The following is a 114,184-nucleotide window of genomic DNA, read 5'->3' on the forward strand; positions in this document are numbered from 1 at the left end:
GTAAATGTCCGGCCGCTCATATAATCACCTCATTAGTTATGTCAGTTATAACCTCTGAGCGTGTCTAAATCTATTAAGCCACTACACAGACACGCTCCCAGCGTGGCTGTCCCTCTCGCGGAATTATTCGCCCCATCCATGGGGCTCACCCCTTCGGGGCCAACGCTTTGCGTTGTTCAAATTGGCTCCCGGCCAATTTGTCCTGCCCGCTCACCCGGCCCTGCGTCCTCGTCGGCAATAATTTAATGCCCCCACCTCCTCTGCAAATCCTTGGCTATGTAAGGAAAGAGTAGATAAGGACTTTGTTGTTATTGGCTCAGGCTTAAAATCGTTATCACATGAAAATGCAGAGTGGAAAGAGCACACATCACGCTTATAAAATCTCCCACCTACTATTTCCTCACATACTCATTGGTTTGCAGAGGGGGTGGGGGCGTAAAAATCATTGCCGAATGGAGCCGCAGGGCCGGGCGAACGGGCATGGATGCCCGTGAGAGTCGCAGCCACGCTGGGAGCGTGTCTGCGGCGGCCCGATTAGCCCGGAGGCGAAATGAGGGTCACCCGCGAGAGCGGGCAATGATTCAGCCAAACCACCCAAGGCGCGGGGATGCAAGGGGCGGGCGCTTACGCGCCCCTTGCGCGGTGGCGGCAGCGGGGCCGCTGAAAGACAACAGGCGTATGCCAACGCAACCTACCTCGATCCCCTTTAAGCCCAGCTACATAAGCGCATATGAACGACCGAAACAATCCACTTCACGCCCGGCAGCGGGGCCGCTGAAAGACAACAGGCGTATGCCAACGCAACAAACCTCGATCCCGCTTAAACTCGGCTGCATAAGCAGATATCAGCAACCGAAACAAGCCACTTCACGCCCGGTGGCGGCAGCGGAGCCGCAGAAAAAGCCTCCTGAATGCCAGGGCGACTAGCATCAATATCGCCAAAAATTCCGCGAAAACAACACAATAACCGGGAAAATCTCCAGACGCCCAAGCAGCATCGCCAGACACATCAGCCATTTGGCACCATCATTCAACGTGCCGAAGCCGGTGGCGGTGGCGCCGTAACCCAGCCCCATATTGTTGATACAGGCCGCCACGGTGGCAAACGCCGTCAGCATGTCATACCCCATACTGTTCAGAATCCAGGTCAGCACCACTGTGAAGAAAATATAAAGAATAAAGAACCCCCAGATTGACTTCACAATCCGGTCGTCAATCGGGCTGGTGCCCATCTTGATGGTCTTGATCTGGTTGGGCCGCAGGATCTGGTGAATCTCACCTTTACACTGCTGGTACAGCACGTAAATACGGAAAATCTTAATGCCGCCGCAGGTCGAGCCGATGCAGCCGCCAAAGAAGCTGGAGAGCATCAGCAGCATAATCACATGCTGCGGCCAGCTGCCGTAGTCGCTGGGGGCGAGGCCGTTATCGGTCATCACCGAGGAGGCCATAAAGAAGCCATGCACCAGTGACTCGCGCAGCGTGAAATGGTTGACGCGGTACAGCTCAAAACAGGTAATGCCAATCACCACCGCCGCCAGCCCGATAAAGAAACGGAATTCCGGGTTACGCAGAATCACCATCACGCTGCGCTTTTTCAACGCAAAAAAGTACAGGGTGAAACTCACCGCCGACAGCAGCGAAAACACCCCGGCGACCACTTCCACCGCGTCATTATTGTAGTAGCCCAGGCTGTCACCCCGGGTCGAGTAACCGCCCAATGACACCGTGGCAATACCGTGGCACAGCGCGTCAAACCAGCTCAGCCCCGCCACCCGGTAGGCCACGGTACAGAGCACCCCCAGCATCAGGTAGACAAACCAGAGGTTCTTCGCGCCGTCCGCCAGCCGTGGCGTCACGCGCTCCTCTTTCATCGGGCCGGGCATCTCCGACTGGTACATCTTCAGCCCACCAACGCCCAACAGCGGCAGAATAGCGATCGCCAGGATGATCACCCCCAGCCCACCGACAAAGTTCAGTTGCGCCCGGAAATAGTGGATCGAGCGCGGCAGCGCATCAATGTTGCTCAGCACCGAGCCGCCGGTGGTGGTGATGCCCGACACCCCCTCAAACACCGCATCCACCAGCCGGATGTGCATATCCTCATTCAGCAGCAGCGGCAGGGCGCTTATCAGCGAAAAAATCACCCACAACAGCAGGATCAGCAAAAAGCCGTTTTTCCGGTCGAGGTTATGCCGCGGGCTTTTCCGGGTGAGGAACGAGCCGATAAGCCCGGCACCCAGGCAGATAATCAGGGTATATAAAAAGGCAAAAATCTCGGCGCGTTCGCGGAAGTAGAGCGCAAACAGCAGCGGAATGGCCAGCGTCAGCCCGTAAAGGACAATCAGATAACTGCATAAATGAATGATGACCTTCGCCTGTGATGTGTTGACCATTTACTCTCTCATCTGTCTGACTTTTCGCAGGAAAGGATACCTGTCGCGCCGTAAAAAAGGTGTAAAAAAAAGGTTTCTGCACGTTTCCTGCACAGCCCCGCAACAAATTGATTACAGCGTAGCCTGATTTTCCCGGTTGCGGAGATCTGAATGGCGCACCCTACCGGGAATGTCAGCAAACGTAAAGCTGCCCGCCGCACAAGGGCGCGATAACCCCCATCATCTACCCTTAACTGACACCTTAACATGGAGATACCCCGATGCCGCTGCCGCGTGTTTCTGCTCTGTTTCTGAGTTGTTGTTTGTTGAATGTTGCCTCGCTGTCTGCCCTAGCGGCGGCCCCCAGGGTGACGGTATTGCAGGAGGGGTTGGATCACCCCTGGTCACTGGCATTCCTGCCGGACAACCAGGGGGCATTGATCACCGAGCGTGGCGGCCAGTTGCGCCGCTGGCAGGCGGGGAAAGGGCTGTCTGCCCCCATCGGCGGGGTGCCGCAGGTCTGGGCCCAGGGACAGGGCGGCCTGCTGGAGGTGCTGCCCGCGCCCGACTTCGCCACCAGCCGCCGCGTTTACCTGAGTTATGCGGAGCAGGGCAGCGGCGAAGAGGCAGACAAGGCCGGTACGGCGCTGGGGTATGGGCGGCTCTCGGATGACTTCACCCAGCTCACCGGTTTCCGGCGCATTTTCCAACAGCAGCCCAAACTCTCTACCGGTAACCACTTCGGCGGCAAGCTGGCGTTTGACCGGCAAGGCCACCTGTTCATGACGCTGGGAGAAAATAACCAGCGGCCGACCGCCCAGAAGCTTTCGCTGTTACAGGGGAAAATTGTGCGCCTGACGCCGGAAGGGCAGCCGGTGGCGGATAACCCGTTTGTCACCCGGCGCGATGCGCGGCCGGAAATCTGGTCTTATGGCCACCGGAACCCGCAGTCGCTGGCGCTTAACCCCTGGAGCGGCGTGATGTGGGAAACCGAGCACGGCCCGCGCGGCGGTGATGAGGTGAATATTCCGCAGGCGGGTAAAAATTATGGCTGGCCGCTGGCAACGCACGGCATCAACTACTCCGGCCTGCCGATCCCTGAAGCGAAAGGGGAAACCGCCCCCGGCACTGAACCCCCGTTGTACGCCTGGAAAAAATCGCCTGGTGTGAGCGGCATGGCTTTTTACAACGCCGATCGCTTCCCCGCCTGGCAACACTCCCTGTTTGTGGGGGCGCTGGCACAGGAGGAACTGATCCGGCTGACGCTGGACGGCGACAAGGTGGTCAATGAGGAGCGGCTGCTAAGCGACCGCAAAGAGCGCATCCGTGAGGTGCGGGTCGGGCCGGATGGCTACCTGTATCTGTTAACGGATGCAGAGAACGGGAAATTATTGCGGATAGGCGAACAATAAGCTTGAATAAAGGGCATATACAGGCATGCCCTTTATAACTTCATTGTCATGAGCGCTATTATACGAATGGATAATACCCATTAAAAATAAATTTATAGGGTGAAACACCACCCGGTGATTTTATTTTTCCGCATAATTAGCGTGATTCTGAAAGCCCAAATGCCATTCTCTTAATTAATGCATGTTGCGAAAATCATCATGATAAATAGGTAAGGACAGAAAGGCTGATATAAAGATATGTGTGACTGGTATGGCGTCAGGAACGTAATTGCGGATAGACCAGTAACTGCCAGCGCACCGGCACCGAGCCATAGTGTTGCCGGTGGTTAAGCTCCGGCAGGCGTTGCCCGCTGCCGACGGCAATCTCATCCCCGCACGAGGTGCAGCGATAAATACCCGGGTACACCACCGTGGCCCCGGGGTCGTAGATCACATCAAAAGCCGCAACACGGGACTGCTGCAAAAAGTTCTCATATTTGTAGAGCGCCATAACAGTGCCTCACATTAATATGTAGCAGGAGAAAAGGAATGTAAAAAATAGAGGAGGCGTTAAAACAAATAAACGGGTGCGACTACAAATTGTGACCCTCTTAACGTTTTTAATTTTCGAAAATAACGGGGATTATTAAGAAGGCGGGATTAATTATGCAAGAATATTACTGGCTGAAAATAATAACTAACAGGAAGTTGTACACGCGTAAAAAAATAGCACAGATATTTTACGGCGAAATTAATCAATACCGGAAATCGCGAAGGCGAAGAACGGCGCAAGAAAAAGCGGGGCCGGCCGGCGGAAAGGCGCATCCACCTGCGTCAGCCCCACAATAGCGCGTACAATTAATAGCAAACAACAAACAGCGACAGAAACCACCCCGGCAACGCCGCCCCCGGGAAACGGGGCGCATACCGTGCCACTGCCCGTCAGGCAGCGGCACCGCGCGCAGTCTGGGTGACTTTGCTGGCCCACAGGTCAGCGACCCATTTCACGCCTTTAGAGGTAAACAGCGCCTGCGAGAAGGCGTGGCTGTTTTCACCGGTGCCGGAGTGCATCTCAAAACGCCCGGCATCAATATGCTGCTGGTAAGGCGTCAGGGCACCGGCCAGGCGGTACATGATCTGGCGCTCCAGCAGGAACTGGCGGAAATCGGTCTCTTTAACCTTCAGCAGCTTGCACACCTGACGGAAGCCCAGCGTGCCCTCAACGGTGACATACCGGTCAAAAAAGTCTGCCTTCGGGGCGATGAGGGCGATCTGCTTTTCCATCGCCTGACGGCGCTCAAACTCTTCCGCCCAGGCACGTGCGGCCACCGCCGGGTTGGTAAAGTCCGGCAGATCGTGGGTCAGTTCACGCTCTTGCCAGCGGTCCAGCACCACCGAGGTAAAGGCCGGCGACAGGCGGGCCACCACCATCAGCGAATCACGCTTGTTCAACAGGTACTCCTGAAAAGTTTCCCCATCGCGCTCATAATCCGCGGTGCGCAAAGGCTGCGACACACGCTGGGCCGTCTCCAGGCTTTTGATCAGGCGCTTGACCTCGCCATGCGAGGTTCCGGTCAGTTCAGCCAGTTCCCGGCTGCTCATTGAGACCGTTTGATGAAGGGTTTCAAAACCCGCTGCGGATATCATCATCACTTTCACCACTCAATGTCAGAACGCTACGTCTCCCCACAGGAGTTCAATAAATATACAGCATACCTGTGGATATATCCAGTGTTTTCTTTGCGTAACTAACAGTGCGAAAAATAAGCAAATTTCCCGCAGCCCGCGTGGCACAAGGGGTGGCGGCCTGAAAAAAGTCTGGCTTGCGCTTGCCCGCCTCTGGAGCCGCCAGAGTGGCATAAGATGTGTATAAGCTGGGGGCATTGATAGTTACAACATACTTTTATGGCTGCCACCGTGGGAAATTCCGGCCACGGAGCCACCCACCGCCGGGCAGTAAACAGACGGGGAAAAGCGTGAATAATGCGCAGGAAAGAAGGGGAGCTTCTTGTAAACCTGTAAGCGTCCGGATGCAGGGAGACGCCCGGATTCAACGCAGGAGAAAAACTGCCCTTCCCTGGGCAGTGGGATCAGCGCGGCAACCGTTGTGCACGCAGCAACGCACAGGCGCTCAGCAGGCTTACCGCCATCAGGTAGTAGCTCGGGGCCAGCGGGGTACCGGTGGAGGTGATCAACAGCGTACAGATAAAGGGCGCAAAGCCGCCGAACACCGTTACCGCCACGTTATAGCTGATGGCCATGCCGCTGGCGCGGGTAGCGGCCGGGAAGAGATCGGCCATCAGTGACGGCACGGTGGCAAAGTAAACGGACTTCAGCAGCGCCATCCAGCCAATCAGCAGGCAGAGCGACAGCGGCGACAGGTTATGCGTCATCAGCCAGAAACCGGGCCAGACCGTGACCAGCAGCAGCAACAGCGATCCCCACATCAGCGGCAGGCGGCCGATGCGTTCGGCCCACAGCCCGATCAGCGGCGTCACCACCGTCAGGATGATCCCGGCAATCAGCGTGGCGCTGAAGGCCGCCTGACCAGGCAGGTGCAGGGTTTTGGTGGCATAGGTCGGCACATAGTTGAGCAGGTAGTTCACCGCCGTCGAGACCACCATCAGGCCGATGGCGATAAAGAAGCGGCCTTTCTGCTCACGCGCCAGCGTCTTAAGGGGGGAGGCGGTGCGCGGCGCTTCTGCCGGCGTCACCGGTTCATGCAGGTGGCGGCGGATGTAGAGCCCCACCGGGCCAATCAGCAAGCCAAAAGCGAACGGCACCCGCCAGCCCCACGCCTGAATCTGCGGCTCCGTCAGCCAGGCCGCCAGCCCCAGCCCGAACAGCGAGGCCAGCAGGGTGCTGGCCCCCTGCGTCGCAAATTGCCAGCTGGCGATAAACGCCCGCCGCTCCGGGAAGTGCTCAACCAGAAAAGCCGTCGAGCTGCCGAACTCGCCCCCGGCCGAAAAGCCCTGGATCAGCCGGGCCAGCAGCACCAGCAGCGGCGCGGCCAGCCCGATGCTCTGGTAAGACGGCATCACCACGATGATCAGCCCGCCCAGCATCATCAGGCTGATTGACAGCAGCAGGGACGCCTTGCGCCCGGCGCGATCCGCATAGGCACCCAGCACCACCGCACCGAGCGGGCGGATCAGGAAGGAGACGCCAAAACTGCCGAAGGCCAGCAGCAGCGACACAGCCGGATCGGCCGCCGGAAAAAACGCATGGGCGATGTAGGCGGCGAAAAAGCCGTAAACCGCGATGTCAAACCACTCCAGCGCATTGCCGATGCAGGTGGCAAACAGGGTTTTGTAGAGGCTGGGGCGCGCGGCGTGCAGCGTCAGGGTGGCGCTCATGGTGCCACCTCCTGTGTCAGGCTTAGGGGGTTGTCCGCCTCGCCCAGCGCCCACAGCAATTCGACCATGATCTGTAATCCTTCCCGCGCTACCGGTTTCAGCAGGTGTTCGTCAGCGGCGTGCTGGCCGCAGGCCGGGTAAGAGTGGGGGATCCACAGCGTCGGCAGGCCAAGGATCTCCGCGAAGACCTCATTCGGCAGTGAGCCGCCGAGGTTCGGCAGCAATGCCGGTTTTTTACCGCTGGCGTGCTGCATAATGCCGAGCGCCCACTCCACCAGCGGGTGGGCCGGGTCAAGCCGGGTAGCCGGGGTACCGCGAATCACCTCTACGGCCACATCCGGGAAACCGGCGGCGTCCAGGTGGGCGCGCAGGTGATGGGTTAACTGTGTCCAGTCGGTCTCGACCACAAACCGCAGTTGGCAAACCGCGGTGGCCTGCGCCGGGATGGCATTCATCGGCTGGTGCGGGTTGCCGGTCAGGAAACTGAGCACCTCCAGCGTATTCCAGCCAAACAGCCGCTCGGCGGGCGTCAGCCCCGGCTCACCCCAGTCAGCATCGATTGCCGGGTCGCCCGGCTGGCCGCCGGCCTCCAGTTCACGCAGGATCGCCCGCAGCGCCGGGGTCAGGGCGGGTGGCTTCAGCGCATCGACCTGCAACGCACCGCGCGCATCCACCAGCGCGGCGATGGCATTCGCCAGCCGGGTGCCGGGGTTGCTGAGCACGCCGCCCCAGTTGCCTGAGTGGTAGGCACGCTCGCGCGGCGTGACGCTCAGGCGGAAATTCACGCAGCCGCGGGAGCCGAGGAACAGCGTCGGGCGGTCGGCGCTCATGCGCGGCCCGTCGGCCGCGATAAACAGATCGGCGCGCAGCGCTTCCCGGTGGCTGCGGCAGATCGCCGCCAGCCCCGGCGAGCTGATCTCTTCGCCCATTTCAAACAGCAGCTTGCAGTTAAAGCCCAGTTTCCCGCCGCGGGCAGTGTAAACCTGCGCCAGCGCCGCCAGGTTTATGCTGTGCTGGCCTTTGTTGTCAGCCGTGCCGCGCCCATACCAGCGATCCCCTTCCTCCACCAGCGCCCAGGGGGTTAGGCCGTCACGCCAGCCCTCGGCGTCGCCGGTCACCACATCACCGTGGCCGTAGCAGAGCAGGGTCGGCAGCGCCGGGTCTTCGATGCGGGTGGCGATTAAAAACGGCCGGTTTGCCGCCTCCGGGTTGTCGAGCCATTGCAAAGAAAACCCCATCTCCGCCAGCGGCGGGGCGATTTCCTGGCTTAAATAGTCGGCCAGTACCGCGTCGCGGTCATCGCGCTGGCTTTCGGTGGCGTAGGCCACACGCCGGGCCAGGGTGTCGCGGAATGCACCGCTGTCGAACCAGGCCAGTGCCTGGGTTACTGCGTCTTGAGCTGTCATCATTTTCCCTGTCTGCGCGAGTTTTTATGAGGAGGCGTATTTTTTAGAAGATGTGTTATGCCTTTCCATCTAAACCAATCGCGAGGGTTGCCGCAATAATAATAATTGCAAGCGCACGTTGCTTTTATTATAAGGCTGGGGTGCCCACTTTTGAGGCATGCATCATCCTGGGGCAACCGTATGCACAGCACCGAAATCCGTTATTTTCTAGCCGTCGCCAATGGCGGTTCTCTGGCCGCAGCCAGCCAGCAGCTGTTTGTGGCGGTGTCGGCCATCAGCCGCCAGATCCAGCGGCTGGAGGCGAAGGTCGGCGCGCCGCTGTTTGAGCGCCATGCACGGGGGATGGTGTTAAATGATGCGGGGAAAATCCTGGAGAACCATGTGCGCAAAAGTATGCGTGACATGGAGTATGCGGTGGCGGAGATCCAGGGGTTGCGGGCGGTGCGCCGCACGTTGATCCGGGTTGCCTGCACGGACGGCATGGCGTTTGACCTGCTGCCCACTTTACTGACGCGTTTCCGGGCGCAGACACCCTCCGTGACGTTTCACCTGGTGGTCAGCCCGGCGGTGGAGGTGTCGGAAGCGTTGCGCAGCGGTGAGGCGGATGTGGCATTACAGTTTTGCCTGGCGCCGGAGCGCGGGGTGGAGGTGGTGGCCGCGTTCCCGGCCCCGGTGCTGCTGGTGATGCGGCCTGACCATCCGCTGGCGCAGGGGCCGGTGGATCTCGCCAGCCTGCACCCCTATCCGCTGGCATTGCCGGAGCCGGGCACTACCATCCGCCAGCTGTTTGATCTCTCCTGCCGGATGAGCGGCACCTTCCTGGAGCCGACGCTCAGCTGCAATAACTTCTCCGCGCTTTACCAGTTTATGCTTAATACGCCGCAGGCGATTAGCGTGTGCAGCCACTTCTCGGTACTGTTCCGCGCCCGGCAGGATGGCGTGCGGCTGCGGGATTTGCAGGTCGGCCAGCTCAGCCAGCGCACGTTACAGATCCAGACGCAGGCCGGCCTCCGCCAGCCTGCCGCCCTGAAGTTGTTTCTGGCGTTCCTGCAAGACGAAGTGAGCAGGGAGAGCGCGGCCTTCCGGCATGATTTCAGCCTGGCGTAAGGGTCAGCGCTGCCAGGCACGCACCTGCCAGCCGCGCCGGCTGGCCAGCGCATGCAATTCCGGCGTGGGGTTGATCACACTGGCGTGATCCACCCGCTCCAGCAGCGCCCGGTCATGAATTGAATCACTGTAGCCGTGCAGCGCCCGGAACGGCTCGCCGCCCCAGCCCGCCAGCCAGTGTTCGACCCGCTGTGCATGGTCATGGTGGGCGGTGGCCGGGTGGGGGGCGCCGGTAAAGCGATCGTCTTCTACCCCGGCGTCCGGGGCCAGCGCCTGGTGCGCCCCCAGCGTCCGCGCAATCGGGCTGACCAGATGGTTGCCGCTGGCTGACAGGATGATGATGTAGTCCCCACGCTCACGGTGCCAGAGCAGCTGGCGGCGGGCGTCCGGGTAGATGCGCGGCAGGATGTCCCGCTGGATGAAGCGATCCACCCAGCCGGACACAGTGCGGCAGCTCAGCCCGGCCAGTGGCGACAACGTCACCAGCCGGTAATCCTCCCCGGCCAGCGCCCCGCGCCGGGCTTTTTCCAGCAATACCGGTTGCTGGCGCACCAGCTCTGCCGGGGCAAAGCCCTGTGACACCAGCCAGCGCAGCCACAGGGTGGCACTGTCTTCACACAGCAATGTCTCGTCAAGATCGAACAGGGCTAAATCCATGGCGTGTCTCCGGGTCAGCATGGGCTTCTCACAGCGTAGCCGCCAGGCGCCGCTGCGTCAGGGAGTCTCAGGCTAAATCAGAAAAGTGACACCCAGACGACAGCGCCGGTTTATGCCTGCCCGTGCCAGCGGTTCCAGAGCTGGATCAGCAGCCAGGCGGCCACCACCCAACAGCCTACCGCCGCCAGCAGTGCCAGCGGCAGCCGCCATGTACCGACGAAAAACCAGAGCGACACCAGATAAACCAGATAGGGGATCACCGCCCAGATGCCGAAAATAATGGTGGTGCGCAGCGCCTCAATCGACCGTTCACTGCCGACAATGTAGTGGGCGATCAGCGCGAAGGTGGGGAACAGCGGCACCAGCCCGGCGATGTAGTAGTTTTTGGTCTTCGATAACATGCCGATCAGCACCACCACCAGCGCCCCGATGGCAGCCTTCAGAAACAAGCCCATAACGTGTTCAATTCCTAAGCAAAAGAGCCACACCATGCCGCAGCAGGGCGGCCGGGTCAATCCTCCGTGGTGACGGCCCCGCCGCACGGCGTAAAAACAAACGGGTCTAAGCCAGAACACAGGGTTATTAGCGGCAATCGCCGTGGCGGTGCTAGCGTGGAGCCTTGCCTGCCGCCCCGGCAGCCCTGACCGCAGGAGCCTGAGATGACCCGAAGCCCACCCGCCCGCCGCCTGCCGCTGCTTGATTTTGCCCAGTTCACCCAGGGCCGGGCCTCGCGCAGCGCCTTTTTACAGCAGCTGCGCCATGCCGCCCGCGACGTCGGGTTCTTTTACCTCAGCGGCCATGGCGTTGACCCGGCGCTGCTTGCGCGGGTACAGCAGCTGGCGCGGGACTTTTTTGCCCTGCCGGACGCGGAAAAACAGGCGGTGAGCATGCTGCATTCGCCGCACTTCCGGGGCTATAACCGCGCTGCCGCCGAACTCACGCGCGGCGAGGCAGACTGGCGCGAGCAGTTTGACATCGGGGCTGAGCGCCCGGCGCTGCCGCTGACCGCGGAAAGCCCCGCCTGGGCGCGGCTGCAGGGGCCGAACCAGTGGCCTGCGGCGCTGCCGGCGCTGAAACCGGCGCTGCTCGCCTGGCAACAGGCGATGACGCAGATGGCACTGCGCCTGCTGCGTGCCTTTGCCGAGGCGCTGCAACTGCCGCCGGACGCCTTTGATTCCCTGTATGGTGACCTGCCGAATGAGCATATTAAGCTTATCCGCTACCCCGGCCGGGACAACACCGGCAGCAGCCAGGGTGTCGGCGCGCACAAAGATTCCGGGTTCCTGAGCTTCCTGTTACAAGACAGCCAGCGCGGCTTGCAGGTGGAGGCCGCACCGGGCCACTGGATTGACGCAGCCCCGGTTGAGGGCACCTTTGTGGTGAATATCGGTGAGTTGCTGGAACTGGCCACCAACGGTTTCCTGCGTGCCACCGTGCACCGGGTTGAAACACCGCCCGCGCGCCATGACCGCCTCTCGCTGGCGTTTTTCCTGGGGGCGCGGCTCGATTCGGTGGTGCCGGTTTACCCTTTGCCGCCGCACCTTGCCGCGCAGGCGCACGGCCCGGCCAGCGACCCGCTGAACCCGCTGTTGCGTGACGTCGGCTGGAATTACCTGAAAGGGCGGCTGCGCTCGCACCCGGATGTGGCGGCACGCCATTATGAAACCGGGGCCGGCGGGCAGATCAGGGCGCGCCGGGGATAAGATCGCGGAAATTTCCGTTAAGAAACGTGCGGAGGATGAAAACTTTACATAGAGAAGGTTTATCAGCGGGTAAAAAAAATGCTAGGTTTGCACCACAGGTACAACACGATCTGATTGAAAGAGTAAGTCTTTTCAATTGTCTGAATGGAAACGCTGATCCGCTGATGAACAATTCTCTCCTCGTCTCTCTGCGCGCCGTTACCGGCGTCAGTACTGCGGTGCTATGGCTTGCCGCCGCCCCCGCGGGGGCCGCTGATGCCCCGGTCGCCCCGCAAATCAATGCCAAGGCCTATGTGCTGATGGATTACAACAGCGGCAAGATCCTGGCGCAGTCTAACCCTGATACCCGGCTTGACCCGGCCAGCCTGACCAAAATCATGTCCAGTTACGTGATCGGCCAGTCGATCAAAGCGAAAAAAATCACCCCGGATGACATGGTCACCGTGGGCAAAGATGCCTGGGCCACCGGCAACCCGGCGCTGCGCGGGTCGTCGCTGATGTTCCTGAAGCCGGGCGACCGCGTGCCGGTCTCTGAGCTGAACAAAGGGATTGTGATCCAGTCCGGCAACGATGCCAGCATCGCGCTGGCGGACTACGTGGCCGGCAGCCAGGACGCGTTTGTGCGGCTGATGAATACCTATTCGCAGGCGCTGGGGCTACAGAATACCCACTTCCTGACGGTACACGGCCTGGATGCGGAGGGGCAGTACAGCACCGCCCGTGATATGGCGCTGATCACCCAGGCGATGATCCGTGACACGCCGGACGAGTACGCCCTGCACAAAGAGAAAGAGTTCACCTTTAACCGCATCCGCCAGGTGAACCGCAACCGCCTGTTGTGGAGCACCAACCTGAATGTGGATGGGGTGAAAACCGGTTACACCTCCGGCGCCGGGTATAACCTGGTGTCGTCCGCCACCGACAACGGCATGCGGCTGATTTCCGTGGTGCTGGGCGCGCCAAGTGACAGCATCCGCTTTAATGAGAGCCAGACGCTGCTGACCTGGGGCTTCCGCTTCTATGAAACCGCGACGCCAATTAAAGCGGACGCGCCGTTCGTCAGCCAGCGGGTCTGGTTTGGGGATGCCAGCGAGGTGGCGCTGGGCGTGGCGAAGGACGCTGCCATTACCATTCCGCGCGGTGAGATGAAAAACCTCAAGGCCAGCTTTAAACTTAACCAGCCGCAACTGGAAGCGCCGCTGGCGAAAAACCAGGTGGTCGGCACCATCAATTTTGAGCTGAACGGCAAGGTCGTGGAGCAACGGCCGCTGGTGGCACTGACCGAAGTCAAAGAAGGGGGCTTTATCAGCCGCCTGTGGGACCGGGTGATGATGCAACTGAGCAGCTGGTTTGGCGGCTGGTTCGGGGACAAAGACAAGGCCTGATGGCCGGAATAAAAAAAGAGCGCCGCGGCGCTCTTTTTTGTTGCCTGTTTTTTGTCTCAGCGCTTAGCCGAACAGGCTGTAAAGGATGGCGGAGATCGCTACCAGCCCCATCAGCACCACAAACAGGTTGCTGGCGGCACCGCTGTATTTGCGCATCGCCGGCACTTTCTGGATCGCATACATCGGCATCAGGAACAGCAACATGGCGATCACCGGGCCGCCCAGAGTTTCAATCATCCCGAGGATGCTGGGGTTCAGAGTGGCGACAATCCAGGTGGTCACCAGCATAAACAGCGCGGTCACGCGGTTCAGTTGGCTCACCGGCACGGTTTTGCCCCGGCTGCGCAATGATTTGATCATCAGCCCGTTGAAGCCTTCCCGCGCGCCGAGGTAGTGGCCGAGGAACGATTTGGTAATGGCGACAAAAGCGATGAACGGTGCCAGGTACTCAATCATCGGGTTGTGGAAGTGGTTCGCCAGGTAGGAGAGGATCGAGATGTTCTGCGCCTTGGCGGCCATCAGATCGGCAGGCGAGAGGCTCAGCACGCAGCTGAAGACAAAGAACATCACCGTGGCCACCATCATCAGGTGGCTGCGCGCCAGGATGGAAGCGCATTTGCGTTCGGCCCCTTCGCCATATTCGTTGCGTTTGGCGACGGCAAAGGCGGAGATGATCGGCGAGTGGTTAAAAGCAAATACCATCACCGGGATCGCCAGCCACAGGGTCATCAACAGGCCGTTACTGCCCTCGGCCGCCGAGAAGCTGACGTTCTGGAACAGCGCGGTGCTCCAGTTGGGGATCAGGTACAGGGCCAGCAGCATCAGGATCGCGACAAACGGGAACACCAGGATGCTCATCGCCCGCACGATGAACTGTTCGCCAAAGCGCACAATGGTCATCAGCCCCACGATCAGAATCAGCGCCAGCAGCGCGCGCGGCGGGGCGGTCATCTGCAACTGGTGGGTGATGAAGCTCTCTACGGTGTTGGTGATTGCCACACTGTAAACCAGCAAAATCGGGTAGATGGCAAAGAAATAGAGCAGGGTGATGAGCTTACCGGCCCCGGTGCCGAAATGTTCTTCCACCACTTCGGTGATGTCTTCGCCGGGGTTTTTACCGGAGAGCACAAACCGGCACAGGCCGCGGTGGGCGTAGTAGGTCATCGGGAAGGCCAGCAGCGCCATGATAACTAACGGGATCAGGCCGCCGACCCCGGCGTTGATCGGCAGAAACAGCACACCGGCCCCGATGGCGGTGCCGTACAGGCCGAGCATCCACATAGTGTCAGTTTTGCGCCAGCCCGCCCCGCTGTCGGCAGGGGAAATGATCGTACCCGTTTGTGTAGTGTCCATAGTGCCTCCGCGTGAACACGTTAAGAGAAAGCCGGCTCCCCGGCATCAGCCCGCCCGCAGGCGAGGCTGGTTAAAAAATATTCTTTTGTCAACCGGCGGTTTTGCCCATTTTTGTCCGGCATGATGCCGTCATCACCCGACAGAGACAAGAGTCAGTCCCTCAATGCGATATTTTCTCCTGATATTATCTCTCTCAGGGAATCAGAGCGCGCCACAATAGCGATCCCTGGTGAAAACGTCCGTGATCGTTCTCGCAAATGCACCATAAGAGGTTTCTTAGCTTGCTTTGGTGAAATATTGTGCTGCCAGACTGCTTTTTGAACAAAATAAGCGGCTGCCACGGTATCGGGCAGCAGCATAGCGAACAACGCAATCGTTTGCTACCGCGGGCCAGGCTACCTGAGCGTGTTTGCCGCGATTTTAAGCAGCCTGGTAAAAAAGGGGGGCTCAGCTCAGCAGGGTGATCTTTTGCGTGTGGAAATAGCGTAAAAACGCTGCGTCGGGCGGGCGGTTGGTAATGATGGTGTCAAACAGCGTCAGGTCGCCGATGCGGGCGGGTTTGACCTGGCCGAACTTGGTGTGGTCACACACCAGGATGCGCTGGCCGGCCCCGCTCAGGGCGCGGTGTTTCATCTCAATTTCGTCAAAATTAAAGCAGCTGGCCCCGTGCTCCAGGTGGATGCCGGCGGCGGAGATAAACGCCTTGTTGGGGCAGATGTTGTCCAGCAGGTTATGGCCCGCCAGCGGGGTGAAAATGTAGCTGTCCGGCCGGAATTCGCCCCCGCATAACACCACTTTGCACAGCGGTTTATCCTGCAATGCCAGAAAGGTATTGAGCGAATAACAGACCGCGGTAAAGGGCAGGTCTTCATCAATGGCATCGATGATATAGGGAATGGTGGTGCCGCAATCAAAAAACAGCGTGTCATTGGCGCTGACGCGTTGTGCGGCCAGCGCGCCGACGCGGCGCTTCTCCTCCACCTGCCGGGCCTGCTGGTCAGAGACAAAATAGTTGGTGACGTTGTTGGTTTTCGGGTCGATCACCACATAGCCCCCCAACAGCACCACGCTGGCAGGCTGGGCGCTGAGATCGCGCCGGATGGTCATCTCAGAGACGCCGAGCAGCATGGCCGCCTCTTTCAGGTGAATTTTATCGGCCCGCTTCAGGGCCTGAACCAGCCGTTGTATCCGTTCTTCGCGTCGTGTTTCCATTCCTGACCTCAAGTCTGTTGCAAGGCTTCCATACTAGCCTCTGATGAAAAAAAACGTGAGGGGGTACGCAGAAAAAAGACCTGCGAACAGGCCTTTTGTGCGATCCGGAGCGTCAGGCACTCAATGCCGCGTCCAGCCTTTGCGGATCGGCACCGCAAAGCAGAAACGGTAGAGGCGCGCCAACTGGGGGGAGAGGAAAGGGCCGAAGAGATTCCAGACCAGCTGTGCAAACAAACAGCCGACGCCGCCCACCAGGAAACCGCCCACCATGTCCAGCGGCCAGTGAACCCCCAGGTAGACGCGCGACCAGGCAATCCCGGTGGCGATCACCATCAGCACCAGACCGGACCAGACGCGGTGCCAGCAGAGGAACGCCAGGGCAAAGGTGAAAATGGCGGTGCCGTGGTCGCTGGGGAAAGAGTCATCCGGCGCGTGGTGCAGGAAGGTGTAGCCAAACCCTTCAACGAACGGGCGCGCATGGGGAAACAGCATCGAGATGCTGGTGGTGGATGCCATGGCAAAACAGAGCGCAATCAGCGCCTTGCAGGCCAGTTCCCGCTGCTGGTCGATAGTGTCCGGCCGCCCCCAGAGCCACAGGCCGACAATCAGCAGCGGCACAATGGCGATCAGATCGCGGGCCAGAAAGGTGGCAAACGCCAGCAACCAGGCCGGGGAGTCCGGCGTGGCGTTAATCCAGCTGAACAGCTGGTGGTTAAGTTGTTCCATCAGGTTTTCCTTACTCGATATCGGCGGTAACTGTCGCTCCACCCAAACACAGCCAATTGGCCAACCCACACCCACCACCCGGCCCACAGGTTATGGGTGAAAAAATGCGCCCCGCGCATCACTTGTCCGTAGCCCATCACCAGCCCCAGCACGATGCCCGCCAGCCAGCAGGCCCAGGCGAGCTGCCGCCGCTGCGGGTAAAACAGGAAAAACAGTGCCATCACGCAAAACCCGCTGGAGGCGTGGCCGCCGGGGAAACAGCGCCCCGGCCCGGCATTCAGCGGCACCGCACCCAGCAGGGGGTAACCCTGTGCCTGCCCGCCAAAGGCCTGTAAATCCCAGGGGCAGGAGTGGGCGCTGGTGGCTTTGAGCACCCCGACCACCAGCGGCCCCACCGCAAACAGCAACATCACCAGCACCACCCGCGGTTCACGCCGTATTACACCCCACAGCAGGCCGCACACCGCACCGGCAATGATCGCCTGCTTCAGTAACCGGTGGTTTATCAGATTCAGCCAGTAGTTCTCCTGCAACGGAAAATGGCCGCTGAGCGGGTCAAACCACGGCTGGCTGAGGCTCAGGTCAAACTGTTCATGGCGTGACAGCCAGAAAAACAGCAACCCACTGATCAACAGGCCAAAAACCTGTGAACAGTAAAAGCGGCGGCTGAGGGAGTAAAGCGGGAAAATCTTAATCGCAGGGGCTGTTGAGGCACGATTGAGGTCAGCAGCACGGGGCAGGGAAAATTTCACGACAACATCCGGTGACATTAATGTGTCATCAGACGGTAACCAAATTGGCTTAAGAGAACCTTAAGCGGGGCGACAGCAAACGGCAGGCAAGAAAAAACCCGGTAGTCTTGAACCTGTAATCAGGCGGGACTATCGGGCTCTCCAAAGTGGGGACATCAAAGAAAAGCAGTGGCATTAAGTCAGACTGTATGGCCTGAAATAAGTTCTCAGGGTGCCGTTATTTTTTAAAAAAAATATTGCAATTTTAAAAGCTGTTTATTCATCAGGGTATTACATCAGGTGCCGGGCCAGATAATCACAATCAGCGTACCGGCCAGCGTCAGCAGCACGTTGGCGATGGCATAGGTGCCCGCATAGCCCAGCGCCGGGATATTACTGCGCGCGGTGTCGCTGATGATCTCCATGGCCGGGGCGCAGGTGCGCGCACCCATCAGCGCGCCGAACAGCAGCGCACGGTTCATGCGCAGCACATACGCGCCGAACAGAAAGCACAACACCACCGGTACCAGGCTCACCACCAGCCCGGCCAGCAGCATCTGGCCGCCGACCATGCCCAGACCATGGGTAATGCCGCTGCCGGCGCTGAGGCCCACACCGGCCATAAACACCATCAGGCCGAACTCTTTCACCATGTTCAGCGCCCCTTGCGGGATATAGCCGAACGTCGGGTGGTTGGCGCGCAAAAAGCCCAGCAGAATGCCGGCAAACAGCAGCCCGGCCGCATTGCCGATGCCGAAAGAGAAGTTTTTAAACTGGAAGGTGATCATGCCGATCATCAGGCCGATGATAAAGAAAGCGCAGAACGCCAGCAGATCGGTCACCTGGCTGTGAATCGAGATAAAGCCAATCCGTTCCGCCACGCTTTTCACCCGGCGCGCGTCGCCGCTGACCTGCAACACGTCGCCTTTGTTCAGCACCGTGCTGTCATCAATCGGCATCTCAATCTGGCTACGGATCACCCGGTTAAGGAAACAGCCGTGGTCGGTGAGCTGGATCTGGCTCAGCCGCTTGCCCACCGCATTATTGTTCTTCACCACGATCTCTTCCGTCACGATGCGCATGTCGAGCAGGTCACGGTCAAACACCTCTTTGCCGTTACGGAAGCTCGGGTCGAGGCGTGCGTGGGCGTCCGGGTAGCCCACCAGCGCAATCTCGTCGCCCACCTGCAATACGGCGTCACCGTCCGGCGTGGCCAGAATGCCGTTGCGGCGGATGCGTTCAATGTAACAGCCGGTCTGGCGGTAAATGCCCAGCTCACGCAGGTTTTTGCCGTCCGCCCAGGCCACCAGCTCCTGGCCGACGCGGTAAGCGCGGATCACCGGCAGGTAGACCTTACGCTGGCTGTCAGTGTCCAGCCCGCGTTCGCGGGCGATCTGCTGGGCGCTGGTGGGCAGGTCCTGATGCTGGAGTTTCGGCAGGTAGCGTGCGCCGAAGATCAGGCTCACCAGCCCGATCAGGTACGTCAGGGCGTAGCCGAGGCTGAGGTTATTTTGCGCCACGGCCAGCTGCGGGCCGCTGCCGAGCGTGTTGCGCAGGGTATCGCCTGCGCCCACCAGCACCGGGGTTGAGGTCATGGAGCCGGCCAGCATCCCCGCCGTCAGGCCGATGTCCCAGCCAAACAGCCGCCCCAGCCCTAAGGCGATCAGCATCGCGCTGAACACCATCACCAGCGCCAGCATTAAATAATTTTTACCATCGCGGAAAAAGATCGAGAAAAAGTTCGGCCCGGCTTCCACCCCAACACAAAAAATAAACAGCATAAAGCCGAGGCTCAGCGCTTCGGTATTGATGGCGAAATGCTGCTGCCCCAGGATCAGGGAAACCACTAATACGCCGATGGAATTTCCCAGCTGTACCGAACCAAGCCGCAGCTTGCCCAGACATAAACCGAGCGCAAGAACCACAAAGAGTAACAGGACATAATTCCCGTTTAACAAATTAGAGACGTTTATGTTCACGTGGGTTAACTTATTGTTTACCAACAAATTCTTGATATGAGTGGGTTATCGATATAAATTCAGCAGCATTATATTTGAAGCGGGCAGCAAAAGCGTCAGGGGATGTTTTCCTTCCATGAGAACGCGATGATGCGCGACATTTTAGCGTTAAGCCCGCCTTTCAGCCAGATAAAAGCCGGTAAAAACCGGCCCTTCAGCGGTTTTATCTTGTGGCATCGCCACGTCATTCATACAGGGAAAGTTCACTACGCACTTCATGCCGGCAGGAGAGGCCCATCACGGCAGCACGGGCACCACCGGCGGAAGTTCAGGTCATTTATGGAGGATGCAGTATGACGCATGTCCAGGGCAAATATGGCACAGCACTCTGCTGCCTGCTGTTTCTGACCATTTTCATCATGTTGAAAACAGAGCTGATTGTGGTGCGCAATTTCGCGCCCGGCCCGGAGTATGGCTTGCTGTTGTTTATGTTACCGGGCATGGTGACGACGTCGCTGGTGAAGCAGAGCGGCCTGTTTGCCGCCTTTTTTGGTGCCGTGCTGGCGATTCCGCTCTGCTACCTGATCCGGGTGCTCTATTTTGTCAGGGTACGCCCGCTGTGGCAGGAGATGGCCTACGCGGCCAGCGCCATTTTCTGGTGTGTGCTGGGGGCCCTGATTTTTATGCTGATACAGGGTCTGTGGCAGCACTGGCATCGCCGCAGGGCGCGCTGAGGCGGGAAAAAGCCATGAAAAAAGGCGCTCAGTGAGCGCCTTTTTGCTGCATAAAAGCCGGGGAACGATTACTGGAACAGGGCCAGGTTCTCTTTCGCGTAAGCTTCGAAGTCTGTGCAGCCGCCGATGTGTTTCTGATCAAGGAAGATCTGCGGCACGGTTTCAACCGGTTTGCCCACGGTCTTCTCCAGGTCGGCTTTGGTAATGCCTTCCGCGTGGATGTCGATATAGCGGAAGTTGAAATCATCACGTTCTTCGGTGAGTTTTTCAGCCAGCTCTTTAGCACGGACACAATACGGACAGCCCGGACGCCCAAAAATAACTGCAAACATGGAAACTCCTTGGTTAACGTGCCTGTAAAGGACTTGAGAATAAACCATCACTCATGTGCCGGGCTGCGCAGCCTGAAAATGAAACAGGGTGGCGTTGCATAAAAAGTGTTACCCGACGCATGACATTTTGTTGTTGGCGCTACTATGCCGGTCGCGCGCCCGAAACAAAAGCAGGAATTACCTGTTAATCTGATTAATTCTGCCTATCGGACGCGGCAACGGCGGGGCCGGTGCCTACAGGGAGCCTGTTGTGAAAATTGCCATTCTCTCCCGCGATGCCACGCTCTATTCCAGCCGTCGCCTGCACGATGCGGCCGTGAGCCGCGGGCATGAGGCGGAGATTATTGACCCGCTGTCATGCACTCTCAATATCAACCCGGCCGCGCCGGGCCTGCTTTATCAGGGGCGGGCGCTCAGCGGCTACCAGGCGGTTATCCCGCGGGTCGGCCCGGCCATCACCCCCTATGGTCTGACGGTGCTGCGCCAGTTTGAAATGCTGGGCACCTTTGCGCTTAACACCGCCGCGGCGATAGCCCGCGCACGGGACAAACTGCATACTTTGCAGCTGCTGGCCCGGCAGGGCATCGGGCTGCCGGTTACCGGTTTTGCCCATTCACCGGACGATACCGATGACTTGATCGCGTTAGTCGGCGGGGCGCCGCTGGTGGTTAAATTGGTGGAGGGCTCTCAGGGGATCGGCGTGGTGCTGGCCGACACCCGGCAGGCGGCGCAAAGCATGATTGAGGCCTTTCGTGGCCTGAATGTGCCGGTTCTGGTGCAGGAGTATATCCGGGAGGCGCAGGGGTGTGACATCCGCTGCCTGGTGATTGGCCGCAAGGTGGTGGCCGCGATGGCACGGCAGGCGCGGCCCGGTGATTTCCGCTCTAACCTGCACCGCGGCGGTACCGCAAGCCCGGTCACCCTCAGCGCCGCAGAGCGCACGATGGCGGTGAAAGCCGCCGCCACGCTGGGGCTGGAGGTGGCCGGGGTAGACATCCTGCGGGCGGAGCGCGGCCCGCTGGTGATAGAGGTGAACGCCTCGCCGGGGCTGGAAGGCATTGAGGCCACCACCGGCCTCGACATCGCCGGCATGATGATCGCCCGGATTGAGCAGCGCACCCGGCGCGGCCACCGGCTGAAAACCGGCGGTTAAATCTGAAACCCATTGTCCGCGATGTGATTGTGCATAGCGTTGCGGCGGATTATTCCGTAAGCTATGCCCCTTTTCCCATCTCCGTAACCCGTGAGGCAGACTAATTATGGATTCACTCACCATCCCCGATCTGGCGCAACTGCGCCGCTGGCTGGATCAATTGGGGATATCGTTCTTTGAGTGCGATTCCTGTCAGGCTCTCCATCTGCCGCATATGCAGAATTTTGATGGCGTTTTCGATGCCAAGATCGATTTGGTGGATAACGTGATTTTGTTCTCAGCGTTGGCAGAAGTGAAGCCGACCGCACTGATCCCTCTGTTCGCTGACCTGAGCCAGATTAACGCCAGCTCGCTGTCAGCCAAGGCATTTATTGATATTCAGGATGACAACCTGCCGAAGTTGATTGTGTGCCAGTCGCTGAGCGTGATGGTGGGCGTGACGCTGGAGCAGTTCAGCAGCTTTATGCAGCAGAGCGAAGAGCAGATCTCCATGATCATCCTGGAAGCCCGTGCCAATGACCTGCTGTTTTTAGGCGAAGAGGATGACAACGCGCCGCCGGTTGAGATCCTCCACCGCCTGCACTGATCCCGCCCGCCACCCTTTTGCCGCTCCTGCGGCGGCAAATCTTCCCGCCCCCCGCTTTTTTACTGGTTTATTCTGCGTTTTACCCTTTACTGCCAGATATTTCTCGCCGTTTATCGCGTACCCGGCGTATCACATAGACAAAAAATGCATAAAAATTCGATAAAAGGCGTTTTTTACGCTGGGCTATGGTGTGCTGCGGCAACAGCGGTTATGCTTCAGGTTCTGTGTAGGGCCTGCGATACCCCTGAAAAACCAAGCGGTTAATCCCGTGATGGGCATCCCCCTGCCGCATGCATGGCTATGCAAGGGCAGGGGCGGCAACGGCGCTAAGTCAGGAAAGGTGTTGTATCTCCGTGAGATACACGTTTATTTCGTTGATTCACCCTGTTCTGGAAGGAGTTACGGATGGTTATCCCGCGTAAAAACTGGTTATCAGGCCTGGTTGCCGGCCTGCTGATGGCGGCCTCCGTTACCGCTGTGGCGGAAGAGAAGACGCTGCATGTGTACAACTGGTCTGACTATATCGCGCCCGACACCTTAGCCAATTTCCAGAAAGAGACCGGCATTAAGGTGGTGTATGACGTCTTTGACTCCAACGAAGTGCTGGAAGGCAAACTCATGGCCGGCAGCACCGGCTTTGACCTGGTAGTGCCGTCAGCCAGTTTCCTGGAGCGCCAGCTGGGCGCGGGCGTGTTCCAGCCGCTCGACAAGAGCAAGCTGCCGAACTACAAAAACCTCGACCCTGAACTGCTGAAGCTGGTGGCGAAGCACGACCCAGGCAACAAATACGCCATCCCGTACCTGTGGGCCACCACCGGCATCGGCTACAACGTCGATAAGGTCAAAGCCGCGCTGGGCAAAGATGCGCCGGTCAACAGCTGGGATCTGGTGCTGAAGCCGGAAAACCTTGAGAAGCTGAAGGGCTGCGGCGTCTCCTTCCTGGACGCGCCGGAGGAGATTTTCGCCACGGTGCTCAACTACCTCGGCAAAGACCCGAACAGCAGCGCTGCCTCAGATTACAGCGGCCCGGCCACCGATCTGCTGCTGAAACTGCGGCCGAATATCCGCTACTTCCACTCCTCGCAATACATCAACGATCTGGCGAACGGCGACATCTGCGTCGCGGTCGGCTGGGCAGGGGATGTGATGCAGGCGGCCAACCGGGCCAAAGAGGCGAAAAACGGCGTGAATGTGGCGTACAGCATTCCGAAAGAGGGCGCGCTGGCCTTCTTTGACGTCTTCGCCATGCCGACTGACGCCAAAAATAAAGAGGAAGCCTACCAGTTCCTCAACTACCTGATGAAGCCGGACGTGATGGCCAACATCAGTAACACCGTCTACTACGCCAGCGGCAACCTGGCTGCCACCCCGCTGGTCAACGCTGACGTGCGCAACAACCCCGGCATCTACCCGCCGGCGGACGTGCGCGCCAAGATGTTTACCCTGAAGGTGCAGGAACCGAAGATTGACCGCGTACGTACCCGCGCCTGGACCCGGGTCAAGAGCGGTAAATAAACCGCCCCCGCGTGCCCCGTGTGCCGGGGCATTGGCCTCCCGACCCTGATCCGACAGGCGGTTTCACGACCGCCTGTTATTCTTATTATTGACAGCGATAATAAACAGCGCTGCATACACAGCATGCAGCATTGACCCGCTTTTGCCGGAGAGCACACTGAGTGAATGACGCGATTCCCCGCCCTCAGCCCAAATCCCAGAAGGTTGTGACCCCACTGCTGGAGATCCGTAACCTGACCAAATCGTTCGACGGCCAGATCGCCGTGGATGATGTCAGCCTGACGATTTACAAGGGTGAGATTTTTGCCCTGCTTGGCGCATCCGGTTGCGGCAAGTCTACGCTGCTGCGGATGCTGGCCGGTTTTGAGGCGCCGACCCACGGCCAGATCGTGCTGGACGGCCAGGATTTGTCGCATGTGCCGCCCTACCAGCGGCCAATCAACATGATGTTCCAGTCTTACGCGCTGTTCCCGCACATGACGGTGGAGCAGAACATCGCCTTCGGCCTGAAGCAGGACAAGCTGCCCGGTGCCGACATCAAAGCGCGCGTGGCCGAAATGCTGACGCTGGTGCACATGGAAGAGTACGCCAAACGCAAGCCGCACCAGCTCTCCGGCGGCCAGCGCCAGCGTGTCGCGCTGGCCCGCAGCCTGGCGAAACGGCCGAAACTGCTGCTGCTCGACGAGCCGATGGGCGCGCTCGACAAAAAACTGCGTGACCGGATGCAGCTGGAAGTGGTGGACATCCTGGAGCGCGTCGGCGCGACCTGCGTGATGGTCACCCATGACCAGGAAGAGGCGATGACCATGGCCGGGCGGATCGCCATCATGAACCGCGGCAAATTTGTGCAGATTGGCGAGCCGGAGGAGATCTACGAGCACCCCAACACCCGCTTCAGCGCCGAGTTCATCGGCTCGGTCAACGTGTTTGAGGGCGTGTTGCAGGAGCGGCGTGATGATGCGCTGGTGATCGCCAGCCCCGGCCTGATCCACCCGTTGCAGGTGGACCCGGATGCCTCGGTGGTGGACGGCGTGCCGGTGTTTGTGGCGCTGCGCCCGGAGAAAATCGGCCTGTGTGACGAGGTGCCGGCCAACGGCTGCAACTTCGCAGTGGGGGAGGTGGTGAACATCGCCTACCTGGGTGACCTGTCGATTTACCATGTGCGGCTGCACAGCGGCCAGATGATCACCGCCCAGCTGCAAAACGATCACCGCTACCGCAAAGGCATGCCCACCTGGGGCGATGAAGTGCGCCTCTGCTGGGACGCGGACAGCTGTGTTGTGCTGACGGCCTGATCAGGAGAGAGCCATGACCCTGTTAACCGAACGCCCCCCGGCCGCCCCGGCGCGGCCGCTGAAAACCTGGTTTGCCCGCCAGAAGATGCGCCACGGCCGCAAGCTGGTGATCGCGCTGCCGTTTATCTGGCTGCTGCTGCTGTTCCTGTTGCCGTTCCTGATTGTGTTCAAAATCAGCCTGGCTGACATGGCGCGCGCCATCCCGCCCTATACCGATCTGGTGAGCTGGGCGGACGGCACGCTGAACATTGCGCTGAACCTCAATAACTACCTGTCGCTGACGGACGATCCGCTCTACATCGACGCCTACCTCCAGTCGCTGCGCGTGGCGGCGGTCTCGACCCTCTGCTGTCTGGTGATTGGCTACCCGCTCGCCTGGGCGGTGGCACACAGTAAGCCCTCCACCCGCAACATTTTGCTGCTGCTGGTGATCCTGCCGTCATGGACGTCGTTTTTGATCCGCGTCTACGCCTGGATGGGCATCCTGAAAAATAACGGCGTGCTGAACAATGTGCTGATGTGGGCCGGGGTGATCGACCAGCCGCTGGTGATCCTGCACACTAACCTCGCGGTCTATATCGGCGTGGTGTACTCCTACCTGCCGTTTATGGTGTTGCCGATCTACACCGCGCTGTCACGCATCGACTACTCGCTGGTGGAGGCGTCACTGGATCTCGGCGCCCGGCCGCTGAAAACCTTCTTCCGGGTGATTGTGCCGCTGACCAAAGGCGGGATCATCGCCGGCTCAATGCTGGTGTTTATCCCGGCGGTGGGGGAATACGTGATCCCGGAACTGCTCGGCGGGCCGGACAGCATCATGATTGGCCGCGTACTGTGGCAGGAGTTCTTCAATAACCGCGACTGGCCGGTGGCCTCGTCGGTGGCGATTGTGATGTTGCTGCTGCTGATTGTGCCGATCCTCTGGTTCCACAAACATCAGAACAAAAGCCTGGGAGACGGGGAATGAGTAACTTACCGGTAGTGCGTTCACCGTGGCGCATCCTGATCCTGGTGCTGGCCTTCACCTTCCTCTATGCGCCGATGCTGATGCTGGTGGTCTACTCGTTCAATAGCTCGAAGCTGGTGACGGTGTGGGCCGGCTGGTCGGTGCGCTGGTATGGGCAGCTGTTCCACGACACCGCGATGATGAGCGCCGTGGGCCTCAGCCTGACCATCGCCGCCTGCGCGGCCACGGCGGCGGTTGCCCTCGGCACGCTGGCGGCGGTGGTGATGGTGCGCTTCGGCCGTTTCCGCGGCGCGACCGGCTTTGCCTTTATGCTGACTGCGCCGCTGGTAATGCCGGACGTAATCACCGGGCTGTCGCTGCTGCTGCTGTTCGTGGCGCTTGGCCACGCCATCGGCTGGCCACAGGAGCGCGGCATGTTCACCATTTTCCTGGCGCACGTCACCTTCTGTACCGCCTATGTGGCGGTGGTGATCGGCTCCCGGTTGCGGGAGCTGGACCGCTCCATCGAAGAGGCGGCAATGGATCTGGGGGCGACGCCGCTCAAAGTCTTTTTCGTGATCACCGTGCCGATGATCGCCCCGGCGATTATTTCCGGCTGGCTGCTGGCCTTTACCCTGTCGCTGGATGACCTGGTGATCGCCAGCTTTGTTTCCGGGCCGGGGGCGACCACACTGCCGATGCTGGTGTTCTCCAGCGTGCGCCTGGGGGTGAACCCGGAGATCAACGCGCTGGCGTCACTGATCCTGCTGGTGGTGGGGGTGATTGGCCTGATTGCCTGGTGGTTCATGGCCCGCGCAGAAAAGCAGCGGGTACGCGATTTACAACGGGCGGCGCGTGGCTGATTTATCCTAAAGCTGTTACGCTTTTCTTGCCGACGCCGCCGCTTCAGGCGGCGTCTTTTTTTCACAATGATGTGGCAGGCAGGAGAGCATTCAGATCAATGAGTCGTCTGGCATTTATTCCCGTTCCCGTAATGATTGGCGCAAGCGCGATTATCGCCACCCGGCTGCTGGGTTTTCTGCTGCTGTTTGATGAGCTGGGCATGGCAGGCGTGGGGGATTTTATCCGTGCGAGCACGGAAAACTGGCTCAATACGTTGCTGCTGCTTTGCAGCCTGATGATTATTCTGGTGGAGGCGCACTGCGCCTATGCGGTGATGCGCGCCCGCAACTGGGGCCGCTGGCTCTATTTCGGCTGCCAGCTGCTGGTGGTGGGCTATATGCTGCTGGCCTCGTTTGACTGGTTCGGGCCGAAGATCTTCCGCATTGAGAGCGCCGACCCGGCCGAGGCGGTCAATGCGCTGGTGATGCAGAAACTGCCCGATGCGCTGGTGCTGCTGTTACTGTTCCTGCCGCCCTCCAGCCGCCGCTTTTTCTCGCGCCGCCGCTGACCCACTGGCATTGACCGGGCGCATACAGTACACTTTGCGCCCTTGATTTTCGCCCCTCTTGCGCCCGCTGCCGGGCGACACCCGACCAGGTAACTTATGCATTGCGCACAGTATGACGCCGGCACCTGCCGATCCTGCCAGTGGCTGGCCCTGCCTTATGCCCGGCAGCTGGAACAGAAACAGCAGCAGTTACAGCACTTGCTGGCCGCGCGGCCGGTGGGGCAGTGGCTGCCGCCGGTGACTGGGCCGCAGCAGGCGTTTCGCAACAAAGCCAAAATGGTGGTCAGCGGCAGCGTGGAGCGCCCGCTGCTCGGGATGCTGCACCGCGACGGCACCCCGGTGGATCTTACCGCGTGCCCGTTATACCCGGCCTCGTTTGAGCCGGTGTTTGCCGTCCTGAAAACCTTTATTGCCCGCGCGGGGCTGACGCCCTATAACGTGGCGCGCAAGCGCGGCGAGCTGAAGTTCATCCTGCTGACCGAGAGCACGCTGGACGGCGGGCTGATGCTGCGTTTTGTGCTGCGCTCAGAGAGCAAGCTGGCGCAATTGCGCGCTGCGCTACCGTGGCTGCAACAGCAATTGCCGCAGCTGCGGGTGATCTCGGTGAACCTCCAGCCGGTGCATATGGCGATTCTGGAAGGCGACACCGAAATCATGCTGACGGACGATCAGATGCTGGCGGAGCAGTTCAACCAGGTGCCGCTCTACCTGCGCCCGCGCAGCTTTTTCCAGACCAACCCGCAGGTGGCGGCCACGCTGTACGCCACGGCGCGCGACTGGGTGCGGGCGCTGCCGGTCAATGCGATGTGGGATCTGTTCTGCGGCGTGGGTGGGTTTGGCCTGCACTGCGCCACGCCGGAGATGGCGCTGACCGGCATTGAGATCAGCGCCGAGGCGATCGCCTGCGCCCGCCGTTCCGCTGATCAGCTTGGGTTAGAGAAGGTGAACTTTCAGGCACTGGACTCCACCGGTTTCGCCACCAATGAGGCGCAGGTGCCCGATCTGGTGCTGGTGAACCCGCCCCGGCGCGGCATCGGCAACGAATTATGCGACTACCTGAGCCGCATGGCACCGCCCTATATTCTCTACTCCAGCTGCAACGCCGAAAGCATGGCGCGCGATCTGGCCAACCTGCCGGACTACCGCTGCGAAAAAATCCAGCTGTTCGACATGTTCCCGCACACCGCGCACTACGAAGTGCTGACCCTGCTGGCCCGCCACTGATTCTCCCCTGCCACGGCCGCCCGGCCGTGGCGCTGCCACTGTCTCTACTAAACCTCTGAAAAACCCCGCCCCTCACAAAAGGGTGATCGCCCTCCCTGCAACGCCGGTTGGCAACGGCGTATAACACCCATGCTTTTTAGGGTTAACTCAAGGAGAGAAAGATGCCGATCCCGGTGTATCAGATAAGAAAAAGCATAACGCCATCAATTGGTGGCTATTTAGAGGTGGTCAGATGAAATGGCCTGCACTCTTTATTTTCTGCCCGGTGGTGACTTTCTATCCGGGTATGTCATGGGGAGCAGTAACGCCTGAGAATATCACCTATGCCGTCAGTGAATTTGGGGCGGATAAGATGATGGAGGTATTCAGAAAAAGTGATGCACAATGGCGTACCGTAACGGCAGGTATTGCTCACGGCGAGGAAACATGGCTTAACCTGGTGCCGTTAATCGGGGCAGAGGCGGATGAAAAACAGACCGGCGATGTAATGAATGCGTTAAGTTTTGCGTTGGTCGCTGATCCGCTGGCCACCCTGCGGGTAGTCAAAAGTCTCGATACCAGGGCAGAAAAGGGCGCCTACGCGTTAGGCCGTTTTGGTACGGATATCGTGTGTGGGGTACCGATGACGCTGGAATATACGCGCCAGTCTACCCTGAACTATTATTACCAGGTTAGGCAGTCCCTTGAAAAAATAGGTGATAAGGGTGCGGAATGTCTGGCGTTAATAAAGTTATCTATGGAAGAGATAGAGGTAGAAGAACGCCGCGGAAATATGACCTGGGGCACTAAAACCTGGCCATAAGCGTCAGGATTGCGTCAGCGGCCCGGCTTCAGGGCCGCCTTATCAGCCGACCATGCCGCCGAGGATCACCACCAGCCGGTCGAAAATCTCCCCGAACAGGCGTTCGCAGAAGGGGGCCATCAGCGGCATCATCATGCTCAGGGTCAGCATCCCGATAGTCATGGTAATCGGGAAACCGATCACAAACACCGAGAGTTGCGGCGTCATCCTGTTCAGCAGCCCGAGCGCCATGTTCAGCGTCAGCAGCAGGGTGATAATCGGCAGCGCCAGCATCAGCCCGCTGCTGAAAATCAGGCTGCCGGTCTGGGCCAGCGCCATAAACCCGTTGCCCTGTAGCGGGTTGCTGCGCACCGGCAGAGTGTGGAAGCTGTCTGCGAGCATGGAAATCAGCCACAGGTGGCCGTTAAAACTCAAAAACAGCAGCACCGCCAGCAGGTTCATGACGCGCGTCAACACCGACGTGTTGGGGCCGCTGGAAGGATCGAAGAAGGTGGCGAACGACAGGCCCATCTGCAAACCGATAATCTCACCGGCCATCCGCACCGCACCGAATGCCATCTGCATCGTCAGCCCCAGTGCCACGCCAATCATGATTTGCTGGATCGCCAGCCAGGCGGCGGCCCCGGAAAAAATCGGGGTGTCATTGGCCGGCAGGCCGGGGGCGATAAGCACCGTGATCAGCAGCCCCAGCCCCAGTTTCACGCGCGCCGGGATCTGTTTCTCACCAAACAGCGGGGCGCTGCTCAGCAAGGCCAGAATACGCAGCAACGGCCAGAAATAGAGGCTCAGCCAGTGGCCGAGCTGGGTGGTGTCCAGCGTCAGCATATCAGCCGATAATCGTCGGCAGGCTGGTGAACAGCGTGCGCATGTAGTCCAGCAACAGATTCAGCATCCACGGCCCGGCCACCACCATGGTGCCGACCACCGCCAGGATTTTCGGGATAAAGGAGAGGGTCATCTCGTTGATCTGGGTGGCGGCCTGCAACAGGCTCACCACCAGGCCGGTCACCAGGGAGACCAGCAACAGCGGGGCGGCCAGCAGCAGGGCCACTTTCATCGCCTCACTGCCCATTGCCATAATCGATTCAGGGGTCATGGTGCCTCCGGGTCAACTGAAGAAACTTTGTGCCAGCGAGCCAAGCAGCAACTGCCAGCCATCCACCAGCACAAACAGCATCAGCTTGAACGGCAGGGAGATGGTGGCGGGCGGCACCATCATCATCCCCAGCGCCATCAGCACGCTGGCCACCACCAGGTCAATAATCAGGAACGGGATAAACACCGTAAACCCAATCTGGAACGCGGTTTTCAGCTCGCTGGTGACGTAAGCGGGCAGCAGGATGCGCATCGGTACCGCTTCCGGCCCCTGCAACGGCGGCAGGTTCGCCAGCCGGGCATAGAGCGCGAGATCAGTTTCGCGCGTCTGGCGCAGCATAAATTCACGCAACGGCACCGTGCCGCGCTCCATCGCCGTTTCCATGCTGATCTTGTCTTCACTGAACGGCTGGTAGGCGTCGGTGTAGATCTTGTCGAACACCGGGGCCATCACAAAGAAGGTCAGAAACAGCGCCAGCCCCAGCATCACCTGGTTAGGCGGGGCAGAGGGTGTGCCGAGGGCGTTGCGCAGCAGGCCAAGCACAATGATGATGCGGGTAAAACTGGTCATCATCAGCAGCCCGGCGGGCAGCAGCGTCAGCGTGGTGATAAACACCAGCGTCTGTACCGGCAGCGACCAGCTCTGGCCGCCGTTGGCCAGCGGCTGGCTGACAAACCCCGGCACCTGGGCAAAGGCCGCCGGGGCCGCGAGCAACAGCAGGGCCGGCAGCCCCAGGGTCAGGGTGCGGCGCAGGAAAGAGGTAGCAGTCATGCCGATTTATCCGGGCGGTGAAGCACATTGTTCAGTAACTGGCGGAACTGGGCCGCAGCCGGGGTGGCGGTTGCGGCTGCAGGCGGCTCCGCCGGCGGTGCGCTCAGGGTATGCAGCGGGGTGATCTGGGTCGGCGTCACACCCAGCACCAGCCAGGTATTGTCCACCTCGACGATCACCACCCGCTCACGCTGGCCGACCTGGCAACTGGCCGTCACCTTCAGCAGCGCGCTGTTACGGCGCTGCGGGGCGAAGCCCAGACGTTTGACCACCCAGCCGGCCAGCAGGATCAGCAGCAGAATGCCGCCAAGCCCGGAACCGACCTGCGTCACCAGCGACCCGGTGGAGATCGCCGGGGCGGCCGGCACCACCGCCACATGGGCCGGTGCCGCGGCAGTTGCCGCCGCCGGTGGCGTGGCAACCGGCTGTGTAGCGACCGGTGGTGTGGCGACCGGCGGTGTGGCAACCGATTGTGCCGTTGCCGGTTGCGCCGGAACAGCAGCAGGCGTTGCCGGTGCGGCTGCCGCCACCGGCGCATCAGCCGGGGCAGCAGGGTGGTCAGCGTACAGGTTGGTCAGTGTCGTCATTAACGGCTCAGGCGGCGCATGCGTTCAGAGGGGGTAATGATGTCAGTGATGCGGACACCGAACTTGTCGGCAACCACCACCACTTCACCCTGGGCAATCAGGTAACCGTTGATCAGGATGTCCAGCGGCTCACCCGCCAGGCCGTCCAGCGCCACCACGGAACCCTGCGACAGGCGCAGCAGCTCTTTGATGGTCATCTTGGTGCGCCCGAGTTCTACCGTGAGCTTGACCGGGATATCGAGGATCATGTCGATATCCTGCAAATTGCCCAGCCCCTCGTGCGGCTCCAGGGATTTGAACACCCCTTCGGTGGTCGGGATCGGTTTTTCGGCAGCCTGCTGCTGTTCGTTGAACGCATCAGCCCATAAATCGTCCACGGATCCGGTTCCTGCGTCAGTCGGCTGGTTGGCGTCAGTCATTGGGCTGTTCCTCATTCAGCGAATTCAAAATAGGGTTAATCAGGTGTTCCACGCGCAGCGCGTACTGACCGTTCAGCGTACCGTACTGACTGGTCAGTACCGGCACACCATCAACATGGGCAATCAGGCGGTCGGCTTTCTCAATCGGCAGCACGTCACCCGGTTGTAATTTCATAATCTGTGACAACCGCAGCGGGATCTCGGCGAAATTCGCCACCAGCTCCAGCTCAGAGTGCTGCACCTGGTGCACCAGCGTATCGCGCCAGTTGTTGTCCTCCTGGCGGGAGTTCTCGAGCGGCGGGTTGGTCAGCAGCTCGCGCAGCGGTTCAATCATCGCGAACGGGATACAGATGTTGAAATCCCCGCTCAGCGCACCGATCTCGACGTGGAACGGCGTGGTCACCACGATGTCGTTCGGCGAGGTCGTGATGTTGGTGAACTTCACCTGCATCTCGGCACGCACGTACTCGATGTCAATCTTGTAAATCGCGCTCCAGGCGTCACCGTAGGCATCCAGCGCCAGCCGCAGCATCCGCTTGATTACCCGTTGTTCCGTGTGGGTAAACTCACGCCCCTCGACCTTGGTCGGGAAGCGGCCGTCACCGCCGAACAGGTTGTCAACGGCGATGAAGACCAGGCTCGGCTCAAACACGAACAGGGCGGTGCCGCGCAAGGGCTTCAGCTGCACCAGGTTCAGGTTGGTCGGCACCGGCAGGTTGCGGGCAAACTCATGGTAAGGCTGAATCTTGATGCCGCCGACCGTGATGTCCGGGCTGCGTCGCAACAGGTTAAACAGCCCCATCCGGAAGTGCCGGGCAAACCGCTCGTTGATAATCTCCAGCGCCTGCAGGCGTTCACGCACCACGCGGCGCTGGGTCGTCGGGTCATACGGCCGGACATCATTTTCACTGCCGGTGGCGGCAACAGGTTCATCACTGTTGCTGTCACCGTTCAGCAGTGCGTCAATCTCGGCCTGGGAAAGGATGCTATCGCCCATAACCGGTCACCGTAAGATAAAGGCGGTGAACAGGACATCTGTCACCTTTTGTTCCGGCTGGCCAGGCACCATGGACGGGCGGAGCACGTCTTTGATCTGGCCGATAAGTTGTTGCTTGCCCGCTTCACTCGCCAACTGGGCCGGCGTCTGACGCGACAGCAGCAACAGCAGGCGGCTGCGCACTTCCGGCAGGTAGCCGGTCAGGGTGGTGCGGGTCTCTTCATCCGGCAGACGCAGGGTCAGCCCGACATAAAGGACACGGTCCGGGTCGTTGGTTGGCGTCTGGAGATTCACGGTAAAGGTGTCCAGCGGCATAAACACCGGAGGCGCAGGCGGCTGAGGTTTCGCGCTGACTGTACCCTCGGTATGATTATGCATCCTCCACCAACTGTAGCCCGCTGCCGCGCAGGCGGCAATGGCGACCACGATGAGAATGATCATCCAGGGGAAGCGTTTACCTTTGGCTTTGTTGGCTTGTTCAGACATGGATAAGTCAGTTTCCTGTAACGTTAGCGCCCGGCACGCGATGCATGCCGGACTAGATGTTGCGATGATTATCGCGGTTATCGGCCCGGACAATAGGTGGAATAGGCATGGAAAACCGGCTTACCTCATCCGTTTGTGTGGGCAGGGGCTCAAAGCGTCAGGCAAAGGTGTCCACACCGCCGCTGCCGCCAAGGCGTGAGACCAGGCTGGCCGGGGCAGCCAGCGGTTCAGCGGCGGCACGGGCATCCGTGGCCCCCCAGCTGTTTGGCGTGCTGCGGCCGCCCTGTTGCTGGGCCGTCTGCTGCTGTTGCGCCTGCTGCCAGGCGCTGCTGTCACTGCCGACGCTGCTTTGCCCCAGGCTGATGCCGCTCTCCGCCAGCGCCGTGCGCAGGTGCGGCATCGCGGCTTCCACCGCGGCGCGAACCTGCTGATGCGCGGAGACGAAGTGCAGCTGCGCCTGGTCGTTATCAATTTTCAGGCTTATCTGCAATGCTCCGAGATCCTCCGGGTGCAGGCGCAGTTCTGCGCTCTGCTGGCCGTGGCGGGTAAACATCAGCACCTGCTGGCCGAGGGCCTGCTGCCACTCAGGCGTGGCCAGCGGGCTGGTGATCTGCGGGGTGGCCGCCACTGCGGCGGTTGCGGTGGCAGTGGCAGCCGTTGCGGCAACCGGCATCGCCAGCGCCTGCACAGCAGGTTGCGGTGTACTGTCAGTGACCGGGGCCGGCAGCTCTTTTTGCGGCTGGGCCGCTGAGAGCAGCGTTGCTGCGCTCTCCAGGCTCTCCGCCGGGGCCACGGCCGGTGTGGCCGCCGCCGCGGTGTTATCGGTGTCCTGAGCCGTGTGCGCGGCAGCCGGTGAGGCAGTGGACGTCGTCGCGGTGGCCAGCGCCGAGCTCAGGGCCGAGGTGGCGCTGCCGCCGGGTGCCGCGGCCGTATCACGTGCGGTTTTCCCGGACGCCGCCGCCGTGGTGCCGGACGTGGCCGCCTGTGCCGGGGCCATCACCGGGGCCGGCAGGCCGAGCATAGCGAACAGGGACTGGATCGCCTGTTGATCGTCTTCTTTATCCGCACTGCCGGCGGCGTCTGTGTCGCTTTTCTCCACGCGTGCATCACGGCTGGTCAGCGCAGCCGGGGCGGCACCGGGCTGGGTCAGTTTTTCCACGGCAGCAGCCAGCTGGCTCACCAGATCGGCGGCCTGCGTTTTACCCGCCGTGGTTTTGCCGGTGGCCGCCGCTGCTGCCAGCGCCGTTTTGCCGTCAGCCGTCAGCGCGGTGAAACCTTTGCCTTTTGGCTCACCTGCCGCCGTCAGCGCGCTGCCGGGCACACCGGCGGCCAGTTGCCCTAACTGGGCGTCAAGCTGGCCGGCGAAATCCAGGCCGGTCTCCTCCGGCTCCAGCCCGGCAGTCAGGCCATTGGCGGCCGCCGGGGAGATCGCGGTGGTGGCGGTCTCCGCCGTGGGGGCGAGGTTCAACAGAGTGAGGTTCATTGTTCTCGGTTCCTGTAGGTGCTGCGTTGCGCAAATTCATCCATGCGTTTTTGGTCCAGCCGCCCCTCAACCACCCGCTGCTGTAACAGGGCGCGGTCAGCCAGCGTCTGGTAAGCATTCAGCCGTTGCTGTTTGTCCTGCCAGTGGCTCACCGCCTGATCCAGGCGCTGGTTCCACAACGCCAGCTGGCGGCGGTGCTGCTCGATGGCCTTGTCCAGGGTCTGGATAAACTGCTGATAGTTTTGCCAGCTCAGCGCATCGATGCCGCCGTTCAGCGTGCTGTTCAGCTGCTGGCGGTACTCATCCTGGTAACTGAGCAGCATAGTGAGCTGCTGTTCGGCATTAAGATGCGACTGGCGCACCTGCCCAAGCTGGGTGACCGCCTGATCCAGCGCCTTTTGCGCCAGATCGCGCAGGGTGTTCATCGGGGAGAGACTGTTCATCATGGCCTCACGGGAAAAAACGCGTTGCCGGTCAGCCCGGCAACAGGGTGTTCAGGTGGTCGCAGGAGGCGGTAAAGTCGCTCTGCTCATGAATGCCTTGCTGCAACAGCGCTTCCATCTGCGGGTAGAGGCGGATGGCGCGGTCCAGCAGCGGGTCACTGCCGGCGGCATACGCCCCGACGCTGACCAGATCGCGGTTGCGCTGGTAACTCGCCAGCATCTGTTTGAACTGGCGCACCCGGCGGTAGTGGGTGTCATCAATCAGCGAGGTCATTGCCCGGCTGATGGAGGCTTCAATATCGATCGCCGGGTAGTGGCCGGACTCTGCCAGGCGGCGTGACAACACCACATGGCCGTCAAGGATGGCACGCGCGGAGTCGGCGATCGGGTCTTGCTGGTCATCGCCTTCGGTCAGCACGGTATAGAAAGCGGTGATCGAGCCGCCGCCATCCACGCCGTTACCGGCACGTTCCACCAGCGCGGGCAGCTTGGCAAACACGGACGGCGGGTAGCCTTTGGTGGCCGGCGGTTCGCCGATCGCCAGGGCGATTTCACGCTGCGCCATCGCGTAGCGGGTCAGGGAGTCCATGATCAGCAGCACATGCTGGCCACGGTCGCGGAAATCTTCGGCGATGCGGGTGGCATAGGCAGCCCCCTGCATACGCAGCAGCGGCGAGACGTCCGCCGGGGCGGCGATCACCACTGAGCGCGCGCGGCCCTCGGCACCCAGAATATTTTCAATGAAGTCTTTGACTTCGCGGCCACGCTCGCCAATCAGCCCGACCACAATCACATCGGCCTGGGTGTAGCGTGCCATCATGCCGAGCAGCACGCTTTTCCCGACGCCGGAACCGGCGAACAGGCCCATACGCTGGCCGCGCCCCACGGTCAGCAGGGCGTTGATGGCGCGCACGCCGACGTCCAGCACCTGCTCAATCGGGGTACGCAGCAGCGGGTTGACCGGGGCGGTCATCAGCGGGGCGCGGAAGCCGGTCTCCGGCGGCGGCAGGCCGTCCAGCGGCTTGGCCGCGCCGTCCAGCACCCGGCCGAGCAGCTGCGGGCCAAGCGGCAACTGCTTGCCGCTGCTCTGGCCGTCCTGCGTCATGCGGGCATAGACCCGCGCACCGGGCAGGATGCCTTCCACTTCTTCCAGCGGCATCAGGAACAGGCGCTGCCCCTGGAAACCGACCACTTCACTCTCCACTTCCTGCACCTGATGGTTGGCGTCCATCCGCTCAATAATGCAGGTGGCACCGAGCGGCAACTGGAGGCCGGTCGCCTCCAGCACCAGCCCGGTGGCGCGGGTCAGGCGGCCGTAACGGCGCAGGGCCGGGGTGCGGGTGATGCGCTGTTCGGCATCATCCAGGGCGTGCAGTAACCGGCCTAAACGGGCTGTCATACTTCCCCCGGTGCCGCCAGGCGGCAGAGTTCCTGCCAGCGCGTGGAGAGCGAGGCATCAAGGTCACCATCTTCCGCGCTGACTTTGCAGCCGCCACGGTGGATCTGCGGGTCAGAGACCAGCCGCCAGCCGTTGAGGCTCAGTGTCACGCCGAGCTGCTGCTCCACGCGGTCATAATCCTGCGGGCTGACCCGCAATTGCGGCTTGCCGCTGAACATCGGTTCCTGCTGAATAAGCTGCTGGATCTGGCTGAGCAGCGCCGCGCCGTCACACTGCGGCGCCTGGCCGAGGATCTGTTTCGCGGCCGTCAGCGCCAGCTGCATCAGGCGGGAAGCGATCACGCTGTCGAGCGAGTCCAGCGTCTGCTGGAAATCGGTGACCATCGCCTGCCACTGTTCAGTCAGCGGCTGCTGCTGCGCCTGGGCGGCGTCGAGCCCCTGCTGCTGCCCGGCCTGATAACCGGCCTGGAAGCCGGCGTCATACCCCTGCTGTTTACCCTGCTGGAAGCCTAACTGGTGGCCCTCCTGCTGGGCCTGCTGGCGTAACCCGGCCAGTTCATGCTGGCGCGAGTGCTCTTCGTGCTCCACCAGCACATCGTAGGCGGCCTGGAAGGCCGGCTCCATGCGCTTCGGGGCAGGGGAGAGATCGTTAAGTTTCCACGGTTGCCACGGCAGCCGGTTAAGCGCATCAGACATAGGTATCCTCGCCACCACCAATCATCATTTCGCCGGTTTCCGCCAGACGGCGGACAATCAGCAGGATCGCTTTCTGCTCTGCCTCGACCTGCGACATACGCATCGGGCCGCGGTTGGCCAGGTCGTCGCGCAGGATATCGGCCGCACGCTGCGACATATTGTTGAGGAACTTGTCGCGCAGCGGCTGTTCGGCACCCTTCAGGGCGACCAGCAGCGACTCGTTGTCCACTTCCTGCAACAGGCGCTGGATGCTGCGGTCGTCGACCTGCACCAGGTTTTCGAACAGGAACATCTCGTCGACAATCTTCTGCGCCAGCTCGCCGTCGTAGCCGCGCATCGCGTCCATGACCGCTTCTTCCTGCTGGGTTTTCATCAGGTTGATGATCTCGGCGGCGGTACGCACCCCGCCCAGCTTGCTGCGCTTGAGGTTCTGGCCGTCGAGCAGGTTGTTCAGCACTTCGGTCAGTTCCGCCAGCGCTGCCGGCTGCACGCCGCCGAAGGTGGCGATACGCAGCATCACATCGTTGCGCAGGCGTTCGTCGAACTGCGCCAAGATGTCGGCGGCCTGGCCGCGCTTCAGGTGCACCATAATGGTGGCGATGATCTGCGGGTGTTCGTCGCGGATCAGGTCGGCCGCCATCAGTGGTTCCATATAGTTGAGCGTTTCCATGCCGGTGGTGGTTTCACGCGACTCGAGGATGTCCTCGAGCAGGCTGGAGGCGCGTTCCTCGCCCAGGGCCTTGACCAGCACCGAGCGCAGGTAGTCATTGGTGTTGATGCTCAGGGCCGCATACTGCTCGGCATCCACCTCGAATTCGTTGAGCACTTCCGCCATGACTTTGGTGGAGATGTGATGGGTATTCGCCATCGCGCTGCTCAGCTGCTGTACCTCGCGCGAGGAGAGGTGTTTGAACACCTCCGCCGCGCGGTCTTCGCCCAGCGTCATCAGCAGGATGGCGCTCTTATCGGTTCCGGACAAACTCATAGCTCGGTACTCATCCATTGGCGGATCACCAGGGCGACCACGCGAGGTTCTTTATCGGCCAGCTCCTGGATACGCTGGGTCTGGACTTCAATACTGACACGCTGCTGGGAACGCTTGCGCTGGGCCAGTTCATCACTGCTCGGCTTGGCGGCCGGGGCATTTTCTGTGGCGGCAATCGCCTGGGCAGCAGCAGCGGCAGCCACGGCGGCCTCTTGTGCCTGTTGCTGTTTACGCAGTTGCGGGCGAACCAGCTTGCGCCACAGGATCCAGGCCACAATCAGAATCAGCAGGTAACGGCCGGCCTCAATCAGTTGCTCGAAGAACGACTGCTGTTTCCAGAACGGCAACTCAACCGGCAGATCCTGCGCATCGTTAAACGGCGTGTTGACCACGTTCAGGCTGTCGCCGCGCTCGGCGGAGTAGCCCATCGCCTCACGCACCAGATCGTTGATCTGCTTAAGCTGGGCGTCGGTTAAGGCTTTCTGTTTGCCGTCTGCGCCGGTGGCGTAGTTCACTACCACCGCCACAGAGAGGCGCTGCACGCCGCCGGCACTTTCCGTGGTATGGCGGATGGTGCGGTCCAGCTCGTAGTTGGTGGTTTCATCATGGCGGCTGCTGCCGGATGCGGTGCCGCGCGCCGCGGTGGCGGTGCTGCGGGTCGCGGCATCAGCGGTTTTGTTGGCCGCCGCATTCTTGGCGTTTGCCGCATTTTTGGCCGGTGGCGTATCAATCGGTGCGGTGGTGGCCGGTGCCGGCTGATTGGTGAGCGCGCCCGGCACGCCGCCGACCGCTGAACCCACTTGTTCATTGGTGCTCAACTGGCGGGAACGGATAGAAGCTTTGTCCGCGCTGCCGTTCGGCTGGTATTGCTCATCCGTCTGCTCGCGGGCAGCGAAGTCGATCTGTGCGGTAACCTGCGCATGGACGTTACCGGCCCCGACCATCGGCGCCAGGATATTCTCGATGCGGCGCTGGAAGCGGCTCTCCAGCTCATTGGTGAACTTCAGCTGGGTCGCGTTCAGGAAGCGCTCACCGCCTTCGTTCTGGGTCAGCAGGTGGCCGCTCTGGTCAACTACGGTCACGCTCGCCGGCGGCAGGCCGGAAACGCTGCTGGAGACCATATAAACGATGGCGTTGATCTGGCCGTCATCCAGCGCACGGCCGGGTTGCAGCGCCAGCGTTACGGAGGCCGACGGGGATTTCTGCTCACGCACAAACAGCGACGGCTTCGGCATCGCCAGGTGGACGCGCGCACTCAGCACCGGGCCGAGGGTTTCAATGGTGCGTGACAGCTCGCCTTCCAGACCACGCTGGTAGTTGATCTGCTCGCTGAACTGGCTGATGCCGAACTTCTCCTGATCCATCAGTTCGAAGCCCACCGCACCGCCTTTCGGCAGCCCGGCCTGGGCCAGGCGCAGACGTGTCTCATGGACACTCTCCGCCGGCACCAGCAGCGCACCGCCGTTATCCGCAAAGCGGTAAGGGATGTTCATCTGCGTCAGCTGCGTGACGATATCGCCGCCATCCTTATCGTTCAGGTTACTGAACAGGACGCGATAGTCCGGGCTGCGCGCCCAGAGCATCATGGCAACGACAATCGCCACTGCCGCGGCGGCGGCAATCAGCAACGGAATTTTTGGGTTGGCGCGCAAACGGGTAAACAGCGCATTCATGCCGTTTTCACGGTTTTCGCCGGTAGCGGTCGCGGCATTCATGAGGCCACCTCGTTACGCTGCAAACGGATGTGAGTAATGGTATAGAGTTGCAAAACGGACTCCCTGGCGGTTTGCGTTGACGCGTCAAAAGGCACTGGACCTGGTAATAGGAAATGTCCCAATTTTCAGGTGGGCCATTATTTGCTGTTGACAGAAAATTCGATGGGTGAATAAGCCGTGTTTTTTGCAGCTATTTAGACGCTTTAGCCAAAAAACCCTGTGATAGGGTGTCAGCCATCAAAAGCATATCGTCCGCCGGCGCGTCCGGCGCGGGCTGACACCAGAGAGAAAAGTATGTCAATTCAGGGTATTCAAAGCGTCCTCCAGCAGATGCAGGCCACCGCGCTCCAGGCTGCCGGCCCCGCTGCCACCGCCCAGCCGTTGCAGCACGCAGGCTTTGCCAGCGAGCTGAAAGCCGCTGTCGGCAAGATAAGCGACATCCAGAACAGTGCGCGTATTCAGTCTGAGAAGTTTGAGCTGGGCGTGCCCGGCGTCAGCCTGAATGACGTGATGGTGGATCTGCAGAAATCCTCTGTCTCCCTGCAACTCGGTGTGCAGGTGCGTAACAAGCTGGTTTCCGCTTACCAGGAAATCATGAACATGCAGGTGTAGTGAGGGCTGATGCCCGGGCCACAACGTGTTGCCGAGGTATTCGCCGCTTTATCATTTTGTTTTGCCTGAATTTTAATCATTACCAATGAATTTACTACGGTTATTCACACGGCTGCCGATAATGTGTTCAGGCAAAATAAGGCAAGGTGATTCTGATGCAAACCAACATGATCAACACAGAAACGATGATCCGGGATGAGTTCGACGCCTGGTATTCCGAGGGTGGGGCGGAACCTGAGGCGATTGCGCGCACAGGCGACCGTTACCGGCTGTTACAGGCACAACAGGCCTGGGTGGCATTCCGGGCCGGCTGGCAGGCCCGCCGCATCCCGGAGAGTGAGTAATGCATTACTTTCTGGCAGCACTTGGCGCGCTGATTACCGGCACCGCCATGGTGTCTGACAATGGCATCGCATTAATTTGCGGCACAATCTGGCTAAGCACAGCCTGTGTCTGCATGGCAATTCAAAAGTTAGGAGAAAAAAATGGCCGCTGAAATCATCCCGTTTAAAAAACCCTTGCATCAGCTTACCCAGGCCCAGCAACACCTCTGCGAGGCCCTGAAACTGGTACGCGACGGTGGGCACCAGCCGATGGCCGTTGACCTGCTGTTAAGCCGGGCGCATGAGCTGGTATATGATTATGTGGAAATTGCCGGGAAACGCTAAGCAGGCTGATGCCCTCTGCCTTCACCGGCGTGTCACCGCGATTCTTTACGCTGTCTTATGAACTGCTGATAAAAAAAGCTGTCTTTACAAACCCGGCTGCCGGGCGCATATGCAATAATGCAGGGCTTGCAGCGCGGAAGGGCGGGCAATACTGACAGAGTGAGGAGAGTAACCGAGTGGCAAACATGCGCGTTAAACAGGGAGTGAGCTGGTGGTTTTTCCCCTATATCCGGCTGGTATGCTGGGTGTATGCAGTACGGGGACGCGAGCTGAGTGACCAGCAGCTGGAACAGCGGGTCATGCGCCATCTGCACCCCTCGCCGCATAAACGGCGCAGGCATCAGGTTATCCTGAGTAAGCTGCGCCTGAAGGGCTGAAAGGAAGGCAGGCACCGGCAGGCTGAATCTGCCGTTCTCTTCTATACTTAACGGACAACCCGTGAGTCAATGGAGAGCACCATGTCTGAACAGCCCGATCACAACGCGCCTTTCCCCAATAAACATCACGGTCTGCCCGAAGATGCGCCTAATTCACCCAATCCCTATGAAGAGGATGATCTGGTGAATAAAGAGGGGGAGATCCCAAGAAAGCGCGATGACAGCAACGATGATGAAGAAGATCCTTACGAATCAGACTCTAAATAACCCCTGATTACGTATCACCAAGGCCGCCTGCGGGCGGTTTTTTGTTGCCGCTGCCCGGCCGGGCAGACAGATTAGCCTGATTGTACATTAGTTCACCAGGATGTGATGTCCGGCAGATTTCCGCTATACGGCTTGCCTATACTTCTTATGCCCATGTCGGGCCTGGAGGTAGTTATGTCCGAACGTCCTGATGAAATTGACCCGCTGCCGGATGATGATATGGTTCCTGAGACCCCGGAAGAGTTTCCTGAAGAGGATGATCCATTAGGGGATGATCCTTTAGGGGATGATGATGAGGAAGAAGTGCCTCTGACCCCGGATGACGTGTAACCCTTTTCTGCCTTAAAACCGCCTGCGGGCGGTTTTTTCCTGTCTGGCTGCCGGGCGTTTTCACCAGCGGGCCGCGTGCGTCTGCTATCTTTAGGGGTAACACCCGGCTTCAGGGGTAACACAATAAGGAGAAACAGGATGTCATTAGAGATTGAGAAAACGTCCGACGCGTCGGGGCGCTACCGGTATGCGGCGACCTGCCGGGAGGCAGATTACCAGTTTGAGGTCACGGGCCAGGGGGCCACCGCCACCGAGGCGGATGCTGACCTGAGAAAAAATATCACGGAGATGGCGCAGCGGCTGGATGAACTGATGCAGATGAGCAAAGTCTCGGCCTGACAGCAGGCCGGCGTCAGGTATTGCGGGCGGCCACCATGGCCGCCCGCAATCTGTCAGGCAAACGTCTCGTCCGGCGCTTTCAGGATCATCGCTTCCAGGGCATGCCGGTAAACATCCAGCTTCACCACATCATGCTCGGTTTCCAGTTTTTCAATCAGGTTGGCAATGATCGCTTTGTTGGTCACAAACTCATGGGTCTTAAGCAACTCCGCCACAATCTGTGCGACAACCTCTGACTCCGCCGCCGACATCGCGGCCGGATTGTTAAAATACTGGGCAATTTCATGTTCCGCAGAGACGGGTTGTTTATTCATTTTTGTTCCCTTAAATAGCGTATTCCGCATACCGCCTGTTCCACATCTCGCTGGATGGGCAGGCCGCAGGTTATCCAGACAGGTGTATAAATAAAAAAAACCTCTGAAAGTGAAACCAAACACCGTCAGAGGCAACGTGATGCATCCGTTATTGTTATGACAGGCGAGCACTCCCTGCTCCCCGATAAACTTATACAAAGATGAAAATTTTGCGTAACTTTAGCCTGAGCTTTTTGTGTGGTAGGAGGAGTGGGTAAGCAGACTGTCGGGCAGGGGGAAAGAGAGGGGAGCGATCTTGCCGGGGCCGCCCAGGTGGCCGCCCCGGCAAGGGTTAACCGTGCAGTGGAGAGTGACGTTTGCCCGGCCCCCGGGATGTCACGCAGAACCGGGAAATCATGGATCGATACGCGGCTGGTCAATCAGCGCATAGAGGCAGCCGCGCAGCTTGATCAAATCGTCAGGATTGGTCGCCGCATCCTCAGAAGCCAGATCCAGCGCTTTATTGACCTGTTTTGAAATCGTTGCCCTGGTCTGTGCATCCAGCGCATTCATCAGCGCGGTTACCGCAATTTGAAGGGCTTCTACCTGAATCAATGTCTCTTTTGAGGCCACATCATTTTCTGCCAGTTTCACCAGCAGTTCCGCTATTAACGCTTTCATAAGATCTCCACACAATAAGGGGTCGTTAGCGCGCTCATAGTAATGCGGAAATTCATAAGCCTGATAGCAAAATTTTAATAGGTTGTTGTGCTTTTTCTCACAAATTGCAAAAGGCGGAAAGAAAACCTGCGTGTTGCTAAAAATGCGGCGCACTTGCTGTCGGTAGGGTTTGCACTATCCTTGAAATGTTCTTAACAAAAAGGAGTGAGTTATGAAAAAAGTCATTGTGGCTTCTGCGGTTATTCTTTCTGCCCTGTTGTCCGGCTGCGCCAGCAGCAATTACGCCATCCATACCATTGATGGCCGGACGATCGTCAGCGACGGCAAACCAAAAACAGATAACGAGACCGGCATGATCAGCTATAAGGATGCCTGGGGTAACAAACAGCAAATTAACCAGAATACCGTGAAGCAGATGCAGGAAATTAAAAACTGACCTTTATCTCCCGCAAAAACCCCGTCTCTGCGGGGTTTTTTATAATGGAAGAAAGGAAACCCCGCAGAAGCGGGGTTTTTTATTGCCGGCTTTTCAGAGCAGGGCCCGGACATAGGGCACGGTACGTAGATAGCGCACGGCCAGGTAGGTGACGCCGAACATCACCCCGGAGAACAGCAGGGAGGCAAAAGGCCAAATCAGTTTTTCATTGACATTGATAAGCCGGGTAATGGCCAGATACACCACCATATGCGCCAGGAAAATACCAAACGAGCACTCTGCCACCAAGGTAAGCCGTTGCTTTATCAGCGGGCTAAAAGTAAAGCGGGCATTCAGCATAAGGTAGAACAGGGCAGCGGAGGCCACCACAGCCGGCGGATAGAAATAGGTGTAGTACGTTTCCCGCGGGGCATGGGCTGCCAGCGATACCGAACGGGTACCGGTAAACATCACGATGACCGCCAGAATAAACAGGCCCAGCGCCAGCCAGCCGCGCTGCCGGGTAAAGCCTATATCTTTAATAAACAGGGGCAGGAACAGGAAAATCACATAGGCATTAAAGTTATTCAGCGCCATATTGCCGACAAACGCAATATTGATCCTGAAAGCATCGCTGAGAAACGGAAACAGGCAGGAGAACAGAAAGGTCAATATTGCATAAAATAAGCAGAGCGGCCGCCCGCCTTTATAGTAGAGCAGTGAAACCAGCGGCATCAGCAGGTAAAGGCCAATCAGCGCATATAAAAACCATAATTGAGCCATCGCATTATGATTAATCACCACATCCACCAGCCAGTGCCGGCTGAAAATATCTTCACCGGTAAGCAGCCCGTAAATCAAAGACCAGGCCAGCAATGGCAGGGCGATCCTCGCCAGCCGCCGGCGTAAAAAGGTACGGATATCCATATCCTCTTTGATCAGCAGAAAGGCAGAAATCATAAAAAACAGGGGAACACAAAAGCGGGCAAGTGAATAACAAAGGTTAGTGATGTTCCAGGCGGCACTGTCAATAGGGGCCATGTAAAACGTATTCATCGAACCGTGAATCAGCACCACGGCGCCAATGGCGATAACGCGCATCACATCAAGATTAAAGTTTTTTTCCATACTTCCCTGCACGGTACGTGAGTAAAGATAAGTCGTTTATTCTTATAAGAGAGACAAATAATTATCAACAAATTTAGGTTAGGGGAGAGTAAAAACCTGATCGCCATTCCATGCCGGCCAGAATGAAGCGACATCCGGCCCGGGTGAATTCTTTAAAGAGTGAATAAACCTTCAATCCTGGTAACAGGGCGGCAAAAGTCCTTCCCCAGACGATTTGCCGCCTTATTCCGGCAGGTGCCCCGGCGGCCCCATTAATAAAAGCGGCGGGCGCAGCCGCTTGCGCACCCAGAGGCAGACCATCATCAGCAGGGTGGAGAGCGACACCAGCGCCGGGATGATCACAATCAGCGTCTGGTAACTCAGCGTGACGGTGTGTTCACCCGGCGGCAGGCGCACCCCCATAAAACCATCATCCAGCGGCACCGGGGCGACGCTCTGCCCATCAACAATCAGCCTGTAACCAGCGTACATCACATAGGGCAGGGTATAGAGTGCCGGCGCCGGAACAGAGACATGGAACGTCGGATAGCCGTTGATGTAACCGCCCGGCGAGGGCAGAAGATGATTGCGCGCGGTTGGCGGTAACGTCTGGGCGGCCAGCAGCTCGTAGGTATTGCCCTGCATGGTGCGGGTGTTGAGGTAATCGGCGTACAGGCGCGTGGTCTGGAACCTTGGCAGCGGCTGGTCGAGGGCACTTTTTACCGGCAGCCAGGCGGTGGCCAGAAGGGCGGCGAGCATCAGGCCCGCTGTACCGCGCCGGTGGGTCAGCAGCCACTGCAACGGCACCACCGCATAGAGCGCCAGCAGTGCGCAGGCGCACATCAGCAGCCGCCACGAAAACTGCATGATATTAATCACGGGCGTGTGGGCGGGCAGCCAATTCCAGTTCATCAGGTTGGTGGTCAGCAGCACCATCACCAGCCCGGCCACCAGCAGGGTTTTACCCCGGCGGGCCACTGGCATCAGCAGTGCTGCCAGGCTGAGCAGCAGCAACGGCAAACCGGGGGAGGCGTAGGTGCCGTTCTGGGTCAGCCCGTAATGGCTGGGCAGGCCGAGCAGCGTTTGCAGCAGGTCGCTTTTATAACGGTCCATATGGCGGTAGCTGAACAGCATCCCCTTAAAGGCATACACATCGGAATAGACCATATGGTAGAGCAGCGGCCCCCAGTAGAGGCAGGTCAACGCCAGAATCAGCAGCACCGAGCGCGCCAGGAACAGCAGGTTCTGGCGGGTAAACAGCGCCCGGGCGTTCAGGGCGGCAAACAGCAGGAAAAAGAGCAGGCTGACCACCACGCTGGGGATATTGGAGAGCAGGATCAGGGAAGCTGAAAGCGGGATCAGCCGGGCGTCCCGCCGGTCACTGATAAGCGAGCTGCACCCCCGCACAAACAGCGGCATTACGGCCATCGCCAGGCATTCGCCCACCGCAAAACGGATATAGAGATTATTCAGGAAATAGGCGGAGGTAATAAACAGCAGGCCGCACAGGGAGCCGGCCGCCAGGCTGCGGTGTTCACGCTTACCGGCGTAAAAAGCGGAACCGAACCCGACAGCCAGGATAAAGGCGAACACCAGTTTCATCTGCACCACGTCAGACGCCAGGCCAAAGGTCAGCCCCCGCGCCAGCAGGAACAGCAGCGAGCTGAGCGGCGGGTAGAACATCTGCCAGGAATAGCCATACTGGTTGGGGTTCCAGTAGTCAAACAGCGGCGGGAACTGGCCGTGGGCCAGCGCCTGGTTGAGTGAGGTCATGCGCAGCAGGTGCGCTTCCCAGTCATGCCCGTACCAGATGCCTGTGGTCAACAGCGGCAACACCACAATAACGGCCATAGCGGCGAGTGCCGCCCAGCGCAGACCCTTTTCTGTACCCATGATGTTGCCCTTTCTCACGCCTGATGCCGCTGCCTGCGGTGCCTGCCCGCTGATCCATGTCATGCCGGGCGGATAAACGATAAGGGCTTTTGCGGCGTCATGCTATGGGAGGCGATGCACTTATTCTCATTTTGTGCAGTGCATTCCATCCTGAACGGGTGTCAGCCGTTGCGCAAACCGCAATCGGGGCAGGCGATCTGCCGCTGGTGGCCGCGGATGGCGGTAGGCAGAAAGCCAAAACGCTTACGAAAACGTTCGGCAAAGCGGGAGCCGCTCTCATAGCCGACGCTCTGGGCAATCACGGCAATCGCCGCATCGGTGTTCTGTAACAGGTGCAGGGCGTGGGTCATGCGGGTATCCGCGATAATATTGCGCAGCACTTCCGCTTCGGCGGCGAGCCGGCGGCGCAGCATGACTTCGTTCATCTCCAGCCGTTCAGCCACTGTGGCCGCCGGCCAGGCATGGGAGATATCGGTCAGCAGCAGTTCCCGCACCTGCTGGCTGAGCGTCACCGGTGGCGCGGTATGCAGCCTCACACCGTGCTGGGCCAGCCACAACACCTGCTCCTGCATACGGTGGCGGGCGATAGGCGCAGGCAGCGAGGGCATCCCCATCAGCGCGTCGAAAAAGGCGTCAAAGGCCTGGGTAAACTGGTTGGCCGGGTCGGGGATAATGGCCGCAGAAGTGACCGGCGACAGCAGCGGGGTATGCTGCCGGCCAAAGTCTGCCACCAGCGACGGGTCGCAGGCGATGGCTTTGCCGGCGTACAGGCCTTTCTCATCCAGGCCGTTATACACGTCCAGCGTCTGGCCGCCGTTCAGCGCCAGCATTTCACCCTGACGGATCCGCAGTTCCCCCCCGTGGGTACGCAACACGTTATAGCCGTGTGTCACATAAATCAGGCAGGGCCGGCTGACGTAAAGTGACGGCACGCACAGCGCACTGTGTTGGATCAGGTGCCCGGCAATGCCGACACCGGGGTAAGCGCGAATTTTCCGTTCCATAAGTGTTCAGAGTGATAGAGAGTGGCTGCCCGCATCCGGCGGAGGGTGTGGCCGGCAGGAGACACCGGCACGCGAAAAAACACCAGCCTGCCGGGCGCGGCAGGCCGCGTTACTGCGGGTCGCCCTGGAGCATGGTGTACTGCCCATCGAACTTGCCGTAGGCGTGATGCAGATCTTTTTTACGGCCGGTATTGCCGATAAGCTCGGCCAGCTTGCCCATCCGGGCGTTAAGCAACTGCTTAACCTGGCTCTCGTTATCGAGAATACGCGTCAGCATACTGCGGATCGTCTCCTGCACCTGCTCAGGTACGCCGTCATTGACAGGGAGGGCGGCGGTGCTTTCTACCGCCTTGGCATAACTGATCTCGAGCTCAACCAATTCCTGCCACTGTTCCTGGTGTGCCAGGGCGAGCATCTGCTCGCTGAGGGACAGAATCTGTTGGTAAGCGGTAACAAGGTGCGGGTGACGATCCATTATTTCACGTCCTGAGAAGGTTGATAGTGTGGTCCAATCTGGCGCCAGGCATCCGCGATATTATCTAACAGCGCGGAAACCTCTTCGAGAGCCGGTAAGTCATTGTGCAAATTAGCCTGCAACAGGCGACGGCTCATATACTCATAGAGATTATCCAGATTATCGACCAGCTCGCCGTCCTGTTCACGGTCAAGCCCGGCACGCAGGCCGCTGTCGATGATATTGATCGCTTTAGAGATCGCATGGCCTTTGTTGGCAATGTCCCCTTGCTCCATGAAAATCTTTGCCCTTACCAGGGCGCTTTGCGCCCCGTCAAACAGCATGACAATCAACTGGTGCGGGCTGGCACTCATTACCCCGCTTTCCAGGCTGACCTGCTGGTAAGAGTGAGCCCCCGAACGATGGTACATATGTCGTCCTTATGAACTTGACGTGCTGAACTGCTGCGTCAGGTAACTGGCTGTGTTATTGAGTTTGGAAACAAGCGTATCCAACTGGGTAAACTGGGCTTTGTAACGCGCCATGGTGGCATCAATGCTGTCGCTCATGTCGTCATAACGCTGGCTCAGGGTCTTCAGCGTGCTGTTGATGCCGTCGGTGGCATTTTTAATCACGCCCTCTTTGCCGGTCGCGGTGCTCAGCATGTCCGTCAGGGTGTTATTCATCACGGTGGCGAAACCGGTGGTTTTGCCGTCGCCGACAAAGTAGTCCGTGACGCCCTGTGGGTTATTAGCCAGGGCGGCCGAGAGTTTGGTGTCATCCACCAGCAGGTTACCGCTGGAGCCATCAGAACCGATGGCCGGGTCCTGGGTAATGCCGAGCTGCGCCATGATCGCCAGGCTGCCGCTCTGCACCGTGGTCAGCTGGCTGCGCAACTGGGACTGGATGCTGCGCACGTTACTGTCGCCGATCAGCGCACCGTTGGTGCTGGACTGGTCTTCACCGGTTTCCACTTTGGTGTATTTGGTGACGGTGGCAATGGTGCTTTGCAGCGAGTTGTACGCTTTCACCCACGCGTTGATCGCGGCTTTGGTGTCATCGGTGGCGCGCGTCACTTCCAGCTGCTCTGAAGCACCGGAGACGCTGGCGGATTTCAGCTGCAGCGTCACGCCGGACGGCGCATCCGTAATGGTGTTGCTGCTGCGCTCAATCGCCACGCCGTTCACCGTCAGCTTGGCATTCTGAGACTGCACCTGCTGGGTCATGCCGTTGCTGCTGCCGCCTGCGGTGTAGCCGATCACGGCCTGCAGGGCGTCATCACCGCTGACGCTGACGGTCATGTCATAGTCGGTGCCGGTGGATTTGGAACTCAGCATCAGGCGGTAGTCACCGTCATCCGCTTTAATAATGCTGGCCGAGACATCGCCGCCGCTTTTGTTGATGGCGTTCGCGATGCCGGTCAGGCTGGTCTGGTCATCCGTCAGGCTGATGCTCAGCGGGGTGTCGTTACCGGCCTGGGTAATGGTCAGGGTACGGGTCGCGCCGGTGGTGCCGAGCTGCGAGGTATTGCTGCTGACTGAGCCGGAAAGCAGGGTCTGCGCTTTGGCAATCTGCGTCACGGAGACCGAATAGCTGCCGGTGTTGGCGGTGCTGTCGGTGGTCGCGGTAAACGCGGTATTGCTGCTGCTGACGGTGGTGCTGTTAAACGCGGTGCTTTTGGTCAGCGCTTCGGTTGCCGTCTGCAGGCTGGTCAGGGAGCTTTGCAGCTTGCCATAGGCACTCAGCTGGCTGTTATAGCTGCTCTGCTGGGTGGTAATGGTGGTCAGCTTCGATTGCTCAGCGGTTTCGAGGGACGTATATAATGTGCTGAGATCGAGGCCCGATCCTACCCCCAGGTTACTGATAGTCGCCATGGTGCTTCCTTAATGTTGAGTATGTACCTGAAAGCAGGTATCGGCCCGGATGCGTAAAAGTTTACGTAAAGTCAAAAAAAATGATGCGCGGAATAGCGCGGAAGAATAGGGGGTATTGTGGCGATAGTGGCAGCAACCGGAACGGCGCGCCGGTTAACGGCAAAACGTCACCGCAGCCGCTGCCCGGGAATAGCGCTCTGAAAGGGCATCGGTATAAGCGGACGTGTGTATAAGAGAAGAGGGCACGCGCCCGGCATTACTGGTTCACCAGAAAACGCCGCCAGTATAAAGGCGTGCCGCCGTCACTGATATAAAAGAAAGCCACAAGAAAACGCGCTGATTAACCGCATTGCCCCTGCATTTTCCCCTCCCGGAAGAATATTTGAAATTAGTTTTCCTTTATTATCATTGCGTTAATTGATTTTGAAAATTTCTTTTAAAGTTCCCCCATAACGCGCCGATAAATTTTAGGACGGTGAGAGACGCCGTGAGCAACTAGCTCAAACCTAAACCTAATTTGCGATTAAGGAATACCACTATGTCAGTTATCAATACTAACCTGATGTCCCTGACTACTCAGAACAACCTGAACAAATCTCAGGCCGCTCTGGGCACCGCTATCGAGCGTCTGTCATCTGGTCTGCGTATCAACAGTGCAAAAGACGATGCGGCTGGTCAAGCAATCTCCAACCGCTTCACCTCTAACATCAAAGGCCTGACTCAGGCAGCACGTAACGCCAACGACGGTATCTCCATGGCGCAGACCGCTGAAGGCGCGCTGAACGAGATCAACACCAACTTGCAGCGTGTTCGTGAACTGACCGTACAGGCAGCGAACGGCACCAACAGCGACAGCGACCTGGCTTCCCTGCAGGATGAAGTGACCGCTCGTCTGTCTGAAATCAACCGCGTTGCCAGCCAGACCTCTTTCAACGGCACCAACCTGCTGGACGGCACTGCCGGTACCTCTGGTGTAGTTAAAATTCAGGTTGGCGCAGACGACGGCCAGACCATCGACCTGGACCTGACCGGTGCAAAAGCTGACACCACCACCCTGGGTGTGGCTTCCATCGACCTGAAATCCCTGGCAGGTACTGAACTGGCAACTATCGACACCGCCATCAGCACCGTTGACAAAGCACGTAGCGGCCTGGGTGCGGTTCAGAACCGTTTCGAGTCCACTGTTAACAACATCAACAACACCGTAACCAACCTGAGCGCTGCACAGTCCCGTATTCAGGATGCTGACTACGCGACCGAAGTCTCTAACATGAGCCGCGCACAGATTCTGCAACAGGCTGGTACTTCTGTACTGTCCCAGGCGAACCAGGTTCCACAGGGCGTTCTCTCCCTGCTGCGTTAATCCCGCACTCTGGTTTCGTTCCCAACCCCGCTCCGGCGGGGTTTATTTTAACCAGTGGTAATACTTAAGTTAAATTTTTCGTTGCTTCAGGTTGTTAAGCAGTACAACAGCGTGAATGTCGTGTAAAGTATCGGCCGCGATTCGGATTTATCTTAGGGAAAAAAAGAAAAAGCCTGGTCGACATAAAACAAATAGCCACCCTTTTTACGGTTTGTTCTGCCGATTACTTCGCCTGGGTACAGGGATAATACGTCTAACCCCACCCCATGCCAGGTTTTAACAGTGAGCGATTTGTATAACGCCGAAGGCGTCATTGACAAGAATACTCTGTGGCAGCGTTATGTTCCGCTTGTCCGCCATGAAGCCCTGCGCCTCCAGGTGCGGCTGCCCGCCAGCGTTGAGCTGGATGACCTGCTACAGGCAGGGGGCATCGGGCTTTTGAATGCGGTTGAGCGTTACGACGCCCTGCAAGGTACGGCTTTTACCACCTACGCGGTGCAACGCATCCGTGGGGCCATGCTGGACGAACTGCGCAGCCGCGACTGGGCACCCCGCAGCGTGCGCCGTAATGCGCGCGAAGTGTCGGTGGCCATGCAGCAGGCTGAACAGCTGCTCGGGCGCCCACCCACTGAAAGTGAAGTGGCGCAAACGCTTTCCATCCCGTTGGAAGAGTACCGTCAGATCCTGATGGATACCAACAACAGCCAGCTGTTCTCCTACGACGAGTGGCGGGAAGAGCACGGCGACAGTGCGGAGACACTGACGGAAGGCCATGAAGAGAGCAACCCATTGCACCACTTGCTGGAGGGCAGCCTCCGCCAGCGGGTAATGGAAGCTATCGAGGCGTTGCCCGAACGCGAAAAAATGGTGTTAACACTGTATTACCAGGAAGAGCTGAACCTGAAGGAGATCGGGGCGGTGCTGGAGGTGGGGGAATCCCGCGTCAGCCAGCTGCACAGTCAGGCTATCAAGCGCTTGCGAGCCAGACTTAATGCCGATCACTAATTGTGTGCCTGCCCGGCAGGCACTCTCTTCAGAGTTCCGCCCCTTAATAAAAAATCACTTTAGCGGAATTTTTATATGCCAGGCACATCTGTAAAAAAACGGCCGCTGAGCCGCTATCTTAAAGATTACAAACACAGCCAGACTCACTGTTCGCAATGCACCAAGCAGCTTGACCGCATGGCGCTGGTTTTCCGCGGACAGATTATTAATAAAGAAGCCATTGCCGGCATGGATCAGCTGATCGACGATCAGGTCTGGCTGAAGCTGCAAAATGAGCTGATGGCGCTGTGCCGTTTTTGCAGTGAGATCTCCTGCAACAGCAACCCTGAGTATTTTGATATTAAAGCGTTCAAGCAGTATCTGTTTGAGCAGACCGAAATGAGCCACAGCACGGTGCGTGAATACGTTGTGCGCCTGCGCCGCCTGGATGAGATGCTGAGTGCCTGCAACTATCCGCGTGACCGCATCAAGGGCAACAGCATTCACCAGCGGATCATTGAGGATTTGCCGGACGCCGGCCACAACAATTACCGTATTGCCCTGCGTAAGTATGACCAGTACCTGGCCTGGCAAAGCCAGCCGCGCTGAGCCAGCCCGTGTTACCCGATAACCGAATGCGCCCCCGTCATGCCGTGACCGGGGCGCATTTTTGTTTTTATGCGCCTTAATTGCCCCGCCGCCCGCGATCCTTAACTGCAATGGATGATTCGCAAAGAAACATCTGCTAGATCTATAGGTTGAATCTCTGCACCTTCCTGAGGGGAAACCGGTGAGCCAACAACCAAACACACCATCATACCGTTACCTGGCTGAGCAGCTGGCTGCCGTGCCGCGCCTCGACCTGGTCGGGTCTGCCACGCCGCTTGAGCGGCTCGATCGTCTCTCCGATTATCTCGGCCATGAGATCTACATAAAGCGGGATGACCTCACGCCGCTGGCGCTGGGCGGCAACAAGCTGCGCAAGCTGGAGTTTCTGGCCGCTGAAGCGTTGCGGCAGGGGGCTGACACGCTGGTCACCGCCGGGGCGATCCAGTCCAACCATGTGCGCCAGACGGCCGCCGTGGCCGCCCGGCTCGGCCTGCACTGCGTGGCATTGCTGGAAAGCCCGTTCGCCGCCCCGTCAGCTGACCATTACCACCCCGGCGACAACTACCAGCACAACGGCAACCGGCTGCTGCTGGATCTGTTCAATACTGAAGTAGTGATGTGTGACGCGCTGCACGACCCGCAGGCCCAGCTGCGCGAACAGGCGGAACGGCTGGAAGCGCAGGGCTTCCGCCCCTATGTGATCCCGGTGGGCGGCTCCAATGGCCTGGGCGCGCTCGGCTATATCCAGTGCGCGCTGGAGATTGCGCAGCGGGCGCAACAGGTGGCGTTCGGCAGTGTGGTGGTGGCCTCCGGCAGTGCCGGTACCCACGCCGGGCTGGCCGTCGGGTTGCAACAACTGCTGCCGGAGACCACGCTTATCGGCGTGACGGTATCACGCAAGGCAGAAGAGCAGCGGCCCAAAGTGGAGGCGCTGCAACAGGAGGTGTCGGCGATGCTGTCGCTGGAGGAGGCCCCCGTGCCGGTGACCCTGTGGGATGACTATTTCGGCCCGCGTTACGGCGTGCCGAGTGAAGAGGGCATGGCCGCGGTGAAACTGCTGGCGGCCCAGGAGGGCATTCTGCTGGATCCGGTCTACACCGGCAAGGCGATGGCCGGGTTGATTGACGGCCTCGAACGCAAGCGCTTTGCGGCGGAGCCCATTCTGTTCATTCATACCGGCGGTGCCCCGGCGCTGTTTGCCTATCCGCCGCAAGTATGACAGGCTTATCTATAACTTTCCGGTATAACGATAGGATGATCTATTCATGTTAACCGGTAAACTAAATGATAACATGCTGAAATCAAAATAATTAACACGTAAAAGGGGTAGCTATGGGTGTTTCCGTATTTCGTCGTCATTTACTGTTGGGCATGATGGCTGTAACCCTGACCAGCGGCATGGTCAGTAAAACCTTCGCGGCTGATGAGCTTGATCAGGTCAAGCAGCGCGGCACGCTGGTGGTGGGCCTGGAAGGCACCTATCCGCCGTTCAGCTTCCAGGGGGAAGACGGCAAACTTACCGGTTTTGAGGTGGAATTTGCCGAGGCGCTGGCGCAGCACCTTGGCGTGAAGGCCAAACTCTCCCCGACAAAATGGGACGGGATGCTCGCCTCGCTGGATTCCAAGCGCATCGATGTGGTGATCAACCAGGTCACGATTTCCGATGAGCGCAAGAAGAAGTATGACTTCTCCACCCCGTACACCGTTTCCGGCATCCAGACGCTGACCAAGAAAGGCAACGAAGCGGGCATCACCAAGCCGGCCGATCTTGCCGGCAAGAAAGTGGGCGTCGGCCTTGGCAGCAACTATGAGCAGTGGCTGCGTGAGAACGTGAAAGGCGTGGACATCCGTACCTATGACGATGACCCGACCAAATACCAGGATCTGCGCTTCGGCCGCACCGACGCCATTCTGGTAGACCGCCTGGCGGCACTGGATCTGGTGAAGAAAACCGGCAACACGATGGCGGTCGCCGGCCCGGCTTTCTCCCGCCTGGAATCAGGCGTGGCGCTGCGCAAAGGCAACCCACAGATGCTGGCCGCCATCGATAAAGCGATTGCTGACATGCAGCAGGATGGCTCGCTGAAAAAAATCTCTGAAAAATGGTTCGGTGCTGACGTCACCAAATAACCCCCGCGCCGGTGAGCGATCGCCGGCCTATTTTCACCTCCGGCGTAGTACGCCGACAGGGTTCGACAGATGCAAGAAAGTATTCAACTGGTGCTGGATTCAGCACCCTTTTTATTGAAGGGGACGCTGTTTACCCTTCAGCTCAGTATTGGCGGCATGGCCTTTGGCCTGTTCCTTGGTTTTATGCTGGCGCTGATGCGCCTTTCGCGTTTCTGGCCGCTGGCCTGGCTCTCCCGGATTTATGTGTCGATTTTCCGCGGCACACCGCTGATTGCCCAGTTGTTCATGATTTACTACGGCCTGCCGCAATTCGGCATTGAGCTGGATCCTATCCCGGCGGCGATGATTGGGCTGTCGCTGAATACGGCGGCCTACACCTCCGAAACGTTGCGCGCGGCAATTTCGTCGATTGAGAAAGGGCAGTGGGAAGCCGCCGCCAGTATCGGCATGACGCCGTGGCAGACGCTGCGCCGGGTGATTCTGCCGCAGGCGGCCCGTACTGCGCTGCCGCCGCTGGGCAACAGTTTTATCAGTCTGGTGAAAGACACATCGCTGGCGGCGACCATTCAGGTGCCGGAGCTGTTCCGCCAGGCGCAGCTGATCACGTCGCGCACGTTTGAGGTGTTCACCATGTATTTAGCCGCCTCGCTGGTGTACTGGGTGCTGGCGACGCTGCTGTCCGCGCTGCAAAACCGGCTGGAAGCCCGGGTTAACCGACAGGATCAGGAGTAACCATGAGTGCTATTGATGTAAGGAACCTGACCAAAGCCTTTAACGGCAATACGGTGCTGCACGGGATCGACTTGTCGGTGAATGCCGGGGAAGTGGTGGCGATCATCGGCCCCAGTGGTTCCGGCAAGACCACGCTGTTACGCAGTATTAATCTGCTGGAAGTGCCGGACGGCGGCACCATCAGCGTCGGCAAGATAACGATTGACGGCGGGCAGTCACTGAACCGGCAGAAGCAGAAGGTGCGCGCCCTGCGCCAGCAGGTTGGGTTTGTGTTCCAGAACTTTAATCTGTTCCCGCACCGGTCGGTGCTGGAGAATATTATTGAAGGCCCGGTGATTGTGAAGGGCGAGAAGCGCGCCGAGGCGGAGCAGCGCGCCCGCGAGTTGCTGGCGAAAGTGGGGCTGAGCGGGAAGGAGAGTGCTTACCCGCGCCGTCTTTCCGGCGGGCAGCAGCAGCGCGTGGCGATAGCCCGCGCGCTGGCGATGCGCCCGGAGGTGATTTTGTTTGACGAACCGACCTCCGCCCTCGACCCGGAGCTGGTAGGCGAAGTGCTGAGCACCATTCGCGCGCTGGCCCAGGAGCGCCGCACCATGGTGATCGTCACCCACGAGATGAGTTTTGCCCGCGACGTCGCCGACCGCGCCATCTTCATGGACAACGGCCGCATCGTCGAACAAGGCCCGGCCAAAGCGCTGTTCGCCAACCCGCAACACGCCCGCACCCGCCAGTTCCTGGACAAATTCCTGAACCAGTCATAATCAAAAAGGTGCGGGAACCCCCGCACCTTTATTTCTTCTTTCTATTTTCCCAAATACCCCGTATATCCACCCCGGCGAAAAATATCTACCGCTACAAAAACATCCCCCAACTTTTTCCTTACATAGCCAGGAATTTGCAGTCTGGTAGGGGCGTAAAAATCATTGCCGAGTGGAGCCGCAGGGCCGGGCGAGCGGGCAGGACGCGTAAAAATCTCCACCTACCATTTCCTTACATAGCCAGGAATTTGCAGTCTGGTGGGGGCGTAAAAATCATTGCCGAATGGAGCCGCAGGGCCGGGCGAGCACACACGGATGTGTGCGAGAGTCGCAGCCACGCCGGGAGCGTGTCTGCGGCGGCCCGATTAGCCCGTAGGCGAAATGAGGGGAGACGCGGTAGCGTCCAATGATTCAGCCGGGGCACCCAAAGCGCGGGGATGCAAGGGGCGGGCGCTTACGCGCCCCTTGCGCGGTGGCGGCAGCGGGGCCACAGAAAGACGTCGGAAGTATGCCAACGCAACACACCTCGATCCCAAAAACAAAAAAGGCGCGGTTCCCCGCGCCTCACTCCCATCACCCAATGGTCATCAAACTCGCATTGCCCCCCGCCGCCGCGGTATTAATACTCAGTGAACGCTCCAGCAGCAGACGCTCCAGCAACAGATGCGTCTCACCACGGGCGAAGCCCTGCACCGACACAATCGCCCCGGCGCGCTGGGCCACATGCTCACACAGCGCACGCAGCTGATCGGAATCGCCGTGGTGGATCACTGCGTCATACTCGGCATTGCCTGCCTGCCAGTCCGGCGTGAAGTCAATGCGCGCCTGCACCTCCTGCGGCAGTCGTTTGAACAGCGCCCGTTGCATCTCGCCTTCCGGCCATAGCACCCGGCTGCCCACCGACAACACACCGGCCAGTTGCGTCCAGGCATCGTTCTCATCGTCTGCCAGGCAGAGCACCTGCTCACGCGGCATCAATGCGTAGGTGTTGCGCTCGCCTGTCGGCCCCGGCAGGGTACGCACGGTGCCGCCCTGCGCCCAGTCGGCGTAGTGCTGGCACAGCACCGACAGCGGCGTCAGCTGCTGCGCGTCTGCCCAGTTTTTCAGAGCCTGTAACGGGGCCTGCAACGGCTGGCGCGCGCTGGAATCCAGCGCCAGTTGCTGATCCTGGCGGGTCAGGGTGCGGTGCACCGCATCATCCGGACGGCTGGAGAGCAGGCGGTAGAGGTAGAGCGGGCCACCGGCTTTCGGGCCGGTACCGGACAAGCCTTCGCCGCCGAACGGCTGAACGCCCACCACGGCGCCCACCATATTACGGTTAACGTAGAGGTTGCCGACGCGCGCCTTGCTGGTCACGCGGGCAATGGTCTCGTCGATGCGCGTATGCACGCCCAGCGTCAGGCCATAGCCTGCGGCGTTGATCTGGTCGATCAGGCCGTCGAGGTTCTGGCGGGAATAACGCACCACGTGCAGCACCGGGCCGAAGATCTCGCGTTTCAGCTCGTCAAAGCTCTCCAGCTCAATCAGCGTCGGTTTAATAAAGGTGCCGAGCGGCCACTCTTTCTCATCCTGCGCATTGGCTTTCGCTGCCTGATAGACCTTGCGGCCTTTGGCACGCATGGCGTTGATGTGTTTTTCGATATTGGCTTTGGCTTCGGCATCAATCACCGGGCCAACGTCGGTGGAGAGGCGCTCCGGGTTGCCCATGCGGCATTCGGCCATGGCGCCGCGCAGCATCTGCAGGGTGTGTTCCGCCACCTCATCCTGTACGCAGAGCACGCGCAGGGCCGAGCAGCGCTGACCGGCGCTGTCGAAGGCAGAGGCGACCACGTCCGTGACGACCTGTTCGGTCAGCGCGGAGGAGTCAACGATCATGGCATTCAGCCCGCCGGTTTCGGCAATCAGCGGCGTCGGGCGGCCCTGCGGGTCAAGGCGGCCGGCGATGTTGCGTTGCAGCAGCGACGCGACTTCCGTGGAGCCGGTAAACATCACGCCGCGTACGCGGGCATCATTCACCAGTTTCGCCCCTACGGTGGCACCGTCACCCGGCAGCAGTTGCAGCACCCCGGCCGGTACACCCGCTTCATGCAGCAGTTTCACCGCCAGCGAAGCGATAAGCGGCGTCTGTTCTGCCGGTTTGGCCAGCACGCTGTTGCCTGCCGCCAGCGCGGCGGCAATCTGGCCGGTAAAGATCGCCAGCGGGAAGTTCCACGGGCTGATGCACACCACCGGCCCCAGCGGGCGGTGGCTGTCATTGGCGAAGTCCTGGCGGATAAGCCCGGCGTAATAGTGCAGAAAGTCTACCGCCTCGCGCACTTCGGCAATTGCGTTGCTGAAGGTTTTGCCCGCCTCGCGCACCAGCACGCCCAGCAGGTTTTGCAGCTGCGCTTCCATCAGTTCCGCCGCACGTGACAGGATGGCAGCACGCTCTTCCGGCGGGGTTGCGAACCAGATCGGCCCGGCCGCCGCAGAGGCGTCCAGCGCCCGGCTGATCTCCGCCTCGGTGGTATCACGCACATAGCCCACCACATCACGTGGTTCCGCCGGGTTAATTACCGGCTGCGCCTCGCCGGCCTCTTTCTCGGCATCGATCAGCGGTTCCGCATTCAGCGGGTGCGCGGCAGTGCTGAGCAGGGCACTGGAGAGGGAAGCCAGGCGCTGTTCATTGGAAAGATCCAGGCCGGAGGAGTTAACGCGCTCGTCACCATACAGCTCACGCGGCGACGGAATGCGTGGGTGCGGCAGGCCAATCTGCCCCTCCTGGGCAGCCAGCGCCTCCACCGCACTGACCGGATCGGCCACCAGCTCTTCCAGTGGCAGGGTGGCATCGGCGATGCGGTTAACAAAGGAGGTGTTCGCCCCATTCTCCAGCAGGCGGCGCACCAGATAGGCCAGCAGCGTCTCGTGGGTGCCCACCGGCGCATAGATGCGGCACGGGCGGTTCAGCTTGCCGTCGGCAATGTTGCCCACCACCTGCTCATACAGCGGTTCGCCCATGCCGTGCAGGCACTGGAACTCATACTGGCCCGGGTAGTAGTTATTGCCGGCCAGGTGGTAGATCGCCGCCAGTGTGTGGGCGTTGTGGGTGGCGAACTGCGGGTAAATCAGGTTCGGCACCGCCAGCAGTTTGCGGGCGCAGGCCAGGTAGGAGACGTCGGTATAGACCTTGCGGGTGTAGACCGGGTAGCCCTCGAGGCCGTCCATCTGGGCGCGTTTGATTTCGCTGTCCCAATAGGCGCCTTTCACCAGACGGATCATCAGGCGGCGGCGGCTGCGGCCGGCCAGGTCGATCAGGCTGTCAATCACGAACGGGCAGCGTTTCTGGTAGGCCTGGATCACAAAGCCGATGCCGTTCCAGCCGGCCAGCTGCGGTTCAAAGCAGAGTTTTTCCAGCAGATCGAGCGAGATCTCCAGCCGGTCAGCCTCTTCGGCGTCGATGTTGATGCCGATGTCATACTTGCGTGCCTGCAAGGTCAGCGCCAGCAGGCGCGGGTAGAGTTCGTCCATCACGCGCTCATACTGGGCGCGGCTGTAACGCGGGTGCAGCGCCGACAGCTTGATCGAGATGCCCGGCCCTTCATAGATGCCGCGGCCATTGGAGGCTTTGCCGATGGCATGGATCGCCTGCTGGTAGGACGTCAGGTAGGCCTGCGCATCCGCTTCCGTCAGCGCCGCCTCACCCAGCATGTCATAGGAGTAGCGGAACCCTTTCTCTTCCAGTTTACGGGCATTGGCCAGCGCCTCGGCAATGGTCTCCCCGGTCACAAACTGTTCACCCATCAGGCGCATCGCCATATCCACACCTTTGCGGATCAGCGGCTCGCCGCTCTTGCCGATAATGCGGTTCAGCGAGCGGGAGAGGTTGGCCTCATTGTGGGTAGAGACCAGGCGGCCGGTAAACAGCAGCCCCCAGGTCGCCGCGTTGACAAACAGAGAGGAACTGCGGCCGAGGTGGGAGTGCCAGTTACCGTTGCTGATCTTATCCCGGATCAGTGCATCGCGCGTCGCCTTGTCAGGAATACGCAGTAATGCCTCGGCCAGGCACATCAGCGCCACGCCCTCTTGTGAGGAGAGGGAGAACTCCTGGAGCAGCCCTTGCACCATTCCGGCGCGTCCGGTTGCCCCTTTTTGGTGCCGCAGCTTCTCTGCGATGCGGTAAGCGAGCTGATGGGTAGACTCCGCCAGCGGGGCAGGCAGGCGCGCCTGCTCCAGCAACATCGGCACCGCTTCCGTCTCCGGGCGGCGGTAGGCAGCGGTGATAGCCGCACGGTTCACCGACTGCGGCAGGATCTGCTCAGCGAATTCCAGGAAAGGCTGGGGGGCATCGCTGGTGGGCAGGGCAGCCACTTCATCGCCCTCTGCCGCCGTAGCGCCTGCCGCCGCAAATTCCGGTAACGCCTCGCCACTCTCCAGCCGTTCCAGATAAGTAAAAATGGCCTGCTTGATTAGCCAGTGCGGCGTCCGGTCGATCTGTTGCGCGGCAGTTTTGATGCGGTCGCGTGTGGCTTCGTCCAGCTTCACGCCCATTGTGGTAGTGCCCATGCCAACTGACTCCTGTAGTCGATACTGCTTTAAGAAGAGATGCGCCGGGATTCGGAAAATATTCCCGGTTTCTGACAAGACCAGGGTTTCTGTTAAAACGCGAAAAAAACTGCGCAGAGAATAGCGCCCCTGGGGTTCATGTTGCAACTTTGTGCAACCCTGTTTTTGCTATGTGCTCTAAATGTAATTTATGCAGGATTCATGCCGCTTTTTACACCAAATTCTGTTAACAAAATAAACAGGCACAGTTATTGCTTAAGAATTGGCGTGCCGGGGTAACACGGCATTCTGATTACGCCCGCCTCAGGCCCGGCGTGGCCTGAACGCAGGGCCCCGTTTTTGATGTGGGGCAGTATCACGGTGATACCCCGGAAGTGCTACTGAGTACAACCGCCGGTGATTATTTGTGTGATGCGGCGTAAGGTTTATGTTTCCTGAATGTTAAATGCCTTGGCGCGGCACGGTAACCTCATCTAGGATGTGCCGCGCAGCAGACAGGGTAGACGAAAAAAACAACAGGGTATTACCCCAGCCGTTGGCGTGGTTTTTCAGAAAGTCACGACACGCAAAAAGCAGTCATAAAACAAGTGCAACACAACATGATACCCCGTTCCGGTATCTTCTTACGCCTGACGGCAGTGCCGGCCGCCAGGAGAGACAGGGCGTTTCACAGGGACCCCCCGCGTGAATCCGATTAAAAAGTACGTGGAGAAAACACATGACAGTTAATACGCCAATGATGGTGACCTTCCTGGTCTACATCCTGGGAATGGTGGTCATCGGCTTGCTGGCATACCGCCGCACCAATAATTTTGATGATTACATCCTGGGCGGCCGCAGCCTGGGCAGTGTGGTGACCGCCCTCTCTGCCGGCGCGTCCGACATGAGCGGCTGGCTGCTGATGGGCCTGCCGGGTGCCATTTTTATCTCCGGCATCTCCGAAAGCTGGATTGCCATCGGCCTGACGCTGGGTGCTTACCTTAACTGGAAGCTGGTGGCCGGCCGGCTGCGGGTGCATACCGAAGCCAACAATAACGCCCTGACGCTGCCGGACTATTTCACCAGCCGCTTTGAAGACAAAAGCAAGTTGCTGCGCATCATCTCCGCGATCGTTATCCTGGTGTTTTTCACCATCTACTGTGCCTCCGGCATTGTGGCCGGTGCCCGCCTGTTTGAAAGCACCTTCGGCATGAGCTATGAAACCGCCCTGTGGGCCGGGGCAGCCGCCACGATCGTCTACACCTTTATCGGCGGGTTCCTGGCCGTAAGCTGGACAGACACCGTGCAGGCCTCCCTGATGATCTTCGCCCTGATCCTGACACCGATCATCGTGATCATGGCGGTCGGTGGCATCGACACCTCCATGCTGGTGATTGAGGCCAAAAACCCGGCGTATGTAGACATGTTCAAAGGCCTGAATGTGGTGGCCATCCTCTCCCTGCTGGGCTGGGGGCTGGGCTACTTCGGCCAGCCGCACATCCTGGCGCGTTTCATGGCAGCGGATTCCCACCACACCATCCGTAATGCCCGCCGCATCAGCATGACCTGGATGATCCTCTGCCTGGCCGGCACCATTGCCGTGGGCTTCTTCGGCATCGCCTATTTTAATAACAACCCAACGCTTGCCGGCAATGTGTCGGAAAACGGCGAGCGTGTGTTTATTGAACTGGCAAAAATCCTGTTCAACCCGTGGATCGCCGGCATCCTGCTCTCTGCCATCCTGGCAGCGGTCATGAGTACCCTGAGCTGCCAGCTTCTGGTCTGCTCCAGCGCCATTACGGAAGATCTCTATAAGGCGTTCCTGCGCAAAGGCGCAAGCCAGCGTGAGCTGGTCTGGGTCGGGCGCCTGATGGTGCTGGTGGTGGCGCTGGTCGCGATTGCCCTGGCCGCCAACCCGGAAAACCGCGTACTGGGGCTGGTCAGCTACGCCTGGGCCGGTTTTGGTGCGGCCTTTGGCCCGGTGATTCTGATCTCTGTGATGTGGTCCCGCATGACCCGTAACGGCGCACTGGTCGGGATGCTGGTCGGGGCCATTACCGTGATTGTCTGGAAACAGTACGCCTGGCTGGATCTGTATGAAATTATCCCGGGCTTCCTGTTTGCCAGCATCGCCATTGTGGTGGTGAGTCTGATGGGCCGCCTGCCGTCTAAGGTCGTTACTGAGCGTTTCCGCCTCGCGGAAGAAGAGTTCCATACCCGTTAAGCCACCGGCCGGGTAACGTGCGTCGCCGGCCAGGGCGCCGCCCGGCCATAGCGGGTTACCCGGCTGCACAGGGCTGTCAGGCCGTGTGCGGCAGGGCTGCCAGCTGAAGCGCCCAGTGCCGGGCAGCGGCGCGCTGCTCTTTAGCGCGCAGCTGCAGGGCCAGGTTCAGGGCCGCCAGCTGGCGCGCATTGTCAGCCATTTCAGGCGGCAGGCGTTGCTGTTCAGCCAGCCAGGCCGCCACCTCCGCCCAGCGCCAGAGCGGGGACGCACCTTTCAGGCGCTGCACCGGTGACGGAAAGTTACCGGTGCCGCGTTTTCCCTCTTTTAACAGGGCAATCGCCTGCCGGGTCATCCCGGTCAGTTCCGCAATATCACTCAGCCCGACCAGATCGGCATCTGCCGCGACAACGCTTGCCCGCAACGGGGCGGCTTCACAGTCACGCACGGCGCTCAGCAGCGCACTGCTGAAATCGTCGGCTTCACGGTCAAACTCCAGGTAAACCGTCTGGTTATAGGCGCAAATCAGCGCATCTTCACATCCTTGCTCAAATAAGTGTTGCTCCAGGTTGGGCGTCGCCGGGGTGACCCCGGCCAGCGTCAGCGAAAAATGGTAAACGGGCATCAATGCTCCTTAACAGGCGGCTTCCCGACCTGCGGGTTAAAAGGCGGTTTCCCGCCTTGATTAACGAGTAACTGACATGCCGCCCTCAGGCAGGCAGCTGTCAACCTTGCGCCGGATTTGGCACGCATGGCGCTCCGGAACGGCAGGGGTAGACCAGACGCTCATCATATGTTCCCTATGATGTGGCGTGCCGCAATATAGCCTGCCAAAGGCATGGCCCCGGCCTTCAAGGAATGTCCAGCCTTGTGATAACGCATACTCAATGGCTGCCTGAATATGCTTATTGGGGTGAGTTCTCATCGCCCTCCGGTTAGTGTGGGTAAGATAAATCCTCTGTTGACGGTTGTCAACACCGTTACGTGGCGGCATCTCTTTGGCAGAGGCCCCACGGCGCCCGGCCGTAATAGCCCGGGGCGCGCCGTGAGTGTGCGGGAGCCGCACGCAGGCGTGAAGGGTTAACCTGTTGAAAATTATAAAATTAAAAAATGCTTCCAGAAAAATATGTAAACGGCGTGGCCAGTTGCAGAAAGTGTGAGTACCTGTTTCCAGACAGGCGGGCAGGGCAAAGCGGGTTTATTCACAGAAAACCACAGGCGGGCTCTTGCTTTTCTTTTTTTTGGAATGATAATCACTCTCGTTTTGTTTTACTCTTCTTTACAGAGCGCATGGGCCGGTTGCGGCCATTTATCTGGGGTAGCAGGTATGTTCGTACCATTTCTGATTATGTTCCGCGAAGGGCTGGAAGCCGCGCTGATTGTGAGCCTGATTGCCGGTTACCTGAAACGTACCCGGCGCGGCCACTGGCTTGGCGCGGTGTGGGCAGGGATCATTGCGGCGGCAGTGCTCTGCCTGGCGCTGGGTATTGTGATCAACGAAACCACCGGGGAGTTCCCGCAGAAACAGCAGGAGCTGTTTGAAGGGCTGGTGGCGGTGGTGGCCGTCTGTATCCTGACGTATATGGTGTTCTGGATGCGCAAGGTGTCACGCTCTGTCAAGGTGCAGCTGGAGCAGGCGATCGACCAGGCGCTGGAAAAGCGCCGGAGCGGGCGCGGGCAGGCGTGGGCGCTGGTGGCCATGGTGTTCTTCGCGGTGGCGCGTGAGGGGCTGGAGTCGGTGTTTTTCCTGCTGGCGGCATTCCAGCAGGATGTCGGCATCGCGGCACCCATCGGCGCGCTGCTGGGGCTGGGGTGCGCCATCGTGCTGGGCGGCCTGATCTACTGGGGTGGGGTCAGGCTTAATCTGGCGCGCTTCTTTAAGTGGAGCAGCCTGTTTATCCTGCTGGTGGCCGCAGGGCTGGCGGCCGGGGCTATCCGCGCCTTCCATGAGGCAGGGCTGTGGAACGGTTTCCAGAGTGTGGCCTTTGATCTCAGCGCGGTGCTCTCAACCCACTCACTGACCGGCACCCTGCTGGAAGGGGTGTTTGGTTATCAGGAAGCGCCGACCGTGAGTGAAGTGGTGGTCTACTTCGCTTACCTGATCCCGGCGCTGATTCTGTTTTTCCTGCCTTCCGATAACGTTCCGGCAGCCACGGCAGCCGGGCAAAAAAACAGTCATTAATTTTTTATTCTGGTCAGGGAGTATTCACCGTTATGCCTATGTTATCCCGTTTTATGCGCCGCCGTGCGCTGCACCTTACCCTGCTGGCGATCCCGGCGTGTTTCCTCAGCGCAGCCGCCCAGGCAGACGACGTGCGCCAGGTCAATGTCACGGTCAATGATACGCAGTGTGAGCCGATGCACCTCACCGTACCGGCCGGTAAAACCCGCTTTGTGGTGCGTAACACCAGCCAGAAAGGGCTGGAGTGGGAGATCCTGAAAGGGGTGCTGGTGGTGGAGGAGCGCGAAAACATCGCGCCGGGCTTTACCCAGAAGATGACGGCGACGCTGGAGCCGGGCGACTATGACATGACCTGCGGCCTGCTGAGCAACCCGAAAGGCAAGCTCACTGTCACGGCCGCCGGGGCAGCAGCCGCCGCCAAACCGGACGCGCTGGCGCTGGTCGGGCCGATTGCGGAGTATAAAGTCTATGTGATGGGCGAGGTGAGCCAGCTGGTTATCCAGACCCAGGCCTTCACCGACGCGGTGAAACGCGGCGATCTGGCGGCCGCCCGGGCGTTGTATGCCCCGGCCCGCCGCCACTATGAGCGCATCGAGCCGATTGCCGAACTGTTCTCTGATCTGGACGGCAGCATCGACGCCCGTGAAGATGACTTCGAACAGAAAGCCGCAGACCCGGCCTTCACCGGCTTCCACCGCCTGGAGAAGATCCTGTTTGGGGATAACACCACCGAAGGCGGTGCGCCTTTCGCCGATCGCCTGCTGAAAGATACCCAGGATCTGCAAAAACGCATTAACGATCTCACCTTCCCACCGAACAAGGTGGTGGGTGGCGCGGCCGGGCTGATTGAGGAAGTAGCGGCCAGCAAAATCAGCGGCGAAGAGGATCGCTATAGCCGCACTGACCTGTGGGATTTCCAGGCCAACATCGACGGCGCACAGAAAATTGTGGGCCTGTTGCGGCCACTGTTGCAGAAAACTGACCCCGCCTTGTTGGCGCAGATTGACGGCAACTTCAGCAAAGTGGATGGCCTGCTGGCGAAATACCGCACCCCGCAGGGGTTTGAATCTTATGACAAACTCACCACCGCTGACCGTAATGCGATGAAAGGGCCGATCACCGCGCTGGCGGAAGATCTGGCCAAACTGCGCGGCGTGCTGGGGCTGGATTAACACCGTGAGCAAACCGACTTCTTCCGGCGGTTGCCCGTTTGGGGCACACGGCGCGGCGTCGCTCTCCCGCCGCCGTTTGCTGTTGGGCATGGGCGCAGCGGGCGGGGCGCTGGCCCTGGGCCGCACGGCACAGGCTGATAGTGCGCAGGCTGATAGTACGCAGGCTGATAGCACGCAGGCCGAAAAGCCGGTCTCTGCGCCGGGCACGCTGTCACCGGATGACCGCTGGACGCGCCAGCCGTTCCACGGCCCGCATCAGGCCGGCATCCTGACGCCGCAGCAGGCGTCAATGATGCTGGTGGCCTTTGACGTGCTGGCTGCCGATAAGGCGGCCTTGCGCCGTTTGTTTGCCTTGCTCACTGACCGTATCGCCTTCCTGACCCACGGCGGCGAAGCGCCCTCCGTGGACCCACGGCTGCCGCCGCTGGATTCCGGCGTGATGGGGGCGCAGATCTACCCGGACAACCTGACGATAACCGTGTCACTCGGCAACGCGCTGTTTGATGAACGTTTCGGGCTGGCTCCCCATAAACCGCTGCGCCTGCAACGCATGACGCGCTTCCCGAATGACTCGCTGGATGCGGCCCAGTGCCACGGCGATCTGCTGTTACAGATCTGCGCCAATAACAGCGACACGGTGATCCATGCGCTGCGGGACATCATCAAGCACACGCCGGATCTGCTCAGCGTGCGCTGGCGGCGCGAGGGGTTTATCTCGTCCCATGCGGCGCGCAGCCGCGGCAAAGAGACGCCGATCAACCTGCTCGGCTTCAAGGACGGCACCGCCAACCCGGACACCCGGAACAGCGCGCTGATGGACCAGGCTGTCTGGGTGACACCTGATCAGGGGGAACCGGCCTGGGCGGTGGGCGGCAGCTACCAGGCGGTGCGTATTATCCGTTTCCATGTGGAGTTCTGGGACCGCACCCCGTTGCAGGAGCAGCAGACCATTTTCGGCCGTGAGAAACTGAGCGGGGCGCCGCTCGGGATGCAACATGAGCAGGATGTGCCGGATTACCCCAGTGACCCGGAGGGCAAGGTGATCCCGCTGGATGCGCATATCCGGCTGGCGAACCCGCGCACCCCGGAAACCGCGGCCAACCTGATGCTGCGCCGGGGTTACAGCTATTCGCAGGGCGTGTCGAATTCCGGCCAGCTGGAGATGGGCCTGCTGTTCGTCTGCTACCAGCATGACCTGGAAAAGGGCTTCCTGACGGTGCAAAAGCGCCTTAATGGGGAGGCGCTTGAGGAGTACATCCGCCCGATTGGCGGCGGTTACTTCTTTGCGCTGCCCGGCGTGGCACCGGGGCAGATCCTGGCACAGGCACTGCTGGAGGCCTGATCCCCCGCGCCGTGATGATTTCCTATCCATAAGCAAAGCAGGCCCCTTCGGGTGGCCTGCTTTATGCATTCTGCTTATCGGCGCAGCGCAGGGGCGTACACGTACCCACGCAGTCGGCTGATTCGGCGGTCAAAAAATCATCAGTTGAACCGTTGCCTCATAAATATTTACACAACTGTAACACTAATGAATAAAGAGTCATTATACTCAGAGTAACTGCCGGCCCGATTGCGGCAGTGAACCGAAACCGGTGTACGGCAGCGATGCCGGCCTTCATTGCGAGGAGCGCTGATGCGAGAGTCCATGATTGGGCTGTTAGGTAAACGTTCAGGCATTCACTCTTTCACTCGTCGTCATGAGGGCAGCCCCCTCGCCACCGCCATTTTCGGCACGCATCATTCCCTATCAACCCGTTTAACCCCCTTTGTCATATCAGTGCATGAAAACGTTGTCTGCGGAGGATACCTCTGCCAGCACAACCTCTCTTCATGGTGCAATGCCATGCCCCCAGGGCAGCAACGCCCGGCAGGCGAACCCGGACGCACCATTTTCATTGGCCAATGCGGTCTTAAAGGGGACCAACCTCATCTGTATGTGAAACCTGTTATTCGAGTAGTCGTCTGCGGTGAATGTATGCCGCAACGCTAGGTGAAACAAACTGTAAGGTGCCACTATGGGAAGACAGAAAGCAGTGATCAAAGCGCGTCGTGAAGCAAAACGCGTAATCCGCCGTGATGCACGCAGCCACCGGCAGCGTGAGGAAGAGTCCGTTACCTCCCTGGTCGAAATGGGCGGGGTAGAAACCATCGGTATGGCGCGTGATAGCCGCGACACCTCTGCTATAGAAGCCCGCTCGGAAGCGCAGGGTCAGTACTTATCCGCTATAGAGACCAAGCAATTGATCTTCGCCACCGGCGAGGCGGGTTGTGGGAAAACCTTTATCAGCGCGGCCAAGGCCGCTGAAGCACTGATTCATAAAGAAGTTGATCGGATCATTGTAACCCGCCCGGTATTGCAGGCCGACGAGGACCTCGGTTTCCTGCCCGGCGATGTGTCGGAGAAGTTTGCCCCCTATTTCCGGCCGGTGTATGACATCCTGTTGCGCCGCCTCGGCTCGTCGTTTATGCAGTACTGCCTGCGGCCGGAGATTGGTAAGGTGGAGATCGCCCCGTTTGCTTATATGCGCGGGCGCACCTTTGAGAATGCGGTAGTGATTCTGGACGAAGCGCAGAACGTGACCGCCAGCCAGATGAAGATGTTCCTGACGCGCCTGGGTGAAAACGTCACCGTGATTGTTAACGGCGACATTACCCAGTGTGACTTGCCCCGCGGCGTGAAATCGGGGTTGAGTGATGCGCTGGAGCGCTTCGAAGAGGATGAGATGATCAGTATTATCCGCTTCACCAAAGAGGATTGCGTCCGTTCGGCGCTCTGCCAGCGCACGCTGCATGCCTATTCCTGACCATGACGGCCGGGTCACCCGGCCCTGACAGCAACACCCCCTCCAAAGGCCGCAGACTGCGGCCTTTTTTGCGTCACTGCATAATGATCATCAGGTAGGCGAAGAACAGCGCCAGGTGCGCCGTGCCGTTCAGCACATTGGTGCGCCCGGTGGAGAACGAGATCTGGCACAGCATCAGCACCGCCAGCATCACCACGATGTGCGGCGGCTCCAGCCCGAAGATCAGTTGCTGGCCGGTCAGGGTAGCGATAATCGTCACCGCCGGCACCGTCAGGGAGATGGTGGCCAGCACCGAACCAAAGAAGAGGTTCATCGCCCGCTGCACCTGATTATTGAGCACCGCCCGCAGCGCCCCCAGCCCTTCGGGGGAGAGGATCAGCAGCGCCACCAGGAAGCCGGTGAACTGCGCCGGGGCGTTCAGCGCATCCAGCAGGCCCTCCAGCGGCGTGGCGTTAAACTTGGTCACCGCGATCACCGCCACCAGATGCACCACCAGCCACAGCCCGTGCCACAAACTGCTGTGGGCCGACGGTTTGCCGTGGTGCGGGTCATCGCCTTCATCCTCATGCTCATACACAAACAGGCTCTGGTGGGTTTTGGTCTGGATCAGCAGGAACACGCCATACATCGCGGCGGAGATGGCGGCCACCAGCAGCGCCTGCGCGGTCGAGAAGTTGCCGCCGGGCAGGGCAGCGGGCAGCACCAGCACAATCACCGCCAGCGGGAAGATCGCCATCAGGTACTGTTTGATACCGGCCAGGTTCACATACTGAGTGGCAAATTTGCGGCCACCCAGCAGCAGCGATACCCCGACCAGCCCGCTGGAGACGATCATCAGGATGGAAAACAGCGTGTCACGCATCAGTGCCGGGGCTGCGTCGCCGGTGGCCATCAGCGCGGAAATCAGGCTCACTTCCAGGATCACCACCGAGAGGCTCAAAATCAGCGAGCCGTAGGGCTCACCCAGCCGGTGTGCCAGCACGTCAGCATGGCGCACCACGCTGAAGGCGCTGGCCAGGATCCCGACCAGGGCCAGCAGGTTAATGCCCGCCAGTGCCGGCAGGCTGGAGACGTTGCCCCACAGCGTCAGCACGACCAGGGCGAGGATGGGTAACAGCAGAGAGTATTCACTGTGTCGGGTTTTGGCCCGAACCGGTGCAGCAGGCGAAGTCATGGTTCTGAGGCTCCTTATTCAGCATCGCGTGAAGGCAGAAAGGCGCACCGGGTGAACGGCCTCCGGTGGCGCTAAGTATAGTCATGGCAGGTGAAAACGCTGGCACCGTAACAAATTAGCGGGCATTCAGGGGGAAATTTACGTACTTTTACGGCATTGGACTGGTTTCACTGCCATAGCGCCTTTCTGAAGGGGTAATATCACGCGTTATGGGCCTTTTAACCGGTGTGTCCAGAATGATTATTTATATAATAGTCTTATTAATCAAAATATAAAAAAGATTAGCCTGATTTTATGCAGTAAATAAGGGTTATTGCCAGGAGATCGGCGAAAAAACAGGAATGGCTGCCGGCGGGGCAGGGTATCTGCCATGATCTACACTTACAGCAACCCGCAGCCCTGACAAGGCTGCGTCTTTGCAAAACGAGCATTCAGGAGGAACCATGCCGTATAAATCCCGTACCGACCTGCCGGACAACGTGCGCAATGTGCTGCCGGCCCACGCCCAGGATATCTATAAAGAAGCGTTTAATAGTGCCTGGGACGAGTATAAAGATAAGGAAGATCGCCGTGGTGATGACAGCCGCGAAGAGACCGCCCATAAAGTGGCGTGGGCTGCGGTAAAGCATGATTACCAGAAAGGCGATGACGACCACTGGCATCCGAAGAAAAAACATTAATCCCCCCAAACCCGGGCCGGGCTGCAGCATGGCGGCCTGGTCTCATTTCCCCTTGGCGTTAGACTTTCTCCGCCTATGCTTATGCGCTGGGAACGGTTCCAGGGGCGTTTTACGGGCAAAATTCACAGAATGTCACGCATATTGTCATGCAATTTAATTTTGTGACCGGAGGCAACCTTGAAAGGCCAGGAATAAACGCATAAGGTTTATCCTAATCAGGCCGATGTTATAAGCAGAATGAGTACGTTAGGGTGGGGCCGCCGGCCTCTTCCACCGTCCGGCCTGATAAATGCATAGGTTTACCCGATGCAGAGGTTTCAGAGCGGGTCAGTTTCAACAGGAGGGCAGCCACAGGTGTTAACGCGAGATTTTCTGCTAAAGGCAGATTGCAAAACCGCTTTCGGAACCATTGAGGAGACATTGCTGCTCTCCCCGGAACAGCGCCGGGCCTCGCTGCAATGCACACTCTCCCGCCGCCCGGGCAACAGCCCGGTCTGGATTTTCGGGTATGGTTCACTGATGTGGAACCCGATTTTTGACGCAGAAGAGGTACGCCCGGCGACGCTGCACGGCTGGCACCGTGCTTTCTGCCTGCGGCTGACCGCCGGGCGCGGCACGGCGGCCCAGCCGGGGCGGATGCTGGCGCTGAAAGAGGGCGGCAGCACCACCGGCCTGGCCTTCCGCCTGCCGGAGGAGAAGCTCGAAGAGGAGCTGGAGCTGCTGTGGAAGCGCGAGATGGTAACCGGGTGCTATGTGCCGACCTGGTGTGAGCTGACATTACGTGACGGCAGCCCCGTAACCGCGCTGGTGTTTGTGATGGATGCCGCCCACCCGCTGTTTGAGGCGGACACGCGTTACCAGGTGATCGCCCCGTTGATCGCCCGCGCCCGCGGCCCGCTGGGCACCAATGCCCAGTATCTGTTTGCGCTGGAGCAGGAGTTGCAAAAGCATGATATGCAGGATGAATGCCTGCGGGGGCTGGTGGAACATGTGCGGCGGCTTCAGCAGGAGGCGGCCAATGCTGAGGAGGCGCCGCTGGCTGCGGCAATGCCGTATGGGAAGTAGGGGGCGCTGGCCCTGTACCCGCAGGCGTTAGGTACGCGGTACGGGTTTTAATCGGTGAATTTAATCGATGTAGTGGCATGTTTCGGTTGCTCATGTGTATTTGTCTACTTGGCTTTCCGAGCCTCAACCGAGCAGGGCGCGCCAGTGCGCTCGCCCTGCACCCGCGCACTTTCGGTGGTTTGGCTGAATCATTGCCCGCTCCCGCGGGTTCCCTCCTTCGGCCTCCGGGCTAATCGGGCCGGTACAGACACGCTCCCGGCGTGGCTGTACCTCTCGCACACATCCCTGTGTGCTCGCCCGGCCCTGCGTCCTCGTCGGCAATAATTTAATGCCCCCACCACCTCTGCAAATCTTTTGGTATGTAAGGAAATAGTAGGGGAGATTCTTTGTACATCCCTGTGCTCTTACCCGGCCCTGCGTCTCCACTCGGCAATAATTTAATGCCACAACCAGACTGCAAACTCTTGGCTATGTAAGGAAAGAGTAGATAAGGGATTTGTAATGACTGCGCGGGCTTTAAGTCTGCTGGTGCATGGGACTATAGGTTGGGGGGGCAGGCCTGACCTTTAGAGATTCACCGCTATTATTTCCATGCATATTTTCGGTTTGTAGAAATGGTGAGGAGATAAAACTCATGGCTGCATAAAACAGTAGAATTGAGTTGCTCCAACAAGCGTCCAAAAATTCCCCAACTACTATTTCCTCACATACTTACAGATTTGCAGAGGTGGTGGGGGCGTAAAAATCATTGCCGAGTGGAGACGAAGGGCCGGGCGAGCACACAGGGATGTGTGCGAGAGCCGCAGCCACGCTGGGAGCGTGTCTGCGGCGGCCCGATCAGCCCGGAGATGTAACGAGGGGACACGCGAGAGCGTGCAATGATTCAGCCGGATCACCGAAAGTGCGCGGGAGCAGGGCCGGCGCGCCGGCAGGCCCTGCTCGGTTGAGACTCGGAAAACCAGGTAGACAAATACACATGAACAACCGAAACAGTCCACTTTATCAGCACCGGCAGCAGACCTAAAGAAAGAGTGCGGGCGTCTGCCAACGCAACAAACCTTTTAAAGAAAAATAAATATTATCCCCCTGGGGCCACCACCCATGTCCCCGCCCGGTCAATCTTCAGCGCCTGCAGCCCGCGCCGCTGCCCATTCTCCCGGATCTCCAGCTGGTATTCCCCCGCTGCGAGGCTGAGCATCGCAAACCCACTGGTGCTGATCTTCACCGTCTGCGGTTTACCGTCCAGCAAGACCTGTTCGCCGGGGGTCAGGCGGAAATAGACCTGCGCCAGCGGCGCGCCCGGCACCGGGGCGGCGGCGTCTGCTGCGGCACCGGCATCCGGGTCCGTCACGGCGGCAACCGGCGCAGTCTCCGGGGTGTTATTGGCCACCGTGTGCGTGCTCTCGCGGTCGCCGGGGCCGGTAGAGAGCCAGACCACCACGCCAATCACCGCGGCCACTGCCACGGCAGCCATCACCAGCACCGGGCGGCTGACGCGCATCTGTCCGGCGGCCACGGCATCCGCCACCGGCGCACCGGCGGCCGGGTTGGCCGCCACCAGCACCGCGCCCGGCGCTGTCATCGGCGAGCTGATAATCTCGCTGACATCCGATACCGGCAGCTGCAACTCTGCCGCCAGTTGCTCAATCGACTGCGGCCGATCCTCCGGCTTCAGCGCCAGGGCGTGATCCACCACCTGCAACAGCGCCAGGGAGTACCCGGCCGGGCGACGCTGCACCAGCGGCACATAACTGTCTTCAATACTGCGCACCACGCTCACCGGCGGCGGCGCGCCGGCGATCAGCGTATGCAGCACCGCACCCAGCGCGTAGATGTCCGTCCAGGGGCCCTGTTCGCCGTCGCTGTTCTCCATATACTGCTCAATCGGCGCAAACCCCGGCTTCAGCATAATCTCCGTCTCATCGGAGAGATTACCGATCTCCTTGCGGGCGGAGCCGAAATCGAGCAGCACCGGCAACTGGTTCTCCTGAATCTGGATGTTATCCAGCGAGATATCGCGGTGCAGATACCCTTCCTGATGGATGGTATGAATCGCGCTGAACAGCGGCGGCAACAGGTTACGGATCCACGCCTCGTCAATCAGCGCCGGTTGCGACAGCTTCAGGTTCTTCAGCGTATTGCCGGTGTAAAACTGCGTACCCATATAGGCGGTGCCGTTCTCTTCCCAGAACCGCAGCACGTGCAGCAGGCCGGGGTGGGAAAAACGCGCCAGCAGCCGCGCCTCCTGGATAAAACTGTGCAAGCCGGCCTGGAACGTTTTGCTGAAACGGTCACTGCGCACGCCCACGCTCAAATCCTCATTGCGCTGCGCCAGTTTGGTCGGCATGTACTCCTTGATCGCAATGGTGCGCTCAAGCTGGTGATCATAGGCCCGGTAAACAATGCCGAAGCCGCCTTCGCCAATCACCTCCAGGATCTCAAATTCCCGGAAACGGTAACCTACCGGCAGGCTGTTAGAGGAGGGATGACGCTGTTCAATTCCCGACATAGTGGCTTCTCTGTTAATTGACCGTGCGGTAAGCCGCGGCGGCCGGGTCAGTCTCGGGGCTGACCTTTTCCACCAGCAGGAAGGTCAGGGCGGTGCTGGCGGCCGGCAGCAGCGGCAGGTACGCAGCCTGTGCCTGTTCAATCGCCTGTTTCAGGGTGGCGGCGTTGTCTGCGTCACCCCGGCCGATCTGTAAAATCACCCGGCCATCAAAGCGCCAGGCGTGCAGTGAATGGTCAAACGGCAGCAGCAGGAAACTGTCCGGTGCCTTGTCGTGGTTGCTCAGCAGCATCTGCCGCTCATCCGCGCTTATCACCGCCAGCGCGGCGCTGGTCGGGTTCAGGTTGGCAAGCGGGAAACCGCGGTAGAAGGTCAGGGCGGTCGGCGCGGCACTGGCCGACGGCGTGACGCTGACGTCACTGCGGTCGGTCATCCAGCCGTCCGGCGTACAGGTCACGCTGTCGCCGCTCGGCACGAACAGCGCGCTGCCGTCACGCGAGGCATCCCAATAGGTGCGGAAATGGCAGCCGTTCGGCAACGAGAAGGTGGTGGGCTTGCTGCCGCTCTCCTGCTCCGGTGCCAGCGGCACGGCCGGGCCGTCTGCGGTGGCGGGGGGCGTGGTGGCTTCCGGCAGCACTTTCGGCTGCCAGTGGGTGCTTTTCAGCGCCTCGCCCTGCGCCAGGGTCGCCCCGGCTTTGTCGGTCAGGGTAAACGGCAGGCGGGTGGTGGTGTCACACTGTTTCTGAATCAGGTTGCCGACGCGCGGCAGGAAGCTGTCCAGCACCGCTGGGTTTTTCTCCCCCCCGGCTACAATACGCAGCGGCAGGGTCTCACGGCACCAGTCTTCCGGCTGGCTGCTTTTGACGTCATCAATATAAATTTCCAGTTTCAGGCTGGGCGAATAGGCCAGGCGGTAATCCTGCGCCTGCGCGGCGGGCACCGCCAACAACGCAAGGAGTCCGGACATCCATATTTTCATAGCGTACCTTGTGTGTGTAAAAGTAGACATCAGCCTCAGCCCAGTTTTGACGGCATAAAACGCCCGGCGTCCGGCAAGGAATGCATCAGGGTGGTCTCCTGCGGAGAGCCGACCCATACGGCAATGGCGCTGTAGTTATCAATATTACGGTTATCAATATTGCGGTTATCAGCACGGTGGGCAGGTAAGGCCGCCCCTTCAGCGCCTGCCCCGGCGTGCGCCGGCGACGCCGTTTCCTGGTTCAGCCAGGCCCGCTCCATCAGGGCAATCCACTCATCCGGGGAGTTGACCATATGCAGGGACTGCTCCAGCTCAGCTTCACTGAAACTGTGCCAGAAGCCGTCCGTGCAGAGCAGGAACACATCGCCGTCTTCCAGTTGCAGCACATCGCTGTAACTGGCGTCACGCGACTCATCCAGCCCCAGCGCAAAGTAGAGCAGGTTACTGTTGATGCCCTGGGTCGAGAAACCGGCATCTTTCATCTGCTGCACCAGGCTGTGATCGGTGGTGACGTCAAACAGGTAGCCACGGCGGAACAGGTAAAGGCGGCTGTCACCCGCATGTGCCCAGTACGCCAGCGAGTAGTCACGGTCAATAAACAGACTCACCAGCGTGGTGCCCATTTTGGCCAGTGCCGCCTCCTGCCGCTGGCGCGCGCGGATTGCCGCATTCGCGCCGGTCACATACTGGCGGATGCTCTGGGCATCCAGGTGTTGCTCACCGTCAAAGTTTTCCAGGATGGTGTCACGCGCAATTTTTGCCGCCACCTCGCCCCCCGGCAGCCCGGCGATGCCGTCGCAGACCACGAAACAGGCCGAGCGGCGGCCGATAATCTCGCCGGTCTGGTCCTGGTTCGTGGCGCGGGTGCCCTGGTGGGAGGTGGTGGCAATGGTAATATTCATTATTCGTCCGGTTTGATTTGCGAATCTTTGTACTGATTGACTTCGGCATCATAAGCGCGCAGGAACGCCTCACCGAACAGGGTGTGGAAATCGTTCTCCACTTCACCGGCGGTCTTCTGGTAGGTTTTGGCGAAGTGGTCCCACAGCGCGGCCTTGCGGTTGGACGAGAGCGAGAAGCGCGGAGCATTCCCCTCACGGCGCGCCTCTTCCTCCAGCCGGTCAGGGTTAAAGGATTGCAGCATCGCGGAGATGATCGCCCGGATACCGGCAATCATCCCCAGCTGGTGGGCCTGCAAATCGATCAGCGCGTCACGCACCGCCTGCTCCGGCGGCATAAAGCCCGGCATCTTGCTGCCGAACATCTGCATCAGCACCGTTTTGCCCGACGGCAGCAGCTTGAACGGGTTGTTGGCCTCGTCCAGGATCATGGTCATCTCCGCCTTCACCCCCCGCTTCAGGATGGAACGCGAGGAGAGCAGCGCCACCGTGCCCTGGGAGAACAGGCTCAGCAGGCGGCCGACTTCCCGCAACTGATGCTCATCAAAGCGCGGCGGCGGCTGGAGATCGTTCAGGCCGATCCCTTCCAGCAGGGCATTCAGCATGTTGCCGTCCAGCGCCTGCGGGCTGCCGTGCAGCAGGTTACTGTGGCGCGGCACCGGCGGCGCGGTGTAGCCCACCGGGTCAATGCCGAGGCGGCCGGAGCGGGCAGCCGGGCGCGGCGGTTCCGGCGGGGTCAGCGGCAGGGGTTGCGGCTCAGCGGCGGGCAGCGGCGCATCCTGCATCGCCTGCTGGCGCGCCAGCAGCGCCTGTTCTGCCCGCTGCTGGGCCTGGGCGTCATACTGGGCGGCGGGCGCCACAAAGGCGGCCTGCTCCGGGGCGGCATAGTTTTCGGGATAGTGCTCAGGCGCGGCCGTGTGTTCCGGGGCCACATAGCGTTCCGGTGCGGCATACGCCTGCGGGGAAGCGGCAGGCTGCACCGGCGGGGGCGGGGTCACGATCACCGCCGCCGGCTCCACCGGACGCGGTACTTCGGCCAGGCGCGGCACCCCGGTCAGGCGTGGGGTGTCTTTGGGCTTCGGGGCCTCGGTGGGCGGGGTGGTATAAGAGGGCGGCGGCGCAGACTGGCTCAGGTCAGTGACCTGGAGCTGGTAATCATCGATGTCGAGCAGGTCGCCGTCCTGCAACTCGACCTGCCGGCCCCGTTCCAGTGGAATATCATTCAGCACCACCCGCGTGACATTGCCGCGGTTGGTTATCCGGCACTCACCGTCTGCCGAAATATGCACGATGGCCTGGAGGCGTGAGATAGCCCGATCTTCATCAGGCAACACCAGGTTATTGTCCACGCTGCGGCCGATGGTTCCGCCGGGTGGCAGGAAGTCAAAGCTGCTTTGCGGGGGAAAATGGCCCTGTTTACTCTTAACTATCGTGAATCGCATAACGTGTTCCTGCAATGGTTTCCGACGCCCAGACCCGGCGCGTCACGGCGGGGAGGCTGCGGCTGCGCGGGGTGCATCGCGCCGGACAGCGGGCCCGCCGGTTACGGGTTACTGGTCTTCAAGCTGAGCGGCAAAGCGGTCAAACAGGCGGCGGGCCTCTCCACTTTGATAAAGGTCGATACAGGCAACGGTGTGATAACTGCCTTCCACCGGCCCCCGGAAAGGGCGGTTAAGGAAGCGATCGATTAAGGCATCCCCTGCGGTAAACGCCCCGGCCGGTAACCGGCTTTTGGCGGCATAGAATGCTGCGGCACGGTGGGCATCCGCCGGTAATGCACCAACATTGTCTGACCTGGCAATACAGCGGCTGAGCAGCCAGTCGCGGAAAAGGGCTTCCTGAACCGGTTGTGCAGGGTGGATCGCGAGCGTCGCTGCGTTGTCTGATGCCCCGGCAACCGGGGCAAAATTTATCGCCAGTAGGACCACTAACGATTTTAAACAAATACCAATAGAGATTTTACTGCTTTTCATTAGAATTTTTACTTATTCACAAAATAACGCGATTTATTAACGTAAACGTCAGGCAACAGGGGCGGCACCCGGCCGCCCCCAATGCCGGATCAGTCGATGATCCAGGTTTCCGAGGCGGCATCCTTGCAGGCTTTGCTGTCACCGCCCACTGCCACGCAGTCACTTTTTGCCTTGGCGCGGCGCGGCCGGTCCTGACGCAGGGTCGCCTGGTACTGGGTGCTCGGCACACCGGCATTGAACGGCACATAGCCGACCAGGTTGCCGTCCTGCTCTTCGCTTATCGCCAGCCAGCGGTTATTCGGCTGGCCGATCACATAAAACGGTTTGGCATTGGTGAGGTGGCCCACCACGCTACCGCTGTAGTCCGGGCGGGTCATGATGCTGGCCGCATACAGACTGGTATATTCCAGGTTAATGGGTTTCAGGCTTTCCGGCGGTTCAATGGCGCGCCGGTGTTTCAGGGTCAGTTCACCTACCTGGCTGGTGATAATATCATCCGGGCCATCCTTATGCAGCGGGCCGGATTTACAGGCGCTCAGCGCCAGCGTCGTCAGCAGTACCAGCATGATGCGTATTTTCACAATGTCCTCTTTGCTTTCCGGGTATCAATTCTTGAACAGAACTATTTAGCTTTAAAATAGCGCCGTTGTGAATCCATTGAGCAAAATAATGTTTGCTCATTTTGCTGATTGTACTGGAAAAAAGCCGCCAGGTTAAAAACTCAGATTCCCTTTAGTGCCGAAAGGCATAAGTGTTGCCATTTTCTTCTTTTGCATTCATCGCATTCCCCCGTATCTATAACGTTATCTGAATGAGATATAAGGAGATAAGCCGATGAACTTCCAGCAGCTGAAAATTATCCGTGAGTCGGCCCGCTGCCGCTTCAACCTCACGGATGTGGCCAACGCGCTGTATACGTCCCAATCCGGCGTGTCGCGCCACATCCGTGAGCTGGAAGAGGAGCTGGGGATTGAGATCTTCATCCGGCGCGGCAAACGCCTGCTGGGGATGACGGAGCCGGGCAAGGAGCTGCTGGTGGTGGCCGAACGCATCCTGAATGACGCGGGCAACATCCGCCGTCTGGCGGATGTGTTCAGCAACAATGACAACGGTGAGCTGCACATTGCCACCACCCACACCCAGGCGCGCTATAGCCTGCCGCGTGTGATCAAGGAGTTCCGCGCCCTCTACCCGCGGGTACGCCTGACCCTGAACCAGGCCAGCCCCGAGGAGATCGTCGCCATGCTGCACGCCGGGGAAGCGGACATCGGCATCGCCAGTGAGCGGCTGATGAGTGATGAGGCGGTCGCGGCCTTTCCCTATTTCCGCTGGCACCATGCGGTGGTGGTGCCTGCCGGGCACCCGCTGGCGGCACAACCGGAGCCGGTGACGCTGGAGCAGCTCAGCACGCTGCCGCTGATCACCTACCGCCACGGCATTACCGGGCGCGGCAAAATTGACGCGGCGTTCCAGCTGGCGGGGCTGACGCCGGACGTGACCCTGAGCGCGCAGGACTCCGACGTGATCAAAACCTACGTGGAACTGGGGCTGGGCGTCGGGCTGGTGGCAGACATGTCAGAAGACCGGCGCGATCAGGGGCTGGTGTATCTGAATGCCGAACACCTGTTCGAGGCCAACACCGTGTGGCTGGGCCTCAAGCGCAGCCAGTTGCAGCGCAATTTCGCCTGGCAGTTCATCCAGCTCTGCAACCCGGCGCTCTCGCTGACTGAGATCAAAGAGAAGGTGTTTTCCGCCCAACTGGAGACGGTGGACGATTACCAGATCTGACCCGGTACGGGTTTTGCAAGAAAGCCACTCTCTTTCCCATGAACAGGCGTGGCCATGACGTTACCCCCAGCACCTCACCCCCCGGCCCGGTTACGGGCGCAGGATTTCATCCTGGCATCAAAACAGAGTGAAATCGCCGGTCTGCACCAGTTGCTGCACACCGGCGAACTGGTGACGGCGGTGAGTGCGCTGGTGCACTGCCTGCAGCGCGAACGCGGCCTCAGCAATATTCTGCTCTCCAACCGCGCCAGTCCCTCGGCGCGCCAGCTGCCGCAGGCGATTCAGGACACGGAGACCGCACTGGCGGCGCTGCACCTGCCGCTGGCGCGGCTCGACCGGGCGCACCCGCAGGCCGGTAACCTCAGCCGCCTGTTCAACCGGGTGGCCGGGGCGCTGTATGCGCTGGAGGCACTGCCCGCACAACGGGAAGCCAACCGCGCGCCCACTGCCTCCCGCACCGCCTCAATGAACTGCTACAGCGACATCATCGCCCGGCTGCTGGGCGTGGTGTTTGAGGCGGCGGACGGCTGCGGCGACCCGGCAATTTCACGGGCCTTAATCGCGATGTTCAGTGTGATGCAGGGCAAAGAACTGGCCGGGCAAGAGCGGGCGATCGGCGCGGCAGGGTTTGCCGCCGGGGAGATGGACGCCGCGGCGCAACAGCAGCAGCTGGATCTGATCGACGGGCAGGAGCGCTGCATCCAGACGTTCCTGACCTTTGCCGATCCCGCCTCGCAGGCGGCCTGGCAGGCCGGGCCGGGGCAGGGCAACCCGGCGTTCGAACGACTGCGGCGTATTCTGTGTGCCGGGCGGTTGCCGCCGGGCGACGATCAGGTGCAGGCGTGGTTTGACATCACCACCGCACGCATTGATGCGATGAAAAGCGTGGAGGACCAGCTGGCGGCGGCGCTCAATGCCTGTTGCCGGGCGGCGCTGGCCGGGGCGCAACAGGCGCTGGAGAGCCAGCAGCTCAGCCTCGCCCCGCCGGACGCGGGGTACACCGTGCTGCTCGCCGCCACGCCGGGCGGTGAGGCGGCGCGCTACAGTGCCGGGGAGCTGGGCGCACCGCTCGGCCGGGCGATCCTGGACGTCATCCAGCAGCAGGCACAGCACCTGCAACAGCTTTCGGCCGAGCTCGCGACCCTGCGCGCCAGCCTCAGCGAACGCCAGCAGATCGAACGCGCCAAAGCGTTGCTGATGCAGCACCGGGGCCTGAGTGAACCCGAGGCGCACAAGGCGCTGCGTTCGCTGGCGATGGCGCAGAACAAAAAGCTGATTGAGATTGCCCATGCGCTGCTGGCGGTGGAAACCGTGCTGGCCGCCAAAGAGGATGTTGCCCGCTAATTGGGCAAAGGCTGCTGCCTGATGGGGCAATACCCCCGCCATTTAACCGGGTTTCCTCCCCCTTGCCCCCCATAAACCGCCTTCTACGGCGGTTTTTTATTGTTGGCCTACCGCTTGCGGTTGTTGGCATAGCCCTTGCATTATTTTTCCTGTCCCATTCGCCAACGGCGGCGAACACGAGGCATCCCGGATAAAGGCGTCCGTTATTGCACAGCAAAAGTTGTGCAATAACCGGACGCTTTTTTTGTTTTTGTCCCTTGAGAAGGAAGCACCATGACGCGAGAGATTTCCCGCCCCGGCAGCCTGTCCCGCCGCCGTTTTCTGGCCGGCAGCGCGGCGCTGGGCGGCAGCCTGTTGATCCCCGGCCTGATGAATGCCGCCTGGGCCGCAGGCAGTGATGCACCGGAGCAGCGCGACATCCGCGTCGGGTTTATCCCGCTGACGGACTGCGCGCCGGTGGTGATCGCCTCGGTGAAAGGGTTCGACAAGAAATACGGCATCAACCTCATTCCGAGCAAAGAGGCGGGCTGGGCCGGGGTGCGTGACAAGCTGGTTTCCGGCGAACTGGACGCCGCCCACGTGCTGTATGGCCTGCTCTACGGCCTGCAGCTTGGTATTGCCGGACCGCGCCACCCGATGGCGGTGCTGATGACCCTGAACCAGAACGGCCAGGCGATCAGCCTCTCCAGCCAGTTGCAGGAGGCGGGCGTCACCGATGCGGCGGCGCTGAAACAGCACATCAGCCGCAGCGAAAAAGGCAGCGTCACCTTTGCGCATACCTTTCCCACCGGCACCCACGCCATGTGGCTCTATTACTGGCTGGCGGAGGCGGGCATCCATCCGTTTAACGACGTGCGCACCCTGGTGGTGCCGCCGCCGCAGATGGTGATGAACATGCGCATTGGCAACATGAGCGGCTTCTGCGTGGGCGAGCCGTGGAACCAGCGGGCGATCACCGACCGCCTCGGCTTTACCGCCGCCACCAGCCAGCAGATCTGGCCCGATCACCCGGAAAAAGTGCTCGGCAGCCGCGACGAGTGGGTCAGCGCCAACCCGAACAGCGCCCGCGCCCTGACCGCCGCGGTGCTGGAGGCGGCGCGCTGGATTGACGCCTCCGAAGCCAACCGGCGTGAAACCGCCGCGATCCTCGCCGGGCGCGCCTACCTCAACACCCGGCTGGACCGGATTGAGGGCCGGATGCTCGGCCGGTACGAGAACGGCCTCGGCAAACAGTGGCAGGACGCCCACGCCATGCGCTTCTTCGCCGACGGCGAGGTGAGCTACCCGTGGCTCTCTGACGGCATGTGGTTTTTAACCCAGTTCCGCCGATGGAACCTTTCGAAAACCGAACCGGATTACGCCGCCGTGGCGCGGCAGATTAACCGCAGTGCCCTGTACCGTGACGCCGCCACCGCTGCCCACGTCAGTGTGCCCGCCGGCGAGATGCGCCGCAGCACGCTGATGGACGGCAAGGTCTGGGACGGCAGTAACCCGGCGGAGTACGCCGCCAGTTTCACCCTCAAACGATAGGGGTTTCCGATGAAAACTAACCTGAAAACGCAACCCGCCGCACCGTCAGCCACTCCGGCCACGGTGATCCCCCTTAACACGGTGCCGGTGCGCCGCCGCTTTACCGCGCCGCGCCTGCGGCCGCTGCTGCAACGGGTGATCCCCGGTTTGCTCGGCCTCGCCGTGCTGCTGGTGGTCTGGCAGGTGGCCGCGCTTAACAGCCGCGGCTTCCCGACGCCGTTCACCACCTGGGAAGCAGCCAAAGTGGTGTTTGCCGAGCCATTCTACAACGCCGGGCCGAACGATCAGGGCATCGGCTGGAACGTGCTGGCCTCGCTGCAACGGGTCGGCATCGGTTTCGGGCTGGCGGCACTGGTGGGCATCCCGGCCGGGTTCCTGATTGGCCGTTTCACCTTCCTGGCACGGATGCTTAACCCGGTGATCTCACTGCTGCGTCCGGTCAGCCCGTTGGCCTGGCTGCCGATTGGCCTGCTGCTGTTCCAGCGCGCCGAACCCGCTTCCACCTGGACGATTTTTATCTGCTCGATCTGGCCGATGATCCTCAACACCGCCGAAGGGGTGATGCGCATCCCGCAGGACTACCTCAACGTGGCGCGGGTGCTGAAGCTCAATGAATTCACCGTGATGCGCCGCATCCTGTTCCCGGCGGTGCTGCCGCATGTGCTCACCGGCGTGCGCCTCTCGATCGGCATCGCCTGGCTGGTGATTGTGGCCGCCGAGATGCTCACCGGCGGGGTCGGCATCGGCTTCTGGATCTGGAACGAGTGGAACAACCTGAATGTGGAAAACATCATCATCGCGATTGGGGTGATTGGGGTGGTCGGCCTGCTGCTTGAGCAGGGGCTGATGGCCATCGCCCGCCGCTTTACTTATGACGCACGCTGAGGAGATGACCATGCCTGCCCATCCGTTAATTGCTGTCCAGAATGTCAGCCAGCGCTTCACCACGCCGCAGGGCAGCTTCCTGGCGCTGGACAATGTCAGCTTTACCATCGCCGCCGGGGAGACCGTGAGCCTGATCGGCCACTCCGGTTGCGGCAAATCCACCCTGCTGAATCTGATTGCCGGGCTGACGCGCCCCAGTGAGGGCGTGCTGCTGTGTGATAACCGTGAAATCGACGGCCCCGGCCCGGAGCGCGGCGTGGTGTTCCAGAACCACTCGCTGCTGCCGTGGCTCACCTGCTACGACAACGTGGCGCTGGCGGTGGATCAGGTGTTCCGCCGCGAGATGGGCAAGGGCGAACGCCGCGACTGGATCGAGCACAACCTGGCGCTGGTACAGATGAGCCACGCCCGCGACAAACGGCCGGGGGAGATCTCCGGCGGCATGAAGCAGCGTATCGGCATTGCCCGCGCGCTGGCGATGAAGCCCAAAGTGCTGCTGATGGATGAGCCGTTCGGCGCGCTCGACGCCCTGACGCGCGCCCACTTGCAAGACGCGGTGATGGCGATCCAGCAACGGTTGCATACCACCATTGTGCTGATCACCCACGATGTGGATGAGGCGGTGCTGCTCTCGGATCGGGTGCTGATGATGACCAACGGCCCGGCGGCCCATGTCGGGCAGATCCTGCCGGTACCGCTGGAGCGTCCGCGCAACCGCGTGGCCCTGGCGCAGGACCCGGTCTACAGCCACTGCCGCCAGCAGATCCTGCACTTCCTGTATGCCAAACAGCCCAGCGCGGCCTGAGGGGGAGACGACATGACACAACGGCTGGTGGTGGTGGGGAACGGCATGGCCGGGATGCACAGCGTGGAGACGCTCTGCCGCCTGGCACCGGGGCGCTTTGCCGTCAGTGTGATTGGCGCAGAGCCGCACGGCAGCTACAACCGCATTCTGCTCTCCCCGGTGCTGGCGGGCGAACAGCGACCGGAAGCGGCATTACTGCCGGAGATGCCGCAGGGTGACAACGTCACCTTTTATCACGGTGAAACCGCGCTGCGCATCGACCGGGCGCGCCGCCTGCTGCACACCAGCCAACGCTGCCTGCCCTATGACCAGCTGGTGCTGGCCACCGGCGCGCGGCCGCTGCTGCCCAGCGTACCGGGCGTGGATCTTGACGGGGTGCTGGGTTTCCGCACGCTGGCGGATGTGGAGCGGATGCTGGCACGCTGCCGCGCCGGCGCACCGGCAGTGGTGATCGGCGGCGGCATCCTCGGCATTGAGGCCGCCACCGCCCTGGCACAGCGCGGGATGCGCGTCACCTTGTTACACCGTCACGCCGGGCTGATGGAGCGCCAGCTGGATGAACGCGCCGGGCAGCTGCTCAAGGCGGATTTGCAACAGCGCGGCCTGCGCATCCTCACCGGCCGCGAAGTGGCGGCCTTCCACGGCCACGGCACGCTGGAGGCCGTGACGCTGGACAACGGCCGCCGGTTAGCGGCCGTGCTGGCGGTGGCCTGTATCGGCACCCGGCCGGACACCGCGCTGGCTGCCGCCGCCGGGCTGGCGTGCGATCGCGGCGTGCTGGTGGATGGCATGCTTTCGACCGCTGACCCGGCGATCTCCGCCGTAGGCGAATGCGCGCAAATCGGCACCTTCACCGCCGGGCTGGTCGCCCCGTGCCGGGGGCAGGCGGAAGTGCTGGCGCAACGGCTGGCCGGGCAACCGGGTGCCGCCTGGCAGCCGTCGCCGCTGCCGACCCGGCTGAAAGTCACCGGCATCGCCGCGTTTTCCGCCGGGGAGGTACAGGCCACGCCGCACGACGAGATCCACCACACCTTTGACCCACTGGCCGGCCACTACCGCCGCCTGCTGCTGCGCGACGGCTGTTTGCGCGGCGTGATGCTTTACGGCGACACCAGTGATGCCGCCGCCTATAGCCACCTGCTGGGGCAACCGGTCAGCGATGACCTGCTGCTCGGCCCACATTCTGAACAATCGGGTGCGGCTGCGGCCGCGCCCCGGAGGAGCACCACGATGAACGATGCACTTTTCCCCGGCGTCCGCCCGGTACTGCTGCTGGCCGGTCACGGCATGGTCGGCCACTACTTTCTGGAACAACTGGTCGAGCGCAACCTGCACCGTCGTTACCAGATCATCGTCTGTGCGGAGGAGCCGGTGGCGGCCTATGACCGCGTACACCTCTCCGAATTCTTCGGCGGCCGCACGGCGGACTCGCTGAGCCTGGTGGCCGACGGCTTTTTTGACCGCCACGGCATCGAGCTGCGCCTCGGCTGCACGCTGACGGCGATTGACCGCACGCGCCGTTGCGCCGTGGACAACGCCGGGCGCGAAACCCCCTATGACCAGCTGGTGCTGGCCACCGGCTCCGCGCCGTTTGTGCCGCCGATCCCCGGGTTCGACCGGCCGCACTGCCTGGTGTACCGCACGTTGAGCGATCTGGAGGCGATTGCCGCCAGCGCCAAAGATGCCACCCGTGGCGTGGTGATTGGCGGCGGCCTGCTGGGGCTGGAAGCGGCGCACGCGCTGAAACAGCTTGGGCTGGAGACCCACGTGGTGGAGTTCGCACCGCGCCTGATGGCCGTGCAACTGGACGAGGGCGGCGCGACGGTGCTGCGCCGCAAGATCGACGCGCTCGGCGTCACGGTGCACACCAGCCATGAGACCAAAAGCATCACCGACGGCAGCAGCGCGCGCCACTGCCTGACCTTCGCCGACGGCAGCACGCTGGAGAGCGATCTGGTGCTGTTCTCCGCCGGTATCCGCCCGCGTGATGCGCTGGCGCGTGAGAGTGACATCGCCGTCGGCCCGCGCGGCGGCATCGTGATCGATAACCAGTGCCGCACCTCTGACCCGTCGATTTTCGCCATCGGCGAGTGCGCGCTGTGGGAGGGCCGGATCTTCGGGCTGGTGGCCCCCGGCTACCAGATGGCGCGCACGCTGGCTGCCACGCTGGCGGGCGACGAGGCGGCCTTTACCGGCGCGGACATGAGCACCAAGCTGAAGCTGCTCGGCGTGGAAGTGGCCTCACTCGGCGACGCCCACGGCAGCACCCCCGGCAGCCAGAGCTACCGCTGGGAAGACGGCCCCGCGGAGGTGTATAAGAAAATTGTGGTCTCCGCCGACGGCAAACGCCTGCTCGGCGCGGTGCTGGTGGGCGACAGCAGCGACTACCCGACGCTGCATCAGATGATGTTGAACGATCTGCCGCTGCCCGCCCAGCCCGCCGGCCTGATCCTGCCGGCCGCCGCCGGGGCCGCCCCGGCGCTCGGCGTGGCCGCACTGCCGGAGAGTGCGCAGGTCTGCTCCTGCCATAACGTCAGCAAGGGCGCGATTCTGGCCGCCGTGGAGGGCGGCTGCACGGACATGGCGGGCATCAAATCCTGCACCAAAGCGGCCACCGGCTGCGGCGGCTGTGCCGCCCTGGTGAAACAGGTGATGGAGGCCGGGCTGGCGGCGCAGGGTATCGAGGTGAAGCGCGACGTCTGCGAGCATTTTGCGTATTCGCGCCAGGAACTTTACCTGCTGATCCGCGTGGGCAACCTCCGCACCTTTGGCGAGCTGCTGGCGAAACATGGCCACGGCCACGGCTGTGAAATCTGCAAGCCGCTGGTGGGCTCGCTGCTCGCCTCCTGCTGGAATGACTACCTGCTGGAACCGGCGCACCGCCCGTTGCAGGACACCAACGACCGCTACTTCGCCAACATCCAGAAAGACGGTACCTACTCGGTGGTGCCGCGCATCCCGGCCGGGGAGATCACCCCGGATGGCCTGCTGGCGATTGGCGCGGTGGCCAAAGCGTTCAACCTCTACACCAAAATCACCGGCGGCCAGCGGGTTGACCTGTTCGGCGCACGGCTGGAGCAGCTGCCCGCGATCTGGCAGCAGCTGGTGGATGCCGGGTTCGAAACCGGCCACGCGTACGGCAAATCGCTGCGCACGGTGAAATCCTGCGTCGGCTCCACCTGGTGCCGCTACGGCGTGCAGGACTCTACCGGGCTGGCGATTGAGCTGGAGCACCGCTACAAGGGGCTGCGCTCACCACACAAGATCAAGATGGCGGTCTCCGGCTGCACCCGTGAGTGCGCCGAGGCACAGAGCAAGGATGTCGGGGTGATCGCCACCGACAAAGGCTGGAACCTTTACGTCTGCGGCAACGGCGGCATGAAGCCGCGCCATGCCGAGCTGCTGGCGGCCGACCTCGACCGCGAGACGCTGATCCGCACCATTGACCGTTTCCTGATGTTCTACATCCGCACCGCTGACCGCCTGCAACGCACCAGCGTCTGGCGCGACAACCTGGAGGGCGGGCTGGAGATGCTGCGCGACGTAGTGCTGCATGACTCGCTCGGCCTGGGCGCAGAGCTGGAGCAGGAGATGCAGGCGGTGGTGGACAGCTACCAGTGCGAGTGGCAGACCACGCTGGCCTCGCCGGAGCAGCAGGCGCTGTTCCGCCCGTTCCTCAACAGTGACCAGCCGGACGAAGCGGTGGTGCAGGTGCTGGAGCGCGGCCAGCCGCGCCCGGCCGACCTGCCGCCCGCCATCGCCCCTGCGCCGTTGGGTGACGGCTGGGAAGAGGTGGGTCTGCTCTCCGCCATTCCGGCCGACAGCGGGCTGGCGGCGCGGCTGGGCGACCGGCAGATTGCGCTGTTCCACCTGCCGCACACCCCGGAGAGAGTGTTTGCGCTGGAGAACCGCGAGCCGGGCAGCCACGCCAATGTGCTGGCACGCGGCCTGACCGGTGATGCAGGCGGCGAGCCGGTGGTGATTTCGCCGCTGTATAAACAGCGTTTCCGCCTGCGTGACGGCACCAGCCTGGACAAGCCGGGCGTGCGCCTGCTGTGCTGGCCGGTGCGCGTGGCGCAGGGGCGCATCTGGGTCTGCCGCCAGCCGGTGACGGAAAACGCCCTGGAGACGGTGTCATGACGGCCGTCAACACTGCTGCCGTCAACACCACCTGCCCCTATTGCGGCGTGGGTTGCGGCGTGCGTGCGCAGGTGCAGGGCGAGGGCGTCACGGTCAGCGGCGACCCGCAGCACCCGGCCAACCTGGGGCGGCTCTGCATCAAGGGCAGCCGCCTCGGCGACACGCTGGATCTCAGCGGGCGCTTGCTGCACCCGATGCTGGGCGACCGGTGCGTCAGCTGGGATCAGGCGCTGGATGCGGCAGCCGGGGGGCTGCAACAGGTGATCCGCACGCATGGCCCGCAGGCGGTGGCGTTTTACGGCTCCGGCCAGCTGCTCACCGAGGATTACTACGTCGCCAATAAACTGATGAAGGGCTTTATCGGCGCGGGCAACATGGACACCAACTCGCGCCTCTGCATGGCCTCGGCGGTGGCCGGGTACAAGCGGGCGCTGGGCGCGGACTGGGTGCCGTGCCGCTACCGCGATCTGGAACAGACCGATCTGGTGCTGCTGGTCGGCTCCAACGCCGCCTGGGCGCACCCGGTGCTCTACCAGCGGCTGGCAGAAGCGAAACGGCAGCGGCCGCAGATGCAGGTGGTGCTGATTGACCCGCGCGCCACCGCCAGCGCCGATCTGGCCGACCGCCACCTGGCGCTGCAGCCGGGCAGTGACATCGCGCTGTTCAATGGCCTGCTGCACTGGCTCCATCAGCACGATGCGCTGGATCAGGCGTTTTTGCAGCAGCACACCACCGGCGCAGACGCGGCGCTGGCCGCCGCCGCCGGGTGGGATCTGGCGCGGGTCAGCAGGGAGACCGGGCTGAGCCCTGACGCGCTCACCGCCTTCTTCCACCAGGTGGCGCAGGCACCGCGCATGATGACGCTGTTCTCAATGGGGATTAACCAGTCCTCGGCAGGCACCGATCAGGTGAATGCCATCACCAACCTGCATCTGGCGACCGGGCGCATCAATACGCCGGGCAACGGGCCGTTTTCCCTGACCGGCCAGCCGAACGCCATGGGCGGGCGCGAGGTGGGCGGACTGGCGAACCAGCTGGCGGCGCACATGGGCTTCAGCGCAGAGGAAGTCGATCGCGTTGGCCGTTTCTGGGGCAGTGACAACGTCACACCTGGGCCGGGGCTGAACGCCACCGCGCTGTTTGACGCGCTGGCCGACGGCCGTATCAAAGCGGTCTGGATCATGGGCACCAACCCGCTGGTCTCCCTGCCGGATGCCGACCGGGCGCGGCAGGCGCTGGCCGGTTGCCCGCTGGTGATTGTCTCCGAGGTGATGCAGGAGACCGACACCGCCGCGCTGGCGCATATCCGTTTACCGGCGCTGGCGTGGGGTGAAAAAGAGGGCACGGTGACCAACTCTGAACGCACGATCTCCCGCCAGCGCGCCTTTCTGCCGCCGCCGGGCGAGGCGCGGGGCGACTGGTGGATAGTCAGCCAGGTGGCGCAGCGGCTGGGCTTTGGTGCGGCGTTTGCTTACACCCACCCGCATCAGATTTTCTGCGAACATGCGGCGCTTTCCGGCTTTGAGAACCAGGGGCAGCGCGCCTTTGACATCAGCGCCCTGGCAACGCTGACGCAGGAACAGTATCAGCAGCTCACCCCGCAGCGCTGGCCGCTGCCCGCGCTGCCGCGTCAGGCGCGCGCCTTCTGGCATGCAGACGACAAAGCGCGGTTGCTGGTGGTGCAGCCGCCGGTGCTGCCGGAGCTCACCGGCTACCCGCTGACCCTGAACAGCGGCCGCATCCGTGACCAGTGGCACACCATGACCCGCACCGGCAAAGCCGCCGCGCTGATGCGCCACACGCCGGAACCGGTCTGCGTGCTCCACCCGGCAGACATGGCTGACATGGCGGAGGGCGACATCGTCTGCGTGACCTCGCCGCGCGGCTGGTTGCTGGCGCGGGCAACCACGGATAACGGCCAGCTGCGCGGCAGCGTGTTTGTGCCGATGCACTGGAACCGGCAGTTCAGCGCGCAGGCGCGGGTAAATGCGCTGGTGGAGGCGCGGGTTGACCCGGTCTCCGGCCAGCCGCAGAGCAAACAGACCCCGGTGCGCGTCGCCCGCTGGCCCGCCGCCTGGCAGGGCGAGCTTTTTCTGCGCGGCGAAGGCGCACCCCCGCCCGACGTGGGCTACTGGAGCCGGGTGACCCAGCCGGGCGTCAGTGATTTCATCCTGGCGGATCGTACCCCGCTGGCGGAGCCGGAGGCGTGGCTTCAGGCGTTATGCGGCGGCGGGTTGCTGCTCCAGCAGGCCTTCATGGGCGCGGCGCGGCATCTGCTCGGCTGGCGCGACGGCGAATTGCAGGCGGCGCTCTACCTGCATCCGCAGCGGTTGCCGGGGCTGGATCGCGAGGCGGTTGTCGCCGCGTTCCGAACGCCGCCGGTGGATGCCGCCGCCCGCCGGGCGCTGCTGGCCGGGCGGGCGGCCGGTGAGCAGGCCCCACGCGGGGCGATTGTCTGCAGCTGTTTCGGCATCGGCGAGCTGGAGATCCGGCGGGCGCTGGCGGGTGGCTGTGCATCTGTCGAGGCGCTGGGCGCGGTGCTGAAATGTGGTACCCATTGTGGCTCCTGCCGACCGGAGCTGAAAAAACTGATCCAACAGGCGGCGACACAACCCGCTTAGGAGCATAACCATGATCTATTCCGAAATGACCGATAACGCAGCGCGCATGGCCGCGCTGCTGGGCGGCATCTGCCGCAGCCGTACGGAAGCGGGCGAGGTGTGGCTGGTGGGTGCCGGGCCGGGCGATGTGGAGCTGTTGACGCTGAAAGCGTTGCGGGTGCTGCAACAGGCGGAGGTGGTGGTGTATGACCGGCTGGTGTCAGAGGAGATCATGGCGCTGGTGCCGCCCGGCGCGCTGAAAATTGATGTCGGCAAAACGCCGCAGCACCACACATTGCCGCAACCGGCGATCAACGCGTTGCTGGTGTCGCTGGCGCAGGCCGGGCAACGGGTGGTGCGGCTGAAAGGCGGCGATCCCTTTGTGTTTGGCCGCGGCGGCGAGGAGCAGGAGGCGTTGCAGCAAGCCGGGCTGCGCTGCCACGTGGTGCCCGGCATCACCGCCGCGCTGGGCTGTGCGGCCGCCAGCGGCATTCCGCTGACCCACCGCGCCTGCGCCCAGTCAGTGCGGCTGGTGACCGGCCACGGCCGCGACGGCGAGCCGGATCTCGACTGGCCGTCGCTGGTGGCAGAGGGCCAGACGCTGGTGTTCTATATGGGGCTGACCCACTGTGCCTCGCTGAGCCATGCGCTGATGGCACACGGCATGGCGGGCGCGATGCCCGCCGCGGTGATCGCCCGCGGCACCCGCGCCGACCAGCAGGTGTTTACCTGTACGCTCGCCACGCTGGCAGAGACCGTGACGCGTGAACAGCCCGCGTCCCCCAGCCTGCTGATCGTGGGTGAGGTGGTGCGCTACTACCGGGCTGACGGCGCAAAGCAGGTAGCCCGGCTGACGCTGCCGGTCACGTAAGCGGCCGGCTACTGCCCGAAACGGCCGATCAACCCGGTGGCGGCGGCGGCATGGCCGTCAAGTTTCTCCAGCAGCTGCTCACGCGTCAGCCCGGCGGGCAGGGCGTCCGGCGGCAGGTCGGTGGCGATCAGCGTAAATACATAATGGTGGAAGCCGGAGCCGGGCGGCGGGCAGGGGCCGTGCCACGCCTGCGTACCGGCGCTGTTTTTGCCGCCGGTGAAGCCCTTGCCCTGCGTCAGTTCGCCTGCAGCAAAGCCGGTGGCGGAAGGCGGGATGTTATAAGCCACCAGATGGCTGACCCCCAGCCCTTTGCGGCCTTCCGGGTCAAACACCAGCAGCGCCAGGCTTTTGGTGCCGGGCGGCACGTTGCGCCAGCGCAGCGTAGGGGAGAGGTTTTCACCGGTGCAGGCGGCATTGCCCTGAACCGCCCCGGCAAATTTCTGGGCCAGCAGCCGGTTATCATCAAAATCAGGCGAGGTCAGGGCGAAAGGGGCCGCGACAGCGGGTAAGGCGGCAAGTGCCACCGTAAACAGCCCGGCCAGCAGGCCGCGCCGGAAAATCACAGACATAGTCTCTCCTTAATAAGTGTGGGGAAAAATCAGGGGCGTATCAAAAGCATAGGCGAGATTGGCGGAAAGAAGCCGGGGAAAACGCCGCGACCCTGCAGCCGCGGCGGGAGAGGTTACTGGCGGAGCGGTTCGCGCAGGTCTTTGACGTCGTCTGGTTCTACCGGCGCGGCGGCGTTGTTCCAGCTGTTGCGCACGTAGGTCAGCACGTTGGCGATGTCCTGATCGCTGAGGTAGCGGTCGAACGACGGCATCGACGGCGCGGTCGGCGCCGCTGTGGTCGCCCCGGCACGTGAACCGGCCAGCACCACGCGGATCATCGAGGTGGCGTTCACGCTGTTGACCAGCGGCGCGTCTGCCAGCCGGGGGAACAGGCCGGGAATGCCCTGGCCGTCCGGCGTGTGGCAGGCGGAGCAGCGATCGCCGTAGATAGCCCGGCCCGCCACCATCCGTGCATCATCCGGCTTCAGCGGCGCGGGGGCTTTTGTTGCGCCGCCGCCCAGCCCGCTCTGTTTCAGGTAGACCGCCACCGCTTTCAGATCCGCGTCATTCCAGTGGCGCGAAGAATGGTCCACTTCCTCCGCCATCGGGCCGGAGGCGATGTCATAGCGGTTGGCCCCGGTTTTCAGGTAGTCCATCAGCTCCTGCTCCGTCCAGCGGCCGATGCCGGTGTGCGGGTCCGGGGTGATGTCCGGTGCCATCCACTCCTGCACCACCGCGCCCTGCAACGCCTGATCGTTTTTATCCCCGCCGATCAGGTTTTTCGGCGTATGGCAGGTGCCGCAGTGCCCCAGCCCCTCCACGATGTAGGCCCCGCGGTTCCACTCCGCGGATTTATCCAGCCTTGGCCGGTAAGCGCCTTTATCGAAATTCAGCCAGTTCCAGCCAATCAGGCTGGCGCGCTGGTTAAACGGGAACGGCAGCTGGTTGGTCTCCACGTCGCTGTGGATCGGTTGCAGCGTCTGGAGGTAGGCCCAGAGTGCCCGGTTGTCTTCCCGCGTGACGCGGGTAAACGCCGTGAACGGCATCGCGCCGTAGAGGTGGACACCGCCTTTGCCGATGCCTTCTGACATCGCGCGATCGAACTCCTCGAACGTCCAGGTGCCGATGCCGGTCTCACGGTCCGGCGTGATGTTGGCCCCGACCAGCCGGCCGAACGGCGTCTCAATCGGGACACCGCCCGCGTAGGGCTGGTCCGCTTTGGCGGTGTGGCAGGCGGCACAGTCGCCCAGTACCGCCAGGTAGCGGCCTTTGTCCACGGTTTCAAACGAGCCGTCACCGGCGGCGTAACAGCTTCCGGCACCCAGCACGCTGAGGCCGATGCAGAGGGAGAGTAAGGTTTTCATGCGGTGATCATCTCCCCGGGTTTTTTCAGGTAGTAACTGCGGATGGCGTGCGCCGCCTTGAACGCCAGCGCGCCCACGGTGCCGGTGGGGTTGTAGCCGGGGTTCTGCGGGAAGGCAGAGGCACCGACCACAAACAGGTTCGGGACGCCCCACACCTGCAGATGTTTGTTCACCGAGCTGGTGGCCGGGTCGGCCCCCATCACAAACCCGCCCACCACATGCGAGGACTGGTAAGGCGTGCCGTTCCAGTGGCCGTGCGCCGGCTGCTCGACAATCTGGCGCGGGTTCATGCTGCGGGCAATCTCCGCCACCTTGCCGGTGCAATAGTGCGCCATTTTCAGGTCATTGGCCGGGAAGTCGAAGGTGACGCGCAGCAGCGGCCGCCCCAGCCGGTCTTTGTAGTTTGGGTCGAGGGAGAGGTAGTTGGTGCGGGTGGCGTAGCTGCTGGCCTCGCAGCCAATCGACATGGTGCTGAGGTAGTTTGCCACCGTGGCCTTTTTCCATTCGCTGCCCCATTTGGGCGTGCCGGGCGGCACCGGGCGGGAATTGATCGGCGCGGCGCCAATCGGTGTGACACGGATGCTGCCGCCGCCGAAGAAGCCGAGGCCGCTGTGGTCAAAGTTGTCGTTGTTGTACTCGTCGATCCCCATGCCTACCGCCCCGGCACCGATAAAGGGGTTAAAGTTTTTGTCATTGAAGAACATCTGCACGCTGTTGGCGGTCTGGTAGGCGTAGTTGCGGCCGGTGGTGCCGCGCTGGGTGACCGGATCGTAGGGGGTGCCGATACGTGACAGCAGCATCAGGCGCACGTTCTCAAAGGTAAAGGCGCTGACGATCACCAGATCGGCCGGTTGCTCCCACTCATCACCGGAGGAGTCAATGTAGCGCACGCCGGTGGCGCGGCCGCCGCTGCTGTCGGTGAGCACTTCCAGCACTTCGCAGCTGGTGCGCGCCTCAAAGCCCTCTTTGCGGATCAGCGCCGGTAACACGGTGGTGATGGCGCTGGCTTTGGAGTAGTTGGCGCAGCCGAAGTTGGTGCAAAAGCCGCAGAAGGTGCACGGTCCCATCGTCACGCCCAGCGGGTTGGTATAGGCCTGGGAGAGCAGGGCAGAAGGCACCGGAAAGGGTTTGTAGCCCATGTTCTGGGCCGCCTCTGCAAACAGCGTCGGCGCATAGGGTTGCGCCATCGGCGGCGTCGGGTATTCGGTGGAGCGCATCCCCTCAAACGGGTTGCCGCCTTCGCGGTGCTCGCCGTTCACATTGGCCGCTTTGCCGGAAATCCCGGCCAGCCGCTCGAACGCGGCGTAATGCGGTTCCATCTCCGCCCAGTCAGTGCCCCAGTCCTGTAAGGTCAGTTCCGGCGGCATGGCGTCTGCGCCATAGCGCTCCAGCAGGTGGCTGCGTAACCGGAATTCGTGTGGCTGGAAGCGGAAGGTAATGCCCGCCCAGTGGTTTCCGGCCCCGCCGGTGCCGTTGCCGGGGTGGAATGACCCCCAGCTGCGCATCGGCAGCGCAGTCTGTGACGGGTCATTGCGGATGGTGATGGTGTTTTGCGCGGTGCGCAGCATCAGCTCCTGGCGGGAGACATAACGCAACTCATCCGGCACGGTTGCGACGTTAAAGTCGCGGGCGGTATCGCGCCACGGGCCGCGTTCAATGCCGACCACGCTCAGCCCTTCGTCTACCAGCTCATTGGCGATAATCGCGCCTGCCCAGCCAAGGCCGATGACGACCACGTCTGTCCTGGGTAATTTCTTTGCCATAATTCCCTGTCCCTCAGCTTTTTATTTTCCATGCGGGGCTGCCCTGAATGCTCAGCGGCACCAGATCCAGCTTTTGATTGTGTTTGCTGACGTAGTCACGGTAGTCGTAACGCGCGCCGGGGAAGCCCAGCATCTTCCACGACACCATGTCACGGTTGCCGCCATAGATCGGATCGGCAAAGAAGCCCTCCATGGTGTTTTGCAGCAGCGTGGTGAAAAACAGCGTAGAGTCGATGCCGTCGAGGGCGATTTTCCCGCCTTCCAGATCGTGCAGCAGCGCGTCCTGCTGGGCGGCCTCCAGTTCACGGAACGGCTTCTGGTGCTGCGCCCGGCAGTGCGCATCCAGCGCCGCCAGCCCGAGGCGGTAGCGCTGTTGCGGCACCAGCGGGGACTGGTCGCCCTGTTCCGGCGTGCCGGGCTGGAACGGCCCCTGCATGTAGAGGCGGGCGAAGGTGCCGTAGAACCCGGCCAGCTGGCGATCGATGAAAACAGCGCACCCGGCCTCTTTACCGCCGATGCTCAGGGCGTCGGCCGGGATCAGCCGGTCGGCGATTGCTTCCACAGTGGCGGCTTCCTCGGCCGTGAAAAAGGCCCAGCCCTGGGCATCAATCTGCGGCGGCGGGCTGTCATCGAACGGTGACCAGGCCGGCGTATCCTGCAGGGTCACCGCACCGGCCACCCGGGCAGCGGCCAGCCCGGCGGAGGCGGCGGTAAACGTGAGAATTTGCCGGCGCGTGACGCCGGGCAAGGTTTTTTTGCTCATCAAAGTTCCCTGTTAAAGATGCGTGAACGCGGGCGTCATGCCGGGGCAGGACAGAAACAGGCAGACGCAAAAGGCAAAACCACAGGCTGTGGGGGTAGCGCGCGGCTTTCACCCCCTGAGAGTAGACACAGACAGCATGGGGTTGAAATTAAAAAATTTTTAACAAATGTTAAGGGAATTGTTAATTAATTGTTTTTGTTTGCTTTATTTATACACAAATTGACACGTGACTTACACTTTCTGACATTCAGGGCGAGACGGGGAAACTGTGACGACTGTCACAGCGATAGTTGTTTTTTTGCTCACTTCCGGTAGGATAGTTCGCGTGTTGATGATGAAGACTGCAATGAATTTTCTCTCTCCCCCTTCCAGCCGCCGCTACCTGGCCCTGGTGATCCTTGCGTATACGGGAAATGCGGCTGCGCTGACGGTAACGTCGCAGCAGCCTGCCGCCCATGCCGATGAAACTGCCCCGGCCGGGGACAGCAACTCGCCGTTTAATACCCTGCCTGCGGCCTCGCTGGAGAAAAACCTGCCGGAGCTCGGCAGCACCGCCAGTACCCCGCGCTACACCGAAAAACAGCTGGCAACGCTGGCCAAAACCTTTGGTGAGCAGTACAGCGACAGCAGTAACCAGTCGCTGGGCGAGCAGGCGGGCAACCTGGCGCTGACGCAGGCAGCCAGGCTGGTGCAGAAAGATGCGCAGAGTATGCTGTCGCCGCTGGGTACCGCCAACATCGGCCTGACGGTCAATGACGGCCGCTTTACCGGCACCAACAGCCAGCTGTTCAGCCCGCTGCATGAGAGCGGCAATGTGCTGACCTATAGCCAGATCGGCGTGATTGACCAGTCTGACCTGACCCTGGGCAACATCGGGGTAGGGCAGCGCTGGGCGCAGGGCGACTGGCTATTTGGCTATAACGCCTTCCTGGATCGCGATTTTGAGCAAGACCAGATGCGTGCCAGCGTGGGCGCGGAAGCCTGGACCGATTACCTGCACCTCTCCGCCAACTACTATCACCCGTTGTCCGGCATGGTGGCCGTCGCCGACAGCGCCACCGAGTTCCGGGGGCAGGCGCGCGGCTATGACATCACCACCAAGGGCTATTTGCCGTTCTACCGGCAGTTAGGCGCCACTCTGAGCTATGAGCAATACCTTGGTAGCAATGTCGATCTGCTGGGTGACGGCGTGCGGCAGTCTAACCCGGTGGCCGTGTCACTGGGCGTGGACTACACGCCGGTGCCGCTGGTGACGCTGAGCGCCTCGCACAAAGAGGGCGAAAGCGGTGAAAACCAGGATCAGGTCGGGCTGTCGCTGAATTACCGGCTGGGCGTGCCGCTTAAGCAGCAGCTCTCCGCCGCCTATGTCAGCGAGGCGCACTCACTGCGCGGCAGCCGCTTCGACGCGGTGGAGCGCAACAGCACGCCGGTGCTGGAGTTCGAGCAGCGCAAAACCCTGAGCGTGTTCCTCGCCACGCCGCCCTGGACGCTGCACCCCGGCGAAACCCTGCCGCTGAAGTTGCAAATCCGTGCTGATTACCGCATCACCGGCCTGAGCTGGCAGGGTGATACCCAGGCACTGAGCCTGACCCCGCCGGCAGACAATGATGACCCGCACGGCTGGAGCCTGATTATGCCCGCCTGGGACAGCAGCCCCGGTGCCACCAACAGTTACCGACTTTCGGTCACGCTGCAGGATGAGAAACAGCAGCGCGTGACGTCGAACTGGATCACGCTGACCGTCGAGCCGCCGCTGACGGCGACGCAGCCGCGCTCTGACGCTGCGTTTTAACGCAACCCCTCCCTCTCTTCCCGCCCTGCACTTTTTTAGTGCAGGGCGGCCGGCCCTGCCATACAATGCCTAACCCTTGGTTTTTATGGGGTTATTTTCAGCACAAAGAAGAGATAAAAAGGTGAAATTACGAAATGATATTCCGCATTTCACCGATATTTCATCCCGACTTAAGTGAAGTCGCTTGCCGCTTCCACTTAAAATTTTGCCCAGGCCTTTAGCCTCTGTTGAACTGCGCCCAGCTATTTTACTTCCAGACTATTCGCATTACCCTGTAAGGGCGCTGTGTGACATGCCGTGCGGTAGTTGCACCAAAAACAGTGAGTGTGTATCTGAGCGGATACAAAGGGGCCGGAAATGCCCGCGCAACCCGCCTTCATCAAATCCGAAAGTTGTACACGCCCGGATGGCGATACACATTCCTGCTGTTTTTTATGGCATCATGCCGGACGATATCTACTAAAAATCCTACTTCTGACGGGCGTACATGACAGTGAAAGCCTTTGATTCGTGGCAGAAAGGAGATGTTGTCAATCTGGCGCTGGCCATTCCTGCCGGTATTGCCGCCGCACTGGTCACCGTGCTGTTCCGCGAGGCTATTGCCGCCATTGACGGCCTGCTGTTTACCGATGGTACCGATATCACCCGCGCGTTCCTGGACTACCCGCGCTGGGTCTGGCCGGTGATTACCGGCATCGGCGGCCTGCTGGCCGGCGGGTTGCTCTGGCAGGCACAGCGGGTTGAAGCCCGCCATGGTAGTGCACCGGATTACCTGGACGTGATCGACCGGCGGTTGCCGGGCATTCCACCGGCCAGCACCCTGCTGCGCGGGCTCTCTTCGCTGGCAAGTATTGCCAGCGGCGGCTCCATCGGCCGGGAAGGGGCGATGGTGCAGCTTTCGGCCCTGAGCGGCAGCCTGCTGGCGCAGGGCGCGCGTCTGCCCACCGCCCGGCGCGGCGACATTATCGCGATGGCCGCCGCCGGTGGGCTGGCCGCGGTATACCATGCACCGCTGGCCGGGGCGCTGTTTATCGCAGAAATCGCCTTTGGGGTCACGGCCGTGCAGCGGTTAATCCCGCTCTTTATCTCTGCTGCGGTAGCGGTGCTGACGGTACGTTCAATCAGCGGGGATGCGCCGCTCTATTTATATGCAGATGCCAGCTTTACGCCGGGTGCCGGTGCGCTGGTCACTGTGCTGTTGATTGGCGTGGCTGCCGGGGTGGCCGGGCCGCTGTTTTTGCAGGTGATTGCCCTGGCGCGGCGCGCCTTCAGCCCCATCGCCCACCCGGTATGGCGGCTCGGGCTGGGCGGGGCGCTGGTGGGGATAGTGGCGATGGTGTCGCCGCTGGTGCTGGGCAACGGCTTTGAAGTGATTGACCTGCTGCTCAATAACGGCGACCTGCGCACCTCATTACTGCTGCTGTTGCTGCTCAAGGTGCTGGCCACGGCGCTGACCGTGGGTTCCGGCGCGGTGGGTGGGCTGTTTACCCCCTCTTTATTGGTGGGGGCCGCCGCTGGTGCACTGGTCTGTACCTGCCTGCGGGCGCTGGGGCTGGACCCCGGCCCGGTGGGGCTCTATGCCGCCATCGGCATGAGTGCCATGCTGGCGGCCACCAGCCATGCGCCGCTGATGTCCATCATGATGGCGTTCGAGATGACGCTGAACAGTTCGCTGCTGTTCCCACTGATGCTGGCGACGGCCATCTCTTATATGGTCGCCAGCGCCTTCAAAGCGGCCGGAACCTACCCGGTGCTTAACCGTCACCATGCGCGCTTTGTGGCTAAAAATGAATTTGAGACCGGTACCATTGGGCCGCTTATCGTGCGCCACTGCTCGTATGTCTCTGAACAGGCCACCGCCGCAGACGCGATGCAGGAAGGGTTAAAGCAACGGACACGCTATGTCTATGTAGTGAATGATCAGGGCCGTTTTCTGGGGGTGGTGGCCACCAGCGACCTGGCATCCGGGATTATCGAAGGGCAGGTCGCCCCGGAGGCAGCCATTACGCCGTTTATCATCACAGAATTCACCACCGTGTATCAGGACGCATTGTATGAGCAGGCATGGGAATTATTATCATCTTCGCCGCTGGAACGTCTGCCGGTGTTGGATAATGCGGCAAACCGACACTTATTAGGCGTAATTACCAAAGCATCACTGCTGAACAAAGCGAAAGAATTTCTCTGAATTGATAATTACTCTCTTTTACAAGGGCCTGATATCGTACGCCTATTTTTTGTGTGGATAAGATAGGCCGCGCTAGCCTATTTCTAAAATTAGCAGAGCTAATATTTTTAAATAAGTGAAATCTATTTTATGTGATTTCACTTGAATAAAATCATTTCACTTGTGAGGTGAATTAAAAAATCTTTATAAATCAATGAGAAGCATAAGCGTGGGTAATGACTTTATTTAAGTTTCACAACAAAAATTGAACAATCAACCACACTTTGTATTTATAAACCCCGGTTAACTAACGAGCTCAGAGGTTAATTATTTTAAATCATTGCGATTTTGCTTAGTGGGATAAATCCTATTTATGGAAGGGGCGTTTTACATTAGGAACCATTCGGATAGTATCTGATTTGTGAACAGATTGTTGTTCCGCCCTCGTCATAAATTCTGATATTGGCAATTACGCAAGCAGAATGCGACTTTTCCCATGTCAGATAATTATTAGTACGCTATTACTGTTACGCATAATTATTTTAATGAATGATCAGTATTTCGGGTGAAAACGCTCAAAAAGGAAGCAGAAAACAGCAGCGCCGCTAACCATTTTATTTCGACACACACCAGAGCCCACAAGGGATTGGGTACGGAAATGACACTATATTTCTTAAGCTTATAGGATTTGAGCAAAGATGAAGGAAGAGAACATGAGTGACTATAATAAATTAACCATAAAGAATCTGGACGTATTCATCCCGCCGAATGAAATTTCTCATTTGCGCTGGAAAGAATATCAGATCCTTTCACTATTATTTTCTCGGTCTCCGGAGCTGGTTACCCGTACGGAAATCATTGAAAATATTTGGAAAGGGACTTACTGCTCTGACTCCACCATTAACCAGACCATTAAGTCCATCCGCCAGAAAATTGGTGATGATGATCACGTTTTGATCAAGACCATCCCACGTGTTGGTTATAAGATAGATCGAAAAGAGTTATTTCACTTCCTGAATGAAGATGAAGCGCTGGATTTTAATACTAAACCGGTTACCAATAAAAAAGAGTCTCCAGCGGTGCAGCCGGCTGTTATTTCTGTTACAGAGAAAACCGCACAAAAAGCGGCTGAAAATGGGTATGAAACCGGGTTACCTGTAATTAATGAACCGGTTTACGCGGCTGCGCCGTCTACTGAAGCCCGCGTTGAACCGCAGGCTGTTACCACCGGGAATGTTGAGCCTGACGTGCAACAAGCACACACCGCACCTGCTGACGCAGTGACGGATGTCAAAAAAGGGCCGTTTACCCGTATGCGTGATCTGATTAACTTCGGCGCAAGCTGGAGATACCTCACGCTGGTGGCGTTATCTTTGATTATTGTTGGTCAGCTTTTTTATGAAACTACACACACGTCCGGATCTGAAAGTAACGGTAAAAATGTTGTTTTGATTCTGCGGGTTAACCCGTCAAGCATTGGGTTGCTGGTCAACCGCGAAGCCAGCCAGGCGCGCAGCGTGCATCAGCCCTCCCACCCGAACAGTGTCATTTGCATGGTCAACATTCCTGACCAGAATTCGCTGACGCCGGTGTGGCTGATGGATCATGTAAAGAAAGGTTGCCTGATGAGCCAGGACAACGGTGCGCTGACGGTAGATCCGGGCACACCTTTGTAAGCTGACGGCATCTGACGGATTTCATTTTTTCACCTGGTTGTTTTATTAATTGTTATTTGCAATGAAGGTATGACCTGTTGATGATGAATTTGCGTTAAGCGGCAGATAACCCTACGGGTTTTCGGCCTCTTAGGAATGGATGCCGGTTGGAAAAATAGCGATGAACCTGGATATTATCCGGCCCATCCTGCCGGATAATATCTTTCGCTAAATCAAGTGACTGCCAGTAATTGGCGTGGCGTGACTTCCGTTAGGAAATGACATGAAGCCTGTAATAATTAATGCGTGTTGGCTAATCGCGGAACGAGTGTTGTTTGGCTTCTCGGGTGTATTTATTTCCATTTATGTGGCGCGTTATTTGCAACCGGCACAATTTGGTACGATCAGTTATTTACTCTCTATTGTCGCTATCACTGTTCCCCTGATTCAGATGGGCGCCGACAATATTCTGTTTAACCGCATTGCGCGTAACCCGCAAAGCGGCATCCGGCTGATGCTGGCCTCTGCGCGCCTGCGCGCACGCTGGTTCGCCGTGACCAGCGCTATCCTGCTGGTCTGGGGGTTGTGGTACCTGGAATGGACCCCGTTCGTAATGCTGGTTCTGGTGCTGATAAGCTCCTACTTCCAGATTCAGGACGTCTTCAAAATCTATTATGACGCGACGCTGAATTCCAAGCGCAATACCTTTATTAATAACGGGGTATTACTGCTGGCAATTCTGGTGCGGGTGGCGATGGTGAAATATGAGATGTCGCTGGTGTGGTTCGTCCTGCCGTACATTCTCAGCAGCGCTGTGCCTTACCTGATCCGCCGCCGGATGTTTATGCGTGAGCACCCGGCCCCGGCGCAGATGCCGGCCTCCCGCGCGCTGACCGATCGCTACTCCCGTTACCTGATGGTAGTGGGGCTGCCGCTCTCGCTGTCAGCGCTGTCGATTGTTATTTATACCCGTATTGACCAGGTAATGCTGGAAAGCATGGTCGGCGCCCATGCCGTGGGCCTCTACAGTGCAGCCACCACGCTCTGCTACGCCTGGACCTTTGTGCCGATGGCACTGATCACCTCGCTGATGGCGACGGTGGTGGGCGCGCGTAACGCCGATGAGCAGGCAGATATGATCCGGATGCTTTTCCTGATTATTCTGATCGTCATGCTGCCGATTGTCGGGTTCTATTTACTCTTCGGCGGGCAGCTGCTGACCATGCTGTTTGGGGCAGGCTTCAGTGAAGCCTCAGCTATTGTGCCGCTCTGTACCTTTACCGCGCTCTGTTCGGTATTGGGCACATTGTCGATGCGGGTCATGGTGCTGTATTCCGGTTACCGTTTTATCGCGTTTAAAATGCCGTTGGTAGCGCTGGTCAATATTGTACTTAACTGGATGCTGATTCCACGTTATGGCATCGCCGGGGCGGCGATGTCGACGCTGGTTGCGGAATTTTTATCGTTCTTTTTGTTTAATATCTTCTTCCGTAAAGGGAAAATTACTGTACTGCAGCTGACGTGCTACCAAAGTATTCCTGTAGTAAACAGAAAGGTGAAAAGTTATGTTAAGAAATTTAGCTAAGAGAATTTATCGCAATTTGCCTGACCCGATTTTTCACCAGCTGAATTATGCGCGGGTGTTTAAGAAGCAGGCCAACATAACGCGTCCGGAACTGTTTAGTGAAAAAATTCTGATTCGGAACATCTGGCCGAAAAAGATTTATACCTTGCTGGCCGACAAAATTAAGGTACGTGATTACATTGCCGCGGTATTGGGTGAGCAATACCTGATCCCGGTGTATGCCACCACCACCGAAATGACCTATGAACTCTACAAAAGTTTGCCGAACTCCTTTGTGATGAAAGCAAACCATGGCTGTGGGTTCAACAGTATTGTGTTCGACAAGAGCAAGATTACCTACGAAACCCTGTATGAGCAGGCCTCAACCTGGATGGATTCCAACTGGTATCTCTCCAACAAAGAGCGCCACTATCAGGGCATCAAACCGGGCCTGATCTTCGAAGAGCTGTTGCAGGTTGACGGCCAGGTGCCTAACGACCTGAAGTTCCACTGCTTTAATAAAGACGGGCAGATGCGCATCTTTATCCAGGTGGATTACCAGCGTTATGGCCTGCACCGCCGCGATGTGTTTGACGAAGAGTGGAACCGCACCGAGATCCGGATGGGCCTGAAGAACAACCCGGAACCGATGCCGCGCCCGGAAAAGCTCGACGAGATGCTCGTCCTGGCAAAGACCATTGCCAGCCAGTTCTCCTATGTGCGTATCGATTTTTATTCCGTCGGCAGCAAAATCTATTTCGGCGAGCTGACGTTTACACCAGGGGCCGGCCTCTGCCGTATCTGGCCGCGTACAGTACAACGTGAATGGGGGAGCTATTTTACTGATTAAAGAAAAGCTCGGGGGGGTGAAACATAACAGATAACAAAAAACCGTTTCAAATTAAACCAGATAACTGACGGCGTATAACCAAGGGCTGCGTCAATGCGATACCGGCCCGGGGGCAGGTTGGTGTCGTTATCAGGTAATAAGTGAGGATATATGGAAAAAGTATCAGTGGTAATGCCTGCCTTTAACACAGCAGATTATATCGAATACGCGATTGCCAGCGTATTGTCCCAGACATACACAAATTTTCATCTTTATATTATTGATGATGCGTCTACCGACGCGACCGGTGAAATAGTACAGCGTTTTACGGATGATCCGCGGGTCACCTATTACCGTAATGAACGCCGCCTTGGCCGTGCTGAAACGATTAATATGGGTATTGATATGGCAGCCGGCGAATTTATTGCCTTCTGCGACAGCGATGCTATCTGGGAAAAGAATAAATTGTTCACCCAGGTCAATATCCTGCAAACCAAACGTTATGACATGGTGTGCTCCCATTACGCCACCTTCCTCACCAGCGTGACCAAACTGGCGAAAACCTATAAAAGCCAGGAGATCATTACCTACCGCGATCTGCTGCGGGGCCACCGTATTGCCGATATTACCGGCATGTATAACCAGGCCAGGCTGGGTAAAGTCTATCTGGAGAATGTTCCGCACCAGGAGTACCTGATGTGGCTCTCCTTGCTGAAACGTGCCAAGGGCACCATGGCCTACTGCGTGCCGGAAACCCTGGCCTATTGCCGTATTTCACCGCGCCAGAGCTTTCTCAGTAAAAACCATTTTACCGGCTGGCAGTGGCGGATTTACCGTGACTACCTGCGTCTGCCTTATTATAAGTCTTTTTATTACTACCTCTCTTCTCTGGCTCATGCCATGAAGCGCAGCGTCTAGTCTTAGCGCGGGCAGCCTGCGCTGCCGCGAAAAAATGCCCCGCCGGGAAACCTGCGGGGCGTTTTGCATGGGGGAGATTTGCATGAGGGAGAGTAAGCCGGTTGCGGATAGCCGCTCAGCTAAAAATCTGCTACAACTGTGCAACCTGTATCAGACTCTGTGTTCCCCCATGATTGTCCGCCCCGCGCAACACTGGTTTCTGCGTTTGTTTGTCTGGCATGGCTCGGTACTGGCCAGCATTATGTTCCGTTTGTTCCTTAACCTGGTGATGTCGCTGGCGGCAGTGCTTTGCGTGCAATGGTACGAAGCGCTGAACATCCGGCTGACGCTGGCCCCTTTCAGCCTGCTCGGCATCGCGATTGCGATCTTTCTGGGGTTCCGTAACAGCGTCGGGTATGCCCGCTTTTCGGAGGCACGCCAGTTGTGGGGCGGGCTGATGGTCGCACAGCGGACGTTGGTCCGGCAGTTGCGTAGCCTGTTGCCGCAGTCACTGCCGGCGATCCGTGAGTTTGCAGCGATGCAGATTGCCTACACCTGGTGCCTGAAACATCAGTTGCGCGGTACCTCACCGGAGCAGGACATCCGCCGTTTGCTGCCGGACGATCAGGCGCAGCGGGTGCTGGCAAGCCCGGCACCCTGTAACCGGCTCCTGTTGATGATGGGCGGGTGGCTGGCGGCCCGGCGTGCAGCGGGGGAGATAAGTGACATGCTTTATCACGGTATTGACCAGACCCTGACCCAGCTGGTGGTGGCGCAGAGCGGCTGTGAACGTATTCACAATACCCCGATCCCGTTTGCCTATACGGTTATTGTGCACCGCACCGTGTACCTGTTTTGCAGCCTGCTGCCGTTTGCGCTGGTGCCGGACCTGCACTATATGACGCCGCTGGTGTCGGTGTTTATCTCCTACACCTTTTTGTCACTGGATACGCTGGCGGAGGAGCTGGGCGAGCCGTTTGGCACGGAATCAAATGACCTGCCGCTGAATGCGTTGTGCAATGCGGTAGAGATCAATCTGCTGGAGATGTGTGATGTGGTGCCGCTGCCTGCATGGCGCCGGCCGGACAAACATTATCTGCTGGATTGACGCGCGCCGGCCCGCCGGGCTACAGGCATAAAAAAACCGGGCATATTGCTATGCCCGGCGCGCGGAGGGGGCAGCCAACACGGCCGCCCCGTTATACCGCTTACTCGGCTGTGTGTGTCTTTGCCTGGTCATGATTTGCAGCGCGCTGGGCATGGCGTTCAGCCATTTTTTCAGCGCGTTTCTGGTAATTCTCATTGAACTGCTTTTTCTGCTCCGGGGTCAGCAGGTTGTACATTTTGTTCTCGGTACGCATCCGCGAGAGCATCTGGTCTGCATGCTCTTTGGTCAGGGCATCGATTTCCGCTTTGGCCTTGGCTTCGTCGAAGCTGTCAGACGCCACCAGGCTGTGCAGCTGCTCCGCGTGCTGTTTCATCTCGCCGCGCGGGTGCTGGTCGCGCTGCTGTTTTTTCAGCGCATCGATCTGGCTGCGCTGCTGCTCGGTCAGGTTCAGGCCGGCAAACGGGTCAGCGTGGCGGCCGGGGCCTTTATGCTGCAACATCTTACCGTGCTCTGCCGGAGCGACTGCTGCGGTGCTGCTGTCAGCCGCAAATGCCAGAGAAACAGAACCAAAAGCCAGGGTAGACGCTAATGCCAGGGCAGTAAGTTTACGCATAATTAAATACCTCATTTATTGTTCGGCCGGCGGGTCAGCGCCGTTGTGTTGACGAAGGTAAGTCTACGCGCCTGAATGCATAGTACTGCGAGTTACTGTAAAACTGTTAAAGCGGAAAAGACGAAAAGTGAACGAAAATGAAGGGATTATGGAGAGAGCGCTAACAGAGTGTGAGGAAGCCGGGCGGGGCACGATCATCATGGAGAAAGGATGGAGAAGGGCGGCGCAACCTTACCACGTGCGCCGCCGGGCAGAAAGGGCAATCAGTGGCTGCGCATCCCGGCTGCCGTCATCAGCAGGCGGAACAGCGAGGCCACCACAAACAGTGCCAGCACACTGCCGGCCCAGATAAGCACCAGCCACATCACCCGCCGCCACAGCGGCTGGGGCGGGCTTTTTTCGGTCATGCGTTCAATTCTCGGCATCGCTGCTCCTTAGTGGTAGCCATGTTCCGGTTTGATCTTGCCGCGGAACACGTAGTAGCTCCAGAAGGTGTAAACCAGAATCAGCGGGATGATAAACAGCGCGCCCACCAGCATAAAGCCCTGGCTCTGCGGCGGGGAGGCCGCTTCACGGAAGCTGATGTCCGGCGGGATGAGGTTCGGCCAGATGCTGATCCCCAGCCCGCTGAAGCCCAGGAAAATCAGCGCCAGCGTCAGGATAAAGGGCGCGTAGTGGGCATCCGGGTTATGGGCGGTGTGCCACAGCCCCCAGGCCGCCAGCACTACCAGCACCGGCACCGGCAGGAAGAAAAACAGGTCCGGCAGCGTGAACCAGCGCGCTGAAATCGCCGGGTAGCTGAGCGGTGTCCAGATACTGACAATCGCGATCACCACCAGCAGCGCCATCAGCAGCGGCCGGGAGAGGCGGCGCATGGTGCCGAGCAGCGGCCCCTCGGTTTTGATAATCAGCCAGCTGCACCCCAGCAGCGCATAGGCCACCACCAGCCCCACGCCGCAGAACAGCGAGAACGGGGTGATCCAGTCAAACACGCTGCCGACCCAGGTACGGTTCTCCACCGGGAAGCCGTTTAAAAACGCCCCCAGCACCACCCCCTGCGAGAACGTGGCGAGGAACGACCCGGCGATAAAGGATTTGTCCCAGAAGGCGCGGTGTGATTCCGACGCCTTAAAGCGGAACTCAAACGCCACGCCGCGGAAAATCAGCCCGATCAGCATTACCGTCAGCGGAATCGCAAGTGCATCGAGGATCACCGCATAAGCCAGCGGAAACGCGCCGAACAGCCCGGCCCCGCCCATCACCAGCCAGGTTTCGTTGCCGTCCCAGACCGGGGCCACGGTATTCATCATCACGTCACGGTCATGGCTTGCCGGCACCATCGGGTAGAGCAGGCCGATGCCGAGGTCAAACCCATCCATCACCACATACATCAGGATGCTGAAGACGATGATCACAAACCAGATCAAAGAGAGATCAATACCCATTATTTGCTCCTCCGCAGGGCGTCTTTGGTAGGGTGTTCCAGCGACTCATCGGCAGCCGACAGCGGGCGTGCCGGGGTTCGTGGCTGGCCCGGCCCGCCTTCCGGCGGCGTATGGGCGACAAACGGCTGTGGCCCGCGGCCAATCAGCTTCATCAGGTACACCAGCCCGATGCCGAACACCGAGCAGTAGACCAGCAGGAACGCCAGCAGGCTGATGGACATATGCAGCGTGCCGTGGTTGGAGACGGCGTCCCGGGTGCGCAGCAGGCCATACACCACCCAGGGCTGGCGGCCGATCTCCGTGGTAAACCAGCCGGCGATAATCGCCACCAGCCCGGAGGGGCCCATCACCAGCGCAAAGCGGTGGAACCAGCGGTTAAGGAACAGCTTGCCGCGCCAGCGCAGCCACAGGCTCCACAACCCGGCGGTAATCATCAGTAACCCCATCGCCACCATAATGCGGAATGACCAGAAAATAATGGTGGAGTTGGGGCGCTGGTCCGGCGGGAAGGATTTCAGCGCCGGGATCTGCTTGGTCAGGCTGTGGGTCAGGATCAGGCTGCCGAGATAGGGCACCTCTACCGCGTATTTGGTGCGCTCCTCTTCCATGTCCGGCAGGCCGAACAGGATAAGTGGGGTCGCCTCGTCCGGCGGGTTTTCCCAGTGGCCCTCAATGGCAGCAATCTTCGCCGGCTGGTGCTCCAGGGTATTCAGCCCATGGGCATCACCAATCACCGCCTGGATCGGGGCGACGATCAGTGCCATCCACATCGCCATCGAAAACATTTTCCGCACGGTGGGGGTGTTGTTGCCGCGCAGCAGGTGCCACGCGCCGGACGCGCCGACAAAGAACGCCGAGGCCAGGAAGGCCGCTGTTGCCATATGCATCAGGCGGTACGGGAAGGAGGGGTTAAACACCACTTTGAACCAATCCACCGGGATCAGCTGGCCCTCCATAATCTCATACCCTTGCGGGGTATGCATAAAGCTGTTGGAGGCCAGGATCCAGAAGGTGGACATCAGCGTGCCGAGCGCCACCATGCAGGTGGAGAAGAAGTGCAGCCCCGGCCCGACGCGGTTCCAGCCGAACATCATCACCCCAAGGAAACCCGCTTCCAGGAAGAAGGCGGTGAGCACCTCATAGGTGAGCAGCGGCCCGGTGATGCTGCCGGCAAACGCGGAGAAACCGCTCCAGTTGGTGCCGAACTGATACGCCATCACCAGCCCGGAAACCACGCCCATGCCGAAGTTGACGGCAAAGATTTTCAGCCAGAAGTGATAGAGGTCACGGTAGGTCGGGTTATGGGTTTTGAGCCAGCACCCCTCCAGAACCATCAGGAAACTGGCGAGCCCAATGGTGATCGCCGGAAAAATAATATGGAATGACACGGTAAACGCGAACTGGATACGGGCCAGTTCAAATGCATCTAAACCCAACATAGCCACCTCGTATTGCCCAACAAAAAATGCCTGAAAACCGGAACCGCAGGGCTGCCCGGGGAAGGTGTGGCCATCCGTGCAAAAGCGCCACCGCAGCGTGCTGACGGGGAATGTCCCGGCGTAATAATGCAAAAAAATATGCGTAAACGGGGGGCGATCTCCCCGCAGATGAAAATGTTAATCTTTGTTAACCTGCAAAAGGTATAGCACACCATAGCCGTTCCTGCGGTAAAGCAGGGCAGGCAGCGCACGCCTGACCGGAAGTAAAACAGGGAAGGGGTGACTATAATAGTCACAATTTGGTATAAACTTTCTATAACAGTTTCAGGATGCCCGCCATGACCCGCTATGAAGACCTTGCCCAGCGCCTGCGCCGCCAGATCCAGTCCCAGGTCTGGCTGCCGGGCGACAAACTCCCCTCGCTGCGTGAAAGCTGCACACAGTCCGGCCTGAGCCTGATGACGGTGCTGCAGGCGTACCAGCTGCTGGAGAGCCAGGGGTGGGTGGTGGCGCGCCCGCAGTCCGGCTATTACGTGGCCGTCCAGCCGAGCGCCTTGCCGCAGAGCGGCCGCACGCTGCACCTGTCAGAGCAGGTTGATATCAATGACGCGATTTTTGACATTCTGCAGGCCGCGCAGGACCCGGCCATCGTGCCGTTTGGCTCCGCCTTCCCGGACGCCACCCTGTTCCCCCAGCCACGGCTGGCGCGCTCGCTGGCCAGCGCGGTGCGGCGGATGTCCGCCTCCAGCGCCGTGGCTAACCTGCCGCCCGGCAATGAGGATCTGCGCCGCAGCATCGCCCAGCGCTACGCCCAGCAGGGGATCGCGGTCGCCCCGGATGACATTGTGATCACCTCCGGGGCGATGGAGTCGCTGGGGCTGAGCCTGCAGGCGGTGACGGAACCGGGCGACTGGGTGGCGATTGAGTCCCCGGCGTTTTACGGGGTGTTGCAGGCGATTGAGCGGCGGCAGCTGAAAGCGGTGGCTATCCCCACCGATGTGCAGACCGGCATTGACCTCGACGCCCTGGCAGATGCGCTGGCGCGCTACCCGATCCGCGCCTGCTGGCTGATGTCGAATTTCCAGAACCCGTTGGGCGCGACCCTGCCGCGTGCCAAAAAGCAGCAACTGGTGGCGATGCTGGCGGAACGTGAGATTGCGCTGATTGAGGATGATGTTTACAGCGAACTTTACTTTGGCCCGTCGCGCCCGCCGCCGCTGCGCGCCTTTGACGCGGACGGCCGCACGGTGCTGCACTGCTCGTCATTTTCCAAGTGCCTGGCGCCCGGTTTCCGCGTTGGCTGGGTGGCAGCCGGCCCTTATGCCGCCAAAATCCAGCGCCTGCAACTGATGAGCACCCTCTCCGCCAGCGTGCCGACCCAGCTGGCGCTGGCGGACTACCTGCACCAGAGCGGCTATGAAACCCACTTGCGGCGGTTGCGCCGCCAGCTCGAACTGCGCCAGGTGGCGATGTACCGCGGCATCCAGCAGGCTTTTCCGGACGAGGTAAGCATCAGCCGCCCGGAAGGCGGCTATTTCCTCTGGCTGACGCTCGGCAAGGGCCGCGACGCCGGCACCCTCTACCGCCGGGCGCTGGCGCAGGGCATCAGCATCGCGCCGGGGCATATGTTCACCACCGGCGACCAGTTCCGCGACGGCCTGCGCCTCAACAGCTCCTTTGCCTGGGACGCCCGCCACCAGCAGGCGATTGAGACCCTGGGGGCGCTGGTACGGGCGCTGTAATGTATGGCTTTTCGTATGCTCAGCCGTGGCGGCCGCGGCTGTCTGTGGGGGCCTCATGGCGTGCCGCTTTACCGTAGTCGCGTACTACGTCAGCCACGCGCAGCCGGTAATCGGCCAGCAGCTGGTGCCGCCCGGCGGCCTGCGCCTGCCGGTGCGCCTCCAGATTACGCCACTGCCGCACCGCCTCCTCATCGCGCCAGAATGAGAGCGCCAGCAATTTGCCGGGGTCAGAAAGGCTCTGGAAACGCTCAATCGAGATAAAGCCGTCAATTCCCGCCAGCAGCGGTTTCAGCTGGGCCGCCCGCTGCAAATAGGCGTCTGTTTTGCCCGGCATGGCGTAGAGTTCAAAGATTACGGCAATCATGGTGCATCTCCCTGTGCGGTAAATTCCGGCACGCGCGCATTGGCGGAGGCCCGCCAGCGATACGCCGCCGCGTGCAATCGCTGGGCCGGGCAGGCCAGCAGGTGCGCCACGGCCGCCTCGGCAATAGCTTCCGCCCAATGGCGGCCGGGGCAGGCGTGCGCACCCGCACCAAATGCCAGCGCGCCTGCGGCGTCCGGTACCCCCAGCACCACCAATACCTGATCACCTTTGGCCAGCGGGCAGCCGCCCAACTGGGTAGCGGCCTGCGCCACCCGCCGGGTGTTCTGGATCGGTGGGGTCTCTTGCAGCACCTGAGCCACCCGCGCCGCCGGTGTGCCTTCTGCCTGCAAACTCTGACCAATCAGCCCGGCGGTGCCTTCGCACGCCTGAAACAGCAGCCCGATCAGATTCAGCGGCACCAGTGACCCGTCGGTGATTCCCTCCCGTTCACAGGCTGCCGCCAGCGCCTGCCACAGTGGGCCGGGTGTAACGCATTCAACGCGTGCCAGCAGCGTCTCCGCCGCCAGGCTGCCGGCCGCCAACTGCTCCGGCTTGCCGCCCGGCGCAATGCAGCGCACCAGCGCCAGCACCTCATCCACCAGCGTCGGCCGGCTCTCCGGCGGCAGGCCAATAGCGTCCGCGAGCACGCAGAGGGGTAGCGCATAACAGAA

The 114,184-nt window shown here is 60.4% G+C and carries 107 protein-coding genes (1 of these 107 cut by a window edge); 53 read left to right on the forward strand and 54 right to left on the reverse strand.

What is annotated here, in order from left to right:
- Positions 1-929: 929 nt before the first annotated feature.
- Complete coding sequence (locus CYR55_RS09840; RefSeq protein ID WP_101815973.1) at positions 930-2,396, reverse strand: TrkH family potassium uptake protein; 1,467 nt, start codon at positions 2,394-2,396, stop codon at positions 930-932.
- Between the two features lie 260 nt (positions 2,397-2,656).
- Between CYR55_RS09840 and CYR55_RS09845 the strand changes: the two genes are divergently transcribed.
- A complete protein-coding gene (locus tag CYR55_RS09845) occupies positions 2,657-3,787 on the forward strand; it encodes a PQQ-dependent sugar dehydrogenase (protein ID WP_101815974.1) in 1,131 nt (376 codons plus the stop codon).
- Positions 3,788-4,043: 256 nt separating this feature from the next.
- Here CYR55_RS09845 and CYR55_RS09850 read toward each other — a convergent pair whose 3' ends face one another.
- The 4 genes from CYR55_RS09850 to CYR55_RS09865 form a co-directional block, all read right to left on the reverse strand.
- A complete protein-coding gene (locus tag CYR55_RS09850) occupies positions 4,044-4,277 on the reverse strand; it encodes a hypothetical protein (protein WP_101815975.1) in 234 nt (77 codons plus the stop codon).
- A gap of 431 nt (positions 4,278-4,708) precedes the next feature.
- A complete protein-coding gene (locus tag CYR55_RS09855) occupies positions 4,709-5,416 on the reverse strand; it encodes a phage antirepressor KilAC domain-containing protein (protein ID WP_101816148.1) in 708 nt (235 codons plus the stop codon).
- A gap of 440 nt (positions 5,417-5,856) precedes the next feature.
- Positions 5,857-7,122 carry an MFS transporter gene (locus tag CYR55_RS09860; RefSeq protein ID WP_101815976.1) on the reverse strand — a complete coding sequence of 422 codons (1,266 nt, stop codon included), beginning with the start codon at positions 7,120-7,122 and terminating at the stop codon, positions 5,857-5,859.
- Complete coding sequence (locus CYR55_RS09865) at positions 7,119-8,528, reverse strand: M20 family metallopeptidase (RefSeq protein WP_101815977.1); 1,410 nt, start codon at positions 8,526-8,528, stop codon at positions 7,119-7,121. Before CYR55_RS09865 ends, CYR55_RS09860 begins: the two co-directional genes overlap by 4 nt.
- Before the next feature lie 180 nt (positions 8,529-8,708).
- Between CYR55_RS09865 and CYR55_RS09870 the strand changes: the two genes are divergently transcribed.
- Positions 8,709-9,635 carry a LysR family transcriptional regulator gene (locus CYR55_RS09870; RefSeq protein ID WP_101815978.1) on the forward strand — a complete coding sequence of 309 codons (927 nt, stop codon included), beginning with the start codon at positions 8,709-8,711 and terminating at the stop codon, positions 9,633-9,635.
- A 3-nt stretch (positions 9,636-9,638) separates the two neighbouring features.
- Here the strand turns inward: CYR55_RS09870 and CYR55_RS09875 are convergent, their stop codons facing one another.
- Both CYR55_RS09875 and CYR55_RS09880 read right to left on the reverse strand, forming a co-directional pair.
- Positions 9,639-10,292, reverse strand: coding sequence for an HAD family hydrolase (locus CYR55_RS09875; protein ID WP_101815979.1), 654 nt, complete (start codon positions 10,290-10,292; stop codon positions 9,639-9,641).
- A gap of 110 nt (positions 10,293-10,402) precedes the next feature.
- Positions 10,403-10,747 (reverse strand): GlpM family protein, encoded by a 345-nt coding sequence (locus CYR55_RS09880; protein WP_101815980.1) that lies wholly within the window; start codon positions 10,745-10,747, stop codon positions 10,403-10,405.
- A gap of 204 nt (positions 10,748-10,951) precedes the next feature.
- Here CYR55_RS09880 and CYR55_RS09885 point away from each other — a divergent pair, with 204 nt between their 5' ends.
- Together CYR55_RS09885 and CYR55_RS09890 are read left to right on the forward strand one after the other, a co-directional pair.
- Positions 10,952-11,995 (forward strand): isopenicillin N synthase family dioxygenase, encoded by a 1,044-nt coding sequence (locus CYR55_RS09885; protein WP_101815981.1) that lies wholly within the window; start codon positions 10,952-10,954, stop codon positions 11,993-11,995.
- 164 nt (positions 11,996-12,159) lie between these two features.
- On the forward strand, positions 12,160-13,380 hold the full coding sequence (locus CYR55_RS09890) for a serine hydrolase (RefSeq protein ID WP_101815982.1): 1,221 nt from the start codon (positions 12,160-12,162) through the stop codon (positions 13,378-13,380).
- 63 nt (positions 13,381-13,443) lie between these two features.
- Here CYR55_RS09890 and CYR55_RS09895 read toward each other — a convergent pair whose 3' ends face one another.
- The 5 genes from CYR55_RS09895 to CYR55_RS09915 all read right to left on the reverse strand — a co-directional run bounded on the left by CYR55_RS09895 (position 13,444) and on the right by CYR55_RS09915 (position 19,381).
- Positions 13,444-14,733, reverse strand: coding sequence for an HAAAP family serine/threonine permease (locus tag CYR55_RS09895; RefSeq protein ID WP_101815983.1), 1,290 nt, complete (start codon positions 14,731-14,733; stop codon positions 13,444-13,446).
- A 447-nt stretch (positions 14,734-15,180) separates the two neighbouring features.
- Positions 15,181-15,945: a DNA-binding transcriptional repressor DeoR gene (gene deoR, locus CYR55_RS09900; protein WP_101815984.1), complete on the reverse strand. Its 765-nt coding sequence runs from the start codon at positions 15,943-15,945 to the stop codon at positions 15,181-15,183.
- 120 nt (positions 15,946-16,065) lie between these two features.
- Complete coding sequence (ybjG, locus tag CYR55_RS09905; protein ID WP_101815985.1) at positions 16,066-16,671, reverse strand: undecaprenyl-diphosphate phosphatase; 606 nt, start codon at positions 16,669-16,671, stop codon at positions 16,066-16,068.
- On the reverse strand, positions 16,671-17,441 hold the full coding sequence (locus tag CYR55_RS09910; RefSeq protein ID WP_101815986.1) for a phosphatase PAP2 family protein: 771 nt from the start codon (positions 17,439-17,441) through the stop codon (positions 16,671-16,673). Before CYR55_RS09910 ends, ybjG begins: the two co-directional genes overlap by 1 nt.
- Before the next feature lie 257 nt (positions 17,442-17,698).
- Positions 17,699-19,381 (reverse strand): aspartate:alanine antiporter, encoded by a 1,683-nt coding sequence (locus CYR55_RS09915; RefSeq protein ID WP_101816149.1) that lies wholly within the window; start codon positions 19,379-19,381, stop codon positions 17,699-17,701.
- Positions 19,382-19,713: 332 nt separating this feature from the next.
- Between CYR55_RS09915 and ybjM the strand changes: the two genes are divergently transcribed.
- Entirely contained in the window at positions 19,714-20,094 is a 381-nt protein-coding gene (gene ybjM, locus CYR55_RS09920) for an inner membrane protein YbjM (protein WP_101815987.1), read from the forward strand.
- Positions 20,095-20,162: 68 nt separating this feature from the next.
- Here ybjM and CYR55_RS09925 read toward each other — a convergent pair whose 3' ends face one another.
- On the reverse strand, positions 20,163-20,426 hold the full coding sequence (locus CYR55_RS09925; protein WP_101815988.1) for a GrxA family glutaredoxin: 264 nt from the start codon (positions 20,424-20,426) through the stop codon (positions 20,163-20,165).
- A gap of 250 nt (positions 20,427-20,676) precedes the next feature.
- Here CYR55_RS09925 and rimK point away from each other — a divergent pair, with 250 nt between their 5' ends.
- From rimK to CYR55_RS09970, 9 genes are all read left to right on the forward strand, one after another.
- A complete protein-coding gene (gene rimK, locus CYR55_RS09930; protein WP_101815989.1) occupies positions 20,677-21,579 on the forward strand; it encodes a 30S ribosomal protein S6--L-glutamate ligase in 903 nt (300 codons plus the stop codon).
- A gap of 106 nt (positions 21,580-21,685) precedes the next feature.
- Entirely contained in the window at positions 21,686-22,165 is a 480-nt protein-coding gene (locus CYR55_RS09935; protein WP_101815990.1) for a YbjN domain-containing protein, read from the forward strand.
- 405 nt (positions 22,166-22,570) lie between these two features.
- Positions 22,571-23,680: a spermidine/putrescine ABC transporter substrate-binding protein PotF gene (gene potF, locus CYR55_RS09940; protein ID WP_101815991.1), complete on the forward strand. Its 1,110-nt coding sequence runs from the start codon at positions 22,571-22,573 to the stop codon at positions 23,678-23,680.
- 161 nt (positions 23,681-23,841) lie between these two features.
- A complete protein-coding gene (gene potG, locus CYR55_RS09945) occupies positions 23,842-24,975 on the forward strand; it encodes a putrescine ABC transporter ATP-binding subunit PotG (RefSeq protein WP_101815992.1) in 1,134 nt (377 codons plus the stop codon).
- A 13-nt stretch (positions 24,976-24,988) separates the two neighbouring features.
- Complete coding sequence (gene potH / locus CYR55_RS09950) at positions 24,989-25,942, forward strand: putrescine ABC transporter permease PotH (RefSeq protein ID WP_101815993.1); 954 nt, start codon at positions 24,989-24,991, stop codon at positions 25,940-25,942.
- The gene (gene potI / locus CYR55_RS09955) at positions 25,939-26,784 is read left to right on the forward strand and encodes a putrescine ABC transporter permease PotI (RefSeq protein ID WP_101815994.1); all 846 of its coding nucleotides are present in this window, start codon (positions 25,939-25,941) and stop codon (positions 26,782-26,784) included. The genes potH and potI overlap by 4 nt, the downstream gene beginning before the upstream one ends.
- Positions 26,785-26,882: 98 nt before the next feature.
- The gene (locus CYR55_RS09960) at positions 26,883-27,332 is read left to right on the forward strand and encodes a YbjO family protein (RefSeq protein WP_101815995.1); all 450 of its coding nucleotides are present in this window, start codon (positions 26,883-26,885) and stop codon (positions 27,330-27,332) included.
- 96 nt (positions 27,333-27,428) lie between these two features.
- Positions 27,429-28,556 (forward strand): 23S rRNA (uracil(747)-C(5))-methyltransferase RlmC, encoded by a 1,128-nt coding sequence (gene rlmC / locus CYR55_RS09965; protein WP_101815996.1) that lies wholly within the window; start codon positions 27,429-27,431, stop codon positions 28,554-28,556.
- Between the two features lie 232 nt (positions 28,557-28,788).
- Positions 28,789-29,358, forward strand: a complete 570-nt coding sequence (locus CYR55_RS09970; RefSeq protein WP_101815997.1) for a hypothetical protein — start codon at positions 28,789-28,791, stop codon at positions 29,356-29,358.
- A 42-nt stretch (positions 29,359-29,400) separates the two neighbouring features.
- Here the strand turns inward: CYR55_RS09970 and fliR are convergent, their stop codons facing one another.
- From fliR to fliF, 13 genes are all read right to left on the reverse strand, one after another.
- A complete protein-coding gene (gene fliR, locus CYR55_RS09975; protein WP_101815998.1) occupies positions 29,401-30,183 on the reverse strand; it encodes a flagellar biosynthetic protein FliR in 783 nt (260 codons plus the stop codon).
- A 1-nt stretch (position 30,184) separates the two neighbouring features.
- Positions 30,185-30,454, reverse strand: coding sequence for a flagellar biosynthesis protein FliQ (fliQ, locus tag CYR55_RS09980; protein WP_101815999.1), 270 nt, complete (start codon positions 30,452-30,454; stop codon positions 30,185-30,187).
- A gap of 12 nt (positions 30,455-30,466) precedes the next feature.
- A complete protein-coding gene (gene fliP / locus CYR55_RS09985; protein ID WP_175580798.1) occupies positions 30,467-31,207 on the reverse strand; it encodes a flagellar type III secretion system pore protein FliP in 741 nt (246 codons plus the stop codon).
- 14 nt (positions 31,208-31,221) lie between these two features.
- Positions 31,222-31,755 (reverse strand): flagellar biosynthetic protein FliO, encoded by a 534-nt coding sequence (fliO, locus tag CYR55_RS24165; RefSeq protein ID WP_420912730.1) that lies wholly within the window; start codon positions 31,753-31,755, stop codon positions 31,222-31,224.
- A 56-nt stretch (positions 31,756-31,811) separates the two neighbouring features.
- Positions 31,812-32,231 (reverse strand): flagellar motor switch protein FliN, encoded by a 420-nt coding sequence (gene fliN, locus CYR55_RS09995; RefSeq protein ID WP_101816002.1) that lies wholly within the window; start codon positions 32,229-32,231, stop codon positions 31,812-31,814.
- On the reverse strand, positions 32,224-33,228 hold the full coding sequence (fliM, locus tag CYR55_RS10000) for a flagellar motor switch protein FliM (RefSeq protein ID WP_101816003.1): 1,005 nt from the start codon (positions 33,226-33,228) through the stop codon (positions 32,224-32,226). The genes fliN and fliM overlap by 8 nt, the downstream gene beginning before the upstream one ends.
- A gap of 6 nt (positions 33,229-33,234) precedes the next feature.
- A complete protein-coding gene (fliL, locus tag CYR55_RS10005; RefSeq protein WP_101816004.1) occupies positions 33,235-33,714 on the reverse strand; it encodes a flagellar basal body-associated protein FliL in 480 nt (159 codons plus the stop codon).
- 157 nt (positions 33,715-33,871) lie between these two features.
- Positions 33,872-35,197, reverse strand: coding sequence for a flagellar hook-length control protein FliK (locus tag CYR55_RS10010; RefSeq protein ID WP_101816005.1), 1,326 nt, complete (start codon positions 35,195-35,197; stop codon positions 33,872-33,874).
- Positions 35,194-35,640 (reverse strand): flagellar export protein FliJ, encoded by a 447-nt coding sequence (gene fliJ, locus CYR55_RS10015; RefSeq protein ID WP_101816150.1) that lies wholly within the window; start codon positions 35,638-35,640, stop codon positions 35,194-35,196. Before fliJ ends, CYR55_RS10010 begins: the two co-directional genes overlap by 4 nt.
- 31 nt (positions 35,641-35,671) lie before the next feature.
- A complete protein-coding gene (gene fliI, locus CYR55_RS10020; protein WP_101816006.1) occupies positions 35,672-37,039 on the reverse strand; it encodes a flagellar protein export ATPase FliI in 1,368 nt (455 codons plus the stop codon).
- Positions 37,036-37,734, reverse strand: a complete 699-nt coding sequence (gene fliH, locus CYR55_RS10025; RefSeq protein WP_101816007.1) for a flagellar assembly protein FliH — start codon at positions 37,732-37,734, stop codon at positions 37,036-37,038. The genes fliI and fliH overlap by 4 nt, the downstream gene beginning before the upstream one ends.
- Complete coding sequence (fliG, locus tag CYR55_RS10030) at positions 37,727-38,719, reverse strand: flagellar motor switch protein FliG (RefSeq protein WP_101816008.1); 993 nt, start codon at positions 38,717-38,719, stop codon at positions 37,727-37,729. Before fliG ends, fliH begins: the two co-directional genes overlap by 8 nt.
- Entirely contained in the window at positions 38,716-40,434 is a 1,719-nt protein-coding gene (fliF, locus tag CYR55_RS10035; RefSeq protein ID WP_101816009.1) for a flagellar basal-body MS-ring/collar protein FliF, read from the reverse strand. The genes fliG and fliF overlap by 4 nt, the downstream gene beginning before the upstream one ends.
- 294 nt (positions 40,435-40,728) lie before the next feature.
- On the opposite strand from fliF, the gene fliE reads away from it, so the two are divergent.
- The 8 genes from fliE to CYR55_RS10065 all read left to right on the forward strand — a co-directional run bounded on the left by fliE (position 40,729) and on the right by CYR55_RS10065 (position 43,027).
- Positions 40,729-41,046: a flagellar hook-basal body complex protein FliE gene (gene fliE / locus CYR55_RS10040; RefSeq protein WP_101816010.1), complete on the forward strand. Its 318-nt coding sequence runs from the start codon at positions 40,729-40,731 to the stop codon at positions 41,044-41,046.
- 155 nt (positions 41,047-41,201) lie between these two features.
- On the forward strand, positions 41,202-41,390 hold the full coding sequence (locus tag CYR55_RS10045; protein ID WP_101816011.1) for a hypothetical protein: 189 nt from the start codon (positions 41,202-41,204) through the stop codon (positions 41,388-41,390).
- A complete protein-coding gene (locus tag CYR55_RS23540) occupies positions 41,390-41,542 on the forward strand; it encodes a hypothetical protein (RefSeq protein WP_165699567.1) in 153 nt (50 codons plus the stop codon). The genes CYR55_RS10045 and CYR55_RS23540 overlap by 1 nt, the downstream gene beginning before the upstream one ends.
- Positions 41,532-41,714, forward strand: coding sequence for a hypothetical protein (locus CYR55_RS10050; RefSeq protein ID WP_072928526.1), 183 nt, complete (start codon positions 41,532-41,534; stop codon positions 41,712-41,714). The genes CYR55_RS23540 and CYR55_RS10050 overlap by 11 nt, the downstream gene beginning before the upstream one ends.
- A gap of 176 nt (positions 41,715-41,890) precedes the next feature.
- Positions 41,891-42,091: a hypothetical protein gene (locus tag CYR55_RS10055; RefSeq protein ID WP_146000971.1), complete on the forward strand. Its 201-nt coding sequence runs from the start codon at positions 41,891-41,893 to the stop codon at positions 42,089-42,091.
- A gap of 81 nt (positions 42,092-42,172) precedes the next feature.
- Positions 42,173-42,358, forward strand: a complete 186-nt coding sequence (locus tag CYR55_RS10060; RefSeq protein ID WP_101816013.1) for a hypothetical protein — start codon at positions 42,173-42,175, stop codon at positions 42,356-42,358.
- Between the two features lie 174 nt (positions 42,359-42,532).
- Positions 42,533-42,688: a hypothetical protein gene (locus CYR55_RS23545; RefSeq protein ID WP_165699568.1), complete on the forward strand. Its 156-nt coding sequence runs from the start codon at positions 42,533-42,535 to the stop codon at positions 42,686-42,688.
- 138 nt (positions 42,689-42,826) lie between these two features.
- Positions 42,827-43,027 (forward strand): hypothetical protein, encoded by a 201-nt coding sequence (locus tag CYR55_RS10065; RefSeq protein WP_101816014.1) that lies wholly within the window; start codon positions 42,827-42,829, stop codon positions 43,025-43,027.
- A 53-nt stretch (positions 43,028-43,080) separates the two neighbouring features.
- Here CYR55_RS10065 and CYR55_RS10070 read toward each other — a convergent pair whose 3' ends face one another.
- Complete coding sequence (locus tag CYR55_RS10070) at positions 43,081-43,341, reverse strand: biofilm/acid-resistance regulator YmgB/AriR (RefSeq protein ID WP_165699569.1); 261 nt, start codon at positions 43,339-43,341, stop codon at positions 43,081-43,083.
- 393 nt (positions 43,342-43,734) lie between these two features.
- Positions 43,735-44,001 (reverse strand): sigma-S stabilization anti-adapter protein IraP, encoded by a 267-nt coding sequence (locus tag CYR55_RS10075; RefSeq protein WP_101816016.1) that lies wholly within the window; start codon positions 43,999-44,001, stop codon positions 43,735-43,737.
- A gap of 211 nt (positions 44,002-44,212) precedes the next feature.
- Here CYR55_RS10075 and CYR55_RS10080 point away from each other — a divergent pair, with 211 nt between their 5' ends.
- The gene (locus CYR55_RS10080) at positions 44,213-44,437 is read left to right on the forward strand and encodes a YgdI/YgdR family lipoprotein (RefSeq protein ID WP_101816017.1); all 225 of its coding nucleotides are present in this window, start codon (positions 44,213-44,215) and stop codon (positions 44,435-44,437) included.
- Positions 44,438-44,530: 93 nt separating this feature from the next.
- Here the strand turns inward: CYR55_RS10080 and CYR55_RS10085 are convergent, their stop codons facing one another.
- The 6 genes from CYR55_RS10085 to fliD form a co-directional block, all read right to left on the reverse strand.
- The gene (locus CYR55_RS10085) at positions 44,531-45,544 is read right to left on the reverse strand and encodes an acyltransferase (RefSeq protein WP_101816018.1); all 1,014 of its coding nucleotides are present in this window, start codon (positions 45,542-45,544) and stop codon (positions 44,531-44,533) included.
- Between the two features lie 222 nt (positions 45,545-45,766).
- Entirely contained in the window at positions 45,767-47,416 is a 1,650-nt protein-coding gene (locus CYR55_RS10090; protein WP_101816019.1) for a glycosyltransferase family protein, read from the reverse strand.
- A gap of 161 nt (positions 47,417-47,577) precedes the next feature.
- Positions 47,578-48,420 (reverse strand): helix-turn-helix transcriptional regulator, encoded by an 843-nt coding sequence (locus CYR55_RS10095; RefSeq protein ID WP_101816020.1) that lies wholly within the window; start codon positions 48,418-48,420, stop codon positions 47,578-47,580.
- A 109-nt stretch (positions 48,421-48,529) separates the two neighbouring features.
- Positions 48,530-48,895, reverse strand: coding sequence for a flagella biosynthesis regulatory protein FliT (gene fliT, locus CYR55_RS10100; protein ID WP_101816021.1), 366 nt, complete (start codon positions 48,893-48,895; stop codon positions 48,530-48,532).
- The gene (gene fliS / locus CYR55_RS10105; RefSeq protein WP_101816022.1) at positions 48,895-49,305 is read right to left on the reverse strand and encodes a flagellar export chaperone FliS; all 411 of its coding nucleotides are present in this window, start codon (positions 49,303-49,305) and stop codon (positions 48,895-48,897) included. The genes fliT and fliS overlap by 1 nt, the downstream gene beginning before the upstream one ends.
- Before the next feature lie 9 nt (positions 49,306-49,314).
- On the reverse strand, positions 49,315-50,748 hold the full coding sequence (gene fliD / locus CYR55_RS10110) for a flagellar filament capping protein FliD (protein WP_101816023.1): 1,434 nt from the start codon (positions 50,746-50,748) through the stop codon (positions 49,315-49,317).
- A 538-nt stretch (positions 50,749-51,286) separates the two neighbouring features.
- Between fliD and CYR55_RS10115 the strand changes: the two genes are divergently transcribed.
- The 7 genes from CYR55_RS10115 (at position 51,287) to tcyN (ending at position 57,324) form a co-directional block, all read left to right on the forward strand.
- Entirely contained in the window at positions 51,287-52,111 is an 825-nt protein-coding gene (locus CYR55_RS10115; protein WP_101816024.1) for a flagellin N-terminal helical domain-containing protein, read from the forward strand.
- A gap of 282 nt (positions 52,112-52,393) precedes the next feature.
- Positions 52,394-53,116: an RNA polymerase sigma factor FliA gene (locus CYR55_RS10120; RefSeq protein ID WP_101816025.1), complete on the forward strand. Its 723-nt coding sequence runs from the start codon at positions 52,394-52,396 to the stop codon at positions 53,114-53,116.
- Between the two features lie 75 nt (positions 53,117-53,191).
- A complete protein-coding gene (gene fliZ, locus CYR55_RS10125) occupies positions 53,192-53,704 on the forward strand; it encodes a flagella biosynthesis regulatory protein FliZ (protein WP_072928540.1) in 513 nt (170 codons plus the stop codon).
- A 217-nt stretch (positions 53,705-53,921) separates the two neighbouring features.
- Positions 53,922-54,923 (forward strand): D-cysteine desulfhydrase, encoded by a 1,002-nt coding sequence (locus CYR55_RS10130; RefSeq protein WP_241522130.1) that lies wholly within the window; start codon positions 53,922-53,924, stop codon positions 54,921-54,923.
- A 113-nt stretch (positions 54,924-55,036) separates the two neighbouring features.
- Positions 55,037-55,834, forward strand: coding sequence for a cystine ABC transporter substrate-binding protein (gene tcyJ, locus CYR55_RS10135; protein ID WP_101816026.1), 798 nt, complete (start codon positions 55,037-55,039; stop codon positions 55,832-55,834).
- Between the two features lie 69 nt (positions 55,835-55,903).
- Entirely contained in the window at positions 55,904-56,566 is a 663-nt protein-coding gene (gene tcyL / locus CYR55_RS10140; protein ID WP_101816027.1) for a cystine ABC transporter permease, read from the forward strand.
- Between the two features lie 2 nt (positions 56,567-56,568).
- Positions 56,569-57,324: an L-cystine ABC transporter ATP-binding protein TcyN gene (tcyN, locus tag CYR55_RS10145; RefSeq protein ID WP_101816028.1), complete on the forward strand. Its 756-nt coding sequence runs from the start codon at positions 56,569-56,571 to the stop codon at positions 57,322-57,324.
- A gap of 570 nt (positions 57,325-57,894) precedes the next feature.
- Here the strand turns inward: tcyN and putA are convergent.
- A complete protein-coding gene (gene putA / locus CYR55_RS10150) occupies positions 57,895-61,863 on the reverse strand; it encodes a trifunctional transcriptional regulator/proline dehydrogenase/L-glutamate gamma-semialdehyde dehydrogenase (RefSeq protein WP_101816029.1) in 3,969 nt (1,322 codons plus the stop codon).
- Positions 61,864-62,581: 718 nt separating this feature from the next.
- On the opposite strand from putA, the gene putP reads away from it, so the two are divergent.
- On the forward strand, positions 62,582-64,066 hold the full coding sequence (gene putP / locus CYR55_RS10155) for a sodium/proline symporter PutP (protein ID WP_101816030.1): 1,485 nt from the start codon (positions 62,582-62,584) through the stop codon (positions 64,064-64,066).
- Positions 64,067-64,142: 76 nt separating this feature from the next.
- On the opposite strand, the gene CYR55_RS10160 is transcribed toward putP, so the two are convergent.
- Both CYR55_RS10160 and CYR55_RS23970 read right to left on the reverse strand, forming a co-directional pair.
- Positions 64,143-64,688, reverse strand: coding sequence for a helix-turn-helix transcriptional regulator (locus CYR55_RS10160; RefSeq protein ID WP_101816031.1), 546 nt, complete (start codon positions 64,686-64,688; stop codon positions 64,143-64,145).
- A 60-nt stretch (positions 64,689-64,748) separates the two neighbouring features.
- Positions 64,749-64,988, reverse strand: coding sequence for a hypothetical protein (locus CYR55_RS23970; RefSeq protein ID WP_101816032.1), 240 nt, complete (start codon positions 64,986-64,988; stop codon positions 64,749-64,751).
- Between the two features lie 402 nt (positions 64,989-65,390).
- Here CYR55_RS23970 and efeU point away from each other — a divergent pair, with 402 nt between their 5' ends.
- The 4 genes from efeU to phoH all read left to right on the forward strand — a co-directional run bounded on the left by efeU (position 65,391) and on the right by phoH (position 70,221).
- A complete protein-coding gene (gene efeU, locus CYR55_RS10170; RefSeq protein ID WP_101816033.1) occupies positions 65,391-66,245 on the forward strand; it encodes an iron uptake transporter permease EfeU in 855 nt (284 codons plus the stop codon).
- A 38-nt stretch (positions 66,246-66,283) separates the two neighbouring features.
- Positions 66,284-67,417 (forward strand): iron uptake system protein EfeO, encoded by a 1,134-nt coding sequence (gene efeO / locus CYR55_RS10175; protein ID WP_101816034.1) that lies wholly within the window; start codon positions 66,284-66,286, stop codon positions 67,415-67,417.
- A 4-nt stretch (positions 67,418-67,421) separates the two neighbouring features.
- Positions 67,422-68,759: an iron uptake transporter deferrochelatase/peroxidase subunit gene (gene efeB / locus CYR55_RS10180; protein ID WP_277622322.1), complete on the forward strand. Its 1,338-nt coding sequence runs from the start codon at positions 67,422-67,424 to the stop codon at positions 68,757-68,759.
- Between the two features lie 673 nt (positions 68,760-69,432).
- Positions 69,433-70,221, forward strand: coding sequence for a phosphate starvation-inducible protein PhoH (phoH, locus tag CYR55_RS10185; RefSeq protein ID WP_101816035.1), 789 nt, complete (start codon positions 69,433-69,435; stop codon positions 70,219-70,221).
- 73 nt (positions 70,222-70,294) lie between these two features.
- On the opposite strand, the gene chaA is transcribed toward phoH, so the two are convergent.
- Complete coding sequence (gene chaA / locus CYR55_RS10190) at positions 70,295-71,395, reverse strand: sodium-potassium/proton antiporter ChaA (protein ID WP_101816036.1); 1,101 nt, start codon at positions 71,393-71,395, stop codon at positions 70,295-70,297.
- Positions 71,396-71,838: 443 nt separating this feature from the next.
- Here chaA and chaB point away from each other — a divergent pair, with 443 nt between their 5' ends.
- Together chaB and CYR55_RS10200 are read left to right on the forward strand one after the other, a co-directional pair.
- Positions 71,839-72,075 (forward strand): putative cation transport regulator ChaB, encoded by a 237-nt coding sequence (gene chaB, locus CYR55_RS10195; protein ID WP_101816037.1) that lies wholly within the window; start codon positions 71,839-71,841, stop codon positions 72,073-72,075.
- A 354-nt stretch (positions 72,076-72,429) separates the two neighbouring features.
- Positions 72,430-73,140, forward strand: a complete 711-nt coding sequence (locus tag CYR55_RS10200) for a gamma-glutamylcyclotransferase (RefSeq protein WP_101816038.1) — start codon at positions 72,430-72,432, stop codon at positions 73,138-73,140.
- 1,078 nt (positions 73,141-74,218) lie between these two features.
- Here CYR55_RS10200 and CYR55_RS10205 read toward each other — a convergent pair.
- The 6 genes from CYR55_RS10205 to CYR55_RS10230 form a co-directional block, all read right to left on the reverse strand.
- Complete coding sequence (locus tag CYR55_RS10205) at positions 74,219-75,649, reverse strand: serine/threonine protein kinase (RefSeq protein WP_101816039.1); 1,431 nt, start codon at positions 75,647-75,649, stop codon at positions 74,219-74,221.
- Positions 75,650-75,662: 13 nt separating this feature from the next.
- Positions 75,663-76,613 carry a type VI secretion system-associated protein gene (locus CYR55_RS10210; RefSeq protein ID WP_241522124.1) on the reverse strand — a complete coding sequence of 317 codons (951 nt, stop codon included), beginning with the start codon at positions 76,611-76,613 and terminating at the stop codon, positions 75,663-75,665.
- A 47-nt stretch (positions 76,614-76,660) separates the two neighbouring features.
- On the reverse strand, positions 76,661-77,527 hold the full coding sequence (locus CYR55_RS10215; RefSeq protein ID WP_101816041.1) for a PP2C family protein-serine/threonine phosphatase: 867 nt from the start codon (positions 77,525-77,527) through the stop codon (positions 76,661-76,663).
- Positions 77,527-78,966 carry a type VI secretion system-associated FHA domain protein TagH gene (tagH, locus tag CYR55_RS10220; protein ID WP_101816042.1) on the reverse strand — a complete coding sequence of 480 codons (1,440 nt, stop codon included), beginning with the start codon at positions 78,964-78,966 and terminating at the stop codon, positions 77,527-77,529. Before tagH ends, CYR55_RS10215 begins: the two co-directional genes overlap by 1 nt.
- 108 nt (positions 78,967-79,074) lie before the next feature.
- Positions 79,075-79,497 carry a hypothetical protein gene (locus tag CYR55_RS10225; protein ID WP_101816043.1) on the reverse strand — a complete coding sequence of 141 codons (423 nt, stop codon included), beginning with the start codon at positions 79,495-79,497 and terminating at the stop codon, positions 79,075-79,077.
- Positions 79,498-79,586: 89 nt separating this feature from the next.
- The gene (locus CYR55_RS10230; protein WP_101816044.1) at positions 79,587-80,078 is read right to left on the reverse strand and encodes a hypothetical protein; all 492 of its coding nucleotides are present in this window, start codon (positions 80,076-80,078) and stop codon (positions 79,587-79,589) included.
- Positions 80,079-80,331: 253 nt separating this feature from the next.
- On the opposite strand from CYR55_RS10230, the gene cbl reads away from it, so the two are divergent.
- From cbl to cobA, 8 genes are all read left to right on the forward strand, one after another.
- On the forward strand, positions 80,332-81,285 hold the full coding sequence (gene cbl / locus CYR55_RS10235) for an HTH-type transcriptional regulator Cbl (RefSeq protein WP_101816045.1): 954 nt from the start codon (positions 80,332-80,334) through the stop codon (positions 81,283-81,285).
- Positions 81,286-81,339: 54 nt separating this feature from the next.
- Positions 81,340-82,629, forward strand: a complete 1,290-nt coding sequence (locus tag CYR55_RS10240; protein ID WP_101816046.1) for a nitrate regulatory protein — start codon at positions 81,340-81,342, stop codon at positions 82,627-82,629.
- Between the two features lie 273 nt (positions 82,630-82,902).
- Positions 82,903-84,159, forward strand: a complete 1,257-nt coding sequence (locus CYR55_RS10245; RefSeq protein WP_101816047.1) for a CmpA/NrtA family ABC transporter substrate-binding protein — start codon at positions 82,903-82,905, stop codon at positions 84,157-84,159.
- Positions 84,160-84,168: 9 nt separating this feature from the next.
- Positions 84,169-85,044, forward strand: coding sequence for a nitrate ABC transporter permease (ntrB, locus tag CYR55_RS10250; protein ID WP_101816048.1), 876 nt, complete (start codon positions 84,169-84,171; stop codon positions 85,042-85,044).
- A 10-nt stretch (positions 85,045-85,054) separates the two neighbouring features.
- Complete coding sequence (locus tag CYR55_RS10255) at positions 85,055-85,849, forward strand: ABC transporter ATP-binding protein (RefSeq protein WP_101816153.1); 795 nt, start codon at positions 85,055-85,057, stop codon at positions 85,847-85,849.
- A 12-nt stretch (positions 85,850-85,861) separates the two neighbouring features.
- Positions 85,862-89,989 (forward strand): nitrite reductase large subunit NirB, encoded by a 4,128-nt coding sequence (nirB, locus tag CYR55_RS10260; protein WP_101816049.1) that lies wholly within the window; start codon positions 85,862-85,864, stop codon positions 89,987-89,989.
- Complete coding sequence (locus CYR55_RS10265; RefSeq protein ID WP_101816050.1) at positions 89,986-92,610, forward strand: nitrate reductase; 2,625 nt, start codon at positions 89,986-89,988, stop codon at positions 92,608-92,610. The genes nirB and CYR55_RS10265 overlap by 4 nt, the downstream gene beginning before the upstream one ends.
- Positions 92,611-92,656: 46 nt before the next feature.
- Positions 92,657-93,460, forward strand: coding sequence for a uroporphyrinogen-III C-methyltransferase (cobA, locus tag CYR55_RS10270; protein ID WP_101816154.1), 804 nt, complete (start codon positions 92,657-92,659; stop codon positions 93,458-93,460).
- 8 nt (positions 93,461-93,468) lie between these two features.
- On the opposite strand, the gene CYR55_RS10275 is transcribed toward cobA, so the two are convergent.
- The 4 genes from CYR55_RS10275 to CYR55_RS10290 form a co-directional block, all read right to left on the reverse strand.
- A complete protein-coding gene (locus CYR55_RS10275; protein WP_101816051.1) occupies positions 93,469-94,029 on the reverse strand; it encodes a YbhB/YbcL family Raf kinase inhibitor-like protein in 561 nt (186 codons plus the stop codon).
- 113 nt (positions 94,030-94,142) lie between these two features.
- A complete protein-coding gene (locus tag CYR55_RS10280; RefSeq protein WP_101816052.1) occupies positions 94,143-95,372 on the reverse strand; it encodes a cytochrome c in 1,230 nt (409 codons plus the stop codon).
- Positions 95,369-97,135 (reverse strand): GMC family oxidoreductase, encoded by a 1,767-nt coding sequence (locus CYR55_RS10285; protein ID WP_101816053.1) that lies wholly within the window; start codon positions 97,133-97,135, stop codon positions 95,369-95,371. Before CYR55_RS10285 ends, CYR55_RS10280 begins: the two co-directional genes overlap by 4 nt.
- 13 nt (positions 97,136-97,148) lie before the next feature.
- Positions 97,149-97,898, reverse strand: a complete 750-nt coding sequence (locus tag CYR55_RS10290; protein WP_101816054.1) for a gluconate 2-dehydrogenase subunit 3 family protein — start codon at positions 97,896-97,898, stop codon at positions 97,149-97,151.
- A 331-nt stretch (positions 97,899-98,229) separates the two neighbouring features.
- On the opposite strand from CYR55_RS10290, the gene CYR55_RS10295 reads away from it, so the two are divergent.
- The 7 genes from CYR55_RS10295 (at position 98,230) to CYR55_RS10325 (ending at position 107,910) form a co-directional block, all read left to right on the forward strand.
- Positions 98,230-99,690 (forward strand): YchO/YchP family invasin, encoded by a 1,461-nt coding sequence (locus CYR55_RS10295; protein ID WP_101816155.1) that lies wholly within the window; start codon positions 98,230-98,232, stop codon positions 99,688-99,690.
- Positions 99,691-100,177: 487 nt separating this feature from the next.
- Positions 100,178-101,878, forward strand: a complete 1,701-nt coding sequence (locus CYR55_RS10300; RefSeq protein WP_101816055.1) for a chloride channel protein — start codon at positions 100,178-100,180, stop codon at positions 101,876-101,878.
- A gap of 692 nt (positions 101,879-102,570) precedes the next feature.
- Positions 102,571-103,533, forward strand: coding sequence for a winged helix-turn-helix domain-containing protein (locus CYR55_RS10305; RefSeq protein WP_101816056.1), 963 nt, complete (start codon positions 102,571-102,573; stop codon positions 103,531-103,533).
- A 262-nt stretch (positions 103,534-103,795) separates the two neighbouring features.
- Positions 103,796-105,097 (forward strand): flippase, encoded by a 1,302-nt coding sequence (locus CYR55_RS10310; protein WP_101816057.1) that lies wholly within the window; start codon positions 103,796-103,798, stop codon positions 105,095-105,097.
- Complete coding sequence (locus CYR55_RS10315; RefSeq protein WP_072928571.1) at positions 105,078-105,926, forward strand: ATP-grasp fold amidoligase family protein; 849 nt, start codon at positions 105,078-105,080, stop codon at positions 105,924-105,926. Before CYR55_RS10310 ends, CYR55_RS10315 begins: the two co-directional genes overlap by 20 nt.
- A 150-nt stretch (positions 105,927-106,076) precedes the next feature.
- On the forward strand, positions 106,077-106,823 hold the full coding sequence (locus CYR55_RS10320; protein ID WP_101816058.1) for a glycosyltransferase family 2 protein: 747 nt from the start codon (positions 106,077-106,079) through the stop codon (positions 106,821-106,823).
- A gap of 169 nt (positions 106,824-106,992) precedes the next feature.
- Positions 106,993-107,910 (forward strand): bestrophin family protein, encoded by a 918-nt coding sequence (locus CYR55_RS10325; protein WP_101816059.1) that lies wholly within the window; start codon positions 106,993-106,995, stop codon positions 107,908-107,910.
- Positions 107,911-108,010: 100 nt separating this feature from the next.
- Here CYR55_RS10325 and spy read toward each other — a convergent pair whose 3' ends face one another.
- The 4 genes from spy to CYR55_RS10345 form a co-directional block, all read right to left on the reverse strand.
- Positions 108,011-108,523, reverse strand: coding sequence for an ATP-independent periplasmic protein-refolding chaperone Spy (gene spy / locus CYR55_RS10330; protein ID WP_101816060.1), 513 nt, complete (start codon positions 108,521-108,523; stop codon positions 108,011-108,013).
- A 263-nt stretch (positions 108,524-108,786) separates the two neighbouring features.
- Positions 108,787-108,948 carry a DUF2474 domain-containing protein gene (locus tag CYR55_RS10335; RefSeq protein ID WP_420912729.1) on the reverse strand — a complete coding sequence of 54 codons (162 nt, stop codon included), beginning with the start codon at positions 108,946-108,948 and terminating at the stop codon, positions 108,787-108,789.
- Between the two features lie 9 nt (positions 108,949-108,957).
- The gene (gene cydB, locus CYR55_RS10340; RefSeq protein ID WP_101816061.1) at positions 108,958-109,968 is read right to left on the reverse strand and encodes a cytochrome d ubiquinol oxidase subunit II; all 1,011 of its coding nucleotides are present in this window, start codon (positions 109,966-109,968) and stop codon (positions 108,958-108,960) included.
- Positions 109,968-111,407, reverse strand: a complete 1,440-nt coding sequence (locus CYR55_RS10345; RefSeq protein ID WP_101816062.1) for a cytochrome ubiquinol oxidase subunit I — start codon at positions 111,405-111,407, stop codon at positions 109,968-109,970. The genes cydB and CYR55_RS10345 overlap by 1 nt, the downstream gene beginning before the upstream one ends.
- 338 nt (positions 111,408-111,745) lie before the next feature.
- On the opposite strand from CYR55_RS10345, the gene CYR55_RS10350 reads away from it, so the two are divergent.
- Positions 111,746-113,149 carry an aminotransferase-like domain-containing protein gene (locus CYR55_RS10350; RefSeq protein ID WP_101816063.1) on the forward strand — a complete coding sequence of 468 codons (1,404 nt, stop codon included), beginning with the start codon at positions 111,746-111,748 and terminating at the stop codon, positions 113,147-113,149.
- Between the two features lie 19 nt (positions 113,150-113,168).
- On the opposite strand, the gene CYR55_RS10355 is transcribed toward CYR55_RS10350, so the two are convergent.
- Positions 113,169-113,513, reverse strand: coding sequence for an antibiotic biosynthesis monooxygenase family protein (locus CYR55_RS10355; protein ID WP_101816064.1), 345 nt, complete (start codon positions 113,511-113,513; stop codon positions 113,169-113,171).
- On the reverse strand, positions 113,510-114,184 hold the 3' portion of the coding sequence (locus CYR55_RS10360) for a cytochrome P450 family protein (RefSeq protein WP_101816065.1). 405 nt of this gene lie beyond the right edge of the window; 675 of the gene's 1,080 nt are visible here — the last part of the coding sequence; the start codon falls outside the window, past its right edge — the gene reads right to left on this strand; its stop codon occupies positions 113,510-113,512. The genes CYR55_RS10355 and CYR55_RS10360 overlap by 4 nt, the downstream gene beginning before the upstream one ends.

The organism is Chimaeribacter californicus (genome assembly GCF_002858675.1).
GTDB lineage: Bacteria > Pseudomonadota > Gammaproteobacteria > Enterobacterales > Enterobacteriaceae > Chimaeribacter > Chimaeribacter californicus.

Coding starts and splice junctions, on each gene's coding strand:
- CYR55_RS23540 (WP_165699567.1), top strand. CDS start 41,390: ATGCATTACTTTCTGGCAGCACTTGGCGCGCTGATTACCGGCACCGCC.
- CYR55_RS09875 (WP_101815979.1), bottom strand. CDS start 10,292: ATGGATTTAGCCCTGTTCGATCTTGACGAGACATTGCTGTGTGAAGAC.
- CYR55_RS10215 (WP_101816041.1), bottom strand. CDS start 77,527: ATGAATATTACCATTGCCACCACCTCCCACCAGGGCACCCGCGCCACG.
- CYR55_RS10300 (WP_101816055.1), top strand. CDS start 100,178: ATGACAGTGAAAGCCTTTGATTCGTGGCAGAAAGGAGATGTTGTCAAT.
- CYR55_RS10325 (WP_101816059.1), top strand. CDS start 106,993: ATGATTGTCCGCCCCGCGCAACACTGGTTTCTGCGTTTGTTTGTCTGG.
- tagH (WP_101816042.1), bottom strand. CDS start 78,966: ATGCGATTCACGATAGTTAAGAGTAAACAGGGCCATTTTCCCCCGCAA.
- CYR55_RS09925 (WP_101815988.1), bottom strand. CDS start 20,426: ATGTTTGCAGTTATTTTTGGGCGTCCGGGCTGTCCGTATTGTGTCCGT.
- tcyJ (WP_101816026.1), top strand. CDS start 55,037: ATGGGTGTTTCCGTATTTCGTCGTCATTTACTGTTGGGCATGATGGCT.
- CYR55_RS09935 (WP_101815990.1), top strand. CDS start 21,686: ATGGATTCACTCACCATCCCCGATCTGGCGCAACTGCGCCGCTGGCTG.
- CYR55_RS10075 (WP_101816016.1), bottom strand. CDS start 44,001: ATGAAAGCGTTAATAGCGGAACTGCTGGTGAAACTGGCAGAAAATGAT.
- fliN (WP_101816002.1), bottom strand. CDS start 32,231: ATGACTGACGCCAACCAGCCGACTGACGCAGGAACCGGATCCGTGGAC.
- CYR55_RS09855 (WP_101816148.1), bottom strand. CDS start 5,416: ATGATGATATCCGCAGCGGGTTTTGAAACCCTTCATCAAACGGTCTCA.
- potF (WP_101815991.1), top strand. CDS start 22,571: ATGGTTATCCCGCGTAAAAACTGGTTATCAGGCCTGGTTGCCGGCCTG.
- CYR55_RS10050 (WP_072928526.1), top strand. CDS start 41,532: ATGGCCGCTGAAATCATCCCGTTTAAAAAACCCTTGCATCAGCTTACC.
- CYR55_RS10315 (WP_072928571.1), top strand. CDS start 105,078: ATGTTAAGAAATTTAGCTAAGAGAATTTATCGCAATTTGCCTGACCCG.
- CYR55_RS09885 (WP_101815981.1), top strand. CDS start 10,952: ATGACCCGAAGCCCACCCGCCCGCCGCCTGCCGCTGCTTGATTTTGCC.
- CYR55_RS10045 (WP_101816011.1), top strand. CDS start 41,202: ATGCAAACCAACATGATCAACACAGAAACGATGATCCGGGATGAGTTC.
- efeU (WP_101816033.1), top strand. CDS start 65,391: ATGTTCGTACCATTTCTGATTATGTTCCGCGAAGGGCTGGAAGCCGCG.
- CYR55_RS23545 (WP_165699568.1), top strand. CDS start 42,533: ATGTCCGAACGTCCTGATGAAATTGACCCGCTGCCGGATGATGATATG.
- nirB (WP_101816049.1), top strand. CDS start 85,862: ATGACACAACGGCTGGTGGTGGTGGGGAACGGCATGGCCGGGATGCAC.
- CYR55_RS09910 (WP_101815986.1), bottom strand. CDS start 17,441: ATGTCACCGGATGTTGTCGTGAAATTTTCCCTGCCCCGTGCTGCTGAC.
- phoH (WP_101816035.1), top strand. CDS start 69,433: ATGGGAAGACAGAAAGCAGTGATCAAAGCGCGTCGTGAAGCAAAACGC.
- efeO (WP_101816034.1), top strand. CDS start 66,284: ATGTTATCCCGTTTTATGCGCCGCCGTGCGCTGCACCTTACCCTGCTG.
- CYR55_RS10240 (WP_101816046.1), top strand. CDS start 81,340: ATGACGTTACCCCCAGCACCTCACCCCCCGGCCCGGTTACGGGCGCAG.
- fliQ (WP_101815999.1), bottom strand. CDS start 30,454: ATGACCCCTGAATCGATTATGGCAATGGGCAGTGAGGCGATGAAAGTG.
- CYR55_RS10290 (WP_101816054.1), bottom strand. CDS start 97,898: ATGAGCAAAAAAACCTTGCCCGGCGTCACGCGCCGGCAAATTCTCACG.
- CYR55_RS10350 (WP_101816063.1), top strand. CDS start 111,746: ATGACCCGCTATGAAGACCTTGCCCAGCGCCTGCGCCGCCAGATCCAG.
- CYR55_RS10345 (WP_101816062.1), bottom strand. CDS start 111,407: ATGTTGGGTTTAGATGCATTTGAACTGGCCCGTATCCAGTTCGCGTTT.
- CYR55_RS10115 (WP_101816024.1), top strand. CDS start 51,287: ATGTCAGTTATCAATACTAACCTGATGTCCCTGACTACTCAGAACAAC.
- CYR55_RS10010 (WP_101816005.1), bottom strand. CDS start 35,197: ATGAACCTCACTCTGTTGAACCTCGCCCCCACGGCGGAGACCGCCACC.
- fliR (WP_101815998.1), bottom strand. CDS start 30,183: ATGCTGACGCTGGACACCACCCAGCTCGGCCACTGGCTGAGCCTCTAT.
- fliJ (WP_101816150.1), bottom strand. CDS start 35,640: ATGAACAGTCTCTCCCCGATGAACACCCTGCGCGATCTGGCGCAAAAG.
- fliD (WP_101816023.1), bottom strand. CDS start 50,748: ATGGCGACTATCAGTAACCTGGGGGTAGGATCGGGCCTCGATCTCAGC.
- CYR55_RS10060 (WP_101816013.1), top strand. CDS start 42,173: ATGTCTGAACAGCCCGATCACAACGCGCCTTTCCCCAATAAACATCAC.
- CYR55_RS10205 (WP_101816039.1), bottom strand. CDS start 75,649: ATGTCGGGAATTGAACAGCGTCATCCCTCCTCTAACAGCCTGCCGGTA.
- CYR55_RS09860 (WP_101815976.1), bottom strand. CDS start 7,122: ATGAGCGCCACCCTGACGCTGCACGCCGCGCGCCCCAGCCTCTACAAA.
- CYR55_RS10305 (WP_101816056.1), top strand. CDS start 102,571: ATGAGTGACTATAATAAATTAACCATAAAGAATCTGGACGTATTCATC.
- CYR55_RS23970 (WP_101816032.1), bottom strand. CDS start 64,988: ATGAGAACTCACCCCAATAAGCATATTCAGGCAGCCATTGAGTATGCG.
- fliH (WP_101816007.1), bottom strand. CDS start 37,734: ATGTCTGATGCGCTTAACCGGCTGCCGTGGCAACCGTGGAAACTTAAC.
- potH (WP_101815993.1), top strand. CDS start 24,989: ATGACCCTGTTAACCGAACGCCCCCCGGCCGCCCCGGCGCGGCCGCTG.
- CYR55_RS09870 (WP_101815978.1), top strand. CDS start 8,709: ATGCACAGCACCGAAATCCGTTATTTTCTAGCCGTCGCCAATGGCGGT.
- fliZ (WP_072928540.1), top strand. CDS start 53,192: ATGCCAGGCACATCTGTAAAAAAACGGCCGCTGAGCCGCTATCTTAAA.
- CYR55_RS10080 (WP_101816017.1), top strand. CDS start 44,213: ATGAAAAAAGTCATTGTGGCTTCTGCGGTTATTCTTTCTGCCCTGTTG.
- CYR55_RS10310 (WP_101816057.1), top strand. CDS start 103,796: ATGAAGCCTGTAATAATTAATGCGTGTTGGCTAATCGCGGAACGAGTG.
- ybjM (WP_101815987.1), top strand. CDS start 19,714: ATGACGCATGTCCAGGGCAAATATGGCACAGCACTCTGCTGCCTGCTG.
- CYR55_RS09895 (WP_101815983.1), bottom strand. CDS start 14,733: ATGGACACTACACAAACGGGTACGATCATTTCCCCTGCCGACAGCGGG.
- CYR55_RS10265 (WP_101816050.1), top strand. CDS start 89,986: ATGACGGCCGTCAACACTGCTGCCGTCAACACCACCTGCCCCTATTGC.
- fliS (WP_101816022.1), bottom strand. CDS start 49,305: ATGTACCATCGTTCGGGGGCTCACTCTTACCAGCAGGTCAGCCTGGAA.
- fliM (WP_101816003.1), bottom strand. CDS start 33,228: ATGGGCGATAGCATCCTTTCCCAGGCCGAGATTGACGCACTGCTGAAC.
- CYR55_RS10255 (WP_101816153.1), top strand. CDS start 85,055: ATGCCTGCCCATCCGTTAATTGCTGTCCAGAATGTCAGCCAGCGCTTC.
- CYR55_RS10225 (WP_101816043.1), bottom strand. CDS start 79,497: ATGAAAAGCAGTAAAATCTCTATTGGTATTTGTTTAAAATCGTTAGTG.
- CYR55_RS10090 (WP_101816019.1), bottom strand. CDS start 47,416: ATGGGTACAGAAAAGGGTCTGCGCTGGGCGGCACTCGCCGCTATGGCC.
- putA (WP_101816029.1), bottom strand. CDS start 61,863: ATGGGCACTACCACAATGGGCGTGAAGCTGGACGAAGCCACACGCGAC.
- CYR55_RS10095 (WP_101816020.1), bottom strand. CDS start 48,420: ATGGAACGGAAAATTCGCGCTTACCCCGGTGTCGGCATTGCCGGGCAC.
- potI (WP_101815994.1), top strand. CDS start 25,939: ATGAGTAACTTACCGGTAGTGCGTTCACCGTGGCGCATCCTGATCCTG.
- putP (WP_101816030.1), top strand. CDS start 62,582: ATGACAGTTAATACGCCAATGATGGTGACCTTCCTGGTCTACATCCTG.
- CYR55_RS10335 (WP_420912729.1), bottom strand. CDS start 108,948: ATGCCGAGAATTGAACGCATGACCGAAAAAAGCCCGCCCCAGCCGCTG.
- fliF (WP_101816009.1), bottom strand. CDS start 40,434: ATGAATGCCGCGACCGCTACCGGCGAAAACCGTGAAAACGGCATGAAT.
- CYR55_RS09840 (WP_101815973.1), bottom strand. CDS start 2,396: ATGGTCAACACATCACAGGCGAAGGTCATCATTCATTTATGCAGTTAT.
- CYR55_RS10085 (WP_101816018.1), bottom strand. CDS start 45,544: ATGGAAAAAAACTTTAATCTTGATGTGATGCGCGTTATCGCCATTGGC.
- fliI (WP_101816006.1), bottom strand. CDS start 37,039: ATGACAGCCCGTTTAGGCCGGTTACTGCACGCCCTGGATGATGCCGAA.
- CYR55_RS10320 (WP_101816058.1), top strand. CDS start 106,077: ATGGAAAAAGTATCAGTGGTAATGCCTGCCTTTAACACAGCAGATTAT.
- CYR55_RS10160 (WP_101816031.1), bottom strand. CDS start 64,688: ATGCCCGTTTACCATTTTTCGCTGACGCTGGCCGGGGTCACCCCGGCG.
- CYR55_RS10285 (WP_101816053.1), bottom strand. CDS start 97,135: ATGGCAAAGAAATTACCCAGGACAGACGTGGTCGTCATCGGCCTTGGC.
- CYR55_RS10210 (WP_241522124.1), bottom strand. CDS start 76,613: ATGTCCGGACTCCTTGCGTTGTTGGCGGTGCCCGCCGCGCAGGCGCAG.
- ybjG (WP_101815985.1), bottom strand. CDS start 16,671: ATGGAACAACTTAACCACCAGCTGTTCAGCTGGATTAACGCCACGCCG.
- rlmC (WP_101815996.1), top strand. CDS start 27,429: ATGCATTGCGCACAGTATGACGCCGGCACCTGCCGATCCTGCCAGTGG.
- tcyL (WP_101816027.1), top strand. CDS start 55,904: ATGCAAGAAAGTATTCAACTGGTGCTGGATTCAGCACCCTTTTTATTG.
- fliG (WP_101816008.1), bottom strand. CDS start 38,719: ATGAGTTTGTCCGGAACCGATAAGAGCGCCATCCTGCTGATGACGCTG.
- CYR55_RS10355 (WP_101816064.1), bottom strand. CDS start 113,513: ATGATTGCCGTAATCTTTGAACTCTACGCCATGCCGGGCAAAACAGAC.
- chaB (WP_101816037.1), top strand. CDS start 71,839: ATGCCGTATAAATCCCGTACCGACCTGCCGGACAACGTGCGCAATGTG.
- cydB (WP_101816061.1), bottom strand. CDS start 109,968: ATGGGTATTGATCTCTCTTTGATCTGGTTTGTGATCATCGTCTTCAGC.
- deoR (WP_101815984.1), bottom strand. CDS start 15,945: ATGGAAACACGACGCGAAGAACGGATACAACGGCTGGTTCAGGCCCTG.
- spy (WP_101816060.1), bottom strand. CDS start 108,523: ATGCGTAAACTTACTGCCCTGGCATTAGCGTCTACCCTGGCTTTTGGT.
- CYR55_RS09880 (WP_101815980.1), bottom strand. CDS start 10,747: ATGGGCTTGTTTCTGAAGGCTGCCATCGGGGCGCTGGTGGTGGTGCTG.
- CYR55_RS09845 (WP_101815974.1), top strand. CDS start 2,657: ATGCCGCTGCCGCGTGTTTCTGCTCTGTTTCTGAGTTGTTGTTTGTTG.
- CYR55_RS10245 (WP_101816047.1), top strand. CDS start 82,903: ATGACGCGAGAGATTTCCCGCCCCGGCAGCCTGTCCCGCCGCCGTTTT.
- CYR55_RS10065 (WP_101816014.1), top strand. CDS start 42,827: ATGTCATTAGAGATTGAGAAAACGTCCGACGCGTCGGGGCGCTACCGG.
- CYR55_RS10295 (WP_101816155.1), top strand. CDS start 98,230: ATGATGAAGACTGCAATGAATTTTCTCTCTCCCCCTTCCAGCCGCCGC.
- fliT (WP_101816021.1), bottom strand. CDS start 48,895: ATGGATCGTCACCCGCACCTTGTTACCGCTTACCAACAGATTCTGTCC.
- CYR55_RS09865 (WP_101815977.1), bottom strand. CDS start 8,528: ATGACAGCTCAAGACGCAGTAACCCAGGCACTGGCCTGGTTCGACAGC.
- CYR55_RS09970 (WP_101815997.1), top strand. CDS start 28,789: ATGAAATGGCCTGCACTCTTTATTTTCTGCCCGGTGGTGACTTTCTAT.
- CYR55_RS09850 (WP_101815975.1), bottom strand. CDS start 4,277: ATGGCGCTCTACAAATATGAGAACTTTTTGCAGCAGTCCCGTGTTGCG.
- cbl (WP_101816045.1), top strand. CDS start 80,332: ATGAACTTCCAGCAGCTGAAAATTATCCGTGAGTCGGCCCGCTGCCGC.
- CYR55_RS10070 (WP_165699569.1), bottom strand. CDS start 43,341: ATGAATAAACAACCCGTCTCTGCGGAACATGAAATTGCCCAGTATTTT.
- ntrB (WP_101816048.1), top strand. CDS start 84,169: ATGAAAACTAACCTGAAAACGCAACCCGCCGCACCGTCAGCCACTCCG.
- fliE (WP_101816010.1), top strand. CDS start 40,729: ATGTCAATTCAGGGTATTCAAAGCGTCCTCCAGCAGATGCAGGCCACC.
- cobA (WP_101816154.1), top strand. CDS start 92,657: ATGGCCGCGCTGCTGGGCGGCATCTGCCGCAGCCGTACGGAAGCGGGC.
- CYR55_RS09890 (WP_101815982.1), top strand. CDS start 12,160: ATGAACAATTCTCTCCTCGTCTCTCTGCGCGCCGTTACCGGCGTCAGT.
- fliL (WP_101816004.1), bottom strand. CDS start 33,714: ATGTCTGAACAAGCCAACAAAGCCAAAGGTAAACGCTTCCCCTGGATG.
- CYR55_RS10280 (WP_101816052.1), bottom strand. CDS start 95,372: ATGAAAACCTTACTCTCCCTCTGCATCGGCCTCAGCGTGCTGGGTGCC.
- CYR55_RS09960 (WP_101815995.1), top strand. CDS start 26,883: ATGAGTCGTCTGGCATTTATTCCCGTTCCCGTAATGATTGGCGCAAGC.
- chaA (WP_101816036.1), bottom strand. CDS start 71,395: ATGACTTCGCCTGCTGCACCGGTTCGGGCCAAAACCCGACACAGTGAA.
- tcyN (WP_101816028.1), top strand. CDS start 56,569: ATGAGTGCTATTGATGTAAGGAACCTGACCAAAGCCTTTAACGGCAAT.
- CYR55_RS10275 (WP_101816051.1), bottom strand. CDS start 94,029: ATGTCTGTGATTTTCCGGCGCGGCCTGCTGGCCGGGCTGTTTACGGTG.